Raw genomic sequence first — 114013 nt, 5'->3', positions numbered from 1 at the left:
CGCGCGTATGATGACCGCCGCACGTGAGGCCCTGCTGCCTTTCGGAAAAGATGCGCCGCTATTAATTGCGGTAACGGTGTTAACCAGCATGGAAGCCAGCGATCTGCAGGATCTGGGCATTACGCTTTCTCCGGCGGACCACGCCGCGAAGCTGGCGGCGCTGACCCAGCGCTGCGGGCTGGATGGCGTTGTCTGTTCGGCGCAGGAGGCGGTTCGCTTTAAACAAGAGCTGGGCCAGGCGTTCAAGCTGGTGACGCCTGGCATTCGTCCGCAAGGTAGCGACGCGGGTGACCAGCGGCGCATTATGACGCCGGAACAGGCGCAGGCGGCGGGGGTAGATTACATGGTGATTGGTCGTCCGGTAACGCAGTCTGCCGATCCGGCCGCCACCCTGCGCGGTATCAACGCATCGTTGAATAAGGGGGTATGATGAGCGATTCCAACAGTCGTCTGGTTTATTCAACGGACAGCGGTCGTATTGATGAGCCCAAAGCGGTACAGGCGCGTCCGAAAGGGGACGGTATCGTACGTATCCAGCGCCAGACCAGCGGGCGCAAGGGGAAGGGCGTGTGTCTGATTAGCGGAATAGATGAAAGTGACGACGCGCTGGCTAAGCTGGCTGCCGAGCTGAAAAAGAAATGCGGCTGCGGCGGGGCGGTAAAAGATGGCGTGATTGAAATTCAGGGCGATAAGCGTGACTTGCTCAAATCGCTTCTGGAAGCCAAAGGCATGAAGGTTAAGCTGGCTGGCGGTTGATTAATAATAAGGCCACGATAAATATCGTGGCCTTTATTTTTGTGCTGGTGTACTGGTCAGCAAATATAAACTTTCATTTTATTGTTCGTGGTTAATATTATTTACCCACCTGGTGGCCGATAATCCCGCCGACTGCCGCGCCGCCGAGGGTACCCAGGGTGCTGCCGTCCGTTAATACCGCACCGCCCAGTGCACCGGCACCTGCGCCGATAGCGGTGTTACGGTCGCGTTTAGACCAGTTAGAACAAGCGCTCAGAGACATTGCAACAGTGACGGCCAGAACCACAGCGGCCATTTTTTTGTTCATTGAAGTCATCATTTTTTTTCTCCTGAATAATCTATTCATGGATACAACTTCCCTTAAGCATAGCTTGTTACGCCAGCCCGGGGGGTATTCCATGAAGCTTTAGTTGCGCAGGTGTTGCTCTATTCACGCAGGTGATAGTTACTTCCTGTTATATCGCTAACATTAATTCTACTTTCTATAAATTTTTCAGGCAGGTAAAAAGTCTGAATTCAGATGTCAGAAAAGTCTCAGACCAGGGCGATGCCGGGGAGAGCCCGGCAAAGCGGCGGTAAGGCAGAAATAAGGATCAGGGATGGTTAACGATATCGACGGCTAAACCGCACTGGGTTAACTGGTTGCGCACGGCATCATTGAGATTATCATCGGTGATAATGCGGTTGAAGCGCCCTATCGGGCCGAGCGGATAGGGATGAACCACGTTGAATTTCGAGCTATCGCTCAGCACAATCGCTTCACAGCCCTTTTCAAGCACCGCGTTGACCACGTCAGCACGCATCATATCCCGTCCGGTAAATCCGGTTTCAGCCTGCCAGCCGTCAATGCCAATAAAGGCCTTGCTGAAGTGGACCTGCTGAATAAACTGACGGGTTAGCGGACCCACCATACTTTCACTGCGCTTTTGATAGATCCCGCCCAGCAGGATGACTTCTCCAGGCGTCTCTTTCAGCAGATGCGCAATATAGCTGCTGACGGTGATGATAGTGATATCGCCGCGCTCGGCAAGCGTACGGGCGAGCAGGGCGTTGCAGCTCCCGTTTTCGATAAACACCGTTTCCCCGGGCGAAACGAGCGTAGCGGCCCGCGCAGCCAGCTCTCGCTTAATGGCGAAGTTGGTCATCATGCGGGTTTCCACATCTTCACTATCCAGCGGAACGGCGAAGCCGTGGGTACGCCGCAGGTAGCTCTGTTTCTCGAGTGAATTCAGATCCTGGCGAATGGTGACTTCAGAGACACCGGTCATCTTCGCGAGATCGGCCACGCTCATACGGCCTTTATCGATGACCATTTGCAAAATACTTTGTTGTCGGGCGTTCATAGCAACTTCGCAGTTAAGGGCTATTTGGGCGCGATCGGCCCTGGATGGCCGATGGCGACGATGAAGATTATCAAATTTCCCACGGCGCTTTAGGCTGACCGGGTTTATTTTCCTGCTCGTCGCTGGAAAGCGCCTGCAGTTCAGCTTTCAGAATTTCCAGATTATGGATTGCGGAGTGATAATCCCCGGCAACCAGAATATCCAGCACGGTATCGATTCGTTGGGCGAGCAGGCGGGCATTCAGATCTGACATGGCGTTATCCTGGTTACAAATGTGAATAAAATCAATGATGCTAAAAACGGATGAAAAAGAGAAGCGAAAAAAACGCACAAACTAACTCATCTACAATGATTCGTGGGCAACGCGCAGAAAAACAACGGGAAGGGCTAAAATGCGGCTCCATATAAGGGAGCCGCACAGGTGAACTATCAGGCGGCTGGACGCGCAATCACGCTACGGGTTTCCATGCGCACTTCGGCAATCGTGACGTCGATAACATCCGTGACTTTGTAGACGACTTCGCCTTTGATCTGCACGGTGCCGTTTTCCTGGCTGCACACCAGTTCATCGCGCACGGCGTGAAGGAACGGCGCCGGGATAAAGGCAACCGCGCCGTTATCAACCAGACGCACGCGCATGCCGCCGCGGCTGACATCGATAATCTCAGCTGCAAACCGGGTAGTGGTGCCGGCCTGCGGATTCAGATAGCGGGCGTACAGCCAGTCTCCAACATCGCGCTCCGCCATGCGGTTGAGGCGACGGCGTTCAGCCATTTGGATCGCAACGTCATCCTGCGGGCGGGAGATCGCTTCCCCTTTGATAATCGCTTTCAGCAGACGATGGTTAATCATATCGCCGTACTTACGGATCGGGGAAGTCCAGGTCGCATAGGCCTCAAGACCCAGGCCGAAGTGCGGGCCCGGCTCGGTGCTGATTTCCGCAAACGACTGGAAGCGACGAATACGGCTATCGAGGAAACCAGACGGCTGCGCGTCCAGCTCGCGACGCAGCTTGCAGAAGCCTTCCAGCGTCAGCACTTCCACCGGGTCAATGTGCACATCGTGAGTCTTCAGTAAGGCCGCGAGCTGCTCGGTGTTGGCCGGATCGAAACCGGTGTGGACGTTATAAACGCCGAAACCGAGTTTGTCGCGCAGCACGCGGGCGGCACAGATGTTGGCGGCAATCATTGACTCTTCAACGATGCGGTTGGCGATACGACGCGGTTCGGCGACGATATCCAGCACTTCGCCCTTGTCGCCAAGCACAAAGCGGTAATCCGGGCGGTCCTTGAATACCAACGCGTGGTTTTTACGCCATTCGCTACGGCGCAGGCAGGCCTCCTGCAGCAGCTTAATTTGCTGGGCGATAGTCTCGCTTCCCGGCTGCCAGCCACCGTTATTTTCCAGCCAGTCGGAAACATCATCGTAGGCCAGCTTCGCTTTCGACTCGATGGTCGCCGCGAAGAACTGAATATCATCTTCGATGGTGCCGTCATCCGCGAGGATCATGCGGCAGGCCAGAACCGGGCGAACCTCGTTGGGGCGCAGAGAGCAGAGGTCGTCCGAGAGCTCGCGCGGCAGCATCGGAATGTTGAAGCCCGGCAGATAGTTGGTAAAGGCGCGAATTTTCGCCGTGTTGTCCAGCTTGCTGCCTTCGGCAATCCACGCGGTCGGATCGGCGATAGCGACGGTCAGATGCAGCTTGCCGTCAGCGGTTTGTTCAACGTACAGCGCATCGTCCATATCTTCGGTGCTGGCGCTGTCGATGGTCACGAAAGCCAGGGCCGTTAAATCACGGCGTTCCAGACCTTCATCAAGCATCTCGGTCGCCACGCCGTCCGGCGCTTCTTTTTCCAGATTATGACGCGCCAGGGTGACCCACCATGGAACGAAATGATCGTCGCCGTAGGTAATGTACTGGGTGAGCTCAGCGTAGAAACCGCGGTCGCCTTTCAGCGGATGACGGCGCATTTCGGCAACGGCCCAGTCACCCTCTTTAAAATCATGCTCTACGCCGCGCGCGGCGCGGCAAGGAATGGCATCTTTCAGCAGCGGATGGTCAGGAACGATGGAAAGACGATCGTCTTTCTTATGAACTTTGCCGACAAAACGCGTCAGGAACGGCTCAACCAGTTCTTCAGGCTCAGCGCTTTCGCGTTCCTTTTCAGTATTGACCACGGCGATAATACGATCGCCATGCATCACTTTTTTCATTTGCGGCGGCGGAATGAAATAGCTTTTCTGCGAGTCGACTTCGAGGAAGCCAAATCCTTTTTCCGTCCCCTTAACGACCCCTTCAACGCGCGGAGTCTGGGAATGCAGTTGCTGTTTAAGCTGCGCTAGCAGCGGGTTGTCCTGAAACATAATTTCGTATTTTCGTGGCTAAAAGAGCGGCTGACATTTTTACGCGAATATGCCTGCCGCAGCAAGCGCTGTTTCAGCATTTTACGTCTCCTGACGTACATTCCCGAGGGCGATTTTCAGCCGATTCATCCAACCGCACAGCCCGCACCAGGCGAGTAGATCGATAGCCGCGCTACGGGAAAGCCCGTAATCAGTGAGGGGAGTTAGCTGGGCGGCGCTGAAGCGGTCGGGCGCGCGGGTCAAAAGCTGTACGGATTGTAGAAGCTGGCGTTCCATTGACGGGTTGTCTCCCCATGGCTGGACGCCGGGTTCATTACCACGCAAAGCGTCCGTGAGATCGGCTAAATCTGGACATCGCGAGGCCCACGCGTTAAAGCAGCTGATGCTGCCATTAATCCGCGCAGCGATCAGCGCCACCTGCGCGGCGAACGGTTGCCGATCGCTGAGGTGGAACAGGAGCTGCTCCTGCAGAGCCAGAGGAGGTTCCTGAGCCGCCAGCAGCGGGGCCAGTTCAAACAGGCCCGGATGTTTTCGCCAGTTCGCTAAAAGAGACTGGCGCTCATCGTCGGCATAGCGTAAGTCCGCGTCGTCAAGTCCTGGCTGCCAGTCACTCTCCCTCGCGACGAAAAGCGCTTCCGGGGCATCTTCCTGCTGCGGCATGCCGGGGATCCAGCGCACCGGGTAACCCAGCGCGGCATGGAAGGCGGCGATAGCGCGGGCCTGGAAGCTGATAAAGCCAATAATCTGATTGATAAGGATAATATCGCGACTGGTCAGGCCGACTTCGTCCAGCTGGCTGCGGGCGAGCGCGTTGATCAGCGAAGGAGAGCTCGCGAGCTGACGCGCGTACTGGGTAATTTGCGCCAGACGACGGTTGCTCTCACGCGAGGAGTCCGGGCCGGGAAGCGGCGCCAGGCGAGCGGCGTAGTGATTACACAGGCGCTGTACGCCATAAACCTGGGCGACGGTCAGCGCCGTACTTAGCCGGTCATAGGCGCTAAATGTCTGTAGACGGTTAACCGTCACTGACGCGGGAAAGAGGGCATCTGCCAGCCGACGGGCCGGCGTAAGCCAGCGCGCATGCGCCTCGAGCAGCTCCCGGGGGAGAGTCAGATCGAGTAGAAAACGATCTTCGACATGGGCGGCTTCAGGGACGAGCGGCAATACATCCACCGGGCAGATTGTTGACTGGGTCTCATGATACCAGTGGTTTTTGCCGTTAACGCGGCGTTGCTCCATGGGCGTTCCTTGTTCGGTATGTGGCAAACCGCCGTTTCGCGGTCATGCTATGCGGAACTATCCTGGCTTAACCCTGGAGCGGGAGAAAATATTGATCCGTGCTAACAAATAGCGGATTGGAATAACAGAAGGAAAGCGCGGGGGAAATACTCCTCCTCGCGGGCACGAGGAGGGTAACGAACTTATTTCAGTTCCAGCTCGTTCATGGCGGCGATGCTGAAGCCGCCGTCAACGTGAACGACTTCGCCGGAGATGCCGGCAGACAGGTCGGAGCACAGGAATGCTGCGCTGTTGCCCACGTCTTCAGTGGTGACGGTGCGACGGATCGGGGTGACCGCTTCGCAGTGCGCCAGCATCTTACGGAAATCTTTAATACCGGAAGCCGCCAGGGTACGGATCGGACCGGCAGAGATGGCGTTAACGCGAACGCCTTCCGGGCCCATGGCGTTCGCCATGTAGCGCACGTTAGCTTCAAGAGAGGCTTTCGCCAGACCCATCACGTTGTAGTTCGGGATGGCGCGCTCTGCGCCCAGGTAGGAGAGCGTCAGCAGGGCGGAGCCCGGGTTCAGCATACCGCGGCAGGCTTTCGCCATCGCCACAAAGCTGTAGGCGCTGATATCGTGAGCGATTTTGAAACCTTCACGAGTGACCGCGTTAACGTAGTCGCCGTCCAGCTGGTCTGCCGGCGCAAAGCCGATAGAGTGAACGAAACCGTCGAACTTCGGCCACACTTTTGCCAGCTCGGTGAACAGAGACTCGATGCTCTCATCTTCCGCGACATCGCACGGCAGGACGATATTAGAGCCCAGCGCGGCGGCAAATTCTTCCACACGACCTTTCAGTTTTTCGTTCTGATAGGTGAACGCCAGTTCAGCCCCTTCACGGTGCATGGCTTGCGCGATGCCGTAGGCGATGGACAGTTTGCTGGCAAGGCCAGTCAACAGAATGCGCTTACCGGAAAGAAAACCCATAGCTTTTAATCCTTATCGTTATTGCGTATTTTTACTTTAACAATCATTTGGTTAGCATTGTTATTTCAAAATAACTCAAATTTAGCCGGGAATTATATCCCACTGACGACCCCTTGTGTCACGATATTTTTCTGCCATTCGCCACGTCATATCGCGCTTTGGCTACCGTGTATACAGGAGTATACCATCGGATATGACGGCGACCTGGCGCTAGCGCCGTGCAATTTACGTCTCGGTTTATTTATTTACCGTCTTTACGCCAGGCATCGGCAGTCAGCGCCTCGCCGAAATGGCCGGCAATCAGGCGTTTTGTCAGCTCGTGCAGCGGAGACGCCAGAACGTCGGCGGTGCTGCCGCGTTCGACCACTTCGCCCTGATGCATCACCAGCACCTGATCGCTGATGTGCTTCATCATGCCCAGATGCTGAGTCACGTATATGTAGGAGATACCCTGTTTTTCCTGCAGCTCCAGCATCAGGTTTATCAGTTGCGAGCGCATTGACATATCCAGCGACGCCAGCGCTTCATCGCAGACGATGACCTTCGGACGCAGGATCAGCGCGCGCGCCAGGCCCAGACGCTGTTTCTGCCCCGGCGCCAGCATATGCGGGTAGTAGCTGACGTGGTCCGGCAGCAGGCCAACCATTCGCAACGTTTCGATAATCTGCTTCTGCCGCGCCTCGGGTTCAAGGTCAGTGTTCAGACGCAGCGGAAAATCGAGGATTTGCGAAATACGCTGCCGCGGATTGAGCGAGGTCGACGGATCCTGAAAGATCATGCGAATCTTCTGGCTGCGGAAAGAGTAATCGCCAAACGCCAGCGGGCGATCGTCAATCAGCAGTTCGCCGGTGCTGGGCTCGACCATTCCGGCGAGCATTTTTGCCAGCGTTGACTTGCCGGAGCCGTTCTCGCCGATAATCGCCAGCGTCTGGCGCTCGCGCAGGGTAAAGCTTAACGGCTTAACCGCCTCCACCGTTTGCCGATGAAACCAGCCGGTGCGGTAGCGAAAGGTCTTACTCAGATTGCGCACTTCAAGCAATGTTTCGACCATTTCACTCTTTCTCCATGTTCAGCGGGAAATGACAGGCATAGAGGTGGTTACGGGCGCCCACCAGCCGGGGCGTTTCGATACATTCGCGCTGGGCATAGGGGCAGCGCGGCCCGAGCCGGCAGCCGATGGGCAGCTGTTCGAGCAAGGGGATCGCCCCCGGCAAGGTGTTGAGCCGACTCTTGTGCGGCATGGCGCTGCCGAAATCGGGAATCGCCCGAATCAGCGCCTGGGTATAGGGATGGTGCGGAATTGTCACCAGCTCTTCGCTCGGCGCGGTTTCCACCGTCTGCCCGCAGTACATCACGTTGATTTTGTCCGCCCATTTACTGAGCATCTGCATATCATGACTGATCAGCAAAATGGTGGTGTTGTTGTTTTGGTTCAGCCGCGTCAGCAGGCGGATGATTTGCGCCTGCGTTGTCGGCTCCATGGCGTTAGTCGGCTCATCGGCGATCAGCAGCCGCGGCTGGTTAGCCAGCGCGATGGCGATCATGACCTTCTGGCACTCTCCGTCCGTCAGCTCGTAGGGGAAGCTGCGCATCGCATCTTTATGGTCTTTGATCCCCACGCGGTGCAGGAGCTCAATGGCGCGCCGCTTGCGCCAGCCAAAACGCTGCCACCAGCGGCCTTTAAAGGTCCAGCCGGGAATATTCTGCGTTAATTGCTGGCCGATCCGTTCGGAAGGGTCGAGACAGGATTGCGGCTCCTGAAAAATCATTGAGACGTTGTGGCCCACCAGCTTACGCCGCTCGCGCACCGAGAGACGCAGCAGATCGATGTCGTCGAAGCGCATGCGGTCGGCGGTTACCCGCCAGTTGTCCTTGGTGACGCCGCATATCGCTTTAGCTATTAAGCTTTTGCCGGAGCCGGACTCCCCGACGAGGCCGCGTATTTCCCCCTCGGCGAGAGTCAGGCTGACGCGATCGACGGCTTTCACCCAGCCTTCGTTGGTCTTGAATTCAATGGTTAAATTACGGATGTCGAGTAATGGCATTATTCCACCCCGGCGATGATGGCGCGGCGGATCCCGTCGCCCAGCAGATTAACCAGCAGGACGCTTATCATGATTGCCGCACCCGGCAGCATCACCGTCCACGGCGCCACGTAAATCAGCTCCAGCGCGTCGCCGAGCATCGCTCCCCATTCGGGGGAAGGCAGTTGAGCGCCGAGATCGAGGAAGCCCAGCGCAGCGATATCCAGGATCGCCATCGACAGCGCGCGGGTGATCTCGGTGACCAGGCCTGAGGTAATATTCGGCAGCACCGCGAACCATAAAATATTCAGCGTCGAGGCCCCGTCAAGGCGGGCGGCGATAACGTACTCTTTTTCCAGTTCGTCATGCACCATGCTGTAGACCGAACGCACCATCCGCGGCAGAAGCGCCAGCCAGACGGCGAACATCGCGTGGCTGAGGTGCGGCCCGGCGAAGGCGACCACGATAATGGCCAGCAGCAGCGACGGGATCGACAGCAGCGTGTCAAGAATATGGTTCATCACCGCAGACCGCAGGCCGTGGGTAGAACCGGCAATCACGCCAAGCACCAGTCCCAGCAGGGCGGCGCCCAGCGTCACCACAAACGCGCCGCCGACCGTCGGCGCCGCGCCGCTCAGCAGGCGGCTCAGGACGTCGCGACCGAGATCGTCGGTACCGAGAAAGAACGACACTTCGCCGTACCGCGACCAGGACGGCGGTAGCAGCTGGTAGCCGAGAAACTGCTGGTCGATGCCGTAAGGAGCGAACCAGCCGCCGAAAACGCACAGCAGCGCCAGCGCCGCACAGCCGTACAGGCCGATCATGGCGGTCGTATCGCCGTAGAATTTTCGCCATACGGTGCGCAGCGCACCCGGCGGGCGCTTCTCCAGATAGACGCTATCGTAGGGCATACCATTCCTTATGTTTCAGTGGGTTAGCCATAGCACCCAGAATATCGGATATCACGTTCACAATAATTACCAGCGCGCCGATGACCATCACGCCCGCGGAAATCGCGGCGTAGTCCTGTTGGCGAATCGCGTTAATCAGCCAGCGGCCCAGCCCCGGCCAGCTAAAGACCATTTCGGTAATCATCGCCAGCGTTAGCATGGTGGAAAACTGGAGTCCCAGGCGCGGGATCACCGGCGGCAGGGCGTTGTGCAGGACGTGGCGGTGTAAAATCGTCCGCCGCGATACGCCGCGGGTGGCGGCGGCTTTGACATAGTTGGTGTCGTATACTTCGCTGGTGCTGATACGCATCAAACGGATCACTTCCGTCGTCGGCGCTACCGCCAGGGTTAGCACCGGCAGCACCATGTGGCGCGCCGCGCTGACGATCATTTCATGGCGCCACGGGGAGTCGGATAGCCATGCGTCGATCAGCGCAAAGCCGGTGACCGATTTCACTTCATACAGCAGATCGAAGCGCCCGGAGACCGGAAACCAGCCCAGGGTAAGGGAGAAAAACAGGGTCAGCAGCAGCGCCAGCCAGAAGACGGGAATCGAAAAGCCCAGCAGCGCCAGGGCGCTGATCAGGGTATCTTGCCATTTGTTGCGCATAATGCCCGCCAGCATACCGACGGGGATCCCGATCACCAGCGCGAAGCCGAAGGCGAGGATACAGAGCTCCATGGTGGCGGGAAAGACCTCTTTAAGCTGCTCGGAAATCAGCTGACCGTTGATGCTGGAAACGCCAAAATCCCAGTGCAGCACGCCCTCAAACCAGAATAGCCAGGCGTTCCACAGCGAGGCGCCCTGCAGCGGCGCGTGGGGCGTAAAATAGCTCAGGCTAAAACCGACAAAGGTCAGCAGGAAGAGGGTAATCAGCAGCAGCAGCAGGCGACGCAGAGTAAAAATAATCATGGTTTTTTCACCTCGTCTTCTTTTTCCCGCGAGACGCCTGCGAAAGAGGCGTTGCCAAACGGGCTCAGCACCAGGCCTTTCATGTCGTAACGATAGGCCTGCAAACGCAGGGAGGAGGCCAGCGGCAGCACCGGCAGTTCATTGGCAAGAATACGCTGCGCCTCTTTATAGGCCTCAATGCGCGAGGCCAGCTGCTGTGAAGTGAGCGCCTTTTGCAGCACCTCGTCGAATTCGCGATGACACCAGTGAGCATAGTTGGTTTGTGAGGTAATCGCCGCGCAGCTCAAAAGCGGACGGAAAAAGCTGTCCGGATCGTTACTGTCCGTTGCCCAGCCGGACAGCGTCAGGTCATGACTCATATCCATTAATCTGGCCTCCTGGAAGCGACCTTCTACCGGCACAATAATCACCTTCACGCCAATTTGCGCCATATCCGCCTGAATAAGCTCGGCGGTTTTCAGCGGGCTGGGGTTCCAGGCCTGCGAGCTGGTTGGCACCCACAGCTTAAGCGTTAGATTTTCCAGCCCCAGGGCTTTCAGCCGGGCTCGGGCTTCCGCGGGGTTATATTCGGTGATCCTGGCGTCGTTATCGTAGGCCCAGGAGGCGCGAGGCAGCATAGACGCGGCGGTTTCCGCGGTGCCGTAGTAGATCGACTGCATCAGGCGCTGATTATTGATGGCCAGCGCCAGCGCATGGCGCACCTCAGGATTATCGAGCGGCGGCTTAGCGGTGTTAAACGCCAGCCAGGCGATGTTCATTCCCGGGCGCAGGGTCAGGCGCAGACGCGGGTCGTCACGCAAAATAGAGAGCTGGCTTGCGGCGGGCCAGGCCAGCACGTCGCACTCGCCGGTCAGCAGTTTTGACAAGCGGCCGGTGCCGCCGGAGCCGAGGTCGACCACCACCTGCGGCATCAGCGGTTTACCGCGCCAGTAGGCCGGATGGCGCTGCAGGCGAATGTACTGACCGCTGCGATACTCCTCCAACTGGAACGGACCGGTGCCGACCGGTTGCCGGTCGATCAGTTCCTGGCGATCGTTCTGCGCCAGCTTCGCGGCATACTCTGCCGACATCACCGAGGCGTAGTGGGTGGCCAGATGCCACAGGAACGAGGCGTCCGGGCGTTTGAGGCGAAACTCGACGGTATGACTATCCAGCTTACGCACGCTTTCCACGCTGTCGGCAAACTGTAAGCTATCGAAATAGGGAAAGCTGCTGCCGTTAACGTTGTGCCACGGGTGGTCGCGATTAAAAATGCGGCCAAAGGTGAAAATGACGTCATCGGCATTAAAATTACGGGTCGGTTTGAACCAGGCGGTGGTCTGAAAAGGCACGTTGTTGCGCAGGTGGAAGCGGTAGGTTGCGCCGTTGTCCAGCACCTCCCAGCTTTCTGCCAGTTCGGGAACCAGGCGATAAGTATAGGGGTCGACGTCAAGCAACCGGTCATAGAGCTGGGCGGCCAGGGTATCGACAATCAGGCCGCTGCTGACCTTTTGCGGGTTGAAGGTGTTGACCTGACCGCTCACGCAATAAACGAAGCCGCTATCGCGAATATCCGCGTGCGCAGGCAGCGCTGGCGCGGCAAAAGCTTGCCCGTACAGCATACATACCGCTGCCAGGAGAGAAGACAATTTCAGGCGCATAGTTTCTTTTTGATTATAGAGAAAGGCTCTATCTTATTAATATTAAATAACATTTACCACCACCTTATTGCTCATGGAGATAATATAAGCGAGGGCTGCGTCGGTTATTTGACCAACTGATTCAAATTCATACTGCTTATTAACTTCGAGTATACCTCGTAAATCATCCGACGTTTGTCATCAGGCAAGCGAGGGGTTGAGCAAAGCGTATTTTCGATTCATCTGCCGCACGGCTTGAGGAAGCTATGGGTATTGAGCATGGCGCTTATTTGCGTCGAAGCCCCGATATCCGCCACATGGTATCTTTTTATTGGCGGTTTCTCCAGCCAGCCGTGGCTGTACGGCTGGCTGGCGGTCGAGGCGCTACAGGGGAAGGAGTCGGTTATAGCGGGCGATGTAATCTTTGGGATTAATTTCCAGCTTTTCGCCATCGTGATGGTGGGCAACATAAGTACGCAGTACCAGGCCGCTGTTTTGCGGCGTAATTGTCCAGCCCTGTTGACGATATGCATCTTCGGTTGAGCGGATAAGCAGGTCCGAAAAGATCATCATGACCGAGAGCGCCGGCGCGCGGTGGCTTTTCATGGTATGGACCAGGCTGACGTGCGCCGCATAGCGGCCGAGCGTTGAAGGATTAACCGGAATCATCTTTATTTTCAGTCCATTGAGTCATGATGCGCTGATGATAGTTCACATGGGGATATCTTGCTAGTTACAATTTTTTAACCCCATGCGAACGGGCTGCCGCGCAAGCAAAAGCTATTTTTCACGGCACAGGCCGCTTGCAGAAAGAAGCAGGGTAGTGACGCTGTCACTTTTCAATCGCCGAGCGGCGTGAATTCATAAAGCGCCAGCGCATTGCTCTCCAGCGAATCGACAAGCTGCCAGCGGTCGCTATCCGGCGTCTCTTCACTGACGCGCAGCGCCGGACGCGCTCTGTGCATCAGCCAGCGATAGTCCTCATCGTCAGGCCCGCTTTGGCTGCGAAAGGCCTCAAACAGCGGGAAGAGCGCGCCATGGTGCCGATCGAACAGATGATGTTTGATTCGCCAGCGTCCTTCAAGGCCGAGCAGGCGCACGCTCCAGGGCTGACTAAAGCGCTGGATAAACGCCTCCTCGCTGGAAAGCCAGGGATTGAAAACTACCGTGTTGCGCAGCAGTAGCTGATAATGGCCGTTATGGCGCAGCAGCAGCAAGTTCTTGTCGTTGATCACCACCTCGCCCCGCAGCCTGCGCCACAGCCATAGCACCCAGTAGACCGGTCGCGGCAGACCGTGGAGATAGTGCAGCGCCAGGCTGGAAGTATCCAGCTTGCCGTTGGCGCGGGCTTCCCCCTGCAGCCCTGAATTCAGCCAGAACCCCGCGAGCCAAACCTGATCCGCCAGTCCCAGCAGATTATCCATCAGCAGCGCGCCGCGAAAGAAACGGCCGTTGGTATCGCGGGTATCGCCGGTGAGGGTATTCCACGAGAGCAGCCAAAGCGGCAGCAGGAGCTGCCGCTGGCGCAGCGCGCTATGAAGTTTGCGCAATTTGTGTACCGGATAGTTTTCGCTGGCGGCCAGTTTCTGGCTATCCACCTGCGCGAGATCCAGCAGTTCATTAGCATCGGCCTGGCAGGCCAGAAAATCCGCCTCGACCAGCAGCGGTGAACGCAGAAGGGGATCGTCCTCCACCTGTTGAGGAAAACGGTGCCAGATCCCCAGCGCCGACTGCGGCGATAGCCTCTGCAGGATCGTCTTTTGTTGCCGCCAGGCGTGCTGGCGGGCCTCGTCGCTGGCCTGAGGGGACCAGTGCCAGACGAAGTGCCAGCTGGCGAGGGTTGCCGGCGGAAAATGGTTAGCGGACAGAGAGAGGAAACGTTGCAGCAGGTCGCCGCGGGTGGTGAGCCCGGTATGCAGTATCACCGCCAAGCCCTGGGTCGCCAGCCAGCTAAAAATGCGCTGCAGGTTATACCAGCAGGCATACCCGGCCATTTGCGGATCGTCCCAGCCGGTGCCGAACAGGCGGCTGCTGAGAAACGGATCGTGAATATCGATGGCGAATATCGGCAGCGCGTCGTGCAGCTGTTCCAGTTCGCGGCGGACATCCTCGCGCAGCAGATCGTCCAGTTCACGAACGGTAATCACCATTCGGGTGTGACGCAGCGGCGCGCCGCGCGCCGGGAGTTCGCGAACATCGAGATGGCGGGTTTGTTGGGGGCTGAGCCGCAGCGGCGGGCTATCCAGACCGTAGGTTTGCGGCGCGTTGAGCCGGGCGTACAGCCGATCGATTGACACCGGCTGCCATCGCTCGGTCTGCTGTAGGTGCGGGCGGAGAGATTCGACCGCCGTCTGCGGGTGCTGCTGGCGGAACTGGCGCGGCGTCAGGCCGTGCTCGCGTTTAAACAGGTCGCTCATCACCCGGCTGCTGGCAAAGCCCTGCTGCTGAGCGATCTGCTGTATCGATTGACGCGTCGTCGTCAGCTGCTCCGCGGCTTTGCGCAGGCGCAGCCCGGTGATGTACTGCATAAAGCTGACGCCCACCTCTTTGCGGAACAGACGCGAGAGCCAAGCCTCAGAAACAAACTCCGCGGCGGCTATCTCCTGCAGCGACAGGCGCCGTTGATAGTTGGCGTCGATTCGCGCCACCACTCTGTTAATTCGCTGGCTCCAGCGTTCGGCTCCGCGAGGCGCCTGGGCGGTGAGGGGACGGCTGAAGCGTGACGCCAGCAGGAGAGCAATTTCGCTAAGCCAGCGGTTGGCCTCCAGCCGGTAGTGGGCCTGCGGATTGACCAGACCGAGGACCAGCAGCTGGCGCATCAGGTAGCGCAGGGTGTCTTCGGCATCGCGCGTTTCGCTGCTGCTCTGGTAGGCGGAGGCAAAAAAATCGCCGTCGAGGCGGGTCAGCCATCCGGCGTTCAGCGACAGCGCCATCACGACGTTCGCCGTCTTGCTGTGCAGGCTCCAGCGGCGATGACGATTCACTATCGCCAGTTCATCGGCCTGCAGGTACCGACCCGTCTCGCCATCGCGGAGTTCGACGCTGCCCTCAAGCAGCCATAGCAGCGTCAGAGCATCGTTTTCCTGCTGGCTCAGCTGCCGGATATCGCGAACCACAACCTGAAAGTCGCCTGAATGATGCTCCACCGTCGCCTCCTGAAGACAAAAAACAGCACGTCATTTTTTGTCATAACCGTTTTGTATGAAAAACACTCATTAATAATCCGTCACTATAAAACAAAAAATCGCATTTTAAAGCCAACAGGGATGCATAAACTCGAAAGTGTCGTGCAAACACAACACAGGAATAATAAAAATGACACACCCGATTATTGAGGCATTACAGGTTAACGAGGCGCAGTTTGTCGCGCTTCGCCGCCGTTTCCATCAGCAGCCGGAAATTGGTTTTGAAGAGCATAAAACCAGCGAAGAGGTTGCCCGCCTGCTCGGCGAATGGGGCTATCAGGTTCATCGCGGTCTGGCGGGCACCGGCGTGGTCGGTACTTTACGCGTCGGCGAGGGTAAAAAACGGTTGGGGCTACGGGCGGATATGGACGCGCTGCCGATGCAGGAGATGAGCGGCAAAGCGTGGGCCAGCCGGGTCGACGGTCGTTTTCACGGCTGCGGCCACGATGGCCATACCACCACGCTATTGTACGCCGCGGAATATCTGGCGCGCACCCGGCAGTTTAACGGCACCCTGCAGCTTATTTTTCAGCCTGCTGAGGAATTACTCTACGGCGGTCGGGTCATGCTGGAAGACGGCCTGTTTGACCAGTTCCCCTGCGATGCCATTTTTGGCCTGCATAATATGCCGGGGCAGCCGTTAGGCAGAATCGGCCTGCGCGATGGGGCGATGATGGCCTCCTCGGATACTCTCCATATTGAAGTCAAAGGGGTGGGCGGACACGGCGCGGTACCGGAGCATACCGTCGACGCCACGCTGGTTGCCTGTCATATCACCCTGGCGCTGCAATCCATTGTTTCCCGAAACATCACGCCGTTTGAACCAGCGGTCGTGACCGTGGGCAGCATTCAGGCCGGGCACGCCCCGAACATTATCAACGACAAGGTGTTAATGAAGCTCACGGTGCGCACCTTAAACGAACAGGTTCGCGAGACCGTCCTGCAGCGCATTCACGATATCGCCGTTGCTCAGGCCGAGAGCTTTAACGCCAGCGCCGCCTTAACCCACGTTAACGGCAGCCCGGTTTTAAGGAACGATCCGGCTGCCAATGAGATGGTCCGCACGGTGGCGACCGCGCTGTTTGGCGAGGCGCAGGTCGGCGAGGTGAAGCCGTTTATGGGCAGCGAAGATTTTGCTTTTATGCTCGAGCGCAATCCGAACGGCTGCTATTTCACCATCGGGGCCGGGGACGAAGCGGATCGCTGCATGGTGCATAACCCGGGATACGACTTCAACGATGCGCTGTTGCTGAAAGGCGCCGCGCTGTGGTGCGCCCTGACGGAACACTATTTGCGTTAATGTCCGCAACGAAGAGGACCCTGCTATGAGTTCTGTATCGCTAAGCGAAGCGCAGTTCGTCGGCACCGATCGTCTGCTGGCGGGTATTGTATTGAGCGTTCTGACCTTCTGGCTGTTTGCCCAGTCGGTGATTAACGTGGTTCCGGCGATGAAGAGCAGCCTCGATATTTCGCTGGAAACCCTGACCCTGGCGGTGAGCCTGAGCGCGTTATTCAGCGGCTGCTTCGTGGTCGCCAGCGGCGGGCTGGCGGATAAATTCGGCCGCATGCGCATGACTACCCTGGGCCTGATCCTCAGCATTGTCGGTAGCGCAATGCTGGTGCTCTCTCAGGGACCCGCGCTGTTCCTGGCCGGGCGCGTTTTACAGGGGCTGTCGGCCGCCTGCATCATGCCGGCGACGCTGGCGTTAATTAAAACCTGGTATGAAGGCAAAGCGCGCCAGCGGGCGGTCAGCTTCTGGGTCATCGGCTCGTGGGGCGGCAGCGGTCTGTGTTCGTTTGTCGGCGGGGCGATCGCCACCGGTCTGGGCTGGCGCTGGATCTTTGTTTTCTCCATCGCGGTAGCGCTGGCGGCGCTGTTTTTGCTGCGCGGTACGCCGGAAAGCCGCAGCGCCAGCGCGCAGCAGCATAAGCTGGACATCAGCGGCCTGCTCAGCCTGATCCTTGCGCTGGTGCTGCTAAATCTGTTTATCAGCAAAGGCCACGGCTGGGGCTGGACCAGCGCAACCTCGCTGGCGATGCTGGCCGGCGCGCTGGCATCGGGGCTGTTTTTTATCCGCAGCGGCCAGCGTAAGGGCGACGCGGCGCTGATTGATTTCGCGCTGTTTCGCAACCGGGCCTACAGCGCCGCGGTGTTGTCGAACTTTATGCTCAACGGCGCCATCGGTACGATGATGATTGCCAGCATCTGGCTCCAGCAGGGGCATCATCTGAGCCCGCTGGAGAGCGGAATGATGACGCTCGGCTATCTGGTTACCGTGCTGGCGATGATTCGGGTGGGCGAGAAGCTGCTGCAACGCTACGGCGCGCGTTTGCCGATGATGAGCGGCCCGGTCTTTACCGCGGTCGGTATTCTTCTTATCTCCTGCACCTTCCTCGATAAATCGACCTATATCGTCACGGTCTTTTTCAGCAACGTGCTGTTTGGCTTCGGCCTGGGCTGCTACGCCACCCCGTCAACGGACACCGCGGTGGTTAACGCTCCTGAGAATAAGGTAGGCGTGGCCTCGGGGATCTATAAGATGGGCAGTTCGCTCGGCGGAGCGATGGGCATTGCGGTGACAGCGTCACTTTTTGCGCTGTTTTTACCGCTCGGCATGGCCAGCGCGGCGCAGTATGCGCTGTGGTTTAACGCCGCGCTCTGCCTGGGTTCAATGGCGGTGAGCGCGCTGCTGCTTCCGCGTACAGGTCAAAGCTGATGTTTTTTCAGCAGCGCCCGCAGCTGGTGGTAGGTTAGCCCCAGCAGTTCGGCCGCCTGCTTTTGATTGTACTTCGCCTGTTCGAGGCTTCTCTCGAGCAGGCTTTTTTCTTGCTCCTGCTGGAAAGCGCGTAAATCGAGCGGCAGCGTGGGGCCAGGCGTCTTCTCCACTTCGACGGGCGTCGCCGCGTGCTGCTGGCGGAAGGGGTTAATAATAATATTATCCAGCTCGCGCTCGCTGCTGCCGTGGCGGTAGACCGAGCGTTCAACCACGTTTTTTAATTCACGGATATTCCCCGGCCAGCGGTAGTTCTGCAGCGTCACGGCGGCGCGTTCGCTAAAGCCGGGAAACAGCGGCAGTCCGAGCTCGCGGCACATCTGGATAGCAAACTGGGTGGCGAGCAGCATGATGTCGCTCTGGCGCTCACGCAGCGGCGGCAGCTGCACCACATCAAAGGCCAGACGGTCGAGAAGGTCGGCGCGAAAAAGTCCGTCTTCCACCATTTGTGGCAGGTCGGCGTTGGTCGCGCACACCAGGCGGACGTTAACCTGCAGCGGTTGGCTGCCGCCGACGCGCTCCAGTTCGCCATACTCAATCACGCGCAGCAGTTTTTCCTGTACCAGCATCGGCGCGGTGGCCAGCTCATCGAGAAACAGGGTACCGCCGTCGGCGCGCTCGAAGCGCCCCGGGTGACGTTTACTGGCCCCCGTAAAGGCGCCGGCCTCATGCCCGAACAGCTCCGAATCGAGCAGATTTTCATTGAGCGCCGCGCAGTTCAGGGAGATAAACGGCCCCTGCCAGCGGGAAGAGAGGAAGTGCAGACGGCTGGCAATCAGCTCCTTGCCGGTTCCGCGCTCGCCAATAACCAGCACCGGTTTATCGAGCGGCGCCAGTCTTGAGACCTGCTCCAGCACCTCAAGAAAGCTATTGGCCTCGCCGAGCAGGTTGTCCTTGTAATCCGCCATGATGAATTTCGCCATTTAGTAGTGTGATTCACCAGGTCACTTTAGCAATGCGCTGGCCGGATAACAACCACTTCCATTAAAATCAATAAGATAAAAACTTGGCACGGCATTTGTATTAGTCATGGCACAGGCCGGTGCCTGATACCAGAACTATGAGGATTGAAATTATGGGTATTTTTTCTCGTTTTGCCGACATCGTGAACGCCAACATTAACTCTCTGCTGGAGAAAGCGGAAGATCCGCAGAAGCTGGTTCGGCTGATGATCCAGGAGATGGAAGACACGCTGGTTGAAGTCCGTTCGACCTCGGCGCGGGCGTTGGCTGAAAAGAAACAGCTGAGCCGTCGTATTGAACAGGCCGTTGCCCAGCAGGCGGAATGGCAGGAAAAAGCCGAACTGGCGCTGCGTAAAGAGAAAGAGGATCTGGCCCGTGCGGCGCTGATCGAAAAGCAGAAGCTGACCGACCTTATCGGCAGCCTGGAAAACGAAGCGCAGCTGGTTGATGAAACGCTGGCGCGGATGAAAAAAGAGATTGGCGAGCTGGAAAACAAACTCAGCGAAACCCGCGCCCGTCAGCAGGCGCTGATGCTGCGTCATCAGGCTGCAAGCTCCTCCCGCGACGTTCGCCGTCAGCTGGACAGCGGTAAGATTGACGAGGCGATGGCGCGTTTTGAATCGTTTGAACGCCGCATCGATCATATGGAAGCCGAAGCCGAAAGCCACCGCTTCGGTAAAGATAAATCGCTGGATCAGCAGTTCGCCGATCTGAAAGCGGACGATGAAATCAGCGAGCAGCTGGCGGCGTTGAAAGCCAAAATGAATCAAAATAACCAGTAATATCTTCGGGCGGCACCAAGACGTGCCGCCGCCATCAGCAAGGAGTTCACATGAGCATGCTTTTTCTCGCCATCCCTTTGACGTTGTTTGTGCTGTTTGTTTTGCCGGTCTGGCTCTGGCTGCATTACAACAACCGCACCGCCAGCGGCAGCCTATCGCAGAACGAACAGCAGCGCCTGCTGCAGCTGACCGATGACGCGAAGCGTATGCGCGAGCGTATTCAGGCGCTGGAGGCGATTCTTGACGCTGAGCATCCGAACTGGAGAGAGAAATAATGAGCGGACTGGATCTGAGTAAAAAACTGTGGCGCATTCCGCAGCAGGGCATGGTGAAAGGGGTTTGCGCCGGCATCGCGCAGTACCTGGACGTGCCGGTTAAGCTGGTGCGCCTGATTACCGTACTGGCAATGATTTTTGGCCTGTTCCTGTTTGTGGTGGTGGCCTACATCATTCTCTCGTTTGCGCTGGATCCTATGCCGGAAAGCGAGCTGTATGGTGAAAAAACGCCGAGCAGCGGAGAGCTGTTGGCCGCCGCGGATAAGGAGCTGGCAGCAGGGGAGCGTCGTCTGCGTGAAATGGAACGCTACGTCACTTCCGACACCTTTTCGCTACGCAGTCGTTTTCGCCAGCTATAACTGAAAGTTGAGGTTAATAATGAACATGAAATGGCAGCAGGCCGGGCAAAAAGTCAAACCGGGTCTGAAAATCGCAGGCAAGCTGGTGCTGCTCACCGCGCTGCGCTACGGCCCGGCGGGCGTCGCAGGCTGGGCGGTAAAATCCGTCGCGCGTCGGCCGCTGAAAATGCTGCTGATGCTTGTTCTGGAACCGATGCTCAGCCGGGCGGCGCAGCGGTTTTCTAAACGTCGCGGATGGCGTATGTTATGAGTGCCTAAAAACTCTCTCTATCAGGATGATAAAATGCGAAAACTGCTTCTGGGTTTAGCGCTGGCCATGGCCTTACCCGTCTTCGCGGCGGAGCACTGGATTGACGTCCGCGTTCCGCAGCAGTATCAAAAAGAACACGTCGACGGGGCGGTGAATATCCCGCTGGCGGATTTAAAAACGCGGATTGCGGCTGAAGTACCGGATAAAAACGATACCATTCACGTCTATTGCAACGTTGGCCGGCAATCTGGCCAGGCTCAGCAGATGCTGAGCGAAATGGGCTACACGCAGGTGGTGAATGCCGGCGGCCTCAGTCAGATCGCCAGGCCGAAAAGCGCCAGCAAATAATCTTCAGCCCCGTCGCAGCGGGGCTATTGCACTTTATGATTAGCCCTCATGTCTATTTCCCTCGTTCTTCAGGCTCAACAGGATGGCGATGAAGCGACTCAAAACAGAATTTAATGCGCTGGTGAATCGTGGGGTTGACCGGCATCTTCGCCTGGCCGTCACCGGCCTTAGCCGCAGCGGCAAGACCGCCTTTATCACCGCGCTGGTAAATCAACTGCTCAATATTCACGCCGGGGCGCGGCTGCCGCTGCTCAGCGCAGCGCGTGAAGAACGCCTGCTGGGCGTCAAGCGCGTCCCGCAGCGGGATTTCGGCATTCCGCGTTTTACCTATGACGAAGGGCTGGCCCAGCTGTACGGTCAGCCGCCGGTCTGGCCAACGCCCACCCGCGGCGTCAGCGAAATCCGCCTCGCTCTGCGCTATCGCTCCAACGATTCGCTGCTGCGCCATTTTAAAGAGACCTCGACCCTCTACCTGGAGATTGTCGACTATCCCGGCGAGTGGCTGCTGGATCTGCCGATGCTGGCCCAGGACTATCTGACCTGGTCACGGCAGATGACCGGATTACTGCAGGGGCAGAGGGCGGAGTGGTCAGCGCGCTGGCGGCAGCTATGCGAAGGACTGGATCCGCTGGCGCCCGCCGATGAAACCCGTCTGGCGGAGATCGCCGCGGCGTGGACCGACTATCTGCATACCTGTAAGCGCGAAGGGATGCACTTCATTCAGCCGGGGCGCTTTGTGCTGCCCGGCGAAATGGCCGGCGCGCCGGCGCTGCAGTTCTTTCCCTGGCCGGACGTTGATGCCGCCGGTGAAGCTAAGCTGGCGCAGGCGGACAAACAGACCAATGCCGGAATGCTGCGCGAGCGTTTTAAATACTACTGCGAGAAAGTGGTTAAGGGCTTCTACAAAGATCATTTCCTGCGCTTCGATCGGCAGATCGTGCTGGTAGATTGCCTGCAGCCGCTTAATAGCGGGCCGCAGGCGTTTAACGACATGCGTCTCGCGCTGACGCAGCTGATGCAAAGCTTCCACTACGGGCAGCGCACGCTGTTTCGTCGCCTGTTCTCACCGGTTATCGATAAGTTGCTGTTCGCCGCGACCAAAGCCGATCACGTCACCGTCGATCAGCACAGCAACATGGTGTCGCTGCTGCAGCAGCTGATTCAGGATGCCTGGCAGAACGCGGCGTTTGAAGGCATCAGCATGGATTGTCTGGGGCTGGCGTCGATTCAGGCGACGCAGAGCGGCCTTATCGAGGTGAACGGTGAGAAGATCCCTGCGCTGCGGGGGCATCGGCTAAGCGACGGACAGCCGCTGACCGTCTATCCCGGCGAAGTGCCCGCGCGCCTGCCGGGTCAGGCCTTCTGGGAGCAGCAGGGCTTTCAGTTTGAAAACTTTCGCCCGCAGGTAATGGACGTTGATAAACCGCTGCCGCATATTCGCCTTGACGCGGCGCTGGAGTTTTTGCTCGGAGATAAATTGCGATGACCGAACCTTTAAAACCGCGTATCGATTTCGATGGCCCGCTGGAGGTGGAAAAGGCGCAAATTCTGAAATCCGCGCGCGCTTTTGACGGCGCCGATGCGGAGAAGTTCGCTCCTGCGCGGCTCGACGCGCCGGAAGAAGAAGAGGGCGCGGCGGAAGCGGTGGTGGAATCGGTGCTGCGACCTAAGCGCAGCCTGTGGCGAAAGATGGTCAGCGCCGGGCTGGCTATTTTTGGCGTCAGCGTCGTGGCGCAGGGCGTGCAGTGGACGATGACCGCCTGGCAAACGCAGGACTGGATCGCCCTCGGCGGCTGCGCTGCCGGCGCGCTGATCGTCGGGGCGGGCGTCGGTTCGGTGGCGACCGAATGGCGCCGGCTGTGGCGGCTACGCCAGCGCGCCCACGAGCGCGATGAGGCGCGGGACCTGATGCACAGCCATGCGGTCGGCAAAGGGCGCGCCTTTTGCGAAAAGCTGGCCCGGCAGGCGGGGCTGGATCACTCGCACCCGGCGCTGCAGCGCTGGTATGCGGCGATCCATGAAACGCAGAACGATCGTGAAGTGGTGAGCCTGTACGCGCAGATCGTGCAGCCGGTACTGGATGCGCAGGCGCGGCGTGAGATTAGCCGTTCGGCGGCGGAATCGACGCTGATGATTGCCGTCAGCCCGCTGGCGCTGGTGGATATGGCGTTTATCGCCTGGCGTAATTTACGTCTGATCAACCGCATCGCCACTCTGTACGGTATTGAACTGGGCTACTACAGCCGCCTGCGCCTGTTCCGCCTGGTGCTGCTGAATATCGCTTTTGCCGGCGCCAGCGAGCTGGTGCGGGAAGTCGGGATGGACTGGATGTCGCAGGATCTCGCGGCCAGGCTATCGGCGCGCGCGGCGCAGGGAATTGGCGCCGGTCTGCTGACGGCGCGGCTGGGTATTAAGGCGATGGAGCTGTGCCGTCCGCTGCCGTGGATCGCCGACGATAAACCGCGGCTGGGGGATTTTCGCCGCGAGCTGATCGGCCAGCTAAAAGAGACGTTGCAGAAGAGCAAAAGCGGCGCGGAAAAATAAGTCGCTTAAGCATTCCCGGCTTGCGGCGTGAACGCCTTAGCCGGGCTACCGTTTCACAGAAGGCTGTAACCTGTAGCCCGGCTACGCGCAGCGCAAGCCGGGGAGAAAAGCAGAAGCGATGATAGCCGCTTCTCTCATCGTCATTTTTCCTCTGAGCGCATAACTTTACGGCAGAAAGGCCATTTTTCCGCCATACTGTCAATAATTGTTGACAGCTATCTTCACGCCAGCAAATAACTGTCCTATCATTCATCGGTTATTGGCCTCTTTAGGGTGAAAACGCCTATGCGTCTTGAAGTCTTTTGTGAAGACCGTCTTGGTCTGACTCGTGAATTGCTCGATTTACTGGTGCTGCGCGGTATCGACCTGCGGGGCATCGATATTGACCCTATTGGCCGAATTTATCTCAACTTCGCCGAGCTGGATTTCGCCAGCTTCAGCAGCCTGATGGCGGAAATTCGTCGTATCGCCGGCGTCACCGACGTGCGCACCGTGGCGTGGATGCCGTCAGAGCGCGAACATCTGGCGCTCAGCGCGCTGCTGGTGGCGATGCCTGAGCCGGTGCTGTCTCTCGACACCAAAGGAAAAGTCGAACTGGCTAACCCGGCCAGCTGCCAGCTGTTTGGCCAGAGCCAGGAGAAGCTGCGCAGCCACCCGGTCGCGCAGCTGATTACCGATTTTAACGTCCAGCGCTGGCTGGAAAACAGTCCGCAGGAGTCCCACGCCGAGCACGTGGTGGTCAACGGGCAGAACTTCCTGCTGGAGATCACCCCGGTTTATCTCGAAGGCGAACACGGCGAGAAGGTACTGACCGGCGCGGTAGCGATGCTGCGTTCAACGGTCCGTATGGGGCGCCAGCTGCAAACGATGACCATTCAGGACACCAGCGCCTTTAGCCAGATCCTCGCCGTAGGCCCGAAAATGCGCCACGTTGTCGAGCAGGCCCGTAAGCTGGCCATGCTCAGCGCGCCGCTGCTGATCGTCGGTGATACCGGCACAGGGAAAGATTTGCTGGCCCACGCCTGCCATCTGGCCAGCCCGCGCGCGGGGAAACCTTATCTGGCGCTGAACTGCGGCTCCATCCCGGAAGACGCGGTGGAGAGCGAGCTGTTCGGCGACGCCGTTCAGGGCAAGAAAGGCTTCTTCGAGCAGGCTAACGGCGGCTCGGTTTTGCTGGATGAAATTGGCGAAATGTCGCCGCGCATGCAGACCAAGCTGCTGCGCTTCCTCAACGATGGAACTTTCCGCCGCGTTGGTGAAGATCATGAAGTCCACGTTGATGTCCGGGTGATCTGCGCTACCCAGAAAAACCTGGTGGAGCTGGTGCAAAAAGGGCTGTTCCGCGAGGACCTCTACTATCGTCTTAACGTCCTGACCCTGTATCTGCCGCCGCTGCGCGATTGCCCGCAGGACATCATGCCGCTGACCGAGCTGTTCGTGGCGCGTTTTGCCGATGAGCAGGGCATCCCGCGGCCGAAACTCTCCGCTGATTTGAACAGCGTTTTGATGCGCTACAGCTGGCCGGGCAACGTGCGCCAGCTCAAAAATGCGATCTATCGCGCGCTGACGCAGCTGGACGGTTTCGAGCTGCGCCCTCAGGATATTCTGCTGCCGGATCACGACGTCTCCTCGCTGGCGGTAGGCGAAGAAGCGATGGAAGGCTCGCTGGATGATATTACCCGCCGTTTCGAACGCTCGGTGCTCACCCAGCTTTATCGCAGCTTCCCCAGCACGCGTAAGCTGGCCAAGCGTCTTGGCGTCTCGCATACCGCTATCGCCAACAAGCTGCGCGAATATGGTCTGAGCCAGAAAAAGGGCGATGAGTAATGCCCGTCGGCCGGCTGCCTGCGCCGCCGGCCGGCATTTCCAGAAAAGGGAGGGGGACTGGCGTCAAATGAATCGGTATATACTGCGTTTTTACCCTCTTTATGGCAGGCATACGCATGCGGATCTGGCGTAGTCATTTTTTTCAATGGATGAAACTGCTGGCGCTCTCCAGCGCGATCTCTTTTGTGCTGTTCTGGTTTCACCTTCCCGCCGCGCTGCTGCTGGGGCCGATGATTGCCGGCATCAGCCTGAGCCTGCGCGGTGCGGAAATTCGCGTACCCCGTCCCTTTTTTATTGCCGCCCAGGCGATTATCGGCTGCATGATTGCCCGCAGCCTGACGCCCTCCATTTTCGGCGTTCTGCTGGCAAACTGGGCGCTGGTGCTGCTGATTCTCTTTTCCACGCTCGCTATCAGCGCGCTGGCGGGATGGCTGCTGGTGCGCTACAGCGACCTGCCCGGCGCCACCGGGGCGTGGGGGAGTTCGCCGGGCGGCGCCTCGGCGATGGTGATTATGGCCCAGGAGTACGGCGCCGATGTCCGGCTGGTCGCGCTGATGCAGTATCTGCGGGTGCTGTTTGTTGCCGGCGCCGCGGCGCTGGTGGTGCGCGTCGCGCTCGGCGGTGAAGCGCAGGAGATGACTCAGCAGGTCGCCTGGTTTCCGCCGATCAGCCGGCAGCTGCCGCTTACGCTGCTGTTGACGGCGGCGGCGGGGTGGCTTGGGCTGCGGCTGCGCTTTCCTTCCGGGGCGATGCTCTTCCCGATGCTGATTGGCGCGCTGGTGCAGGGAGAAGGCTGGCTGCTGCTCGAACTTCCCGAATGGCTGCTGGCGCTGGCCTATGCCGCCGTCGGCTGGAGCGTTGGTCTAAAGTTTAATAAACAGATTTTCCTGCTGGCGCTGAAAACCCTGCCGCAGATCCTGGCATCGATTATCGGCCTGATCCTGCTGTGCGCGCTGATGGCTTATGGGCTGACGCAGGTTTTGCCGCTGGACTTTATGACCGCCTATCTGGCAACCAGTCCGGGCGGACTGGACACGGTGGCGATTATCGCCGCCGGTACGCGGGCGGATATGTCGTTTATTATGGCAATGCAGACGCTGCGCCTGTTCACTATCTTATTGACCGGCCCGGCGATTGCGCGCTTCATCTCCCGCTATGCGGCGCGGGAATAAAAAAAGCCCCCGTTTAACGAGGGCTTATATTACCTGGCGGGGATATTATGCTTTCAGCGCGGCCAGGGCTGCGTCGTAGTCCGGCTCTTCGGTGATTTCATTCACCAGCTGGCTGTAAACAACCTGGTCATTTTCATCAATGACGACCACAGCACGCGCCGCCAGACCGGCCAGCGGGCCCGCGGAGATAGCGACGCCGTAGTCGGCCAGGAACTGCGCGCCGCGCAGGGTAGACAGAGTGACAACGTTGTTCAGGCCTTCAGCGCCGCAGAAGCGAGACTGCGCGAACGGCAGGTCAGCGGAAATGCACAGCACGACGGTGTTGTCCAGTTCAGACGCCAGCTGGTTAAATTTACGTACCGATGCCGCGCAAACGCCGGTATCGATGCTTGGGAAAATGTTCAGCACTTTACGGGAGCCGGCGAACTGGCTCAGCGCGACGTCAGAGAGATCTTTGGCCACCAGCGTAAACGGCTGCGCTTTAGCGCCTGCCTGCGGAATGGTGCCTTGAACAGAAACGGGGTTGCCCTGGAAATGCACGGTTTGTGACATGGTTATCTTCCTGTTTACATATAGTTAACGTCGCGGCTAGTGTATGACATCCGTCATCAGCACGGCAAATCCTTTTAATACTTACCTGCGAGGTTCAGGGAATGCGAAATCTGCGAGTCTATGAAGAAGCCTGGCCGTTACATACTCCGTTTGTGATCGCCCGCGGCAGCCGCAGCGAGGCAAAAGTCGTGGTGGTGGAGATTGAAGAGAATGGCGTCAAGGGGACAGGTGAGTGCACGCCCTATCCTCGTTACGGAGAGAGTATAGCCTCGGTGATGGCGCAGATTATGGCGATTGGCGAGCAGATTGAACGCGGCGTCTCTCGTGAGCAGATTCAGCACCTGCTGCCCCCCGGGGCCGCGCGTAACGCCGTGGACTGCGCGCTCTGGGACTGTCAGGCGCGCAGCGCGGGTAAGAGCATCGCGCAGCTGTTGGGCGTGACGCTGCCCAACCGGGTGGTTACGGCGCAAACGGTGGTTATCGGCACGCCGGACCAGATGGCGGCGAGCGCGGCGGCGCTGTGGGAAAAAGGGGCCACGTTGCTGAAAGTGAAGCTCGACGATCATCTGATTAGCGAGCGGTTGATTGCCATTCGTGAAGCGGTTCCGCAGGCAACGCTCATCGTGGATGCCAACGAAGCCTGGCGCAGCGATGGCCTGGCCGAGCGCTGTCAACTGCTGGCGGATATTGGCGTGGCGATGCTGGAACAGCCGCTTCCGGCTGGGGCCGATGAAGCGCTGGAGAATTTTATCCACCCGCTGCCCATTTGCGCCGATGAGAGCTGTCATACGCGCGACAGCCTGGCGGCGCTGCGCGGCCGCTATGAGATGGTCAATATCAAACTGGATAAGACCGGCGGTCTGACCGAAGCGCTGCTATTGGCTGAGGAGGCGGAGCGCCTGGGATTTGCGCGGATGCTGGGCTGCATGCTGTGTACCTCAAGAGCGATCAGCGCGGCGCTGCCGCTGGCGCCGCTGGCCCGATTTGCCGACCTCGATGGCCCGACCTGGCTGGCGGTGGACGTTGAGCCGGCGCTGCATTTCAGCACCGGCGTGCTTCATCTTTGAGGATGCCAGTGCAGCAGGTCCGTCATCGCCTGAAGGTATTTATCCGTCGCCTCGTCGGCGGATATCGGCGGGAATTCGGCGGTGATGCAGGGCAGGCCGATATCCGCGCACCAGCTGCCAAAGGAGCCGGGCGTTTCATAGCCGACGCTGCCCACCAGCGGCAGGCTGAACGCCCCGGCAAGCCACTGCCCCAGCGCGCTGTGGCCGGGGTCTTCAATACAGGCCAGCGGATCGTGAAACGAGACCACCCACGCGGGATGGATCTGGTGGATCAGCTGGCACAGCGCCTGGGTTTCCGGTTCTGAACCGGGTTTTTCGCCGGTGAGCAGAACCACATCGCGCTGTTCCGCCGCGCTGTTCCAGCGATAAACCGTTTCGCCTTCTTTCCAGTTTGCCGCCGGAAAATTCCGGTTCAGGTCGATGCCGCGCGCGTTGGCGCGCAGCCCCAGCTGGCAACCGTCCGGGTTGACCGCCAGCACGACATGATGGCGGCGCAGCTCGGGTTTGAGCGTACGTAGCGCGCAGGAGAGGGTGACAATCGATGCGTTTTCATCGCCGTGGGTACCGGCAAGGATCAGGCCGCTGCGGCTATCGGCCAGCGGTGCAGGGAACCACAGCAGCGGCGCGCCGAGGTGGGACTGGCCATAGCGTTGTGTGCCGGGCGGAAAATCACCGCGCTGAGGGCGAGGACGAGAAACGGGCATAGGGCATCCTGTTGTCAGGTTATTTTTCAGCAGTGTTGTGTAAAACCGTCCCGGAATCAAATAGTTTCCAGCGAGGACGAAATCAGCATATATGTCAACTTTCTTTCACAAGCCGTTTGCAATTTCAGGTGATGAAACAAATAATTATCGCACTGCCAGCTCTGGTTTTTTTATTTTAAAGGGGATCTTATGAAGTATCCTGTCACATTGACATGCGGCGCGCTGTGGTTAGCCAGCGTCTCTTCTCTTGCCTGGGCGGCCGATGTCCCGCCGGGCACCGTATTAGCCGAAAAACAGGTGCTGGTGCGGCACATTAAAGATGAACCCGCCTCCTTAGATCCCGCCAAAGCCGTCGGTCTGCCTGAAATTCAGGTTATCCGCGATCTTTTTGAAGGTTTAGTCAATCAGGACGAGAAAGGCAATCTGATTCCAGGCGTGGCGATTCGCTGGCAGAGCAATGATAATCGCGTCTGGACATTTACCCTGCGCGATAACGCCCGCTGGTCCGACGGAACGCCGGTAACGGCGGAGGATTTCGTCTATAGCTGGCGGCGGCTGGTTGATCCTAAAACCACCTCCCCGTTTGCCTGGTTTGCTGCGCTGGCCGGAATCGCCAATGCGCAAAATATTATTGATGGTAAAGCCGCGCCGGATACCCTCGGCGTCACCGCCGTGGACGCGCGTACCTTGCGCGTGCAGCTGGATAAACCGCTGCCGTGGTTCAGCAATCTGACGGCGAGCTTTGCTTTCTATCCGGTACAGAAGGCTAACGTGGAGAGCGGCGACAACTGGACGCGTCCGGGAAGCCTGATTGGCAACGGCGCGTATGTCTTAAAAGATCGCGTGGTGAATGAAAAGCTGGTGGTGGTTCCCAATACGCACTACTGGGATAACGGCAAAACGGTGATCCAGCAGGTCACATTTACGCCCATTAACCAGGAATCGGCGGCCACCAAACGCTATCTGGCCGGCGATATCGATATCACCGAGTCGTTCCCGAAAAATCTGTACCAGAAGCTGCTGAAGGATATTCCGGGGCAGGTCTATACCCCGCCGCAGCTGGGCACTTATTATTACGCGTTTAACACGCAGAAAGGGCCAACCGCCGATGAGCGCGTCCGCCTGGCGCTCAGCATGACTATCGATCGCCGTCTGATGGCGGAGAAAATTCTGGGTACCGGCGAGAAACCGGCCTGGCGCTTCACCCCGGACGTGACCGCAGGTTTTACCCCGCAGCCGACGCAAATCGAGAGCATGAGCCAGGCCGAGCTGAATGCCCAGGCCAAAGCGCTGCTGCAGGCGGCGGGCTACGGTCCGAACCGTCCGCTGAAGCTGACCCTGCTGTACAACACCTCGGAGAACCACCAGAAAATCGCGATTGCGGTGGCTTCCATGTGGAAGAAAAATCTGGGCGTCGACGTGAAGCTGCAAAATCAGGAGTGGAAAACCTATATCGACAGCCGCAATACCGGCAACTTCGATGTGATTCGCGCCTCATGGGTCGGGGATTACAACGAGCCGTCGACGTTCCTGTCGCTGCTCACCTCGACCCACAGCGGTAATATCTCCCGTTTCAACGATCCGGCCTACGACAAAATTCTGACCCAGGCGGCGCTGGAAACGTCGGAAAAGGCGCGCAATGACGATTACAACGCGGCGGAAAAAATCATTATGGCGAAAGCGCCCATCGCGCCGATTTATCAGTACACCAACGGGCGTCTGATTAAACCGTGGCTGAAAGGGTATCCGATAGCCAATCCGGAGGACGTGGCCTATAGCCGCACAATGTATATCCTGAAGCACTGATGCGTACTGACCTCCTGCCAACATCAGGCAACCATCGCTAAACCCACAACTGGCGCGGCTTACAGCGCCAGTGTCTCCTTTCGCATTCTGAGTATCTTCATCCAGGTCGTTTCAGCCCCAAACTCCCACTTTCCGATGCTGTTATTCGTTCAGGATTAAAGCAGTGCCGTCAACTCAGTGAACAACTTTAGCTCGCACGCGTTGCAGGCGTCGCAACGTAATAGTACTGGCACCAGCAACCAGAGGCACGCCTTGCCCGGCTGTTGCTAATACAACAGGCTGTGTGCATCAGTTGGCGCATTCGCAACAGCTCTTGCGCAAGCCTATTTTTTAAAACCATTGATTAACATGAATTAAATAATGCGCAGCCTTTGGCATGATTATCGCTAACACCCATATAACAAAATTAAAATAAGTCTTCGATAAATATCGAATATGGTTATATAGGAAATGGATAATGACGCAGAAAGCTGACGATAATATCAACATATTGGCGTTCTCTCGCCGTAGATTGCTCTCGCAGAGCAACCTTAGCGGAGAAAGCGAGGAATGGCCTGGCGACTATCGGCAGGGAACGCTGCGCCAGCGCTTCCTGCATCATCTACGTAGCTACTGGGATGTGCATCGTTATTGGAAAGCGCCGCAGGTGGCCGATCGTGCTGCCGCCATTGCCGGAGAAACGCTGGCGACGCTGGGTTTCAGCCTGTCCGCCCGATGTCCTGAGTCCTGATTTTTTCCCCTTTTATCCTTTTCATTAATAAGCGTGTGCCAGTACCTGGACACACCGTGGAGAGCGCTATGCCATCGCAACGAGAAATTCGCCTTAACGCGTTTGATATGAACTGTGTCGGTCACCAGTCGCCGGGCCTGTGGGCCCATCCGCGCGACCGCTCCTGGCAATATAAAGATCTGGAATATTGGGTCGATCTGGCGCGCCTTCTGGAGCGCGGCAAATTTGACGGCTTGTTTATTGCCGATGTGCTTGGCGTTTACGATGTATTTAACGGCAACGGCGATGCGGCGATTCGTCAGGCGACGCAGGTGCCGGTAAACGATCCGCTGGCGCTGATAACCCCGATGGCGCTGGTGACGGAACACCTTGGCTTTGGTCTGACCGCATCGCTGTCATTTGAGCATCCCTATCCATTTGCCCGTCGGCTGTCGACGCTCGATCATCTGACCAAAGGACGCGTGGGCTGGAATATTGTTACCTCGTATCTGGAAAGCGGCGCCCGCAATATTGGGTATCAGGCGCAGACCGACCATGATGCGCGCTACGACTACGCCGATGAATACCTCGACGTCGTGTATAAACTGCTGGAAGGCAGTTGGGAAGACGGCGCGGTTTTGCGCGATCGCGAACGGGGAATTTTTAGCGATCCGCAGAAAATCCATCCGATTAACCATCAGGGCAACTTTTTCTCCGTTCCGGGCATCCATCTGTGCGAGCCGTCGCCGCAGCGCACGCCGGTTCTCTATCAGGCGGGGGCCTCCAGCCGCGGAAAACAGTTTGCCGCCACGCATGCCGAGTGCGTTTTTGTCGCTGCGCCGTCGAAAGTCCTGTTGAAGAAGACGGTCGCGGATATTCGTCGTCGCGCCGCGGAAGCCGGGCGCGATCCGCGCAGCATTCTGATTTTCAATCTGCAAACGGCGATCGTGGGCGAAACCGATCGCGAGGCGCAGGCCAAATGGCAGGAATACAAATCATACGTTAGCTATGAGGGCGCGCTGGCGCTGATCTCCGGCTGGACCGGCATTGACTTCGGTCAGTATCGGCCGGACCAGGTGCTGAAATACCTGCATACCAATGCCATCCAGTCGGCGGTTGAGGCGTTTTCCACCGCCGACCCGAATCGTCAATGGACGGTGGAAGCGCTGGCGGACTGGGTGGGTATCGGCGGCTTTGGCCCGCTGCTCGTCGGCAGTGCGGAAACGGTGGCCGATGAACTGCAATCCTGGGTCGAGGAAACCGATGTCGATGGCTTCAATCTGGCCTACGCCGTGACGCATGAAACCTTCCGCGACGTGGTGGAGCTATTAATACCAGAGCTGCAAACACGCGGCGTCTTTAAGCAGGATTACCGGGAAGGCACGCTGCGTGAAAAACTGTTCGGCGCCGGGCCGCGCCTGACCGCGCCGCATCCGGGGGCAGACTACCGTCGCGGCGTGCGAAACGATGTCGGGGCGAAGGAGACGGCGGCATGATTGATATCGATAATCTGCATAAACGCTACCGCACGGCGGATGGCCGCGTCAGCGAGGTTCTGAAGGGATTATCGCTCAGGGTGCCCGCCAGCTCCATCACTGCGGTGGTAGGGCCGAGCGGTGCGGGGAAATCGACCCTGGCGCGCTGCATCAGCCTGCTGGAACGCCCCGATAGCGGCAGTATCAAGGTTAACGGCAAAGACTTGTCATTACTGTCAGGGGAGGCGCTGCGGCGTGAACGGCGCGCGATCGGCACCGTTTTTCAGTCCTCAGCGCTGCTGAATCGCAAAACGGCGTGGCAAAACATCGCGGTGCCGCTGGAGTATCTGGGCGTGGTGGAACGCGACATTAAGGCGCGGGTCGGTGAATTACTGGAGAGCGTAGGGCTGAGTCACAAAGCGGAGGCCTATCCGTCCCAGCTTTCCGGCGGACAGCGGCAGCGCATTGGTATCGCTCGCGCGCTGGCATTACGTCCGTCGGTACTGCTGGCGGACGAGGCCACGTCTGGGCTGGATCCCCAGGCGACCGCCACGGTGCTGGGTTTGCTCCGACAGCTACGTGATGAGTACCGGCTGGCGATAGTCCTGATTACTCATGAAATGGATGCGGTACGCTCCGCGGCGGATGCGGTGGCGGAAATCCGCGATGGCGCGATAGTCCAGTACGGGCAGGTGAAAGAGTTGCTGGCCCGTCCGGATTCCCTGCTTGGTCAGCAGCTATTGCCGCTGTCACCCATCGCTGTTAACAGCGATCTGCTGCTGCGCCTGAGTTATCGCTGGGATGTGCCGGTGGCGACTGACTGGATCAGCCGTCTGAGCCACCAGCATGCGCTACAGATAGATTTGCTCGGCGGCCATGTGGAAGTGATCAACGGTCAACTGGCGGGGCGTTTACAGGTCGGCGTCCGATTTCAGGGACAACGACTGTCAGCGGATCGAACGATCGCGCTTTTAGCGCAGCTGGGCATTGCGGCGGAAATCCTTGCACATGCCCCCGAGCTACAGGAGGCGGTATGAAACCGACAGTGATAAGCCAGGATACGCCGTGGCATGAAATCCACACATTGCTGCTGCCTGCTTATGGTGAAACCTGGCTGATGGTTGCCATTGTGATGCTGTTTGTGGTGACCCTTGGCGGCGTGGTGGGCGTGGTGTTATTCAACGCCTCGCCGCGAGGATTATTTCCGCGTCCCGCGCTTTACCAGGTGCTTAACTGGGGCGTCAACATGGGGCGCTCTCTGCCCTTTCTGGTGTTAATGGCGGCGATTATCCCGTTTACGTTCTGGCTTACGGGCACCACTATCGGCATCCCTGCCGCGGTGGTACCGATGATTGCCGCTGGCGTGCCATTTTTTGGCCGTCTGGTGGAAAACGCCCTGCGCGAACTCCCGGCGGAGGTTACCGCGGTGGGGCTGGTGTGCGGCGGTTCGCGCTGGCAGATAATCCGCCACGCGCAGCTCAGCGAGGCGCTGCCTGCGCTGGTGGCGGCGGTCACGCTTAACCTGGTGTCGATGATCGAATATTCGGCGATTGCCGGCACTATCGGTGCGGGTGGGATCGGCTATCTGGCGGTCGTGTACGGCTATCAGCGTTTCGACAATCACATCATGATCGCCACCATTGTCGTGCTGATCGCCACGATTCAGATCATTCAATTCTTTGGCGACCGTCTGGTCAATAAGCTTCGCCACACTCAGGGGATTTCTTCATGACAACAGAACAGTTTGAACTCCGTAAAGCCCGCCGCTGGCCATGGCTGGCGGCGCTGGCAGCGATCGCGGCGCTGGCCGTCGTATTCTGGTGGTGGCGCGGATACGCGCAGGCGCCGCAGGTCGTTTTCGGTACGACGTTAAAAATTCACTACGAACCGGCGATGGCGGGCGAGCAGCGAATTATTGAGTACATCAGTCAGCATATTGCGCCCGATTATGGCCTGAAGCTGGAGGCGGTGGGCGTACAGGATCCGGTACAGGCGGACAGAGCCGTGGCGGAGGGGCAGTATGCCGGCACTATCTATCAACATCAGTGGTGGCTTAAGCAGGTGGTGGACGCCAACGGTTTTGCGCTTTCGACGACCGTACCGGTTTTTCAGTGGGCCTTCGGGATCTATTCCGACCGCTATAAATCGGTACAGGATTTGCCCGTTGGGGCGACCCTCGTCGTGCCGGATGATGGCGCTAACCAGGGGCAGGCATTATGGTTGCTGCAAAGGATAGGGTTAATCTCACTCGATCCGGCGGTTGAGCCGCGCACGGCGAAACTGAAAAATATTGTCGGCAACCCGCACAAGTTCAATTTTAAAGAGCTGGATTTATTAACCATGCCGCGAGCGCTGAATTCGGTGGATGCCGCTATTGGTTATGTTTCACAATTTGATGCCGGAAAAGTCCCGCGAGAAAAAGGCATATTATTCCCGCCTGCGCCTAAAACGTTTGCCTCGCAATTAGTCATCGGTACACCGTATTTATCGCAGGAGAATATTGTCAAATTAAAACAGGCTTTTTCCGATCCGCGTATTCAGACGTGGTTAAAGACCACTGACGATCCGCTGGTCAAAGACGTACTGGTTCCGGTCTCAGCAAACTAAGACATCATTGATGAAACGATAATAACCGGACGGGCATTTGCTCGCCCGGTTACTGGCGTTATTATTTATTAACTTATTGAATATATTGATAATTATATGATTATTTATTGTTTTTAATATGCTAAAGCCCGGCTTATAACCAGAGTCACCTGCACAATTATATAAGGTAAATAATATGAGTACTCTGTCTGTTGATAATGCTGGCGCCGTTTCGGCACCGGTGAGTAGCGTCGGGGATGTGGCGCGATTAATTAATTCCGGCAGGGAGCAGAGTAAATATGCGCGGATGATTGTATTCCTCGCGCTCGGCGGTGTATTCCTCGACGCTTATGATTTAACCACGCTCTCTTACGGTATTGATGATGTGGTGCGGGAATTCCAGCTCTCGCCGCTTTTAACCGGCATTGTCACCTCGTCAATAATGGTCGGCACGATTATCGGTAATTTAATCGGCGGCTGGCTGACGGATAAATATGGCCGTTATTCGGTGTTTATGGCCGATATGCTATTTTTTGTGGTATCGGCGATTGCGGCAGGACTGGCGCCGAATGTCTGGGTATTAATCGGCGCGCGGTTCCTGATGGGGATTGGCGTCGGGATCGATCTCCCGGTCGCCATGTCTTATCTGGCCGAGTTTTCCCGCTTTAGCGGGAAGGGTAATAAGGCCGCGCGGCTCGCGGCCTGGTGTCCGATGTGGTACGCCGCCTCGACGGTCTGTTTTTTAATCATCTTTGGGCTCTATTTCCTGTTGCCAAAAGAACATCTGGACTGGCTGTGGCGCGCATCGCTGCTGTTCGGCGCGGTTCCGGCGCTGCTGATTATTGCCGTGCGCAGCAAATTCATGAATGAATCGCCGTTATGGGCGGCCAACCAGGGCGATTTGACCTCGGCTGTGCGTATTCTGCGCGACTCTTACGGGATCAACGCTCACGAAGCACCGCCAGAACGTCCTGCTCCGCCGCCCAAAGTGAGCTTTCGCGTGCTATTTGCAAAACCGTACCGCGAACGCACTATTGTCGCCGGGGTGATGAACGTCTGTATCTCATTTGAGTATACGGCGATCGCCTTTTTCCTGCCGTCCATTCTCGCCCAATTCCTTGGCGCTGGCGTGTTCGAAACCATCTCCGCCTCGCTGGGACTCAATGCGCTGTTCGCCTTTACCGGTGGGCTGCTGGGGATGCACCTGGCATGGAAATACCCGTCGCGACACGTCGCGATCGCCGGGTTCGCACTGCAGTTTATCGCCCTGATCGTCCTCGCGCTGGTGGGGCAGCCGCAGGCCGCGCTGGGTGTAGCGCTGGCGATTGCGATGCTGGGGCTGTGGTTGTTTGCCGAGGGTTTTGGTCCCGGCGCGCAGTTGATGATCTATCCGGCGCTTTCATACCCAACCGCGATTCGCGCCACCGGGGTTGGCTTCAGCCGCGCGCTTTCCGGTATTGGCAGCGCGCTGGCGCTGTTTGTGCTGCCGCTGCTGCAGGCATCGCTCGGTACGCAAATGTTCTGGGTCGTATCGCTGGCCGCCATTATCCCAATTTTCTTCCTGCTCGCGGTACGCCATGAGCCTACCCAATATGACATTGACGACAGCCACCATTGAGGAACAGAAAATGACTTTACTCTCTACCGGCACTGACTATGAACAGCTGGCGGCGACCTTCCGACCGATTTTTGCCCGTATCGCGCAGGGGGCGGCGGGGCGCGAACAAAACCGCATCCTGCCCGATGAGCAGATCCGCTGGCTGAAAGAGGCCAGATTTGGCACGGTACGCATTCCGCGGGAAAAGGGCGGCTGGGGCGCGTCGTTGCCGCAATTAATTGCGCTGCTTATTGAGCTGGCTCAGGCCGACTCCAACCTGCCGCAGGCGCTGCGGGCGCATTTCGCCTTCGTTGAAGACCGCCTCAATCAACCTGACTCGCCGGCGCGCGATCGCTGGTTCCGTCGCTTCCTCGACGGCGAGCTGGTGGGCAGCGGCTGGACCGAAATCGGCGCGGTCAGGCTGGGGGAGGTTTTCACCCGCGTAACGCCCGTTGAAGGCGGCTGGCGGCTGGACGGTGAGAAATTCTATAGCACAGGTACGCTGTTTGCCGACTGGATAGATGTCTTCGCCCGGCGCAGCGACAACCAGGGCGATGTGATTGCGCTGGTCAGCACGAGCCAGGCCGGCGTTGAACGCGAGGATGACTGGGACGGCTTCGGTCAGCGTCTGACCGGCAGCGGCACGACCCGCTTCAAACAGGCGCAGGTGGAGCAGGATCACGTCTACGACTTTGCGCAGCGCTTTCGTTATCAGACTGCGTTTTATCAGCATATCCTGCTGGCGACGCTGGCGGGAATTGGCCTGGCAGTTGAGCGTGACGTCGCCGAAGGCGTGAAAAAGCGGACCCGGATGTACAGCCACGGCAATGCCGCCGTGCCGCGCGACGATGCGCAGGTACTCCAGGTTGTGGGACAAATCAGTAGCTGGAGTTGGGCGACGCGGGCGGCGGTATTGCAGGCGGCGGAATCGTTGCATCAGGCCTACATTGCGCATGCCAGCGGCGACGAAGCGCTCATTGAACAGCGCAATCGCCTGGCTGAAGTCGAAGCGGCGCAGGCGCAGGTGATTGCCAGCGACTGGATCCCGCGTGCGGCCACCGAGCTGTTCAACGCCCTCGGCGCGTCGGATACGCGAGTGAGTAAGGCCCTTGATCGGCACTGGCGCAACGCGCGCACCGTGGCATCGCACAATCCGGTGATTTATAAGGCGCGAAATATCGGTAACTGGTTGGTTAACGGCGAAGCGCCAACCTTTATCTGGCAGATTGGCGACGGCGAGAAATCGCAGGGCTGAGAAACAAGGCGAGGGAGCCCCTCTGTCAGGATAGTTGGCACCCCCATCACGATTGAGCGGGGGAGCATCCCCCGGATCATGGACGACTGGGGGCAGTAATCATGCCGGGTCTGGCTGGCTAACACCCCAGTATATTGGGTACGGATAAAGTAACGGGGCTACACTTCTTCATCAACATTGTACGTAAGGGAAAACGACATCAGGGCAGCGGTGGGCTGGAGACGCTGGTGCAGGACGGCGACCTTTTCGCAGATATTGCAATACGGTCTGACTCTTAAACAACAAATAGCTACCGAAAATGCGGCAAGAAACTGCCGCATGTCACTCTTTAACGCGTTAAGAAGATGGCTGAGGTCCAAATCCGGGACTGGTCCTTTTGCCTGGCACTGATGAAGAACGGATGTTCCCGTTTTTCTGACAGGATAAGTTCAGAAAGTGGAATTTCGCCGCTGATATCACGTGGAAGCGGCTGTTCGGTAACCAGTTCAATATCTACCTCAAGTTCGGTGCCTGGAAGCGTAAAAGTCTCTTTGCCTGCAATCAGAAGCGTTTGACCATCAATATCCGTTTCAAAAACCGGCGCCCAGGCATGTGGTTGTGGCAAAAGCGGATCGCCCACTTTGATATAGCTACTGATGTCCAGATGAACGTGTATTTTTGCTCCGGCCAGCCCACCGGTACTGACAGTAACTGTGTCGCTGTCACCATTGGTGTCGGTCCGCAAGCCAATCTGTGTATGACTTTTACGCCAGACGGTCTGCTCCGGGTGATCTGCGCCCGAGAGGGAAAACGCATTGATTGGTGTCCCTGTGACCTCAATATGTCCCGTCCAGTAAGCACCCCGATAGCGGTCCTTAATGCGTGCACCCCCCAGACGCACCCGGAACTGATATTTAGAGCGCCCAAATTCCGCGTGCAAATCGCGATGCCATACCTCTCTTTCTCCATCGTAAAGCGTTACCGCTTCCCAGCCCGCATCGCCTAACAGACGATAACGCAGTACATCTGCTGAACTGAATTCCGCTACATCTCCCATCAGCGCATCGCCCGCACGCAACTCGGCATAGCTTCGTTCACCTGTTGTGGCATAGGTGTGGCGGGCACGAAGCGCTGCAGCCACACCTTTTCTGTCGAATCGTTCAGCAAGTACGCCAGTCAGACCTCCACGGGATCCGAAGACGGCTGTCGCAGGCACGCCACCACCACATCGCCCCTGATGTTCATCGCTGTTGGCGGTCGCGCCCAGACGATAGCCCCGTTCTAGCGCCTCGGCATAGACCCAGTGAAACTGCCCCCAGGCGGAACCGACTTCTATCAAGCGCTCCAGCTCCGGGTGATGCCAGTCCAGGTTGCAGCGGCGCCCGCCAACATGCGGGATTAACAGATGTTTGTGCGGTTCGCGTGCGTAGGCCGCATAAAGTTCATCAAGTGGCCATGCACCCGGTTTGATGGTTCCGGCAGTGAACTCATTCCACTCGAATGAACGCACCAGCCGCCCCTGATTATCAAACGGGAACTGAGGTTCATCATCTTCAAGGAACACCACATTATGATCGCCACCGGCGCAGGTATTACCGCACCACTCGGTACCGGAATAGCAGACAAAACTGTCTGGCTGGTTCAGCGCATTAATCAGCTTTACCGCCTGCTTCCAGCGCGCTTCAGTCACATTAAAATCGTTGGCGGTATAGCCAAGAATATCGAGACCGGCGACATCACGCCCGTAGCTGAGGTTATACAGCGTGTCGTTGGTACCAACCGTGTCATCAGAATGCACATGAAGATCGGCATAGAGCGGGCGCAGACCTGTGGCGGTTTCCTCCACCGTTATCCATCCTTTGCCTTCCAGCAAGGGCAGCGTGCCCAGTGCGGCGCTGAACGACCATTCTCCTGCGCAGAGATGCAAATCGCTGATACGCGCAATCGCCCAGCCCTCTTCGGCCAGCCGGAAATCATGATGCTCTGTTTCACCTCCCGATGAGGTCAGCGTCAGGCGTCCTGCCAGCGGCAGGCTCCGGCAGGTATTCCCCCAGCGGTCATCCAGCCGGACGATAACGGAGAAAGGCGTTTCAGGTGCCAGTAACCTTGGCGCGATCGCGGCAAGAGAAGCGGGCTCACCGGGCACGATATCCAGCAGCGTATCGCCGGGTACCTCAGCAAATTTTGAGCTCCCCAGCGGATCAACAAACAGGCGGAAGCGGAAATCTTTCTCAACGAAACTCTGTACACGCGTACCGCCCCCGCCATGGCGCCGATCGCCCAGGCGGATAATGATTTTGTCTCCCGGATTGATGTAGCCATCAATAATGTCGATCAGAATGGCTTTCTGGAACGGACGCTCGTGCCCCTTCTGATCAAAACGCACCTTCAAATGCTGGACCGTGGCAGGGCTCTGTCCTGGCACTAGCGGGCCTGCCTGATACTCGGCGCTGACATAGTTGGCTGCCGAGGGATCGCTGGTCTGAAACAGCGCCCAGTCCGAGTAAAATTTAAAGGCGAGCTTCAGCCATGCGCCGTCAGCCAGCCCGCTGGCGCCCACGGTATATACCAGTTGGATCTCTTCCCACGCACCGGCAGTCAACTGAGTATGCGAGCAGGCCACACTGCCCAGAAACGGTCGGGCTTTATTCTGCTCATACAAGCCCTTCGGAGCGATGTAATCGCCTGCATCACGGATATCGAACTGACTCACATTAACCTCACAATTATTGGGCGCGCCAGCGCTGATAGCGCTGTTCAATGCGGCGAAAAACAAGATTTTCCATTAACCAGGCGATAAGCCCGATAAGGCAAATTCCCAGTAGTACCTGACTGCTGTTACCCGTCTGTCCGCCCATGGCAACCATCCAGCCTATGCCCTGAGAGGCGCCGAGCATTTCCGCTGCCACCAGCGCACGCCATGCCTGGCTGAATCCGATGCGCAGTGCGGCGGTGATAAATGGCAGGGAGCTGGGCAGATAGACATGAAGAAGCAGTTGAAACGGTCGAGCTCCCAGCGTGCGTGCCGCACGCACTTCACCGCCACGGATGCCGCGGATCCCCTCCTGAATGGCCAGACACATCGGGAACAGCGCAGCGATGACAATCACCACCACGATGGAAACGAATCCCAGGCCGAAGATCAGCAGCATCAGCGGTGCCCATGCGATGGGCGGGATAGCCATAAACAGGCTGTTCAGTGGCGTAAGGAACTCCCTGACGCGATCGGAAAGTCCGGCGCTGACGCCAAGAATCAGTGCCAGCAGCACGGCAGTCATAAAGCCGGTGAATTCTTCCAGCAGGCTGGCCTGTAGCTGACCCCAGATGGAACCATCACTGAACCAGCGTATGGCTTCCCGACATACGTCCCAGGGTTGCGGCAACACATAAGAGGGATAGTGACTCGCAACGATAACCCAGACCATGAGTAACGCGGGCAGGGAAGCCCAGCCCCAGTTTGGTTTGAACTTCACTGCGTTATCCCTGCTTTTGTCAGCCACTGCGTATCAACAAATTCATTCAGCTCTGGCGCCTTTTGCATGTAGCCCAGTGTCTGTGAGTCCTTCATCAGCTGCTCAAAAAAGGCGCCATCTTTCTTCGTCAGTGACACAGACCACTCAATACGTTTACGGGCTTCCTGAACCAGCGCCTCCGGCGGCAGCGTTTTACCGTCAGCGGTTTTAATGGCCCGCAGCTTAAACGCATCGGCCATGATCCGATCGGCTTCTGCAGGATGCTGATTGATAAAATCCACTGCTTTCTGATGCGCACGGATAAGCTTCACTACATCGTCCGGGCGGTCCTTCAGGGTCTCCGGTAACGCCATCAGTACATACCACGGATAACCCGGTTGGACTTTGTTTACATCGAGCAGCAGTCTGGCGTCGCCGCGCAGCAGTGCTTCGCTGACAAAGGGCTCCCAGGTGAAGGCTGCATCCACAACGCCCTGCTGCAGCGCAGCGGGCATGTTACCGGCGGGCATACTCAGGATCTGAGCATCTTTGTCAGCAACCAGACCTGCCTGCTGTTGCAGCACCACACCGCGCAGCAGAACATCCATTCCGCTCCCTTTTTTGACGCCAGCGATGCGTTTGCCTTTTAGGTCAGCCAACCGGGAAATAGCACTCTGTGCGGGAACGATCAGCGCGGCCTGTCCGCTGTTCACCTTAGCGATAATTTGCCCCTTGAGCCCGCGCGAAAACCACTGGAATACCGGTGTCGCACCCATATAGGCTGCATCAAGTTCATGCGCCGCCAGCGCCTGACTGATGACGGGACCATCACCAAAGGATTTAAGCTCGACGGTCAGCCCTTCCTGCTGATAAAAACCCTCTTTCTCGGCGATAAGTGCAGGCGCGTTGGCCAGCGCATAGACCCAGCCAATACGCAGCGGCTGGGAATCCGCAGCGTCAGCAGCATTGAATAAAACCCCTGATATCAGCACAGCAAGAAATGATTTACCCATTTGATTGATGTTCCGTTTTGTTAGAGTGAGTGGTTGTCGGACTGCTGCATCACATCGGTAATGCGCTTCAGTAATTCATTACGATACATGGCAAAAGCCGGAAGCTGTCGCGTCTCCAGATTGCTTCGCGGGCGCGGTAAGGCGATGGACAATTCGCTGTGTACGCCGCCGGGTGCACGATTCAGAACGATGACGCGGTCAGCAAGAAACACAGCCTCTTCAATATCGTGGGTGATGAAGACCGTTGTCTGCCCAATGGCGGACCAGAGACGTAGTGTCTCCTCGTTCATGTCCCCACGGGTGATGGCATCGAGCGCAGCAAATGGTTCGTCCATTAACAGAACATCCGGCTCCAGCGCCAGCGCGCGAGCCAGTGACACGCGCTGCTGCATGCCCCCGGACATCTGGTGCGGCAACTGATGTGCGGCATGTACCAGGCCCACACGTTGCAGATATGTCATAGCGCGTCGGCGCTGAGAGGCCACGTCCTCGCGCCTTTGCATCCGCAATCCGAACCGGACATTCTCCAGCGCGGTCAGCCAGCCAAAGAGCTGTGGCTGCTGAAAAACATAGCCAAGCCGATGGTTTTCCGGCGTGGTACGCTCACCGCCAATCCGCACGGCTCCCCGCTCTGGCTCTGTGAAACCGGCCAGCAGATTGAGTAACGTGCTCTTACCGCACCCCGAGGGGCCCAGCAACACCACAAACTCTCCCTGGCGGGCATGAAAACTGAAATGGCTGAATACCGGCGCGCCGCCGGGATAGCGAAAAGTGATATTGTCTACCGCCAGTGCGTATGGTTGAGAATTCGTCATGCTGAGCGTCACGTATAAGAAATAATGAGATGTGGTTATAATACGTATTAATACAAGTTGATCTAAGATCGCTTCTGACTAAACTAGATCCGAACGGAATACGAGAGACGGAACCTGAATGACACTGGTGCGTGAAAACATTACATCGCTCTACCGGCAGATTGCCGATACCCTGCGGCAGGAAATTGCCGCCGGGCATTTTCAACCTGGCGGAAAACTGCCCTCTGAAGCTGCGCTTGAACAGCGATTTGCGGTCAGCAGGGTGACGGTACGGCTCGCGCTGAAGCATCTGACAGAGCAGGGGATTGTCGAGCGCAAGCAGGGAAAGGGAACCTACATATCGGGCAAGAAGGTTGCACATGGCATCAACGTCATGCGTAGCTTTCATGAGTCGCTAAAGCAGCAGGGGCTGAATGCCACAATGCGTTTGCTGGTCAAAGAGGAGGTGCCAACGCCAGAGTCGCTGCAATCGCTGTTTCAAATGTCCCGGTCGCTGACGTTTATTTCACGGCTGCATCTGGTGGATAATGATCCCATTGCGGTGGGTTACAGTCATTTCCCGGCATTTCCTCATGAGCTGAGCTGGGAAGAGACCGAGAAGGAACCGACCTGGGTCCTGTTAGAAAAAGCCACGCAACATCACATCAGTCGCTCCGATATTGCCATCCGGCTGGCCTTCGCGGATAAGGGACTCTTTGACGTGCTGGGAACCGATAAAAACGCGCCGCTTTTTCTACTGGAGCGAACATCCTGGTTTGAAAACGGGCAGTGCGCTGAGAACTCTCGCTTTTTCATTCGTCCGGAACGCTACGAGTTTATTCTGAGCAACAGCTGAAGTAGGGCTCTGATTCTCACCGGTGATTTAATTTGACTGGGTATTCAGAGTATTGGCAATCCGGTCATGAACCTCGCGATCTGGATGATGTTCATCATTCTGTCATCAGTATATGCGGTGAATGTCATTAGCCCTTAATCTTCTTCGTAAATCATCGTAGCTACTATTGAATGAGCGCTGACAGGGGGATACATGGATTCTGCATACGCGTTTAAGAATTTGGTTTCAGGAACGTCCCCCCGGGAAGTGAAGGCATGTTTCTTGTCAGGCCCACATGCGAGTCAACAGGGCACTGTTAACATATTGTCCGTCAGGCTGTTCCAGAGCATCTCACTTCGGCAATCCGCGCGGCCGATACTGCGCCCACCGGCGCAATACTCAGTGGAAAGTCTGCGCAACGGGCTGAACAGTGTTAGCGTGTGATGCTGCCAGGTTGAAGGGGAGGAGTGCTGCGCTATAGCTGAATCAGGCTGGGCTCTCTTCCCCCTGATACTGCAAGCATAGGGGTGATCTCATTGAATTGGTTGCACAATCAGTAGATCACAAAACGCTATGCTTGTCTTTTTCACCCGCCCATGAATGGGGATTCCTCAGTGCTTCAGCGGGGCTTTTTACTTAATCTTTCAACGAAATCCCTTTCATTGTTTCCCAGATTCTATGCTTATCCTGCTCGTGTAAATTCTTCTGCTGCACGGCGTGCATAAATGCCTCCTGGCCCTGTTCCGTCAGAGGTTGCCCGGACTTTAATCGTGCCGCCACACTTTGCAGAATACGATGGCTAAGTTGGCCGATTTGCGTCCGGACATCCTGAAGCGGGCGAGGCTGCCAGTCAGTTTCCGGCGCCGCCAACCAGTCGGCGCGATAGCGGTACTGAATCGCCTTGGCGGCGTCCATCTGCGCCTGAATAAATGGCCTTACGCTCTCGCCTTTTAATCCCAGCGAATCAGCATCAGCAGTGGCGCTCTCCAGAACCTTCTTCTCTTGCTGTAGATCTTCAATCGCCTGGTGATGTTGCGCTTTATATCCGGCAACGTCTTTCATCAAGGACAAACGTTCATTGATCAAATTGCCAATCGAAGGGGTTGAAGCAGAAATTGCCGTTGCAGAGAAACTTGCGGCAGCGAGAAGCAACACGGCTGTATAGAGCTTGTACGGCATCATAAATCTCCGACGTCGATAAACAGGAAGTCTGTAAAAGCGTTCCCGGTCAGTTGAAGAAACATTTCGCAGAAAGCGTAGCTAGCGCATTTTACAGTCTTGTGATGATAAAAAAACCGTAAACCCGATCCGGGCTTACGGTTCTCTTTTACCGCGGGGTTAAAAATTACTTCGATACGTCCGCACCGAAGTATTTCTGGGAAATACGTTCGTAGGTGCCGTCGGCCTTGATCTCTTCCAGCGCTTTATCAATCGCCGCTTTCAGCTGCGGGTTGTTTTTGCGCAGCAACACGCCGGATTTCTCCGCGTCAGACTGGGTTGCGACAATTTTCACTGGCGCATCCGGTTTATGTTTTTTGAAGTCGAGGAACGACAGGTTGTCGTTGATGGTCGCATCGGCACGGCCCTGCACCACTAAATCCACAGATTGGTTAAAGCCATCGGTCGGCACAATATCCGCCCCGTATTTACGCGCGATCTGCGCATAATTACTGGTCAGCGTGTGGGCCGATTTTTTGCCTTTCAGATCTTCAAAACTTTTAATGCTGCTTTTGTCATTGACGATCAGCACCGCTTTAGACGCGATATACGGCTCGGAGAAGTCGAATTTCTTCTGGCGTTCTGGCGTAATGCCGACCTGGTTAATCACCACGTCGTAACGGCTCGCATCGACACCGGCGATCAGGCCGTCCCATTTCCCTTCTACGAACTGCGGGCTCACTTTCAGGCGTTTGGCGATTTCACGGCCAATCTCTACGTCAAAACCCTCCAGCGTGCCGGAAGCATTGTGGAAAGTGAATGGCGGATAGGTGCCTTCAGTACCGATTTTCAGTACGCCAGCGGACTGAATCTTTGCCAAATCATCCTGCGCCAGCGCTGCGTGGGCAAAACCAAGCTGCATAATCCCGGCGACGACTAATGTTGCGAGTGCTTTCATCTGCATTACCCTATGTTGTTTTTATTAACTCGCCCCGGATTACGGGAGCGCGGTGCTTAAAGAGGCGATAAACTCCGCAGTTCGGGGTCTCTTCGCGTGTAAAAACAAATCGTTAGCGGAGCCGGACTCAACAATTTCCCCGGCTTCCAGAAACACCACCTGGCTGGCGATATTCGCCGCCAGACGTAAATCATGGGTCGCCATGATCATGGTTGTTCCTTCCAGCGCCAGCTGGCGCAGCACGGCCACCACTTCGCCGGAGAGCTCAGGATCGAGTGCGGAAGTCGGTTCATCGCACAGCAGCACCGCCGGTGACGGCGCCAGCGCGCGGGCAATCGCCACGCGCTGCTGCTGGCCGCCAGAGAGCGTATTCGGCAGGGCGTTGCATTTGTGCAGCATGCCGACTTTATCCAGCAGTTCTTCACCACGGCGGCGGGCGCGTTCGCGATCCCATTTATGCACCGTAATCAGCCCTTCGGTGATGTTGTCGAGGGCGGTCATATGCGGAAACAGCGCGAAGTTCTGAAACACCATGCCGGTCTGGCGGCTGATACGACGAATATCCAGGCCTTTTATCCGCGTGTCCGGCGCGAATGCGATGCGCTCTTTGCCGATGGTCAGCTCCCCGGACTGAGGAATTTCCAGCAAATTAATGCAGCGCAATAAGGTGCTTTTCCCGCTGCCTGAAGGGCCAATCAGCGTGGTTACCGTGCCTTCTTCAATCGTTAAATTGATGTTCTTCAGCACCCGGCTGCCGTCGAAACTTTTTTCAATGCTGGAGAGCGTTATCATTGACCTGACCTTTTACTGTCGTACCCGCTAATTTCCGCTCCAGCTTCTCTTGCAAATGCGATAACACCGAACTGAAGAACAGATAAATAATCGCCGCTTCGCTGTACAGAATCAGCGGTTCATAGGTCACTGCCGCAATTTGCTGCGCGGCAAGAAACATCTCCGGTACGGTGATCACCGACGCCAGCGAAGTGTCTTTTACCAGCGAAATAAAGGTGTTAGAGAGCGGCGGCACGGCGATGCGCGCGGCCTGCGGCAGAATAATACGACGCAGCGACTGCGCCCATGTCATGCTGATGGAATGGGCGGCTTCCCATTGCCCTTTCGGCACGGCCAGCAGCGTTGCCCTGATCACTTCTGAAGTATACGCACCAATATTGACGGTAAAGCCAATCACCGCCGCAGGGAAGGCATCAATGGTTAGCCCAGCGCTCGGCAACGCGTAGAAAATCAAAAATAGCTGCACCAGCAGCGGTGTACCGCGAATCAGCCAGACGTAAAACCGTATCACCGGCTTTAAAAAGGCCGGGCCGTACAGACGCAAAAGTGCCACCGCAAACCCGAGCGACAGCCCAAGAATAAAAGAGATCAGCGTTAAGGGAATGGTGAATTTCAGCCCCGCGGAAAGCATTGGCCAGAAAGAATCAATCGCTAAGGGTAACCATGTTGGCACTGCACACCTTCCGGACATAGCATCTTGCCAGAAATTGCTGGCGGAATATTTTATTAGCCCGGCTTAATTATTTGGGGGCCGGATTAGTGAGAATTATATTCTTTGCGCCGTGTGCGAAAACAAATATATACGAATAACGTTATATAGAAAAAAGCTAAGCCATTCTTTTTTGATGCAAACCCGCCGTCGTTACCTGCCGTTTTATGGCATCATTTGCGTGAAATTTCGCCATTAATGCACCATTTTTAATCGATTTGTCCGGAAATGGAAACCTCCAGACGCTATTTATATGAACAATAGTGTTTCGTTGGAAACGTCGGGAGATCACCAAACGGAAAACTTTTTTGCATACGGTAAAAATGACGGTATTGGTTTTTATCAGTAAGAAAAAACTAATATAAGACATGGTGTTATGGGATGTGTACATAACGAAGCACTGATGGGAACCGGCTGCCTGCGAACGTCAGGCAACCGCTGCAACATTTTCTGAAAGCCAGAGAGAAAAACCAGGGCGCCGGGGAATCGTTAAGCTGGTGGGTAAATTGCTGCTTTCAGAGGGATTTTTGGCCGAATACCGCCTGCGCCATCTCCACGAACCCCGCGCCGCCGGGGCCGAGCGTTACCCAGCGGGGGGCTACGGGGAGTTGATCCAGATACTGCCGGACGGTGCTGACGCCTACCGTGTGTTTGAAAAAAGCGAACATCGGCGCGTCGTTGGTTGAATCGCCGCTGTAGAGAATAGCTTCCCGCTCCCGATCGATATCGACGCCGTAGTGCTGAGCCAGAGTACGGCGCGTCATGGTCAGCTTGTCGTAGCCACCCAGCCAGCCCAGCACCCACAAGTTGTTGACGGTAGCGTCGGCACCCGCCTGCCGCAGCGTGTTGACGATGCGGCGCTCCAGTACCGGGTCGGCAGGCCGCGCGAAGGCCAGGCTGGTCAGGCGGAAGGGCTGATCGTCCGCCAGACGGGCTTCCGGTAGCGCTGCCAGGACCCGGTCGGCGATGGTCCGCAGCCGGGCGGCGACGGATGCCGTGGCGTCGTCCGCGTGCCAGTAATGATGCTCGATGCCATGCCCGTCCGCGGTGCGGCGGAAAAAAAGCCCGCCGTTTTCGCCAATGACGCCGTCAACAGGCCACATCCGCGCCATCTGATCGCACCAGCCCGCCGGCGCGGCGGTGACCGGGATCACCCGTATCCCGGCGGACTGCAATTGTTCAAGCGAGGTATAGGCGGCGGCCGACAAACGGCCCTGCCAGGTGAGCGTTTCATCCATATCGGTGAGGACAAAACGTACTGGCTCGAATTCATTATCGGGAGCATCGGATAAAGCGCGCATAGGGAACCTTAAACATCATGATTTAATAACGGAAATGTTACGTTAATTCCTCATAATCAATAGCTAAAAATCAGTTATGCTTTGCAATAAATTCGCTATAAATTTTCCCTCATTGTCCAACTGAACGGTGGCGTTAATGACTCCATTTTTCACCCCGCCACATTTTCGTACCATCGCGAACGAGTCGCTCTGGCGAAGGAGGGACGCATCGATCGTATTCGCCGGGTACGGTTGATTGTCGAATGTGTTGATTTAAAAGTATTTACTCTTTTTAGCTATTCAAAGTCTATATGGTTATTTGTTTTTAATGTGGGTAATGCATAAAAGTGAGGTGACGCAAAAAAGATTTATCGATGCGATTTTAAGAAGGATATTATTATGCCGGAAGCGGGTGAATTGTATCTCATGCCGAAAAGAGAAAATAACTGGCATTTAAATAATGTCGTCGATGAACTCCGTCGCGTTCGTCAGGCGTGGCGCGATGAACATGCGAAAAATAATTATCGTAATAAACGTAGTTTACCTTCCCGGGAAAGCGTTAATTCAGTCACCGATACCTTGATAAAAGTGCTTTATCCGATGCGATTAGGTGATATTGAATTACGCAAAGAGGGCGAAGATTATTACGTCGGTCATTTGCTAGGCACCTCGCTAGACCGATTGACCGAAGAAGCGGTCCTGGAACTTTATTATCAGTCAGATGAGCAGGATGCGAGTCACACGCTGTCGCAGGAGGCGGTCAGGCGGGTTCAGCAGTTTGCCAACCGTTTGCCGGTCATCCGCCAGCGTCTCGATCGCGATATCCTCGCGGCGTATCAGGGAGATCCTTCCGCGCGCAGCATGGATGAGGTGCTGCTCTGCTATCCGGGAATTCACGCCGTTATGCACTATCGTCTTGCCCACGAGCTGCATCAGCTCGGTCTGCCTCTGCTGGCGCGAATGATATCTGAAAAAGCGCACAGCCAGATCGGAATAGATATTCATCCCGGCGCGCAGATTGATGACGGATTCTTTATCGATCACGGAACCGGCGTGGTGATTGGTGAAACGGCCATCGTCGGTAAACGCGTGCGTATTTACCAGGCGGTTACCCTTGGGGCCAAACGATTTATTGCCGGCGATGACGGGCAGTTGCAAAAAAACTATCCTCGCCATCCAATCATTGAAGATGATGTCGTTATTTACGCCGGCGCAACAATATTAGGGCGAATTACTATCGGCGCGCGTTCCAGCATTGGCGGAAATATATGGCTGACCCGTGATGTTCCGCCGGATAGTCATGTGCAGCAGGCCCGGGTACAGCAAAAACATTTCAGCGACGGTGACGGAATTTAATTCCGCCGATAATAAAATGAAATGACCAGCGCATCGGAATAAATAAAATAACAGCGTGATAATCATTATGAATTTACTTGAAACGATCGGCGCTACGCCGTTAATCACGTTACCCTCTTTTGCCGCCGAGCTACCTGGCGTAACGCTGCTGGCAAAAGCAGAGTTTATGAACCCCAGTGGCTCGGTGAAAGACCGCGCGGCGAAAGCGATGGTGCTGGACGGGATTGCTCGAGGGTTATTAACGCCGGGTAAAACGATTATTGATGCGACCAGCGGTAATACCGGCATTGCCTACGCGATGATTGGCGCGGCGCTGGGATATCACGTCCGGCTATATCTGCCGCAGAATACCAGCCCGGAGCGCAAACGTATTATTCGTCATTATGGCGCCACGATTGTGGAGACCGATCCGCTGGAAGGTTCTGACGGCGCCTATATTCAAGTTCAGGCACAAGTTGCTGCGCATCCGGAACGTTATTTTTATCCGGACCAATATAACAACCCCGTCAATCCGAATACGCATTTCGCAACGACCGGAAAAGAGATTTGGGAGCAGAGCGGGCAACAGATCACCCATTTTGTTGCCGGTATGGGCACCTCCGGCAGCTTCGTCGGCACCGCGCGGCGGCTTAAATATGAAAATCCGCGCGTGAAAACGCTCGCCGTACAGCCCGCTTCGCCATTCCACGGCATTGAAGGGACCAAGCATATGGGGAGCAGCATTAAACCTGGCATTCTCGACGAAACCCTGTTCGACGACGTTATTCCCGTCACCACCGAGGAGGCTTATGCGAGCACGCGGCGCCTCGCCCGGCGGGACGGCATTTTTGTCGGCATTTCCTCTGGCGCTAATGTCGCCGCCGCCGCGCGGCTGGCCCGCACGCTGCCGGCGGGATCGGTGGTGGTCACGCTGCTGTGTGATGTTGGCTCGCGTTATCTGACTGACGCTTTCTGGAATGAAACCCATGATTGAATTGACTCAAGAAATCACCAGGCTGATTGGCGCTGAAGGGGAAAAGGCCTATCCCAACGAATGCTGCGGTGCGCTCTTTGGCCACTTTTCCGCGCAGGGCGATGCCCGCGTGACGGCGATTTTCCCCATTGTTAATGCTCGCGAGTCGGAGGAGCAGTACCACCGTTTTGTCATCACCGCCGACGACTCCCTGCGGGCGGAACGCGCTGCGCTGGCTCAGGATGTGGACGTGATCGGCTATTACCATTCGCACCCCGATCACCCGGCCATTCCATCTGAATTTGATCGCGAACATGCGCTGCCGTTTTACGCCTATATCATCGTGGCGGTCGCGCAGCGCGAGGCGGGGGCACTGACCAGCTGGCGGCTGACCCAGGACCGCCAGCGCTTTTTGCAGGAGGATGTGCAGATCGTTTTATGACGTGAATAACGGGCACAACGTTGCCGGAAACCAGAACAAAACACGGAGAGATTACCACTATGGCATCGACATTACTGATTCCCACTGCGCTACGCGCCTTCACCGACGGTCAGGGGAAAGTGATCCTCGAAGGCCACACCGTTGGGCAGCTGGTCGCAGCGCTGGCGGAGCGATTTCCTGACATTCAGCCGCATCTGTATGACGATACGGGCGCGCTGCGCAGTTTCATCAATCTTTACGTGGGAGAGAACAACATTAAAACCACCGGCGGGCTGGAGACTCCGGTTAGCGATGGGGCGGAAGTGCTGCTGGTTCCCGCCATTGCCGGCGGCGTCGGGAAGGCGATATGAGCAGACCGAGCATTATCCCGGATGACCGTCTGACGGAGCTGACGCATGCGGAAATTGCCCGCTATAGCCGCCATCTGCTGCTGCCGGAAGTCGGGCTTGAGGGGCAAAAGCGGCTGAAGGCCGCCCGCATATTGCTTATCGGCACCGGCGGGTTGGGGGCGCCGGTGGCGCTTTATCTGGCTGCGGCGGGGGTCGGTAAGCTGGGGATTGTCGACTTTGATTTTGTCGACGTCTCCAACCTGCAAAGACAGATCATTCACAGCACCAAAGATATCAACCGACCCAAAGTGGCTTCGGCGAAAGACAAGATTAAAGCCATCAACCCCGAGATACAGGTGGTGACCTATAACACCACCCTGAGCAGCAAAAACGCGCTCGAAATTATTGGGGAATATGACCTCGTCGTCGACGGTACGGATAATTATCCCACCCGTTATCTGATCAACGACGCCTGCGTTTTGCTGGGTAAACCGCTGGTCTATGGCTCCATTTTTCAGTTCGAAGGGCAGGCCAGCGTCTTTTATGCCGGGGAAGGACCGTGCTACCGGTGTCTTTATCCCGAGCCCCCGCCGCCGGGGCTGGTACCTTCCTGTGCCGAAGGCGGCGTTGTCGGCGTGCTGCCGGGGATTATCGGCACCATTCAGGCGGCGGAAGCGATCAAACTAATCGTCGGCGGCAGCGAGAGCCTGATTGGCCGCCTGTTGCTCTTCGATGTGTGGCAGATGAAGCAACGCGAGCTGCGGCTGGAGAGGGCTCCCGACTGCCCGGTATGCGGTGAGCATCCCTCGATTCATGCGCTCATCGACTACGAGGAGTTTTGCGGGCTGAAACCTGATGAAGCAGAAGTTCCGGTTGAAAGCGTCACGGCGCTTGAGCTTCACGCCTGGATAGAGGAGGGAAGACCCCTGCAGCTGATCGACATTCGTGAACCCCACGAAAGGGCGATTGCAAAATTTCCGCAGGCAAAGGTGATACCGCTGGGCCAGATAGTCAGACGTATCGGTGAATTCGACCCGACGGTCGATGCGGTATTTCTGTGCAAGATAGGGCAGCGCAGTATTTTCGCCATTCGGGCACTCCAGCGCGCAGGTTATCAGGGGCGCGTGATGAATTTAAAAGATGGCCTAAACGCCTGGGCACGGGATGTCGATACCCGTTTGCCGCAGTACTAACCTTCAGCTCCACTCTTTCAAACACTAAGGAATCATTATGGCAGAACAAAAAGGCATTAATGCACTGGGGCGTGAAGCCGCGTATCAGTTAGCGAACGTGACCAAAACGGCACCGCAATTTGCGGCAATCACCCCGCGCTGGGTCAGCCGTTTTCTCGATTATAAGGGCCTGGAATCGGGAATTTACCGGGTGAACAAGGTCGTGGAGGGGGAGACGCCGCTGGATGTATTATGCAGCCAGGATCCGTCGCGCATTGAAATACCCCAGGGCTATATCGAGTATCAGACCACGCCGCGTGAATACCAGCTGGATTCGATTACGACCATTATAAACGTCGATACCAAAATCGCCGATCTCTACAGCTCGCCCTACGACCAGGCCTCAGAGCAAATCGCGCTGGCGATTGAAAGCCTGCGCGAGCGCCAGGAAAGTCAGCTGATCAATAATGATGAATATGGATTGCTGAAAAATATCGACGACTCGCAGCGTATTCAGACCCGCAATGGCCGTCCAACGCCGGATGACCTGGATGAGCTGTTGTCCAAAGTCTGGAAGGAGCCCTCCTTCTTTCTGGCCCATCCGCGCGCGATTGCCGCATTTCAGCGTGAGGCCACGCGACGTGGCGTGCCGCCGGTCACCGTGAATTTGCATGGGGGCACGTTTATCCTGTGGCGCGGTATTCCGCTGATCCCTTCCGACAAGCTGTTTGTCGATGGTCTGAAAAACCCGAAAGGCCAGGGCGGAAAAACCAATATCCTGTTGATTCGTTCCGGTGAAAGCAAACGCGGCGTGCTGGGACTTTATCAGGAAGGGCTGCCAAACGAACAGTCTCGCGGTTTGTCGGTGCGCTTCCGGGGGATCGACGATAACGGCGTGGCATCCTATTTACTCTCACTTTATTGCTCCGCTGCGATCCTGGCCGATGACGCCATTGCCGTGCTGGAGGATGTTGAAGTGGGTGAATATTATGACTACGAGTAATTTATTCACGCTTCCCTATGCGCCCGGCGGATGGGCGGGCGACGCGCCCTCCGCGCGTGATTATGGTCTGCCCGACGCGCGCGATCTGCAGGGGCTGCCTGACGACGCGCCCACACGCCCGCGTGCGACCGAAGCGGCTTACGCGCCGCGGGTGCTGCCATTGGGCCAGGAGAGCAGGGCGGATATCGCGCCTCGCGGATTCGCGCCGTTACCCCCTTCCAGCGTAAAAACGGCGCCGCCGGCGCGGGTTGGACAGATCCCGGTGGAACGCATCCGCGCTGATTTCCCGATCCTTAGCGAACAGGTGGACGGACATCCGCTGGTGTGGCTGGATAATGCCGCGACGACCCAGCGCCCGAAGCAGGTTATCGATCGTATCAGCCACTATTATTTACATGAGAATTCGAACGTTCATCGGGCAGCGCATACGCTTGCCGCTCGTTCCACCGATGCTTATGAAGCCGCGCGTGAGAAAGTGTCGCGCTTTATCGGCGCCCGCGGCCCGGAAAATATCATCTTCGTGCGCGGTACCACGGAAGGGCTCAATCTGATAGCGCACAGCTACGTGAAGCCGCTATTACGACCGGGGGATGAAATTATCCTGACGTTGCTTGAGCATCACGCCAATATTGTGCCGTGGCAGCTTATTGCCCAGGAAACGGGCGCGACGATCCGCGTTGCGCCGGTTGATGAGCACGGTCAACTGATCGTTGAGGAATATATCCGGTTGTTCAACGATAAAACCCGCTTTGTCTCCGCGACCCACGTTTCTAACGCGCTGGGTACCGTCACGCCGGTTCAGGAGCTGGTGCAGATCGCCCATCGTTTTGGGGTGCGCATTGCCATCGACGGCGCGCAGTCTATTTCGCATATCCCGACCAACGTGACGGCGCTGGATGCCGATTTCTTCGTCTTCTCCGGGCATAAAATTTTTGGGCCGACCGGGATCGGCGTGGTCTATGGCAAGCAGGAGGTGCTGGAAGAGGCGCGCCCTTATCAGGGCGGCGGGAATATGATTGCCGACGTGACCTTTGAACTGACGCGCTATCAGCCCTCGCCGAATAAGTTTGAGGCGGGGACGGGCAATATAGCTGATGCCGTCGGGCTGGGGGCGGCTATCGATTATGTCACCTCGCTGGGGATAGAAAACATTGCGCAGTACGAGCACGCCTTACTGGAGTATGGCATCGAGAAGCTGTCGGCTATTCCGGGCCTGACGCTGGTCGGTACCGCGGCGAACAAAACCAGCGTCTTATCTTTCGTGCTGGCGGGTCATGAAAATGCAGCCGTGGGGCGCTATCTCAGTCAGGTCGGCATTGCCGTGCGATCCGGACATCACTGCGCGCAACCGATCCTGCGCCATTTTGGTTATGAGAGTACCGTCCGACCTTCGCTGGCCTTTTATAATACGCCGCAGGAAATTGATTTTCTCGCAGAGCATGTCGCAAGGTTTGCTTCGCGGTAGCGGTGTCAAGCACGCCAGGGATGGACCATGACGACAATCCCACAAGCCCGCTGATTTCCCCGCGGGCTTTTATCATATCGTGGTAAGGATAAGGCGCGTTGCCGCGACTTCGGCAACACGGCGAGCCAGCCTGAAAGGCGCCAGCGGACGTTTTAATGGGGGGGCGCAGTAGCTGCCTGAATGAATGTGGGGTTAACGCTGCATCCCCCAGCGCTTAATTGTGATCTTTTCCAGACTGGCGAATACGATGCCTTCCACCAGCAGACCAATCGCGATGACCGTTAACAGCCCTGCAAATACCCGGTCGGTGAACAGCTCATTGCGATTCTGGAATATATACCAGCCCAGCCCCCCTTCGCCGCTGGAGGCGCCGAATACCAGTTCGGCGGCAATCAGCGTTCGCCAGGCGAAAGCCCAGCCTATTTTCAAACCGGAAAGGATGGCGGGCAACGATGCCGGAATAAGAATCGTGATCACATAGCGTGGCCCACGCAGGCCATAGTTGCGCCCGGCCATGCGCAGCGTTTCCGGCACGCTGCTAAATCCGGACCAGGTATTCAGAGCGATGGGCCACATGACGGAATGTATCAGTACAAATATCAGGCTGGCATTTCCCAGACCAAACCACAGCAGAGCCAGCGGCAGCAGCGCAATTGCCGGCAGTGGATTGAGCATCGCGGTTAATGTGCTGAGCAGATCGCGACCAAACTGCGTGGTCACTGCCAGGGCGCTGGCAATCAGCGCCAGCGCGCTGCCGGCCAGATATCCTTTCAGCAGGGTACTGAGTGAATTGACGATTTTTTCCGGCAGTTCGCCATTGCGCAGGTCTTCACTGAACGCCTGCAGCGTCTGAAATACCCCGGGCAGCATCAGATCGTTTTGCTGTATTCGCGCGGCGATCTCCCATAGCGCCAGCACCAGGGCGACAATCACAGACTTACGCAGCCATGCCTGATTCCACAGGCGCTGGCTTAAGGGTAGCGGCGTTTCCACCGGCAGATTACGTAGCGGCGGTAATTCGCGTTCGAATTCAGGACGAATGTACGGTGGCTGGGACATACGCTGGCTCCTCGCCGGATGAGTGAGACGGACCGTTGCCGGTCGTCGGGAATAACAGATGGTGAATATGACGAGCCGCGTGTTGAAACGCCTCGCTGCCGAAATCATTAAGCGTGAACTGATGACAATTAAGCTCTGCCCGGACGCGCCCTGGATGCGGCGAAAGCACCAGAATACGGCTGCCCACGACCAGCGCCTCTTCAATCGAGTGGGTGACGAAAAGCAGCGTAAAGCGCTCTTCTTCCCAGAGCGTCAGCAACTCTTCCTGCATCGTGCGCCGCGTCAGCGCATCCAGGGCGGCGAAGGGTTCGTCCATCAGCAGGATGCGCGGTTTCATCGCCAGCGCACGGGCGATGGCGACGCGCTGCTTCATGCCGCCGGAGAGCGTGTGGGGCATCGCGTCAGCAAATTCCGCCAGACCGACTTTGTGAAGGAAATGCAGCGCCGTCTCTTTTGCCTGTGAACGGCTGGCTTTGCGGCTGGCGAGCAGAGGAAACATGACGTTTTCCAGCACCGTTTTCCACGGCGGCAGCTGGTCGAACTCCTGGAATACCATCATGCGGTCCGGAGCGGGGGCGCTAACTGGCGTCCCTGCAAGCGAAATTTGACCGCTGCGCGGGGCAATAAAACCGCCTGCGGCTTTCAACAGGCTCGATTTTCCGCAGCCTGAGGGGCCAAGCAGAATAAAGCGGTCCCCAGGCCAGACATCAAAACTGACATCGTGCGTCGCGCGTACCCGGCGTTCACGCGTGCGGTATTCAATATCGACATGGCTGACCTGCAGCAGCGGGCCATCAATTTGCTGATTGACCATCATAGCCTCCAGTATCGCGGTTTAGCTGCCGGGGTTTTCCCATGCTTCGTTAAAAAAATAATCTTTCCACGAGTCGGCCTTATTTTTCAGTATTCCAAGCTCATGGAGTTTTTCGGCATATACGCCAGTACGTTCAGGGGAAACCGTAAAGCTTATTTCGGGATCGTTAACAATTTTTTGTACCAGCGGTAAAGGCAGCCGCGATTTCTCAACGCGAATGTAAGTTTCGGCAGCGGCATTTTTGTCACGGTTAATAATACTTGCGGCTTCGCTGAGCGCGCGATAAAACGCTTTATAGGTTCTGGGGTTTTCATCATGGAATTTCTGGGTGGTATAGAGAACATTAAAGGTTGCCTGTCCCCCCAGTACGTCATAGGAGCTGAGCACTTTATGCACGTTTTTATGTTCCAGCGCCTGATACTGGAAGGGCGGGCTTGAGAAGTGGGTGGTAATCTCCGAGCCGCCGGCAATTAATGCCGCGCTGGCGTCCGGATGCGGTAAACTGACGCTAATTTTATCAAAGCGTTTGAAGTCCCCGTCACCATATAATTTCGCGGTCTCGATTTGTAATGTCCGAGACTGAAAACCGACGCCTGCTGCCGGTACGGCGATCCGATCTTTTGCGGACAGATCTTTAATGCTTTTTACCGCCGGATTATTACTCAACAAATAATTGGGCATCGACCCCAGCGAGGCAATCGCTTTCACATTTTGCTTACCTTTGGTGCGATCCCATAGGGTGAGTACGGGAGGAACCCCCGCTGACGCAACGTCCAGAGCGCCAGAGAGCAGGGCCTCATTCATCCCGGTCACTCCGGAAATGGTGCGCCACTCTACTTTTATATCCAGCCCCTCTTTCTGACCCTCTTTTTCGATAAGCCGTTGGTCACGTACCACATCAAGAATTAAATAGCCGATGCCAAATTGCTGCGCGATACTAATGTTTCCTTCCGCTAATGCCGGCTGGCTTATCCCGCCCAGGGCGGAAAGCGCCAGCGTACAGGCGAGTATTCTGCTTGTTTTATTCATTTCAGTTTCCCAGAAAGGTGTTTCTCAGCCAAAAATCATGGGCAGAGGCGAGCGGGAAAGGAAGTGATTTAAATGAAAATGAATATCAGAGAAATGAATAACGATATTTGTGGCTTGTTATTTACCAGGCGGAAAAGCTTAGTCATTATTCATGTTTAGGTCATAAATATATTCTCAGTATAGTCGGGTTCATCTTTTAAATAGCCCTTATCAATGTAGGGGCAGTCATTGCGAGCCTCATCATGCCTTTATTTTCGGATCATTATTTACGTTCGCTTTTGCAGCGCCATCTGGTAAGGGTTGGCACCGAACCTGATATCGCTCAAAAGGTCGCGGATAACCTGGTCGAAGCCTCACTAAAAGGCCACGACTCTCATGGCGTGACCTTGTTACCGCGCTATATTCGGGCCATTCTGGCAGGGGATTTGAACCCTGGCGCCACGCTCACCATGTTGTCTGATGCCGGACCGATCGTCTCTTTTGATGGGGGGCACGGCTTCGGCCAGGCGTTGGGCGAACAGGCTATGGCCGTGGGTATTGAGCGTGCGCGCGAGTTTGGGGTGGCAATCATCGGATTGTCTAATACCCACCATCTTGGACGAATCGGCGCATGGGCGGAACAGGCGGCGGACGCCGGACTAGTCTCGCTCCATTTTGCCAACGTGGCAGCGCCGTCGGTCGTACTGCCTTTCGATGGACTCGGTGCCCGACTCGGCACAAATCCTTTTTGTGTCGGGGTACCGCTCGCGAACCGGCCCCCGGTTATCCTTGACTTCGCAACCAGCGCCATAGCAGGCAATAAAGCGCGCATTGCATGGAATGAAGGGCGAGCCATCCCTGAAGGATGTGCGGTAGATGCGAACGGACAACCCACCACCGACCCTGCGGTATTAATGACGGAACCGTTCGGTGCCTTGCTGCCTTTTGGCGGGCATAAAGGCGCAGGATTGTCGCTGATTTGTAGTCTACTCGGCGCTGCGCTGACCGGCGGCGAAACCGAAAGCCAGCAAATTCCGCCACGTGCCGGAATCATCAACAATATGCTGTCGATTTTATTTGATCCTGCGCGACTGGGGGCGCAGGAGAGTTACCAGCAGGCGCTATTAGCGCAGGTGGACTGGGTGCGTAGCGGGCAGGAAGGGCGCAATGTGCAGATCCCCGGAGAGCCGGAATTGCGAGCGTATACCCGCCGTCGGCAAGAGGGTATCTGGATCGATGAGGTGAGCTGGCAGGCGTTTGTCGCCCTGGAAGCATTAAATACCTGAGGTTGTCTGCCTGGTTAAATACGTCTTTGGGTTATCTGTTCGAAGCGTTGGTATTATGTCCGGTTAATTAGTGCTGATGAACAAAATAAATAAAAGCACTATTTTATCTTTTTTTCTCATAACCATAGCTGAAAAACTTGGTAAGTCATCAGTGAGAAAATAAATATAGTCATACTTAATATTGTATGAACCTTTTATCCTCGCGGCAAAATTTTAATTTGCTGCGTAGTCATTTTTTACAGGAGTTATTATGCATCTGGCGCGTTTCCCCCGGCTTCATTTTGGCCACTTCCCGACCCCTCTGGAGCCTCTCACGCAGCTTTCACGCTTGCTGGAGGGGCCAAATATCTGGATAAAACGAGACGATTGCACAGGCCTCGCCACTGGCGGTAATAAAACCCGCAAACTTGAGTTTTTGCTGGGCGATGCCCAGGCAAAACAGGCGGATATTATCATTACCCAGGGCGCCACGCAGTCTAACCATGTGCGTCAGACCGTCGCGGCGGCAGCCAGACTGGGTCTGGAAACGCATATTTTTCTCGAACAACGCGTCACGACGCTGGGTGATGAGTATCAGCAATCCGGCAATGTGCTGCTGGACGGTTTACTCGGGGGCAAAATTATCGCTCATCTTCCCGGCGGTACGGATATGCAGCAGGCAATGGAACAACACGCGGAAAGCCTGCGAGCCAGGGGCCACACCCCTTATGTCATCCCCGGTGGAGGCTCGAACGCTATCGGCGCGCTGGGCTACGTCTCCTGCGCGGAAGAACTGCTTTGGCAGTCCAGCCAGCTACGGCTGCGCATCGATCATATCGTTCATGCCACCGGTAGCGCAGGTACACAGGCTGGCCTGATTACGGGCTTAACTGCCACGCACAGCGGTATTCCTCTCCTCGGGATTAGCGTCCGCGCTCCGCGCGAAAAACAGGAACACAACGTCTGGCGTCTGGCGCAGCAGACGCGGGAACTGCTCGGTGTACCGGGTGAATTGCCGCGTGAGGCGGTGGTGGCGAACAGTGATTATGTCGGCGAAGGCTATGGCTTGCCCACCGAAGGGATGCTTGAGGCGCTGCAGTTGCTGGCGCAGCACGAGGGGATTCTGCTCGACCCCGTCTATTCCGGAAAAGGCATGGCCGGATTGATTGATCTGATCCGTAAAGGTCATTTCCGCAGGGATGAGAATGTGGTGTTTATCCATACGGGGGGAAGCGCAGGTCTGTTTGGCTACCGTCAGGTCATCGCCGATTCTTTGCCATCATGAGTACACCATTTCTGCTGGGAATTCTTGGCGGCATGGGGCCGCTGGCGACGCTGGATCTGATGCATAAATTGCTGCGGGCAACGCCCGCCAGCAGCGACCAACAGCAAATTCCCCATGTGGTATGGAATGTGCCGCAAATTGCGGATCGCCAGCGGGCGCTGGCGGGAACGGGGCCATCCCCGCTGCCGCAGTTGTTGTACGGTGTGGAACAGCTGAACCGCGTGGGCGTCAGTCATATTGCCATTGCTTGTAATACGGCGCACCACTGGTATGAGGCGCTGGCGCAGCATAGCGACGCACCGTTGCTGCATATTGTGGACGCCACGCTGGCGGTATTCGACGGGAAAGAGAAACCCCGGCGGGTCGGGATTATCGCTACCCAGGGCACGCTGGATGCCGGTTGGTTTCAGCACGGATTTACCGCGATGGGGATCGAAAGCGTACAGCCAACGCAAGAAGAACTGCGGCAGTGGTTTGTGCCGGGATGCTATGCGGTAAAACGCGGCGAACTGCGTACCGGCGGAGAACTGCTGAGTCTACAGGCCCAGGCATTGCGCGATCGTGGCGCAGAGCGGCTGGTGCTGGCCTGTACAGAAGTGCCGATTGCGCTGGCTGAGGTGACCTCACCGCATCTGGCCGTGTCAATTGATCCCGCAGAAGCGCTCGCCCGGCAGTGTGCCCGGCTATGGCTGGCGCAACGCGAGACATGGCATTAAAAACGTTGTTATTTAAAGGATAAATTAAATGAATAAAAGTCTCTGTGTCTTACTTGCAGCGGGTGGCCTGTGGGTTAATAGCAGCTTTGCCGAAACGCCAGCGGAAGTTCGGGTGGCATATAGCGGCGGTTCTCAGGTGCTGATGCTGGCTAAGGCCGATGGTTCTTTGGATAAGGCACTCAACAGCAAGGTGAAATGGGTGCAATTTGCGTCCGGTGCTGATGCGTTAAATTACTTTGCCAGCAATGCGATTGATATTGCTAATTTTGGATCCAGCCCGGCAACGGCAGGCATTGTCAGAAAACTGCCGGTGGAAATTATCGGCGTCTCTGGCGTGATTGCCAGCTACGAGCGTTTAATTGGTAAAGACGGTATTGCCAGCATTAAAGATATTGAGGGTAAACGCGTAGCCTATCCGCCAAACTCGACGGCGCAATATGCGCTTGAGGCCGCTATCAGCGTTAACCATCTCGACCGCAGTAAAATAACGTTATTGCCGCTGCGTCCGGCGGAAATGGTCGCAGCCTGGAAACGCGGTGATATCGACGCGGGCTATGTCTGGGCGCCGTTTGCTCAGGAACTGGAGACTTCTGGCGGGCATCAGGTGTTCGCAACCAAAGATCTGCAAAAAGATGGCTACCTGATTTATAACAACTACGTTGTGCGTAAAGCTTTTGCTGAGCAGTATCCGCAAACCGTCAGCGCGTTCCTGCGTGTTCATCAGCAAAAAGTCGATGAGTTTAAGAAAGACCCGGAGCGCGCGGCGGCCATTGTTGCGAAAGAGGTGGGCGCGCCGGTGACGACCGCCGTCAATACGTTGGGTGGGCTGGAATATCCCACGCTGAGCCAGCAGGGTACGGCGCAATGGTTGGGGAACGGTACGCAAACCACCGACAGCGGGATTGGGAAAGCGCTGACCAAAACCTCTCACTTCCTTGCTGATATCGGTGAGATTCGCCAACGTGATATCCCGGCCAGCTGGGACAGCGCCATTAACTCCCGTTATATCCGTGACGCAGCGGTAGCCGCGCAATGAGATTGAGTTATCACATTGCCATCAGCGTCGTTTCGGTCACTGTTTTCTTTATCGTCTGGCAGGTGGCGGCCTCGCGGCAATGGGTTGATCCGCTGCTGCTGCCATCGCTAACGGATATAGGCCTGACGACCGAAGAGTTGCTGGCGGATGGTTATCGTCAGGTGCCGCTGTGGGAGCATGTTGCCGTCAGCCTGGCACGTGCGTTAAGCGCTTTTTCTGTGGCAATCATCATCGGTATTCCCCTGGGATTATTGATGGGGCTGTCGGAAGGTCTGGCGGCGGTGCTGAATCCGTTTGTGCAGTTTTTGCGCCCGCTACCCAAAATTGCCCTTATTCCGCTGGCGGTCGTCTGGTTGGGGATTGGTGAGGCCTCGAAGTTCTTTCTCATCTTTATTGCCACTTTCCTTAGCGTGGTGGTGGGGGCATCTGCTGCGGTAGAGCGTATTGGTCGTTCGCGCATTCGTGTGGCGCAAACGCTTGGTGCTTCACGCAAACAGATCTTTCTGCGCGTGGTGTTACCGGATACGTTACCGGAACTGTTCACCACCGTCAGGCTGTCGATTGGCATTGGCTGGACGTCGCTTATCGCGGCGGAGATGGTTGCTGCCAGTTCGGGGCTGGGTTGGATGGTCATTAACGCCAGTTCCTATTTACGCACCGATATCGTCATGCTTGGCATTTTGCTACTGGGTGGCATTGGCTACGTGCTGGATTTACTGCTGCTGGGGCTGCAGCGCCTGTTTGTACCCTGGGCGGGGAAAGAATAATGAGTGCTATCACGCTGGAAAACGTATCGCTCGCTTTTGCGGCGAAGCCACAGCCGTTCACGGTGCTGGAAGATATCAGCCTGTCGCTCCACAAAGGAGAATTTGTGGTGCTCCTGGGGCCTTCCGGCTGCGGTAAGTCCACTATTCTTAACCTGGTCGCCGGGTTTAACAAACCGGATCGGGGGCGGGTGGTGGCGGGGGGGAAACCGGTCCGCCAGCCGGGGCCGGATCGCGGAATGATCTTCCAGCAGCCTAACCTTTTTCCGTGGCTATCGGTACTGGAAAACGTCACCTTTGGTCCTCGGCTGGGTAAGCACCGCAAAGATGAAATTAACGCCCGTGCGATGGAATGGCTTGGACTCGTTGGCCTACAAGGCTTTGAGCACCATTCGCCCTGGCAGCTTTCAGGCGGCATGAAACAGCGGGTAGCGTTGGCGCGCGCCTGGCTACCCGGCCCGGATGTGCTGTTACTGGATGAACCCTTCGGCGCGCTCGATGCGCAAACCCGTCTGATGATGCAGGAACTGCTGCGTGAGGCCTGGCTTAATACCGGCACCACTCTGCTTTTTGTCACTCACGACGTGGAAGAGGCGCTATTCCTCGCCGATCGCATTCTGATTATGTCAGCAAACCCAGGAAAAATTGTTGAGGAGATCGCCCTGCCTTTTGGCCGGGAACGTGATATCGAGAATCTGTCTGAACACCCGGATTACAGTGGGATCAAACATCATGTACTGCACCGGGTGCGTAAGGAGGCTAAACGCCATTTAGGTTGAAAACGGCTGCAGCAGCAAAGGGGTTATTTCCGAACTTATCATATCGTGGTTCCCGGTTGTTCTGGTTATATCGAATGACCAGACGGGCAGCGATCGCGTCTGGCCCTGCTTCGGCGAAAGTCTGCACCGTCTCCCCCAAAAGCTGAGCTTACAGCATTGCCGATAATCTTTTTTAACTGCCATTAAAACCGATGCTGGCGCGATTTTTAGCGCCAGCATCGCCTTCAGACGGTAATCCCCGATGATCCGTTCCGGCCTTTTATATTTGTCAGGTTTGCTACTGCAACAATTCGGCAAATTTCGCCAGCCATTGCGGATGAGCGGGCCAGGCGGGGGCGGTCACCAGATTGCCATCCACATGCGCCTGATCGATACCGATGTCGGCAAAATGTCCGCCGCTGAGCCGCACTTCCGGCGCGCAGGCCGGATAGGCGCTGCAGGTGCGGCCTTTTAATACCCCCGCAGCAGCCAACAGCTGGGGGCCGTGGCAAACGGCAGCAATAGGTTTACGCGCCGCGTCAAATGCCTGCACCAGTTTAAGCACTTCCGCATTCAGGCGCAGATATTCTGGCGCCCGGCCGCCGGGGATTAATAGTGCGTCGTAATCCTGTTCTTTCACCGTTGTAAAATCGGCGTTGAGAACAAAGCGGTGCCCGGGTTTCTCGCTGTAGGTCTGGGCGCCGTCAAAATCATGGATCGCGGTCATAATGAAGTCGCCTTTTGTTTTATCTGGACAGACCGCATCAACCTGATGACCGATCATTTGTAATGCCTGAAACGGCACCATAGTTTCGTAATCTTCGGCGTAATCGCCCACCAGCATCAGAATCTTTTTGCCCATCTTATTCACTCCTGTATGAAGAAAGGTGTCTAAGATATAGCCTGGCGGGAGAGGGAATGCGAACCTGGGGATGATGGACGGCTGGTGGGACGTGCCGATCTGGCGGCGATGCGGCAAATGACTCCTCCGCTGCAATCCATTGAGTCCTGGCTGGCGGGAACAGGGCGCGTCGCTTTCGAACGGGCGCTGGCAATCTCTGCCGGCCGGGCCTTTAAGCGGTAAACCCGCTTTACCCGGCGCCAGGCAGGAATTAATGAGCGAGAGGCATTATTGTAAGCTCTGTTTTAATATATCCGCTGAATGAAATGCCGCTATTTCTTTTTCGCTCAACGCGAATCTATATGTTGTCCGGTTTAACCATCGATACCGGATATCTGACAAGTATTATTTGTAAGTTTTATATTAATCTTGTCAGCCATTAATTATAACCATATCCATGCCCATAGCTGGGCTTTTTCATGGTCGGTAAACGATAAAAAATAATTTATTTCTTACGCCCACTGTTTGTGTTCTTTTCAGTATCCGGAATGACAAGTGTTTACCTGCATATTGATTTGCATCAATCAACTCTGTGTATTCAGATATGAATTTAATTCATATTGCTGCATGAGGTATACATTCTGCCTTTATTGTAAGCAAATGGTTGTTATTACATACCGGCTTTGTTTGTCTCATGCGTTTCATTTTTACATTTGCCTTAAGATGCCTGAGGAAAGTCTTATAATGGACTTTGCAACCGGCTGGTTGATATTTTTTGGCGCTTTGCTCTACTATGTCCGGGTCATCACACACCGTTATCTTTAACACATTATTCCTCACGGGAAGGGACCGCTATGGCTGATACGTTCCAGAATGAGGTGCCCAAGGCACGCATTAATTTAAAGCTGGCTCTGCACACAGGAGGCGCGCAGAAGAAAGTCGAGCTGCCGCTGAAACTCCTCACCATCGGTGATTTCAGTAATGGCAAAGAAGACCGGCCATTATCGGAAAGAGCAAAAATCAACGTCAATAAAAATAACTTCAACAGCGTACTTTCGGAATTCAGCCCGGAAATCAGCCTCACGGTACAGAACACGCTGGCCGGCGATAGCGCCGAAGAAAATATTCAGCTCCGCTTCGCCGATATGAAAGATTTCGAACCGGAGCAGGTGGCCCGCCAGATTCCCCAGCTCCGCGCCATGCTGGCGATGCGTAATTTGTTACGCGACCTCAAATCCAACCTGCTTGATAACGCCACTTTCAGAAAAGAGCTTGAGAAAATCCTGAAAGACCCGGCGCTGACGCAGGAATTACGCGACGAAATGAGCGCGCTGGCCCCGAAATAAACGGCGTGCGTTATTTAATGGATTAACCGGGAATATGCTGATGTCTGTAAATACTGAAACCGCCCCCGCGCAGGGGCAGACCGCTGTACTGGAAAAAGAGAGCGTTTACGCCTCCCTGTTTGACAAAATCAACCTGACCCCGGCGTCCCGCCTGGGCGATATTAACGACTTTCTGGATGATGCCGCGCTGTCCGACGCCCCGGCGGGCGAACGACTGACGGCGGCGATGCAGGTATTTATGGACTGCATCCGTCAGTCCGGAAAGACCGTGGAGAAGCTCGACAAGACCCTGATTGACCACCATATCGCGGAGCTGGATTATCAAATCAGCCGCCAGCTGGACGCGGTGATGCACCATCCTGAGTTCCAGAAGGTGGAATCCCTGTGGCGCGGCCTGAAGCAGCTGGTGGACAGCACCGACTACCGCCAGAACGTCAAAACCGAAATTCTGGACGTCTCCAAAGACGATCTGCGCCAGGACTTCGAAGACGCGCCGGAGCTGATTCAGAGCGGCCTCTACTGGCACACCTACACCGCCGAGTACGACACCCCGGGCGGCGAGCCGATTGGCTCGGTGATCTCCGCGTATGAGTTCGACGCCAGCCCGCAGGACGTGGCGCTGCTGCGCAACATCTCCGGCGTCTCCGCCGCGGCCCATATGCCGTTTATCGGCGCCGTGGGTCCGGCCTTCTTTCTGAAAGAGTCCATGGAAGAGGTTGCCGCCATCAAGGATATCGGCAACTACTTCGACCGCGCCGAGTACATCAAATGGAAATCCTTCCGCGACACCGACGACGCGCGCTATATCGGGCTGGTGATGCCGCGCGTGCTGGGCCGCCTGCCGTATGGACCGGACACCGTGCCGGTGCGCAGCTTCAACTACGTCGAGCAGGTGAAAGGCCCGGACCACGAGAAATACCTGTGGACCAGCGCCTCGTTCTCCTTCGCGTCCAACATGGTGAAAAGCTTTATTAATAACGGCTGGTGCGTGCAGATCCGTGGCCCGCAGGCGGGCGGAGCGGTGAAAGATCTGCCGATCCACCTCTACGATCTGGGCACAGGCAACCAGGTGAAGATCCCGTCGGAGGTGATGATCCCGGAAACCCGCGAGTTTGAGTTCGCCAGCCTCGGCTTTATCCCGCTGTCGTACTACAAAAACCGCGACTACGCCTGCTTCTTCTCGGCCAACTCGGCCCAGAAGCCGGCGCTGTACGACACCGCCGACGCCACCGCCAACAGCCGCATCAACGCGCGCCTGCCGTATATCTTTCTGCTGTCGCGCATTGCGCACTACCTGAAGCTCGTTCAGCGTGAAAACATCGGCACCACCAAGGATCGCCGCCTGCTGGAGCTGGAGCTCAACACCTGGGTGCGCGGTCTGGTGACGGAGATGACCGACCCGGGCGACGAGCTGCAGGCCTCACACCCGCTGCGCGACGCGAAGGTGGTGGTGGAAGATATCGAGGACAATCCGGGCTTCTTCCGGGTGAAGCTGTACGCGGTGCCGCACTTCCAGGTGGAAGGTATGGACGTGAACCTGTCTCTGGTTTCTCAGATGCCGAAAGCGAAAGCGTAAGGCGGGGGCAGGGATGAAAACAGTACGACCGCTGTGGGGGCGGGGCCAGATGGTTTCCCCTCAACATTTTCAGCAGGAGGCCGCGCAAGCGGCCTGGCACACCGAGTGTGTCGCCCGACTGGGAGTAATACATCCCTGGGGGGTTGCGCGGACGGCTTTTGACGCCGCGCTGCTGAAGCAGGGGAAACTGAAGGCCGACCACCTGTGCGTACGTTTCGCCGACGGAACGCTCACTGATAGCGATAACGCCGATGCGTTGCCGCCCGTGATGACCTTACCGGAAACAGAAAGCCACGAACTGACGGTGGTTTTGGCGCTGCCCCATGAGTATGAAAACGGCGGCAACTGCCTGCAACCGGAGCAGAAAGCGGAGCGTCCTGTGCGCTGGCGTCTGGCCTGGCGGGAGGTGCGTAACCGCTATGGGGATGACAGCCGCCAGATTGCGGTAATGCAGCCGGAGCTGACGCTGCGTACAGAGGATAACGACAACGGCAATTACCAGACCGTCGCCGTGGCCCGTCTTAAGCGCGACAGCCAGGGAGACTGGTCGCAGGACGCGTCGTTTATCCCGCCGCTGCTGAACGTGCAGGCCAGCCGCTGGCTAACGGAGCAGACCGAATATCTGACGGGTCAGCTACGTGCGCGCCTGCAGCGCCTGATGTCTATGCGCCGGGAGAGCAACGAACGGATGGCCGACTTCGCGGTGGCGGACGTGTCGCTGTTCTGGCTGCTGAATGCGCTCAACAGCGCGGAGCCGGTGCTGAGCCATTTTGTGCGCTATCCGCAGGTGCACCCGGAGCGGCTTTATCAGGCGCTGGCCGGTCTTGCAGGCAGCCTGCTGACGTTTTCTCTTGATCACACCACCGCCGATATTCCGGCCTATCGTCATGAGCAGCTAACGGCGGTCTTCCCGCCGTTGTTTGACCTACTGGGTGTGCTGCTGGAAGCCAGCCTGCCATCCCGGGTCGTGGCGATTGACATGGTCCGCGATGAGCGGCGCAAGCGCTGGCACGCCCGTCTCCACGATCCGAGACTGCGTGAAGAGGCGGATTTTTATCTCTCGGTACGCTCGCCGCTGCCGGTAGCGCAACTGCTGGAGCAGTTTCCGCTTCAGTGCAAAGCGGGTAGCCCGGATGAAGTCGACAGGGTGGTCAACGGTTCGCAGCCCGGCATTCCTTTGCGCGCGATGAGCCACGTCCCTGCGGCTATCCCGCTGCGCCTGGAAAACCAGTATTTCACCCTTGATATGACCCATCCGGCGGCGCGGGCGATGCTGCTGGAAGGCAGTTGTGTCTTTTACGTCCCCGGTCTGCTGGGCGATCCGGAACTTGAACTGTTTGCGGTGCTGCGCTCATGAAACAGGACATAAATATCGACGCCCTGATGGCGGACGCGTGGCTGACGGTGACGGAACTGCGGTTCGGCGCAAGACTGGCCGACGGGGAGGGCGACCGCCTGTGGCGACATTGTGTAGATCATATTGAACAGGTGATGGCGAAGCTTGAGGCTGCGGACGTCAGCGAGGCGAGCCGTCGGCATATTCTCTACGCCTGGTGTGCGCTGCTGGATGAGACCGCCAAAGGACGCGAAGGCGAGGATGATGCCTGCATCGTCTGGTATGACCGTCCGCTGCAGGCGAAATACTTTGGTGCTCTGGACGCCGGAGACGCGTTGTATGAACGGATGCGTCAGGTTCTGCGCGAGCCCGCGCCGGATATGGCGGTGCTGACCTGTTTCCACCGGGTGCTGATGCTTGGCTTTAAAGGGTGTTATGCCCTGAATGAGCCGGCACGTGACCAGCTTGTTCGGGTACTGACCGAGCGCGTGCCGCCGTTTGAAACGGACCAGAGCCGTCCCGTACTGGCGGGTATCTCCGGGCGCAGCGGCCTGGCGGACGGGTTACGTCGCTGGCCGGTTTGCATCGGGCTGTCGCTGGTAGCGATCGCCGCGCTGTGGTGGGGTCTGAACCACTGGCTTGATTCCCTGATTGCAACCCTGCTGCCGGGGGCCGGGAAATGAACGTGCGCTATTTGCGCCTGTTATGGCTCTGGGGCGGGATCCTGGCGCTGCTGCTCTGCCTGCTGTTTCTGCCGCTGGCCTCCGGCGGGCGGATTCTGGCCGCTGCGCTGATACTGGCCGCCGTTATCGCCGGGCTGATTTTCGCCGGGCGCAGGCGGGAAGATCCGCTGGTAGATAACGCCTGGCTGGATGAGATACCGGACGCGCCGTATCGCCTGCCGGTGGTGCTGGTCTGCGGCGATATCGCCGGGTGGCCGGAGAGCGGGCCAGTTTACCGCACGGCACGGGGCTGCTGGTTAAACGTCCCGACGGCTGAACTGCAGCAGACGGTACGTATTCTTCTGTGGAAACGCCCGGACCTCGTATCGCAGCTGGCGGTGATGGTCAGCGTCTGTCCGCAGCTGCATCGTGATGAGGCGGCGCTGGCGGCCGGGCTTTATGAGCTGCGCTGGCAGCTGAGCCAGGTGCGGAGCGATTGCCGCCGGGCGGTGCCTTTACTGTTGAACAGTAAGGTGGCGGGGGCGTCTGTTCCACAACCGCTGTGGCAGACAGCGCAGGCCGGGGAGGCCATGCAGGTATGGCTGGCGGACGATGTGCCGTGCAGCACCGGGACATGGCTGGCGCAAAAGGACGGGACGGACCGCCTGGCTGCGCAGGTGAGGATGAATACGCTGGTTCGCCTGACTGAACAAACAATGATGGCCGCGCTGACGGCGGCGTCGGACGATATGCCTCCGGCGGACCCGGCGATGGTGGTATATCACATGACGCCTTCGGGGGCGCCGGTTCTGGCTGATAGCCTGTGGCAGCGCTGGTTGTCTCAACATACTGCCCTGAATTCGCTGCCCGGCTGGCAGCCCGAACCCTCATCAGCGGATGTCACGCTGCCGAATTTTATTCTGCCGCTGTTGCCACTGGGCGCCGGCGTGACGCCGCTCAGCAGAACTTTACGGCGGGCATTCTTCCTGTTCACCCTTGCCGCCATCATCGCACTGTGCGCCAGCGCGTGGAACAACCGCCAGCTGCTGCAGCGGGTGGGGTTCGATATTCAGCATTACGCGCAGATAGCGATGGATGACTACGCCCCGAAAGCCCGCGCCGTGCAGATCCTGCGCGGGGATGCGCTGCAGCTGGATCGGTGGGCGCGCCACGGTGAACCGCTGCAAATGGGGCTCGGCCTGTATCACGGGGAGCATTTGCGCATGCCGGTGCTGGACGCCATTCGTTCCTATGTCCCGCCGCCTCCGCCACTGAAGCCTGCCGAGAAAACCGCGCCGAAAATCATCCGCCTCGACAGCATGTCGCTGTTCGACACCGGCAGGTGGGTGCTGAAGCCCGGCTCGACAAAGCTGCTGGTGAACTCGCTGGTCGGCATTAAAGCGAAGCCCGGCTGGCTGATTGTGGTGGCGGGCCATACCGACAGCACCGGCGACGATAAATCCAACCAGATACTTTCGCTTAAGCGTGCCGAATCGGTGCGCGACTGGATGCGCGACACCGGCGACGTGCCGGAGAGCTGTTTTGCGGTGCAGGGCTACGGCGAGAGCCGACCCGTTGCCCCCAACGACACGGCCGAAGGCCGGGCGCTGAACCGCCGTGTCGAAATCAGTCTGGTGCCGCAGGCGAATGCCTGCCAGCCACCGGGCATGACCCCCGCGCCATCGCAGGATGATGGCGCTTTTTAAAATGATACACACAGTCATTCGGGCTGCCTCGCGGCGGCAACTGAATGCGTCCCCGGGAGCATAGTTCACTATGTGAACGGGGCAAATGAAGGCAGCCAACAAAGAGGCAGCCTGAAGGACGACGTGTATAAATGGAGAAGTAATATGGCAATACCAGTCTATCTGTGGCTGAAGGACGACGGCGGCGCGGACATCAAAGGTTCCGTGGACGTGAAGGACCGCGAGGGCAGCATCGAGGTGGTGGCGCAGGAGCATAACCTGTACATCCCGACCGATAACAACACCGGGAAGCTGACCGGCACGCGAATCCACACGCCGTTCCTGTTCACCAAGGAAATCGACGCCTCCAGCCCGTACCTGTACAAGGCGGTGACCACCGGCCAGACGCTGAAGTCGGCTGAATTCCGCTGGTACAAAATCAACGACGCCGGTCAGGAAGTGGAGTACTTCAACACGAAGCTTGAGAACGTGAAGGTGGTGAAGGTCAACCCGCTGATGCACGACGTCAAGGACCCGTCCTACGAGAAGCATAACCACCTCGAGCAGATTGAGCTGCGTTACGAAAAAATCACCTGGACCTACAAGGACGGCAACATCATTCATTCCGACAGCTGGAACGAACGCGCCACCGCCTGATGACTCGCCATATTTCACGCTGTAGCGCCGTTGGCTGCGTTCGCTTGCCGTCTTGCTACAGCGCGAACTATTTAGAGTCATCCCCTGATGGGCAGTTTCCGCTGCCCGTTTTTGCTGAGCGCCTGAACTGACGGGCGCTCAGCAAAAAAACAATCTGCCTGCCTGACCTGATGCGCTTTGGGTTCCTGAATAACAGGGAACAGCGACGGGCGGTAGCGTGTCCGGAACTGATAAAGAGAAAAGCTCATGGAAAATCCCGCCATTTTGTTACGCCGTCTTAATCCTTACTGCGCCCGTGCGATGGAAGGCGCTGCCACCCTGTGCCAGACCCGGGCGCACGCGGAAATCCTGCCCGAGCACTGGCTGCTGAAACTGCTGGAGCAGGGCGAGGGCGACCTGACGGTACTGGCGCGGCGCTACGAATGGGATATGGACGCGATATGGCAGGATTTGCTGACCTTTATGGATAAGCTCCCCCGTTCGGTGCGCGGCCGCCCGCAGCTTTCAGACGCTATTCAGACTCTGATGCAGGAGGCATGGCTAAGCGCTTCGCTGGCCGGGGAGGAGCATATCCGTAGTATCCACCTGCTGATGGCGCTGGTGGATAAACAGAGTCTGGTGCGCTGCGACGGCCTGTGGCCGCTGCTGACCCTGGCGCAGAGCCAGCTGGCGCGCCTGCGTCCGCTACTGGACGCGCAGTCCGAGGAACGCCCGGAGGTGCAGCAGGAAGCTGAGCTGGCGCAGGGCGACGAGGTGGCGTTTGTCGGCCGTCCGGTTAATGCGGGCGTAAAAGAAGGGGATCTGAATCCGGCTCTGCAGAATGCGCTGGATAAGTTCACCCTCGACGTGACCGCCCGCGCCCGGGACGGCAAAATCGACCCGGTGTTCGGCCGTGATAATGAAATCCGCCAGATGGTGGACATTCTTTCCCGACGCCGCAAGAACAACCCGATACTGGTGGGCGAGCCGGGCGTCGGTAAGACCGCGCTGGTGGAAGGTCTGGCGATCAGAATCGCCGAGGGCAACGTCCCGAATGCGCTGAAACCGGTAAGCGTGCGCACCCTTGACCTCGGCCTGCTGCAGGCCGGAGCGGGGGTGAAGGGAGAATTCGAGCAGCGGCTGAAAAACATTATCGACGCGGTGCAGCAGTCGCCGCTGCCTGTGCTTCTGTTTATTGATGAGGCCCACACCCTTATCGGCGCGGGTAACCAGGCGGGCGGCGCCGATGCGGCTAACCTGCTGAAACCGGCCCTTGCCCGGGGCGAACTCAGAACCATCGCCGCCACAACCTGGAGCGAGTACAAACAGTATTTTGAGCGCGATGCGGCGCTGGAGCGGCGCTTCCAGATGATCAAAGTCGATGAGCCGGACGACGACACCGCCTGCCTGATGCTCAGGGGCCTGAAGTCCCGCTACGCGGAGCATCACGGGGTGCACATCACCGATGAGGCGGTGCGCGCCGCCGTCACCCTCTCCAGACGCTATCTGACCGGACGCCAGCTGCCGGACAAGGCGGTGGATTTACTCGACACCGCCTCCGCCCGCATCCGCATGAGCCTGGAGACGGTGCCGGCGCCGCTGACTCGACTGAAGGCGCAGCTCACCGCCCTGGCGATGGAAAAGCAGGCGCTGCTGGAAGATATCGCGGCGGGCAACCACACCCACGGCGAACGCCTGGCGGCCATCGAACAGGACGAAGTCCGTATTATCCTGCAGCTCGACGAGCTGGAAACGCAGTACGGCCAGGAGCTGAAGCTCACGGAAAACCTGCTTGCCTGCCGCGCCGATATCTCCCGCCAGGCGGAAATCGCAGACCTGCAAAACCAGCTTAGTGCCGTGCAGCAGGGGAACCCGCTGCTGGGGCTGGACGTGGACGCGCGCACCGTTGCCACGGTCATCGCCGATTGGACCGGCGTGCCGCTCTCGTCTCTGATGAAGGATGAGCAGACGGAGCTGCTGAGCCTGGAACAGCAGCTCGGTAGACGCGTGGTGGGCCAGGACGCGGCGCTGAACGCCATCGCGCAGCGTCTCCGTGCCAGCAAAACCGGGCTGACGTCGGAGAACGGCCCGCAGGGCGTGTTCCTGCTGACCGGGCCGAGCGGCACCGGCAAGACTGAAACCGCGCTTGCCCTTGCTGATGCGCTGTTTGGCGGTGAGAAATCCTTAATCACTATCAACCTCTCCGAATACCAGGAGCCGCATACCGTCAGCCAGCTCAAGGGCTCCCCGCCGGGGTACGTCGGCTACGGCCAGGGCGGTATCCTCACCGAAGCGGTCAGAAAGCGTCCGTACAGCGTGGTGCTGCTGGACGAAGTGGAGAAGGCCCACCGGGACGTGATGAACCTGTTCTACCAGGTATTTGACCGGGGTTTTATGCGCGACGGCGAGGGGCGGGAGATCGACTTTCGCAACACGGTTATTCTGATGACCTCTAACCTCGGCAGCGACCACATCATGCAGATGCTGGGCGAACGGCCGGAGGCCACGGAGTCCGACCTGCATGAACTGCTGCGTCCGCTGCTGCGCGACCACTTCCAGCCCGCGCTGCTGGCGCGCTTCCAGACGGTGATCTACCGCCCGCTCACGCGGGACGCGATGCGCACGATTGTCGGTATGAAGCTCAGCCAGGTGAGCAAACGCCTCAGTCGCCACTACGGCATGACCACTACCATCAGCGACAGCCTGTACGACGCTCTGACGGATGCCTGCCTGCTGCCGGATACCGGGGCGCGCAACGTGGACAGCCTGCTCAATCAGCAGATACTGCCGGCGCTGAGCCTGCAGCTGTTAAGCCATCAGGCGGCGGGGCAGAAGCCGCAGCACCTGATGCTGGGCCGTGATGAAGAGGGGGGAATTGTGATGGAGTTTGGCGCAGGGGCGGGCGTATGAGCGAGATAAAATCCCTGTTGTTCAGCCACAGCCACCATCTGTTAACGGTGCGCGGCTGCAGCGCTCTTCTGGACGTGCTGAGCTTTGAAGGTGAGGAGGCCCTGAGCGAACCGTTCAGATACGTGATTGAGTTCACCAGCGCCGACAAAACCATCACGCCGCAGCAGATGCTGATGCAGGACGCGACCTTCACCCTGCAGGCGCCGGCGGACCAGGGTTTCGGGATTAACATTCAGCAGCCGGTGCGCACGATTCAGGGCGTGGTGACGGCGTTTGAGCGCCTTTCCGCATCCCGCGACGAAACGCACTATTCCCTGACCCTGCAGCCCCGTCTGGCGCTGCTCTCCCGGAGCCACCAGAACCGGATTTACCAGGATATGTCGGTGCCGGATATCGTGGAGCATATCCTGCGTACCCGCCACGCCATGCGCGGGGAGGACTTTGTCTTCACCCTGGCACAGGCGTATCCGCGTCGCGAGCAGGTGATGCAGTACGGCGAAGACGACCTGCGCTTTATCACCCGCCTGCTGGGCGAGGTCGGTATCTGGTTCCGCTTCACCGCCGACACCCGGCTGAACATTGACGTGGTGGAGTTTTACGATGACCAGCGGCACTACGAGCAGGGGCTGGTTCTGCCGTCGGTGCCGCCCTCCGGCCAGCACGACAGCGGTACCGAGTCGGTGTGGGCGCTGAAAAGCCAGCATAACGTGGTGCAGCAGTCGGTGTTCACCCGGGACTACAACTACCGCAACACGCCGGAGGAGATGAGCCAGAGCGCGGACGTGACGTCCGGCGACGTCACCACCTACGGTGAGGCGTATCACTGGGCGGATAACTACCTGGCGCCGGGCAGTGACGGCCAGCGCAACCCGGAGCCGGAGAGCGGGGCGTTTTATGCCCGTCTGCGCCACGAGCGCTACCTGAACGACCAGACCCGGCTGAGCGGCAGGACCAGCAGCGCGGCGCTGGCGCCGGGCCGGGAGCTGAAGGTCACCGGAGGCGCTGAGGTGACGGAGGTTTTCCGCCAGGGCGTGGTGATTACCGGCATCCACAGCCGCGCCCGTCGCGACCGCAGCTATGAGGTGGCGTTTACGGCCATCCCGTTCTCGGAAAATTACGGCTTCCGTCCGCAACCGGGCGACAGGCCGGTCATGGCCGGCACGCTGCCGGCGCGGGTGACCAGTACGAAAACCAACGATATCTACGGCCATATCGACCGCGACGGCCGTTATAAGGTCAACCTGCTGTTTGACCGCGACCACTGGCAGCCGGGGGAAGAGAGTCTGTGGGTACGTCAGGCGCGCCCCTATGCCGGGGACACATACGGCCTGCACCTGCCGCTGCTGGCGGGGACGGAAGTGGCCATCGCTTTTGAGCAGGGAGACCCGGACCGTCCGTATATTGCCGGTGTCCTGCACGACTCAACGCACCCGGACCCTGTCACCATCCGGAACTATAAGCGCAACGTCCTGCGGACCCCGGCGAACAACAAAATCCGCCTCGACGACGCGCGTGGCAAAGAGCACATCAAGGTCAGCACGGAGTACGGCGGCAAGAGTCAGCTGAACCTGGGGCATCTGGTGGACAGCGAAAAACAGCCTCGCGGGGAGGGGTTTGAGCTGCGGACGGACAGCTACGGAGCGATACGGGCCGGAAAGGGGATCATGCTCACCACCGAATCGCAGCCGCGTGTGCAGGGCAAACAGCTGGATATGACTGCGGCGATCGTGGAACTGGAAAAGGCGTTGTCGCTGGCGAAAACATTACAGCAATGTGCCGCCACTGCCGGAATCAGTGTGGTGGACACAGGGCAACAGCAACGACTCAGCCAGACACTGAAACAACTAAAAGGGGCGGGGCTTCTGACGTATGCCGGTGAGGGGCAGGCACATATCACACCTGCAAGCCTGCAACTTTCCACAGGCGAGGATTTAGTTGCAACGGCGGGTAACGATGCCAGCATCAACGTGGTAAAAAAATTCTCACTGGCTGTTGGTGAAAAGCTGGCCCTGTTTGCCCGAAAACTTGGCATCCAGATGATTGCCGGTGCCGGAGATATCACAGTTCAGGCACAGCGCGGTGCCATGCATATGCTTTCACAGCAGGATTTCACATTGACCAGCACCGACAGCAAGCTGAATATCAGCGCAAAACAGGGAATACAACTGGCCTGCGGAGGCGGTGGCATCCGCATTAATGCGGATGGATCGGTTGAAATATTCTCACCCACAGGCGTTGATATTAAAGCGCCAAACTTTGCCTATAAAGGCCCTGAAAGTGTGCAGATACAGATGCCAAATTTTGATAAAGGGGCGTTTAAACACCGTTATCGGCTTCATGCTTCCGATGATCCAGAACAAATTCTGACCAGACAAAAATTCCGCGTCAAAAGCTCTGCGGGCGACATCGTCGAAGGTGAGACAGACGGCGAAGGATGTTCGCCCCTGCTTGATGCGACCGATCTTGATACCTGGACACTGGAGTTACTCTCATGACTGATAAAAAAACCAGCCCGTATGCGCCGCGCATAGCTTCCAGAAACAATGTGTCGGTGCCAGAAGGACTTGGGAAAGCGGCGCAGACCTGCAATGTGGCGGTTCCCCGTCCCATGCCCTGTATCGTCATTCTGGTGCATGGCGTGAATGATGTGGGCGAAGCGTACCAGAACCAGGAAACGGGTATTATTGCGGGTCTGAGTAAGCGCCTTAACCGTACTGACCTCTACGCGCATGAATGGAAAGATTTCATGATGATGCATAACGAAGAGGCGCAGAAAAAAATCGCCGCGCCGGGTCGTTCGCCGGTTATTCCTTTTTACTGGGGCTACAAGCCGGTGACGTATGACGACTGGGTTGCGGACCAGCAGAATTACCGGAAAGAAGTGGACGCCCAGAAGCTGGGGGACAAAGCCCATATTCCCTATGATGCTTATCAACAAAATGATAAAGAGAAAATGAAGGCTGTCGGCAACGATGGCGATAATAAGGTGAAGTTTCAGAACGACAACTGGAACAATGCGCTGGATATGAATTTTGCCAAAGGTGGCGGAACCTTTGCTAATGCCACCACCAGCATCCCCGATATGCTGGGGCCGGGGGCAGGAGGGGCGGCTGTTGCCGCCGCAGGGTTTAGCACACTGTATCTGAACGGCGGTGACTATACGCACCCGATTTTTCCCAATCCGCACCGTATTTATCAGTTTTTTGCCGCCCAGCGGCTGGCGGATTTGATTATTCAAATCCGGGATGAGCCTGTCACCGAGAACGACGTGATTAACGTAGTGGCCCACAGCCAGGGCACCATCATCACCATGCTGGCGAATATGCTGGTCAAACAGGCGGGATACAGTCCGGCCAATTGTGTGATTCTGAACAACTCGCCGTATTCGCTGGAAAGCCGGCTGATGGAAAATGCCCAGTCGGGCCACCACCAGACCAGCGCGGCGCGGCAGCAGACGTTCAAAAACTTCTGCGCCGTGATGGCGGAACAGTACAAAGGCGGCGAACTCTCCGGTGATGACATTGAGGCGCTGGAGGGGAGTTGCACGCTGCGCAGGCCGGAAGAGAATCCACTGCGTAAAGACAATAAGTATCGCCGTAACAACAACGGCAAGGTGTATAACTATTTTTGCCCGAACGACGGAACGGTTTCGCTGAAAAATGTTCAGGGTTTTGGCTGGCGGGGTATTCCCGGTGAGCTGGCCAGTGCTATTCCTAACCTGCGTCAGCGCGTATTCTGTCAACATGTCTGGGTGGGGAAGGCTCCAGATGAAAAACCATTTGAAATGCCACCATCATATAAGGGCGACTTTAAATACAGCGTTGCCACGAATGCCAGTTATACCGCGAGTGATGTGATTATTAATGGCGAGGAGCTACCGGAAACCTTCATGTTCAGATTGCAGGGGCAGGACAATCACCCGGATAACGACGAGAAAACCTGTGATGCACCGTATAAGGCGAATATTGACCCTGACAGCCCGGATGCGTATATCTCCTACTCGGCGAAAGCCTATGCCATCAGCCGCACGGCAAGTGCCACATATCCGCTGGACGATTATCAGCGCCGTTCATGGTTTCCGGGCCATGTACTGACGGAAAGTGAATTGCAGACAGAGAGTAACAAGCGGAATGTAACAGTGATTCACGGCATGGTAAGCGGGTCAAAAGATTTCCCGGCCCTCACGCTGACGTGGCTGAAATCCCGTGATGAACTTGAAAAGGAGTGGCAGAAATCAGACCCGGTGAGTTACAGCCAGCACTCCTCTGTCGTGATGAGTGAGTTTGCGCCTTCTCATGCGATGGCGTTTGACCTGGCGATAGGGCAGTGCAAGGCGTTTAATTACAAAGCGGGAGAATTCTGGGAAGCCCTGCTGCACCGCGCTGACTGGCGGGATGTGCATAATGGAAATGTTGATGCAAAAGAATATTACCGGACAGGGAGACTACCGCTGGAAGGAACAAAAAACTATATGAACAAGCCCGATGAGGTTATTCCATCGTTAAAAGAGTGTGGTGTGGTGAATCAGTTTATGAATGCCACAAAGGTTATTCCGTCCCGCGACCTGGCAACCGGAAATAAGGAAGTGCCGAATACACAATGGGACAGGCCAGACACGCTAACCGACCGCCAAATGAAAGGTTAACGATATGAAAAAGTTAACAACAGGCATTGTTTTAGCCGGAACATTGACTGCCACCGGATGCCTGGCAACCAAAGAAGCTCCGACCCAAGTGGTTTATCGCTTTGACGACCACCGTTATCTGGAACTGAAAGGCTGGAACTGTGAGGGTGAACTCTGGTACACGGATACGCAGAGAGGCATTCATTCACAGCCATATTTTCAGTTTTACCGGATATTTACCAAAAAATTCATTCATCCCTCCGAGCGTTATATCGCGATAACCAGCTGGGAATCTGGTGGTTTTATTGTATCAAAGGACTATGGGAAAAGCTGGCAATCAGTAGGATTTTCGCCGGGAGAGAATGAACCTAATGGAGATAATCGCGCTCCACGAGAGGATGTTATTTCTTTCACAGTCGTGAATGACCAGGGATTTTTGCAGACGAAGCACCGGTTGTATATGTCATCAAAACCGTTTGATGATCCGCGTCTTGCTGTTGGTGGACCCGGTATTACTTACACAGCATCAGATGGTGCTGTTCATCACATAGATCCCAAATTTCCCGGCAGGGCCTGGGGTATGGTGTACATGACTAAGCAAGGGTTGCAAGAAAGCACAGATCAATTTAAATCTAACTGGCAGGATCTTCCCGACAAAGTACCGGAAGTGAAAAATTACCAGGGCTGGGATCATATGCGGTGTGATATGGACGCCGGGAAATAACGTAGTGGCCCCCAGTCAGGGCACCATCAGGGGTATCTGGCGAAAGACTATAAAGAAATACCGAATACGCAATGGGACAGGCCGGACACGCTGACAGACCGTGAGCTGGGTATAACGAAAGGGAACTGATATGAATTTCACTCAGATGGCAGGCAGCGTGTTAGCGGCAATGCTGGTGGTCAGCGGATGTGGTGCCAAAGAACCGCCGACGCAGGTGGTTTACCGATTTGACGACCACCGTTATCTGGAACTGAAAGGCTGGAACTGTGAGGGAGAACTCTGGTACACGGATACGCAGAGAGGTATTCATTCACAGCTATATTTCCAGTTTTTTCGGATATTCACCAAAAAATTTGTGCACCCTTCGGAACGCTATCTTGTTATCCCAAATTGGGACCCAGGGGCTTTCAGAGTATCTAAGGATTACGGAAAAACCTGGACCACGGCGACATATTCTCCCGGAGAAAACGAACCGAATGGTGACTCATCACCGCCGAGAGACGACATTCTTTCCTTCACAGTCGTAAATGACCAGGGATTTTTGCAGACGAAGCACCGGTTGTATATGTCGTCAAAGCCGTTTGACGATCCGCGCATTCTTCCCGGTGGTCCGGGGATTACCTACACTCTTGATGACGGAACGGTACATAGAATTGATCCGCAATATCCAGGCTGGGCCTGGGGAGTGGTGTATTTCACCAAAGAAGGATTAGATGGCAAGGTTGTGCGTCATGAAGCTAACTATCAGGATCTTCCCGACGAAGTACCGGAAGTGAAAAATTACCAGGGCTGGGATCATATGCGGTGCGATATGGACGCCGGTAAATAACGTAGTGGCCCCCAGTCAGGGCTGGCAGGAAGAGAACCTGCTGGCGAGAGAGTATTACCGGACGGGGAAACTTCCGCTGGAAACAACAAAAAACTAGATGAATAAACCTGATGAAGTTGTTCCTTCGTTAAAAGAGTGTGGGGTGGTGAATAAATATATGAACGCCACAACGATAATTCCTTCTCAGGGGTATCTGGCGAAAGACTATAAAGAAATACCAAATACGCAATGGGACAGGCCGGACACGCTGACGGACCGTGAGCTGGGTATAACGAAAGGGAACTGATATGAATTTCACTCAGATGACAGGCAGTGTGTTAGCGGCAATGCTGGTGGTCAGCGGATGCGGTGCCAAAGAACCACCTATGCAGGTGGTTTACCGCTTTGACGACCATCGTTATCTGGAACTCAAAGGCTGGAACTGTGAGGGAGAACTCTGGTACACGGATACGCAAAGAGGTATTCATTCACAGCTATATTTCCAGTTTTTTCGGATATTCACCAAAAAATTTGTGCACCCTTCGGAACGCTATCTTGTTATCCCAAATTGGGACCCAGGGGCTTTCAGAGTATCTAAAGATTACGGAAAAACCTGGACCACGGCGACATATTCTCCCGGAGAAAACGAACCGAATGGTGACTCATCACCGCCGAGAGACGACATTCTTTCCTTCACAGTCGTAAATGACCAGGGATTTTTGCAGACGAAGCACCGGTTGTATATGTCGTCAAAGCCGTTTGATGATCCGCGCATTCTTCCCGGTGGTCCGGGGATTACCTACACTCTTGATGACGGAACGGTACAGAGAATTGAACCACAATATCCGGGAAAGGCCTGGGGGCTGGATTATATTACCAAACAAGCGCTTGTAAATGACACGGCCAAATATAAAACCAATTATCAGGATCTTCCCGACGAAGTACCGGAAGTGAAAAATTACCAGGGCTGGGATCATATGCGGTGCGATATGGATGTGGGGAAATAAGGAACCGATATATAATGAGAGGTGTTATTCGTCTTAACGATCCGCTGGTGTGTGGCGGTCATGTATCTACCGCTTCCGGTGTCGAGTTTATGGGTATTAAGGTTGCATTAAAAGGCGATCTGGTTATCTGCCCCGAACATAAAGGGACATTTATCATTGCTGAATGCCATCCATCCTGGACAATGCTTGGGCGTGGTGTGGTGGTTGACGGTTGTAAGGCTGAGTGCGGTTGTACAATAAAAACAACGTTACCAAATGCGGGGGGCGTCTGATGCAATGGTGGTTGTATGAAAAACAGAAAGAGGCGGAAAACCCTGGTATTTCATTATGGCTCCTCATTTTCACTTATGTAGTCGTCATTACATTTTGTTTATTCATTCGTGCAACAACATGGCCGAATAATAAGCATATTGACGCTCTTTTTTTTCTTCCGGCGTTGGCGCTCCCTTTTTTAATTATTACTGCACTGATGTGCTTTGTTAATATTTTTAAAAGCGCACTTGTTCATTATGCTGAAATGCGTAAGTTTATCGCGTTATCACAGGAATACCATTTAAAACAATATGCCCGGAAAAATATAATTATTGCCGGATGGTCTGTGATCACTCCGCTGGAACAACCTGCATTGAATCTGTTGAAGCTGGAAGGTGAATTCCCGCTGGCCCCGAAAAATCCGTTAAAAATCAGGCAGGAACAGGGGTTTGATTATACTCGTATCGAACAGATATTTGGTGAATTAATTGGGCCATTGGCAACCAAACTAAAAAATCATAACTATCGTGGTTTTAAGACGACGTTATGGGTACGGGGAGGGGATGAGTATTGTTGTGATGAATTACAGCGAATGTTAGGGCGATTTGACATTAATCACAACAGTGACTGCCAGATAGAATATCTGTCAGAATGTCCTGATTATTCCCTTATAAATACATGGATTAAACAGTCGGAGACCTCCCGGGTAAATCGCCTGATATTTATCATCGATATATATGGTGATGATAGCGATTCAAAAAGTATGGAAAGTGCGTGTGCACTTTTACTCACAAACCGTTATGTCAAAATCGAAAGTGAAAAACCAGTTTACCTCTATCAGCCGATGGCAGGTGTGAATGATGTTGAGGCCAAAGTACCTGTGTATCTGCAAACAGAACCGGTAGCCTCACCAAAAACGCTCTGGTACACAGGGTTGTCCCGGGCTGAGAAATATCCGCTGTTGAAAGCGCTTGATGAGCAGAAACAGGCTCCTGAACGACTGGATATTGAGGCATCACTGGGTGAAAGAAGCGCCGGATACCGGTGGCTTGCACTCGCACTGGCTGCTGACGCGGTAAAATATGCGCAGGGTGGGCAACTTGTTGCTGTGTCAGAAAATAATCAGTTTAGCATCGCGGCATTGTCGTCCAGACAACCTCCTGAACTAGATGATTTTAAAGGATTTGAACACACCCAACCTTGGCTTTTTGGAGGAATGTCCGGAATCCTTCTGATGCTTTCTTTTTGGGTGTACCAGTTTAGTTTTTTTGATTCGAAGAACCCATTTTCCTTATGGGGATTTATTGCCGGTAGTTTTACCCCACTCATTGTGGGGGGCGTTATTGGCATATTGGCAACCTGGTATAGCAGTAAAAATGCCTGTGCAGATATGGGCTGGTAATTATGAGCGGCATTCAGGATATCCTGCATACCCGCCACGCTATGCGCTGAGAGGACTTTGACCCTGCACAGGCGTATCCGCGTCGCGAGCAGCTGATGCAGTACGGCGAGGAGGACCTGCGCTTTATCACTCGCCTGCTGGCTGAGGTCAGTATCTGGTTCCGCTTCGCCGCCGACACCTGGCTGAACATTGACGTGGTGAAGTTTTGCGATGACCAGCGGTACGGCGCTGGCACCGGGCCAGGATCATCACTTGGAGTACGTATGGAAATTGTTGGCCTTACGCTGGGGTGAGTAATGGCAGCCGTGCTTCTGGTTGCAGCATTTTATATTTCCTGGAAACAGACCAATGAGCTGCAGCAATGGCTGGAAAAAACGATGTGGGGAGTAACGCCGGAGGGGCTTCCTCCTGAACCACATCAGACGCTTCAGATTGAAATGCAGAGTCTGAAAGACATTATGCAGGCAGGATAATAAATGGATTACGAAGGATTAATGATCAAATACAAGTACCGGGCCTCACCTGTACTGACAGAGGATGAACTCGCTAATCAATTACATCAGAATGAAAAATTAGACCTGGGTGACAATAAAGTCATGGATGATGCGGCGGTGATTCATCTCAGTTCAGGTTATATGGAGGTGGTTGATAAGTGGTATGCGATAAAAGGATTTTTAACCGTTCCATCCCTGGCTCTGTTTCTTCTTTTTACTTGGGGTGTATATGATTTTACGTCAACAATGGTATATGAGTACTTATCCGGGCGTCAGAGAGATCTTTTTTTCTGGGGATTTGGCACTGGTGCAGTAATCATTTCTTTTCTTCTGGCATGGTTCTGTTCATTTATGATGAGGGTTGAATGTTTCCGCTGGACGCATTATCCCGTCAGATTTGACAGGAAAAACAGACTGGTGCATGTATTCAGCGTGGACGGGGAGGTTTACAGCGCCCCCTGGGACGACATTTTCTTTACGACTGGATGTTATACAAAAACAAGATTTAAGCGGAAGAATTACGATATTCGCGGACATGTGCTGGCGGAAGATCGCAAAACGGTGCTGAAAACGTTCACGCTGTCGGTTTCCGCTCCGCGGCGTGAAGACCTGTACCGCAACTGGGAATTTGTGCGCCGTTATATGGAGGAAGGGCCGGAAGCGGTCGCCGGCGTACTGAAACTGATGCCTCCGGTGGAGGGACGCCGGGAAGGGATATTTTTTGGCTACTGGTATCTGATGTTCAGCGCCACCTACGGGGCGCCGTTTTTTGTGGTGCCCTTTCTGATGGCGCTGTATCTGACGGCCTGGCCGTTCCGGGTCTTTGCGATGTACACCTGCCGGATCCCGCGCTGGAGTGAGGAAGTCGAGGCCAGTTGCGTGATTGCGTCGGACGATCCCTGGGATATCAGTGCCGCGCAGAATCCCCGTTCGCTCTGGCGCTGGATGCTGGGAATGGACAAGGCGCGCAGCATGGTGGATAAAAAACGCGCCATGATGGAGGTGAAGAAATGAAGGGCATCGTTCGTATTGGCGATAAAACAACGCATGGTGGTCAGGTGCTGTCCGGTTCCGGGACCTTGAAATTTCAGGGGGTGGGTGTGGCGCGTTTAGGCGATGCGGTAAGTTGTCCCATAGAAGGGCATAGTCCATCATATATAGCGGAAGGCCACCCTACTATGAAAGATAATGGCGTACCCGTTGCATTTCATAATTATAAATGTACTTGCGGTTGCACATTAATTACCTCACTAAGCTGCGCTACAACGAGTAAATAATGCCTGTTGATCTCTCTGTGATTCCTCCCGCAACTAAGCGGAAATTACCTCCGTCCGTAAAACGATGGTCGGTTGTGCTGCTTGTCTTCATTGTTTGTGGTGGGCTTTTTACCTCATTGTTGTGGCCCTCACATAGCATAGTACGAGGGGGATTATTCTGGAACTGTTTTATCAGCTTACCATTTATAATATGGTTGTTTATATTTGGTGTTCGCTGGCTATGTTATTTGACATCCGTATGGTTCTCTGATGGCTGGAATCATGAACGGGAAAAAGATATTGGGAATGAAATTCAGCGTGGGCAGCGTTATCTGACGCTGGAAGCTGTATGTACGCATTTACAACACGTTGTAACGTCTGGTGTCATGACGGACCAATTTATAATACCTGGGGGAGTTGAGTTACCCACAGTGGTGGATGAAGTCACGCAAATAGTGAGCTATCAAACCCGTTTTGGCGATGCCAGGTTACCTCTATCAATCAGAATAGTCAGGGAGCTAACCTTACTTCTTGAGGACATAACGTTACAGACAGCGTTAATGAAATGTAAGGCTTCAAAGCGGTTGACTGTGGTTTTACAGCTCGATAGTGATATTGCATTGGCGTCAGATACTATTTCAGATATTCAGGAGGAAATTAAATTACTTGTGCCTGAGCATGCGCAAGTTTTGTTTTCCTCTCAATTTGGATTGACCGATATTGATAATTGGCTGGATAAACCTCGAACTATAGAAACTCTATTGATTTTGTCAATGAAATTAAAAACAAAATTACGTAATGGAGAAGGGGAAGCTGCAGTGGCATTGCTTTTAAACGCCACACAAGACGATTCACAACTGAAAGAGTATATAGCTCATATTCACAGGCCGGAAAAAACAACTCATGCAGGACTAAATGCATCAGTGATGCAGTCATTGTTATGGGGAAAGAGCAATCTCGAAAATATCGAATATCTCTGGTTAGCAGGAATGGGGGCGAAAAATAAAGAGAAAACACAGGTTGCTAATAATCTCGGTTTGCCATTGAATGATACAAAGGCGAAGTTGATCGATATTGACATTAAGAGTGGTTTTACGGGGAGTGTATCGCCGTGGCTTGCTATTGCTTTGGCTTCTGGTAATCACAGATATTCCTCACCACAGCTGATTGTCAGTATGTCTGAACATGATGATTTCTTGTGGTCGTTGGTCGTTAGGCCTCAAGCACAGTTGTAGCTTCGAATTTATTATCCTCGTGTTATTTAAGTTGTAAGTCATTGCTGAAGTTTCTCTATCCAGTTATTTTATGTCGGGAGAAAAGGTGAAACGTATTTTGCAGGGAATAAAAAACACAACATTTCAGTTGTGGTTTATCTTGTTTGTTCTTTTATGCTTGGGAATTGCAGCATGCCTTATCCTCAGGAGTGAACCGACTATACTGGGGATTTCTCCAGACTCTATCTGGTTTGAGCGGCTATTTATATTAGCTCTGGTACTAACGGGTGGATTACTGCTCTTTATTATCATTTTTTTTATTACGACATATTTGTTTGGTAAAAACGCTTACCGCCAGGCTAAATTCCTCTCATCTGGAAATAAAACCGATTTTATACGGCATCGAAGTGAGGCAGAATCCTCGACCGTTGCTAGCATTCGGCATGTGAAAGCCCACCTCCGCCGTCGCTACAACCTTTTCTGGCGCAGTAAAGTCCGCCTGCTGCTGGTCTGTGGCGAACCCGAACATATCGCCGCCATCGCCCCCGGCCTTGCCGAAAAACAGTGGCTTGAAGGCCACCGCACGGTGCTGATTTACGGCGGCAGCCTGTCATCGGCGCCGGACATCGGGCGCCTGGCCGCCCTGCGTAAGCTGCGCCGCAGCCGTCCGCTGGACGGCATCGTGCTGGCGCTGGATGAGAGACAGACCACCGCCGGTACGCTGGATAACCATCTTCGCACCCTGGAGCAGGTCGGGGAGGCGCTGCGCTGGCAGCCGCCGGTGTACCTGTGGCAGGTGACTGACAGCGACTGGTCGCAGGATGCGCGCGTCACCCAGACGGTAGGGGCGCTTTTCCCGGCCCGCGCCACGCCGGCGGGGGTGGAGCGCCAGCTCCGCGCTATCCTGCCATCCCTGCGCGAAAGGGGAATACAGCAGCTGTGCGCCGGGCCGTCGCACGATTTCCTGTTACGTTTCGGCCGGCAGCTGGAGAAACAGGGAATAGCCCACTGGAAAACGCTGCTGACGCCGTGGCTGACGGAGCACCTGAAGCGTGTTCCGCTGCGCGGCCTGATGTTCAGCCCGTCGCTGGCCCCTGAGGATAATGCCGCGGGCCATGAACACCGCTGGTCCGCTCCGGCGGTCTGGCAGGGCGTGACGGCGGACTGCGTTCAGGCGCGGGGCGTGCGGGCAGGGATGCCGTGGCAGCGAACGCCGGGCGTCACCCTGCTGACGCTGATTGCCCTGTGGGGGGCGGGCAGCGTGGTCTCCTTTGCCGTTAACCGCCACCATATCGTCAGCGCGGCGGCGCGGGCGCAGCAGCTGGTGAATCATCCCGCGGTTAACGACCCGCAGCTGATGGCGCTGCAGGCCCTGCGTAACGATATCGGGCGCCTGCAGACTCAACAGGCGAATGGCGCTCCCTGGTACCAGCGCTTCGGGCTGGACCACAATGCGCCGCTTTCAGCCGCCCTGATGCCCTGGTACGGCCAGGCCAGTAACCGTCTGATACGCGATGCGGCCATGCAGGCGCTGACGCAGAAACTGACCGTCCTGGCGAACCTGCCGCCGCGCAGCCCGCAGCGCGCCACGTCAGCTAAGGCGGGCTACGACCAGCTGAAAGCATACCTGATGATGGCGCGCCCGGACAAAGCCGACGCTGCCCTGTACGCGCAGGTGATGACAACCACCGCGCCATCCCGGCCGGGACTCTCCCCGGCGCTGTGGCAGAGTATCGCCCCGGACCTTCACGCCTTTTACATGCAGAGCCTGCCGTCGCAGCCTGCCTGGAAAATCACGCCGGACAGGCAGCTGGTCACCCGGGTACGTCAGGTGCTGCTGGAGCAGATTGGCCGGCGCAACGCGGAAAGTACGCTGTATGAGAACATGCTCACCCGGGTGCGCCGCAGCTACGCGGACATGACGCTGGAGGACATGACGCCGCAGACCGACGCCGGTCGCCTGTTCAGCACGCCGGAGTCGGTGCCGGGGATGTTCACCCGCCAGGCGTGGGAGGGCGGGGTTCAGGAAGCCATTGATAACGCCGTGGCGTCCCGGCGCGATGAAATCGACTGGGTGCTGAGCGATAGCCGTAAAACGCTGTCCGGCGACGTCTCCCCGGAGGCGCTGAAGCAGCGCCTGACGGCGCGCTACTTCACCGATTTTGCCGGTGCCTGGCTGAACTTCCTCAACAGTATCCGGCTGAACCCGGCGCACAATATTGCCGACGTCACCGACCAGTTAACGCTGGCCGGGGACGTGCGCCAGTCGCCGCTGATTGCCCTGATGAACACCCTGGCTTACCAGGGGCAGACCGGGCAGCAGAAAGAGGCCATTTCCGCATCGCTGGTGAAATCGGCGAAAAACCTGCTGGGCGGTGATGACCGGCCGGTGATTGACCAGCAGGCCGCCGGACCGGCGGGGCCGCTGGACAGCACCTTCGGGCCGTTGCTGCAGCTTATGGGTAAAAACAGCGCGCAGAGCGTGATGGCGGCGGACAGTTCGCTCAGTTTACAGACTTACCTGACGCGCCTGACCCGCGTGAGCCTCAGGCTCCAGCAGGTGGCAAACGCCGCCGACCCGCAGGCGATGATGCAGCAGCTGGCGCAGACGGTTTTCCAGGGCAAGAGCGTTGACCTGACCGACACGCAGGAGTACGGCAGTCTGGTGGCGGCAAGCCTCGGTGAAGAGTGGAGCGGTTTCGGGCAGACGATGTTTGTTCAGCCGCTGACCCAGGCCTGGGAGACGGTGCTTCAGCCATCGGCGGCCAGCCTGAACGAAGCGTGGCAGCGCTCAGTTGTCGCGAACTGGAATTCAGCGTTTAAAGGGCGTTATCCCTTTGCTGCCGCGAAGAGCGACGCCTCGCTGCCGATGCTGGCGGCGTTCATCCGCCGCGATACCGGACGTATTGACCGTTTCCTCAGCACGCAGCTGGGCGGCGTTCTGCACCGGGAGGGCAGCACCTGGGTGGCGGACAGAACCCGCAGCCAGGGGCTGACGTTCAGCCCGGCCTTCCTGAACGCGGTGAACCAGCTCAGCCAGCTGTCCGACATCCTGTTTACCGACGGCAGCCAGGGTATCAGCTTTGAACTGCAGGGGGTGGCAATGCCGGAAGTGGTGGAAACACAGCTGACGCTTGACGGGCAGAAACTCCACTATTTTAACCAGGTTGCCGACTGGCAGAGCTTCCGCTGGCCGGGGGTAATCAATAAACCGGGGGCGATGCTGACCTGGACGTCGACGGCGGCGGGAACCCGTCTGTATACAAACCACAGTGGCCCGTGGGGCGTTATCCGGATGCTGGAGCAGATGCAGCGGCAGAAAGCGGGGGACGGGCTGTACCGGCTGAGCGTCACCGCGCCGGACAGGCGACAGCTTCAGTGGCTGCTGCGTACGGAACTGGGCGACGGACCGCTGGCGCTGCTGAAGCTGCGAAACTTCAGTCTGCCGTCGCAGATATTCAGCGTCGGTGTCCCGGCGCCAGGCCGCACGGATGAATATGAATCTGACGTTGTGGAAGGGAGTGAATAATGGCCTCTGTTGATATTCTGCTCGCCAACCGCCGGAGATCCCCCCGGCAACGATGATTTCAAGAAGATGCGTGATGAGGTAAGGGCGCGCAACTTATTGCTTCAATGTTCAATGTTCAATGTTCAATGTTCAATGTTCAATGACACTGATGCGATCTGAGGTTGCAGAAAACACCTATCGCGATCTTCTCCCCATTTTTTAAACGCACCTCCTGTAGCTCTAAGGCTAAAAGCATATTTCTATGGACGACTTAACCCTGCGTTATTTTGACGCCGAAATGCGTTACCTGCGTGAAGCGGGCGAAGAATTCGCCCGCGCCCATCCTGACCGGGCGGCGGCCTTAAATCTCGACAAATCGGGCGCGCGCGACCCCTATGTCGAGCGCCTGTTTGAAGGCTTCGCCTTTCTGATGGGCCGCCTGCGCGAAAAGCTCGACGACGATCTGCCGGAGCTGACCGGCGGGCTGGTGAGCATGATCTGGCCACACTACCTGCGTACCATTCCGTCGCTCTCCATTGTTGAGTTCACCGCGGACTGGCGTGAGCTGAAAGAACCTGTCCGCGTTGAAAAAGGCTTTGGAATTCTTTCTCAGCCCATTGGTGAAAAGCGCACCCGCTGCCATTACACCACGACGCAGCCGCTGACCCTGCAGCCCCTGTCGCTCGCCCGGGCGGGGATCTCGACGGAACCGGATGGGCGCTCGCTTCTCCGCCTGCGCTTTGAGTGCAGCCCGCTGGCAGACTGGAGCCGCATCGATTTAAGCCGCATCCCGCTGTACCTGAATGGCGATGCGCCGCTGGCCTGCGCCTTACATGAGGCGCTGACGCTCCGGGTGGCGAAAACGGGTATCCGCTTTCCCGGCGATGCTGACCGCAGACCGCTGGACGCCCGTTTTGCCGTCTCCGGTTTCAGTAAGGAGGAGGCGCTGCTGCCGGAGTGCGGCAGTTTCAGCGGTTATCAGCTGCTGCTGGAGTATTTTACCTTCCGTGAAAAGTTTATGTCGGTGACGCTGCGCGGCCTGGAAAATGTGGATTTCCCGGAAGAACTGGCGTGGTTTGAAATCGATATCGTGCTGGAAAGACAGTGGCCGCATGAATATGCGCTGTCGGAGAAACATCTGCGCCTGCACTGCACGCCGGTGATTAATCTGTTTCCGCTGGAGTCCGATCCGCTGCACCTGGACTCGTTACAGACCGAATACCTGCTGCGCCCGATGCGTGTCCAGGACGGTCATACCGAGATTTATTCCGTGGATTCGGTCACCTCCTCGCGCCACTCCGGTCACCAGACGTATGTGCCGTTCACCAGCTTCCGTCACAAGGGAGGAATGCTGCGCCATGATGCGCCGGAATATTATTACCATACGCGGGTAAAGTCCGGTCCTTCAGGGCTGCACGACACCTGGCTGACGCTCGGCGGCGAGGCGTTTGATAACCACACCGTACCGGAGAATGAAAAACTGTCGCTCAGCCTGACCGGCACCAACGGCCAGCTGCCGCGCCGGGCGTTGCAGAGTACGCTGCTGGACACGGTGGTGAAATCCACCACCGCGCGCATTCAGGTGCGTAACCTCTGCGCCCCGACGCTGCCGTGCTACCCGCCGGACCGCGATCGTTTTCACTGGCGGGTGCTGAGCCATCTCGGCAGCAGTTTCCTGTGGATGATGGATAACGCCGACGTGCTGCGCGGCGCGCTGGCCCTCTATGACTGGACCGATAACGAGATGAACCGCCGCCGCCTGGAAGCGATTGTCGATGTCAGGCATAGCGAGGTGGAACGTTTTGCGCAGGGCCATTTTCTGCGCGGCGTGCAGATTGAGGTGACCCTCGACAGCAGCGGCTTCGCCGGGCACGGCGATATCTGCCTGTTCGGCGAGATGCTGAACCGCTTCTTCGCGCTGTATACCGATATTCACCTGTTCAACCATCTGATTCTGATACTACAACCTGGGGGAGAGCGCCTCGAATGGCAGGAGAACCACAACCGCCGCATTCCCGGCTAAGCCCCCGGCTTGAGCGGGAAATCTATCGCATCAACTTCTACCGCTTCTGCCAGTTACTGGAAAAGCGTCGTCCGGGCGCATCGCCGTTGGGCAGCACCCTGAATCCGGCGGACGATCCGGTACGGTTTCGCCCGCATCCGGGAATGGGCTTCCCGGTCAGCGAGCTGAAAGCGGTGGAATATGATGAAGACCATCCGGATGCGCCGCCGACGGTGCGCACGACGTTTATGGGGCTCTACGGCGTCGACTCGCCGCTGCCCACCGCGTGGCTCGACGAGATCGCCCAGCAGCGGGAAGGGCACGAAGCGCAGGAGGCGTTTCTTGATATCTTTAACCACCGCATTCTGACGCAGTTTTACCGCATCTGGCGAAAATATTCCTACCCGGCGACGTTTGAAGCGGGGGGCAGGGACAGCACCTCGCAGAGCCTGCTGGGCCTTATCGGTCTGGGAATGCCGGGTACCGATAAGCATATCGCCACCCCGATATCGCGTTTTCTGGCGCTGCTCGGCATCATGCGCCTGCCTGCGCGTACCGAAGAGGGGATTCAGGCGCTGGTGCGTCTGCTGGCTCCCCGCACGCGGACCACCGTCACGCCGCACTGCCCGCGCACGTTTTTCATCAACAATCCACTGGGTTTTTACGGCAATGACGATTTTCTGCTCGATGGCTATAACGTGCTGGGCGACGAAACGACAGAGGTCAGCAGCCAGCTATTGATTGCGCTGTACACGGACGATATCGCCGAGGCGCAGGGGTGGTTACCGGAAGGGCAGATATATCAGGACTTTCTGGTCCTGCTGCGGGTCTATCTTGGCTGGCGCTATAAAGCGCGTATACAGCTGACCGTTCCTGCCCGGTTACTGCCTGCGCCGGTGCTGGGCGAAACCCCCTTTATGCTCGGCATGACGGGGATACTGGGCGTGGAGGGAGAGGAGATCCCGCCCGATATCCCCGCCACCTTTACTATTGAGCCTGGCGGCTATTGCGGAATGCCGTCTGCAACTTTACAACAAGGAAACCAGCGTGTTGCATACCACTTTGATTAAGCGATGGAGTTTACTTCTTATGCCTTTACTGCTGACAGGCTGTGGCCTGACGCAGAAAATTAGCGACAGCACCTCATCGGCGGTGAAATCGGTATTTTATAAGCAGGTAAACGTCCTGCATCTGGACGTTACCGCCCGGGCGGAACTGAACACCGATGAGCGGGAGAACACCTCGCTCTCCCAGCCGGTGATGGTGTGGGTCTACCAGCTCAGTGACCGCAAGGCGTTCGATAAACGGGTCTATCAGCAGCTGGTCACGGAAAGCGAGGAGGCCGCCGGAGACGAACGGCTTGCCAGCCGTAGCCTGGTGGTAAAACCCGGCGCTGACGTCAGCCTGGATATGCCGATGGACGAGAAGGCGCAGTTTATCGCGGTGGTGGGGTTATTCCGGGCGCCGGATATGGTGAAGAATGACTGGAAGCTGGTGCTGAGGCGCGACGATCTCGATCCCGACAAACCGCGCATTATTGAAGCCAGCCATAACCGCCTGACGCTGAAACCCCTGAAGGATGACTGAGATGCCCACACGCCATAATGCCCCCTCGCTGTATGAAATGCTGTACGGCAACTTTACCGGCGGACTCGACCTGCATCAGGTCAGTGAGGAAAACCAGGTTATTCTGTCGGTGCTGGATAATATGCAGCGCGTCCTCAACTGTCGAGCCGGGACGCTGGCGCACCTGCCCGATTACGGCCTGCCGGATATGACTAAAATCCTCCAGGGGATGCCGGGTACGGCTCATGAGCTGATGGGCATCCTGTCGGCCGTATTGCTTAAATATGAACCGCGGCTGAAGAAAATTGACGAGGTTCTGCTCGAGCAGGCTATTCCCGGCGAGCTGCGTTACGCCATTGACGCGGAGCTGAAGGGCGTAGGCCTGGTGCGCTACGGCACCGAATTTATGCCCGAGGGCAGGGTGCTTATCCGCCACCTCAAACAGCAGCAGTACCTGGAAGTCCGCTCCTCTATCTAGTTTTTATTCTGGCTGAAATCATCATGACGACCCCTTCTGAATGTTGCCTGAAAACCGGCGGCGACCCGCGTACGCTTGCGGATTACGCGCGCCTTCGCGATGAAATGAACAAACTGACCCATCCGGCGCGCCCGGATGTCAACTGGCGGCTCGCGGAAAAACTCTGCCTGTCGCTGTTTGAGCACAACGGCGTGGAGCTACAGACTGCCGCCTGGTATACGCTTGTCCGCACGCATCTGGCGGGGCTATACGGCATGAATGAAGGGCTGGCGATACTGGTCGCGCTGGTCTCCCGGCAGTGGGGCAGTATGTGGCCGCAGCCGACGACTGCGCGAATCAAAATACTCAGTTCGCTCAGTAAACGACTGCAGCAGGCGATGCGCACGCTGTCGCTTACCTATATCGACCTGAGCCAGCTTTACCAGGCAGAAGCGTATCTGACGGCGCTGGATGACGTACTGCAGCGTCTGGAACTCAAACATGCCGGCCAGCTTGATGCCCTGTCTATCCTGCTGCACAACGCGGCGGTGCGGCTGGAGAGCAGCGAAAATAAAGAGGAGACCGCGCCGCAAGCGGCGGCGCCTGATCCTGCCCCTTCCAGCCTCCCTGAACCGACCGCGCAGGTGAAATGGGTCTATGTCGCCGAACCGGCATCGCGGCCGAATGCTGACGTTGTGACGGCATTCCCGGCGCCCGCGAAGCCCTGGAAGCCGTTTGTCGCCGGGATGCTGACTATGCTGGCGCTGGCCGGGGCCGCGGCGGGAGGATGGCGGGCAACGCACCCGTCCGATTCGGGGCAGATGCGGTTTCCCGCCCGGTTCTCTCCATTGCCTACGGTGCTTTCCGCTGAGCAGTTACAGACGCTACGACAACAATCCCCCTCGGCGGAGCCGGGGATAAAACAGACTCAGCAGCAGCTGGCGCAGCTTTTACAGCTAAAACCGGACTGGGCTTTGAGTTATGGTACTCATCTGGCGCAGCAGGCGCTGACGCTATGGCCAGAACAGGCGAAACCGCTGGCGCGGCAATGGCAACAGCAGGTCAGCGCCGCCGCGCTTCCCGTGGAGAATCTCAGCGGCTGGCACCAGGGAATGACGCAGCTACAGCAGTTGACGAACCGGCTTAACGCGCTGGATGAACAGAAGGGGCGGTATATCACGGTGAGTGAGCTGAAGTCAGCGGTGTTTGCCATAACGCAGTCGTTCAGCCGTACCGTTCCGGCGGAAGAGCAGCTGCGACAACTCTCCGCACAGCCGCGCAATCAGCCAGGGTCTGCGGCGCAGCAGAACCAGACGGAGCAGCATCTGCAACAACTGATTGCCCGCTATGCTGCGCTGAAACAAAAAACGGCGGAATAAGCCTGCAATAGCCACCCGCACGGGTCATTAGCGTGACGCATGACTTTCGCTATCGGAACGGCCGGTTGCCGGCCTGATGCGACAACCCTGCCACACCCGGCACCGGCGCGCCTGTCGCGCCGGTGCCTCCTTTCAGCGTTCAATCTCCTCAGACAGGGCTATCTAATAACGCCGTAATTCACTGGCTTCCCAGCTATACGCGTCCCTGGCGATTAACGTGTCGCCAAGCTCCTGATAATCGAAATGATAAAACTCAGCGCGGGCGCCATAACCGGAGTAGTCGACTGCCGCAAGGCCAACAAACGCTCCGGTAAAGAATCCGCCATAGCTTTGCAGGACATAATCATCCGAAAGGATCGCAGCATCTAGCTTCACAGGGATTTCAGTGAACTCAACCCCATCAAAGCTATATTCATAGCTATACGTTTCCTTCCTGACTTTCGTCCGGAACCAGACATATTCAACGTGCTCCGGGAGCTTGATGGCTTCATCTTTTAAATATGATGTATACCGTCCTCGATTATTCTCACCTATTTCAATGACCTTACCGTTAATTTCATTCCAGGTAATGAACACAAAACTCCAGTGACGATCGTTATAGTAATTCGTTAATCCAGCCATTTGCTGGTAGTTAAATGGATTAAATTTAACTTTAACTTTCGCATCAAAATAAAAGGCTTGCCAGCGTCGGGCAATCAGCGACAGGTCATGGGTATTCGCTAAAGATCCCTGGCCAATTAACGTTAACTTGCCATCGCCGGTGGTACCCATTTTTTCTGTAAACGGCACCCGCAGGGTGTTCCAGTTACCATCGAGTGTCGCCGTTGTAAATTCGTCGTGCTGGCTACGGTCTTCCGGACTTTCGGTATCAATGGCATCTTTCGGGCCTTCAACAAACGTCTTTCCGCCGTGACCGCCTTCAATACGCGGCCAGCCGCCTTCATCCCAGTACACCTTCTGGATAGCCGTTTCTCTGCCCAGCGTTGACCAGCCGCGAGGATCGTAGACTGACTCACCCGGGCGATTCCACGGACGCGCGCAGAGCGAGGCGTAGTACCATTCGCCGCCGGGGGTGGAAACCAACGCGCCGTGCCCTTGCTTTTGGATGTAGCTGTCTGGCGTATCGACGTTGGTTAAGAAGACCTCACCTGGCTCCGTTTCAAAGCTGTTGGCGTCTAAGGTTTTAGAACGCGCAACCACTTCCTGGTGCGTAAATACGGTGCCCCCCTGGGCGGCAAAAAGATAATAATATCCGTTCAGTTTATAGAGATGCGGCCCTTCAACGAGCCCAACGGCGGTCCCCCGATAAAGGGTACGCGCGGTCTCTGGCATTAATTTCAGGGTTTTTGTATCCAGTTCAGTTAACGTGATGCCGTCAAAGGGATGGTGATATTCACGATGGTCCCAGGTTTGCTGCACGATATATTTCCGGCCATCATCGTCGTGGAAGAGAGAAGCATCAAAACCTACGCCGTTAAGCTTAATGGGATCTGACCACGGGCCGCGGATATCGGCTGCGGTGGTCAGATAGTTTGTCATGTCTTTAAAGGCGCCTTCGGTGACTTTGACGTCGGTATACACTAGCCAGAATTGACCGTCGGCATAAGAGAGCGCCGGCGCCCAGATGCCGCCTGATGAAGGGTTGCCTTTCATATCCAGCAGGGTGGTGGTTGACAGGGGCGCAGGGAGAAGATTCCAGTGCTCCAGGTCTTTTGACTCATGTAAACGAACGCCAGGGAACCACTCAAACGTAGAGTTGGCGATATAGTAGGTGTCCTCGACACGGATAATACTGGGGTCGGCATTAAACCCACGTAAAATAGGGTTTTGAATAAGTGACATATCATTACACCTTTTTATTTAAATGTTCCAAATGCATTTAATTTATATTTTTAACTACGCGCGGACTTCATCAAGCTGACGGTTGATATCGGTTACGTTTTTGTCAGAGATGGGATAAACCTGCATGATGATCATCGATACGATGGCTAACGCGATAGGGATCCACACCGCGGTCATAATGATCCCGTCGATAGCGCTGGCGCTTTGCTGGGCGCCGGTTTCATTAAAGCCATAAACGGCCAGTAACCACAGGGGAATCGCGCCGCCGATGGTAAAGCCGATTTTGAAAAAGAGGCCCATAATCGCATTAATGATCGCCGCATTTCGCTTGCCAGATTTTAATTCGCCATACGCAATCACTTCAGGAACCAGCGCCCACATAAAGCCGGTCGCGGACGTTAAGCCCCATTGTTTAATGAAGGTGGCGATGTAAGCCAGCCAAAGCGCATCGTGCATGCCCTCGCGTGACCAGACGTAAGTCAGTAGCTCGCCGACAATAAACATGGCCAGAAAAATATGGAAGAAGCCTTTTTTACCAAAAATTTTCTTGAGTTTGGGCCAAAAAATAGGGAATGCGATGCCCGGTATGGAGGCGACAAGGCCTACGGCGCCCATCCATTCTGAATGACCGACAACGTACTGATTGAAAAAGCCGTTAACCGTGTTCATGAAAAACATGAACGTGAAGGCCAGCATGAAAAACAGCCCGAGAATAACCAGCGGGCGGTTATGTTTGAGTTCAAGGAACAGATCGGTCGTTTTGACGTTGGCGGTCTGTTCTGCCGTCGCGACAACGCGTTCTTTCGTAAATTTATAGCAGATGAAAAGCGCCACCGCGCCGATGAGCATATACACGGAGTAGACGCCGAACCAGGCGTAGTTGGCTGATGGATCGGTATAGTTTCCCAGATTGAGCTCAATGCCGAAAAAACCGGTGTCCTTAAGGCTGCGATCTTTTGGTGAAGCCATCTGTACAAACATCGGGAACAGGGTATAAACAAGAAGATTGGCGCTATTGGCCAGCATCATTCGGGTACTGGTGAGTTTATCAATTGATTCCGGATCCCGGGTCAGGGACGCATTAAGCGAACCATAAGGAATATTCACTACGGAATAAACTAAATCCAGAGCCAAATAAACGATGAAGGCAAAAGGTACCGAACCTCTGACCCCAGGAATGGGAGCAAAAAGTAAAGCGGAAAGGATCACCAACGGTACGCCGGCTCTTAACAGCCAGGGGCGATATTTACCTGCTTTTGACGTTCTTTTGTCAACATACGTGCCGACCATCGGATCCCAAAAGACATTGATGATTCGGACAAAAAGAAATATAAACCCTGCCGTTGCCGTGCTGATGGTATTAACCGTCAGCATGTGAAGAGCCAGAAAGCCGCCTATTGTGCCAAAAACCAGGTTTTGAGCGAAGTCGCCCATACCATAACCAATACGTTCTCCACGCGTTAATTTATGATATTCATCACGGCGGCTTTGCATTATGTTTTTACTCATTCTGAGCAGACTCCGGTGTGTTGTGTGGATGTGTAACAATTTCTGACATAAATGATCTCGAAGAATCTATTACGTTTTTAAATTAATTTATTATGTTTTTTTACTTCTGTGATCATCGAAGCAAAGCCTCTTCCAGACCCTCCATTTCACTTGTTGATTAACGCGTTACAAGCTATACCCCGGTAGATTTAAAACGCCGCAAAACCGGCATTTTGTTTTATTGTTTTTTTTACTCTGACCACTCCAGGAAATGTACTCTACAGGGTTATCCGTGCGCTGAGTAAATGGCGATAATATCTGCGGGTGGGCTCACGTTTGGGTGTTTTCTTAATAGCGAAGCGAAATAACGTAATATATTCTGATTGCCCAGAATGGGATTGTTATTATCCGAATAAAGCTAACCTATATTGAGATAGTTATGACAATGATAAAAAACTTCCATTACCGATGGCGGTCGTGGCCACGCTGTGCCCAATTTTCGTATTCGCGCGAGAATTTACTCAAGAACAGATCGACGCCGTGCTGATAAAAAAGTGGATGTTATTACCAACCCGCAGACCACCGCGGCCACGCCGGATATGGCGATCCCCTTCGGTCTGAAGGCCCGCTACGGCGCGCAGTTCCAGACCGGCGATCGGCCGTTTAGGCAATGAAGGCAATGGCGGCGAATTCCAGATAACCAAAGCCTTCAACAGCTGTAAAGGAGCTATCTGGGATATCAACGTCATGTTTGCCCACCGGAGCGATGAAGTTAACCTGAAAAAAGCCTACGTCGGCGTCACCAACGTGCTGGAGTCTAACCCCAATGCCAAATCGGAGCCGGCCGTGACTTCCATCAGCGTCCGCAACAGGGGATCAACAACGACTTCCGGATGGGGTGAGGCATGGTTCCAGAAGCCGATGGATCCAACAACGAAGAGGCTGGCGTGCGCCAGCCTCTTCGCGCGTTCAGCTATCTCAATGCACCGTCAGGCGCAGGGCCAGGTCCTGCGGGTAGGGATCAAAGTAGTTCTGCGCCTGCAGATAGCGATCCGGGTATTCGGCCAGATAGTGCTTAAGCAGCGTTAACGGCGCAAGGATAGGCAGCAGCCCGGAGCGATAGTTAAGGATCACCTCCCGCAGCTCGCCGCGCTGGCGGCTGTTTAGCTGGTTACGAAAGTAGCCCTGAATATGCATCAGCACGTTGGTGTGGTTTTTACGCGAGGCGGGCTGTTTCAGGATCGTCATCAGTTTTTCGCGGTAGATCGCAAAGAAAGCCTCCAGATCCTGCCATTCGTGGAGCGAAGCAACGAACGGGCCAATCTCGCGGTATCCCGCCTGATGGTGGGCCAGCAGCTGCAGTTTATAGCGGCTATGGAAATCCAGCAGCGCGCGGCGCGTCAGGCCATTTTTGTGCAGACAGTTAAGCTCGTGCAGCGCGAAGACCCGTTCGACAAAATTCTCACGCAGCACCGGATCGTGCAGGCGGCCATCTTCTTCCACCGGCAGCCACGGATATTTCTCCATCAGCGCGGCGGTAAACAACCCTGTGCCTTCTTTTCGCCCGCGATTGCCCTTTTCATCGTACAGCCGCACGCGCTCCATGCCGCAGCTGGGCGATTTGGCGCAGACGATAAATCCCGATAGCTCGCCCAGGGTCGAGAGGTGGGCGCTGGCGAAATCGGCCATCTTCTCCGTCACGTCGTCGTGCGGTGCATGCGTGAAGCGCATGCGGATTTCCCCTTCGGTCGTTTGCACCAGCCGCAGCGCCGGGCGCGGGACGGGGAGGCCGATAGCCATCTCCGGGCAGACGGGTTTAAACGCCACCCACTGCGCCAGCTCGTCCATCACAAAGCCCATGCGCTTATGCCCGCCGTCGAATCGTACGGCAGAACCGGTCAAACATCCGCTGATCCCAATGACAGGTTGTGTGTTCATGGCGTAGTCCTCTTTTATTGTGCGGTTCGGGTGAAGAAAAGGGTCACGGTGGCGACGGTAATGCCGAATTTCTTCATCTCGGTTTTGTTGAACAGGTGCGCGTCGTCCTGCAGGAACATCCAGTCGTCGAAGTGCAGTAGCCAGGTGCTACCGCTGGCCGTCACGTTCATGCTGTAGCGCCAGTGAAAAGCGTTGCCCGCCGCCTGGCCGGTCGCCACGCCGGCAATGTCGCCCGCGGTGCCTTCATAACGGTGGTCGCCGGTGCGGCGAATGCGCCATACCCGCTGCTGCTTTTCGCCATCATCGTAGATAAAGCGTTCGTGGAGCGTCAGCGTGTCGCCAACAACGTCGCCGTCAATGGCGACATGGAAGCGGCGCAGCTGTTTGCCGTTGCGATCCTGAACCATCCCCCAGGCTTCCGTTTTGCCCTGAAAGTAGTGGAAAATGTCCAGCGCCGGCTGCTGCTGCCGGTAGTCGGCCACTTCGGCGCTGCAGCCCGCCAGCGCCAGCATCAGCAGCGCGAGGCCAAGGGTCAGAATGCGTTTCATGATGTTCGCTCCGCGGTAAGCTGCACAACGCTGATGGTGCGGGCGTTAAACCCGGCTTCGCAGTAGCCGAAGTAGTAGAGCCACATGCGGCGGAAGCGATCGTCAAAGCCGAGCTTCTCAATATCCTGCCAGGCGTGGATAAATCGCTGCCGCCAGTGGGCCAGGGTGCGGGCGTAGTCCGGCCCCATATCGAACAGATCGCGCACCACAAAATCGGTGTGCCGCGTCATCAGCTCGTTCATCGCCGTAATGCTGGGCAAAAATCCGCCGGGGAAGATGTAGCGCTGAATAAAATCCACGTTTTTGCTGTAGCCGCGATAGCGCTGATCCTGGATGGTAATTGCCTGGATCGCCATTCTGCCGCCCGGGCGCAGCCGCGCCTGGCAGGTGCGAAAGAAAGCCGGCAGATAGCGTTGCCCCACGGCTTCAATCATCTCCACCGACAGCAGCTTGTCGTACTGGCCGGTCAGATCGCGGTAATCGCAGAGCAGTACCTCGACGCGATCCTGCAGCCCGGCGCGGGTAATTCGCGCGTTGGCCCACTGGAACTGTTCCTGCGACAGGGTGGTAGTGGTGACCCGGCAGCCGTAGTGGCGGGCGGCGTATTCGGCCATCGCCCCCCAGCCGGTGCCAATCTCCAGGAGATGATCGCCGGGCGTAAGCGCCAGACGCTCGCACAGGCGCGCCATTTTGGCCCGCTGGGCCTGGGTAAGATCCTGGCCGTCGTCGGTAAACAGCGCGCTGGAGTAAAGCAGCTCGTCGTCAAGGAAGTGGGCGTAAAAGTCGTTGCCCAGATCGTAATGGGCGGCGATATTCGCCTTCGCCTGCGCGCGCGAGTTGCGGCGCGTCCAGTGGCGCAGCCGCTCTACGGGCTTGCCCAGCAGCCGGAAGCCGCGCTCCAGCCGCCCCAGTACCTGGCCGTTACGCGCCAGGATCTGCAGCAGCGGCGTCAACTGCTGGCTCTCCCATTCGCCGTCCATCCAGGCCTCCGCGGCGGCGAGGCTGCCGCCGGTCAGTAAACGCCGGTAGACGCCCGAGGAGAGCACGTGCACCTCGGCGCGCAGCGCGGCGGCGGGGTCGCCAAAATGAAAGGTCTGCGCCCCTTCGCGTACGGTGAGCGCCCCTTCGCGAATGCCGCTCAACAGACGAAAGAGCAACCAGCGCGCGAAACGCACGTTGCGCGGGATATCGGGTTCAAGCGCAAAGACTGGATCGGTCATGAGCGTTCACTCCTGCTGACAGGATGGTTGTACAGCGGCACGCGCTTGAGCCATAGCCGCAGCGCCTGCCAGTAGATCGCGAGGACGGTTTTCAGCGTCATCAGCGGAATGCGCAGCAGCAGCCCGCGCAGGCTGGCCCGCGTTAAAGGCGCGCGGCTCAGGGCCAGCGTGGCGTCGAAGACTTTCGCGGCCTGATGGTTCTCGATATGCATGTGCAGCGTTTTACCGGGACTGTTAAAGCGCCAGAGGTAGACCATATCCATCGGGTTAAACGGCGAGACGTGAAAGGCTTTCGCCAGCGGGCGCGCCCGTTGACCGTCTACCGCGTAGTAATGGCGCTCATTCCACGGCGTGTTGCGCACTTCGGCCAGCACCCAGCGCAGGGTACCGGCGCCGTCGTAGCAGTAGTAAAAGTTGACCGGGTTAAAATGAAAGCCCAGGTAGCGCAGTTGGGTCAGCAGCATGACGCGGCCATCCGGGCGCGCGCCGGTCAGGCTTTCCAGCCGGTTCAGAACCTGCGCTTTCAGCTGCGTGCCCAGCGGATAATCCGCATCGTAAAAAGAGGCGGCAGCAAAGCGATTGCGGCGGATACCCGCTTCGCCGAGCCGATCCAGCTCATCCAGATCGAGCCAGGCCATAAAGATGCGATAGCGAAAGTGGTGCGCTTTCGGCTGAAGACGGCGGTGGCGTAATACGCCCTGATAGAGGCAGCTGTTCATGTCAGAGGTTCTCCGCCGCGATGATGCCGTTGACCACATCGAGGGCGCTGCGCACGCCATCTTCATGAAAACCGTTGTACCAGTACGCGCCGCAGAACCAGCTTCGCTGGCGGCCGTTAATCTCCTCGCGCCGCATCTGGGCGGACCAGCTTTGGGGATTAAATAGCGGGTGTTCATAGACCATACGCTTCCAGACGAAGCGCGGGTCCACCGGCGTTGGCGGATTGAGGGTGACGCAGAACAGCGGGGCGTCGGCAGGCAGGCCCTGGAGAATATTCATGTTATAGGTGACGCAGGCGCTGGCCTGATCCTGTTCGCTCAGGCGATAGTTCCAGCTGGCCCAGGCGCGCTTGCGCACCGGCAGCCAGCGGGGATCGCTGTGCAGGACCACCTCGTTTCGCTGCCAGCCGATATCCCCCAGTATTTCGCCTTCGGCGAGCGTCGGGTCCGCCAGCATGGCCAGCGCTTCGGCAGAGTGGCAGGCGAAGATCGCCTGATCGAAGTGCTGCTCCCCCGATGCCAGCTGGAGCGTGACGCCATCCTGATGACGGATCACGTTCTGCACCGGCGCATTGAGGCGCAGGCGCAGGCGATCGCCAGACCGGGCAAGCAGGGCGCGCACGTATTCGCGCGAGCCGCCGGGCACCACGTACCACTGCGGGCGCTGGCGGATATCCAGCAGGCCGTGATTATCAAAGAAGCGCAAGAACAGCGCCAGCGGGAAGCGGCGCATCTCCTGCAGCGACGAAGACCAGATAGCGGCCCCCATCGGCAGGATATAGTGGCGTGCGAAAAAGGGGCTAAAACGGTGCCGCTCAAGGAAGATCTGCAGCGTGGCGCCCGGGTCGAACGCCCCCGCCAGAGCCTGCTTCGCCAGGCGATTAAAGCGGACGATCTCCGTCAGCAACCCCCAGAAGGCCGGCTTTAGCAGATTGCGCCGCTGGGCGAAAAGCGAGCTCAGGCTGTGGCCGTTATACTCCAGCGCGCTCTGCGGATTGTGGACTGAAAAGCTCATCTGCGTTTTTTGACCGCTCAGCCCCAGCTCGTTAAGCAGGCCCATAAAGCGCGGATAGGTGCGATCGTTATACACGATGAATCCGGTATCGATGGCCCAGGTACCCTGCGGCGTGGCGATATCCACCGTGGCGGTATGCCCCCCCGGCGTGGACGCCGCTTCGAACAGGGTCACTTCGTGTTGCCCGGCAAGGCGCCAGGCGCAGGTCAGCCCGGCAATGCCGCTGCCAATAATCGCGATTTTCATGGGCGCACCATCCTGCGCAATAGCCTGCGCTGAAGTCCTTCAGGAAGCCCGGCCAGCAGACGCAGAAGCAGGCAAAAGCCCGTCGGGAAGGCGATACGATCGTGCCCTTTCGCCAGACCGCGGCGAATCGCTTTAACCGCCTGCTCCACGCTCACCTGGCCGGGCATAGAAAAATCGTTTTTACGCGTCAGCGGAGTGTCAACAAACCCAGGCGAAACGACCGTGACGGCGATCCCTCTTGGCTCCCAGTCCAGGCGCAGACTGTTGGCAAACCAGGTCAGCGCCGCTTTCGAGGCGCCATAGGCTTCGGCCCGAGGAAAGGGTAGCCAGTGCGCCATCGAGCTCACCAGCACCACGCGATTCCCGGCTGACAGCTGCGACTGAATCGCCGCCAGGCAGTTCACCGGCCCGAGAAAATTAGTGGTGATGACCCTTTCAACCAGCCCGGCATCCACCGTTCCGTGTTCGAGATATTCGCAGGTCCCGGCGCAGAGAATGATCAGATCGGCGCGGCAGTCAGCGAGCGTCTGGCGACAGGCATCCCTGTCCGTCATATCGAAAGAGCGGACGCTGATGTGGGGACTGTGCTGCTGTAGCGCCGACAGACGCGACGGATCGCGGCCGCAGGCGATAACCCGGTGGCCGTCCGCAGCGAAGGACCTGGCGAGCCCGGCGCCAATGCCGGAGCTGGCGCCGGTGATGAGCACCGTCATCATGACCGCACCCTCCGTTTAGCGCCGCGCACCGCCCAGCCCAGCAGGGGAAGGTGTTCGTACAGCATCTCCCCGGCGTCGTAGTAGTCACGCTGGTGAATAATTCGTTCGTCTTCAACGGTGACCACCGAACAGCCCGCAAGCTGTAGCGCCTTACCCCCGGCAAGTCTCGGATGCGACCAGTGCATGGTCCAGGCGACGGCAAAACGTTGACCTTCGCAGAGCGGGGCATCGAGGGTGAAACGGCAATGATCGACGTTGGCCAGCAGGTGCGAAAGATAATCCTGGATTGCGGACAGCCCCCGGTGTTGGCCAAAAGGATCGATCAGCACCGCATTCGTGTGGTACAGCGCGGCCAGCGCCGAAGGCGGCTGGGTATCCAGCGTGGCGTAGTACGTACTAAAACGGCTAATGATGGATGGCGAGGGACTCATAGGTCACTTCCTGAGTAAACAATATGGCATAGTTAAAACTTACACAATTAATATTATTTGTCCAAGTTTTGACTAAAATATTTTTTATTTTCATTGATTATCAGTTGGTTAATAACATGTCTTTGAAGCATGATTTTGTGGGTGTTGGAGAGAAAAGAAGAGTCAGCGGGCTTGTGCGGAAAAAGAAGAGGGGCAATTCTGAGGGACCTGCTCGTTGCGCCACGGAGCGGTGGCGCACGCAATTACAGCGCAACAATCTCCAGAGAGACAACCTGCTGCTGCCAGCGTTCAACCTGTTTCTGCCGGGCTGGAGAGAGTTTACCGGTCGTCACCAGTAGCCATTTGCGATCCGGCAGGATCTCCGGCGCCAGGGTCGCGGGGGGAGAGGGAAGGATGTCGATGCGGTGGCCCTGACCGGTGCGTTTGAGCGCTTCGAGCCAGATTTCGCAGGCGTCCGTCAGGTGCCAGCCGGTGATCAGATAGTTATCGCCGGGCGCCTTTTTGTCCCCTTCGAGGCAAAAAGAGGTGTAGGCGATAATGATGCCGTCGAGGATTTCGCGCAGCGTCATGATGGCCGGTACGTTGGCGGAAACCTGGCTACGCAGCGGGCGCAGCACTTCGGTGACCAGCTCGGGGCGGGGGGATTCACGACCGGCGTCGTAAATCAGCTGGCGCAGGGATTCGATTTTCCCCTCTTTAAGCCGCTGGAGCATGCTCTCCTGCAAGGTGATCCAGTTATTCGTCCGCCGTGCGCCAGGGCGCGCCAGCAGGGGCTTTACCTGGCTGACAGGTACCCCTTTTTTTACCCAGTCGAGGATTTTAAGCGCCTGCTGGATATCGTCATCGTTATACAGGCGATGGCCGCCATCGGTACGCTGTGGTTTAAGCAGGCCGTAGCGACGCTGCCAGGCGCGGAGCGTCGTTGCGTTTATGCCGCAAAGCTGCGCAAATTCTCCGATGGAGTAGGTCATAAGGTACACCTGATAATCAACAATACTCTCAATAATATACTACGAATAGCGGCGGGTTGAGTGCATTCCACGCGTTTGCAAACCGTAGCCTCGCCGGAACTTAGTGAAAAGAAAAAGGAGAGAACAAATAAATCGCCACCATCCCTGAGAGGCTGACGATCGTGCTGATGATGAATCGGGTTCTGAACGGCTGCTTTTGCGTTTTGTGGCGGAACAGCTGTTGGCCGGCTATCGCGCCAGCCCAGCCGCCCAGCACCCCGAACGCCAGCAATGTGGCTTCCGGTACTCTGCGCCAGGCCCTGCGCGCCGCCATTTTATCCACGCCGTAGATCGCCAGGGTCAGCGCGTTGACCAGCAGGAGCCAGGTAGCAAAGGGCCAGGCGGTAAAAATGCTGCCGACCGCTGCGAAAATCAGAAGCAAATAACAACATCGATTGAGATTTATCATATGAGCCGCGGTTATTTTTAGCGTGTATCGAAGCCGCATTATACGCATTACCCGCGGCGAGAAAAATCCGCTACCCGCATCGGATGGCGCCAGCTTATTGCGTCATTTGCCGGCTGGTGTACAACGTCATCCCGACCGCGGCAAGAAGCAGTATGCCGCTTAAGCCAAACGCGCTTTGCCACCCCAGGCGGTCAAATACCAAACCGCCCGTCGTCGAACCCAGCGCGATCGACAGCTGAATAACGGCAACCATCAGACCGCCTCCCGCTTCGGCGTCGTCGGGCAGCGTCCGCGCGATCCATGTCCACCAGCCGGTTGGCGCCGCGGTCGCCAGCATCCCCCACAGGCTTAACAGCACGGCAACGGTCCAGGCGTGGTGTCCTACCAGAAGCAACGTGCCGGCGATGAGGGCCATCAATAAAGGGATGGTCATTAAGGTCTGATAAAACCGGGCGTTGAGGAGTGTTGAAACGCCCAGGGTGCCGATAAAACCCGCGACGCCGATAGCGAGTAAAATCAGGGACAGACCAGAGGCGCTGACGCCGGTCACCGCTTCCAGAAACGGCCGCACGTAGGTAAATAAGGCAAACTGCCCCATAAAGAAGAGTCCGCAGGCCAGCAGACCGATCGCGACGATGGAATGTCTGAGCAGGCGAAGCACGGAGCCGCGCGGCCGGCTCGCTTTATCGCTTTCCATCGCAGGCAGGCTGAAGCACTGCCAGATGAACGCGACTATCGCCAGCGGTACGAGGCAAAAAAAGGCGCCGCGCCAGCCGACGGTGGCCCCCAGATAGCTGCCAAGCGGCGCGGCCACGACGGTCGCCAGCGCGTTGCCGCCGTTGAAAATCGCCAGCGCGCGGGGAACCTGGTGCGCGGGGACCAGCCTGATGGCGGTGGCCGCCGACATCGACCAGAATCCCCCGATAACGATGCCAATCAGGGCTCTTCCCGCCATATAGATCGCATAGCTGTGGGCCAGCGCGACAATCATTCCCGAGACCGCCATCAGAACCGTCAGCCCCAGCAGAAGGTGTTTACGATTCAGACTTCCGGCAAGGTTAGAGATAGTCAGGCTGGTCAGCACCGCCAGGGCGCCGGAAATCGCAATGCCCTGGCCTGCCAGCCCCTCGGTGATGTTTAGCTCTCCGGCGATCGGCGTCAGCAGGCTGACCGGCAGAAATTCGGAAGCGATGAGGACAAAAACGCACAGCGTCATGGCAAAGACGCCGCCCCAATGGGCGTGCGGTTGAGGGTGTGGTGTACGACGACTCAGTGTGGACATGATAGGGGTATCTCTGTATTTTCCCGGCCAGATTCGGGTGCGGCCGGAGCGGTCGCTATTCATTGAATAACGACTAAAACGTGGGTAAACGTCATGCGCGGGCGAGGGCAAGCCGCCCGCGACGATCGGGCGGCTTCCGGCCGTTATCTCAGGTTGGTTTTGAAAAACTGTTCAAATCTGGCAAACGGGATTTTACCGGCCGCATTGTCATAGAGATCGACATGGTTCGCGCCGGGGACGATCACCAGCTCTTTCTCTTTGCTGCCGATGGCCTTAAAGGCGTCTTCGGCAAAATAGCGTGAGTGGGCTTTTTCTCCGGTCACGATCAGCGTCGGGATAGTGACTTCACTGGCATAGCTCAGCAGCGGCATATTCATAAACGACAGCGGCATGGTTGCATTCCACGCGCCGGTTGAGTTCACGGAGCGGGCGTGGAAACCGCGCGGCATCCGATAATAGTCAAAGAACTCTTTCAAAACCGGGTTCGGGTTGGCCGGTAAGGTTTCCGGCAGAATACGATCGCCTGCGCTGACGTGACCTTTCTGATCGACATAAATATCATGCCCGCCCGGCGCGAAGGTGCCGCTTTCCGCATCCTTCCAGCGCTGCGCGTTCAGATACTGCAAGACGGCGCGGCGATCGGCGGTGGTATAGCGGTCTTTACCGTCGCCAACGCCGTGGCCCATCGCGCGGCTCATGTCGTACATGACGCTGGTGGCCACCGCTTTCACCCGGGTATCCATCGCGGCGTCGTTCAGCGCCATGCCGCCCCAGCCGCAGATGCCGAGCAGGCCAATTCGGTTGCGGTCCACCTCGTTTTGCAATCCTAAGAAATCCACCGCCGCGCTGAAATCCTCGGTGTTGATATCCGGAGAGGCGACGTTACGCGGATGGCCGCCGCTTTCCCCCGTATAAGAAGGATCGAAGGCGAGGGTGACAAAACCCTGTTCCGCCAGGGTCTGCGCATACAGACCGCTGGACTGCTCTTTCACCGCGCCGAAGGGGCCGCTGACTGCAATCGCCGCCAGCTTGCGCTCGCCGCGATCTTTCGGAATGTAGAGATCGCCGACCAGGGTTATCCCATAGCGGTTCTGGAAGGTCACCTTACGGTGAGTGACTTTCGCGCTTTCCGCGAAGGTTTTGTCCCATTTTTCGACCAGCGAAACGGGCGCGTTTGGATTGGTTGTCCCGGCATAGCTCATGGTGGTGACTCCACTTAGTGACGCGCATAGCAGCATGGCAGGCATGGCGGCCGTCAATTTTCTGGTAAACGCTTTCATTAATCATTCCCCTAAAACAGGTTCCAGATACAGGTTTCATACGGACAACGCTGCTGTGCTTTGTTGCAATGCGCTGATTATAGTTAGCAGTCAGAGTGCTGATTAGCGGGTGAAAAGTGCTAAGATTCATATCATATTGTTATAAATTACGGCGCAGGCGCGGGAGGAATCATGGCAAAACGGGAAAACTATAACGATCTGTACCTGTTTATGCTGGTGGTGCGGGAGGGCAGTTTTACCGCCGCGGCGCAGCGGCTTGGGTTGGCGCAATCCGGCGTCAGCCGTGCGGTACGTGAACTTGAAGAAAGGCTGGGGGTACAGCTTCTGGTGCGTACCACCCGTAAACTCTCGCTCACCCAGGCCGGCGAGCAGCTCTATCGAACCGTTGAATCCGGCTTTGATGCGTTAGATTCGGGGCTTTCCACTCTGGCGTATTATCGCAACACCCCCACCGGTACCGTCCGCATCAATGCCAGCCAGCACGCCATTGATAAAGTGCTTCTGCCAAAGCTTTCGGTGTTCAAACAACGCTATCCCGATATCCGGCTGGAACTCATCAGTGAAAGCCGGTTTGTCGATATTATCGCGGAGCGATTTGATGCCGGGGTGCGTCTGGGGCCGGAAGTCGGCGGCGGTATGGTCGCGGTGCGCATTTCACCCGATATGGAGATGGTCGTTGTCGGCACGCCCGAGCATTTTCGCCGCTACGGTTTTCCGCAAACGCCGGCGGACCTGGTGGTTCATCCCTGTATCGCGTACCAGTTTGGCGACGGGACTATTTATGCCTGGGAACTCAATCAGGACGGTAAAAAAATCACCCACCGGCCGCAGGGACAGTGGGCCTTTGCCGACAGCTATATGGAAGCGAAGGCCGCCCGGCTGGGGTTGGGGCTGGCCTATGTCCCGCAGGAACTGGTTGCCGATGACTTAGAGCGAGGCGCGCTTATCAGAGTCCTGCAGCGTTACAGCCAGCGGCTGGAAGGCTCTTTTCTCTATTATCCCCATCGTAATGTGTCGCCCGCGCTGCGGGCGGTGATAGACACGCTGAGAATCTGAGCAAGCAGGACCCAGAGTGGGGCGCGGATCGTTGACTGGGTTTAAGGCAGTAACCGCAAGCATTTATCAATCATTGTGGTTTTTCACGGGGATGAGTGCCTTAATCCCGTTTTTCCAATAAGCTTTCTAACCACTCGGTAAACACCCGCACTTTGCGTGAGAGATGGCGGTGCGGATACAGAAGTGACAATTTGCGATCGGGGGTAGGGTTGTCAGGTAAGACTTCCACTAACAGGCCGCGATCGAGATAAGGCTGTAAAAAAACGTTCATTCCCTGGACTAATCCCAGCCCTGCCAGGCCTGCCGATAAATAGGTTTCAGAGTTATCGATGACCAGCTTGCCGGGAAGCGTCATTTCAACAGTTCCTTCTGGCGTAGAAAACGTCCACGGCATAATTTGTCGGCTGCTGCTGTTAATCCAGTTGATGGCCTGATGCTGCTGTAGATCCTCCAGCGTTTGCGGCACACCGTGGCTGGCAATATAGGACGGGCTGGCGCAGGTCGTCATTTTAATATTGCCTAACTTACGGGCGATATAGTCCCCGTCGTCCAGTTCCCCCACCCGCAGTAAGCAATCAAGACCATCGCGCAGCATATCCCGGCGGAGGTCTGAGCTACTGAGGATGATTTCGACGCCAGGGTGCTGGCGATAAAAATCAGGCAGATGGGGGACGACCAATAACGTCGCAAAAGCGACGGGCATATCCACGTGAAGCTGGCCGTGTAATATGCTATCGCTCCCAAACGACTCCAGCAGCGCATCTGCCTGGGCCAGTAAAGGTTTACTCTGCCGATAAAACGCTTCGCCGTCAGGCGTCAGGTTGATGCGCCGCGTTGTTCGCTGCATCAAACGCGTGCCGCAGTGCTGCTCAAGCAGCTGCAATGCCTTAGTGACGGCAGGACGATGAATCTGCAGGTTCTCCGCTGCCTGAGTAAAGCTACCGGACTCGACAATTTCAATAAAAATGCGAATCGATTCAAAGAGGTTTATTTGCATAGCGGGCTTCTTTTGCCGGGATCGGGATATCACATTGTTACTGATTTTATAATAGTGATGCACTTTTTTGGCTATTTTTCTAAATAATATAACGTCCTACACTCCTTCCATCATGAAACTGAACCGCTCCATAGCGCTATTGTGAAGGATATTACTCCATGAAAAATAACCGAATCTGCCAGATCCTGAATATAGAAAAACCTGTTATTCAGGGGCCGTTATCGTGGTTGACCGATGCCCGTTTAGTCGCCGCTGTCAGCAATGCCGGCGGGCTTGGTGTGCTGGGGCCGAATGCCGGTTTAACCGCTGAGACCGCGGTGTCCACGCCGGAAGAAACCGCCGAAAAAATGCGTGAAGAGATCCGCAAAACCAAACGGCTGACCGAAAAACCTTTCGGCGTGAACCTGATCCCCGCGGCTGAAAACGATATCTGGACCCCGCCTATTTTGCAGGTGATAAAAGAAGAGGGTGTCAGGGCCGTGGTGTATACCGGCTACGGTGAAGGAGCGCTCATACCGGCGCTGTTCAACGAATTAAAAGAGGCGGGCATTGCTATCATCTATCGCGATATTAACCCGACGCCTGAAAATACCCGCCTTGCTGAAGAAGCGGGTGCCGATATCATCGTCGCGACCGGCTTTGATGAGGGAGGAACATTGCCGGGGACCGCGCTGGGAACCTTTTCTATCGTGCCGCTGATCGCCGATGCGGTGAAGCGTGTTCCGGTGATGGCCGCGGGCGGTATTACCGACAAGCGCACCGCCAGAGCGGCGCACGCGCTCGGCGCTGAAGGGATATTTGCCGGTTCGGTTTTTATCGCGACGGAAGAAAGCAGAGTGCCGCGGTCGGTCAAAAATAAAATTATTGCCGCCAGTGGCCTGGATTTACTGCTTTTCCGCACGCTGCCCCATTACTATCGCTCTCTGCCGGGCAGACTGGCCGAAAAACTGGTGGCGATGGATAAAGCCGGCGCCAGCAACGAGGCGCTCGGTGAAGCAATGGGGGGATTACGCGGCCTGCGCGTCGGCATGCTGGAAGGCAATGCCGATGAGGGTTATATCGCGCTCGGCACGGGTATCGACAGCATCCGCAGCGTCAAAAGCGTAGCGGAAGTGGTCGACGCGTTAACCGTGAGTTAGCGCTCCCCAAGAGACGCAGGCCGTTCAGCTAAATCATCCGCTTGTTAGCGTGTCTGACTGAGAATAATACGGTCGAATATACGGTCGCCCAGCCAGACGCGCAGACAGATAAGCATTTTTGCAAACTTACCTGCGGCATAGCGCGTACGTGGGTTCTTACTGTTAATGGCGCTTGAAACGACATCCGCGA

At 56.7% G+C, this 114013-nt stretch carries 106 protein-coding genes and 4 pseudogenes (2 of these 110 cut by a window edge); 66 read left to right on the top strand and 44 right to left on the bottom strand.

Translation table 11 applies throughout. The annotated features are described in order from the left end of the window. Positions 1–430, top strand: the 3' portion of a protein-coding gene (gene pyrF, locus ABLU67_RS03085; protein ID WP_014229016.1) for an orotidine-5'-phosphate decarboxylase. Its footprint begins 308 nt before the window's first position; the window shows 430 of its 738 coding nt (coding positions 309–738); the start codon falls outside the window, past its left edge; the stop codon is at positions 428–430. Next, the gene (yciH, locus tag ABLU67_RS03080; protein ID WP_014229017.1) at positions 430–756 is read left to right on the top strand and encodes a stress response translation initiation inhibitor YciH; all 327 of its coding nucleotides are present in this window, start codon (positions 430–432) and stop codon (positions 754–756) included. Before pyrF ends, yciH begins: the two co-directional genes overlap by 1 nt. A 97-nt stretch (positions 757–853) precedes the next feature. Here yciH and osmB read toward each other — a convergent pair whose 3' ends face one another. The 13 genes from osmB to ABLU67_RS03015 form a co-directional block, all read right to left on the bottom strand. Then, on the bottom strand, positions 854–1072 hold the full coding sequence (gene osmB, locus ABLU67_RS03075) for an osmotically-inducible lipoprotein OsmB (RefSeq protein ID WP_004139496.1): 219 nt from the start codon (positions 1070–1072) through the stop codon (positions 854–856). A 277-nt stretch (positions 1073–1349) separates the two neighbouring features. Continuing rightward, on the bottom strand, positions 1350–2099 hold the full coding sequence (locus tag ABLU67_RS03070; RefSeq protein WP_348852154.1) for a DNA-binding transcriptional regulator YciT: 750 nt from the start codon (positions 2097–2099) through the stop codon (positions 1350–1352). A 70-nt stretch (positions 2100–2169) separates the two neighbouring features. Continuing rightward, entirely contained in the window at positions 2170–2352 is a 183-nt protein-coding gene (locus ABLU67_RS03065; protein ID WP_004121231.1) for a hypothetical protein, read from the bottom strand. 176 nt (positions 2353–2528) lie between these two features. Then, positions 2529–4463 carry an exoribonuclease II gene (locus ABLU67_RS03060; protein ID WP_064358858.1) on the bottom strand — a complete coding sequence of 645 codons (1935 nt, stop codon included), beginning with the start codon at positions 4461–4463 and terminating at the stop codon, positions 2529–2531. Between the two features lie 81 nt (positions 4464–4544). Then, positions 4545–5702, bottom strand: coding sequence for a carboxymuconolactone decarboxylase family protein (locus ABLU67_RS03055; protein ID WP_148850028.1), 1158 nt, complete (start codon positions 5700–5702; stop codon positions 4545–4547). Between the two features lie 182 nt (positions 5703–5884). After that, entirely contained in the window at positions 5885–6673 is a 789-nt protein-coding gene (gene fabI / locus ABLU67_RS03050; protein WP_004121225.1) for an enoyl-ACP reductase FabI, read from the bottom strand. Positions 6674–6914: 241 nt separating this feature from the next. After that, positions 6915–7724 (bottom strand): putrescine export ABC transporter ATP-binding protein SapF, encoded by an 810-nt coding sequence (gene sapF, locus ABLU67_RS03045; protein ID WP_004850180.1) that lies wholly within the window; start codon positions 7722–7724, stop codon positions 6915–6917. 1 nt (position 7725) lies between these two features. Then, positions 7726–8718: a putrescine export ABC transporter ATP-binding protein SapD gene (gene sapD / locus ABLU67_RS03040; protein WP_064405411.1), complete on the bottom strand. Its 993-nt coding sequence runs from the start codon at positions 8716–8718 to the stop codon at positions 7726–7728. Further along, positions 8718–9608 carry a putrescine export ABC transporter permease SapC gene (gene sapC / locus ABLU67_RS03035; RefSeq protein WP_004139490.1) on the bottom strand — a complete coding sequence of 297 codons (891 nt, stop codon included), beginning with the start codon at positions 9606–9608 and terminating at the stop codon, positions 8718–8720. Before sapC ends, sapD begins: the two co-directional genes overlap by 1 nt. Next, positions 9595–10560 carry a putrescine export ABC transporter permease SapB gene (gene sapB / locus ABLU67_RS03030; protein ID WP_014229022.1) on the bottom strand — a complete coding sequence of 322 codons (966 nt, stop codon included), beginning with the start codon at positions 10558–10560 and terminating at the stop codon, positions 9595–9597. Before sapB ends, sapC begins: the two co-directional genes overlap by 14 nt. Then, on the bottom strand, positions 10557–12200 hold the full coding sequence (sapA, locus tag ABLU67_RS03025) for an ABC transporter substrate-binding protein SapA (protein WP_048261852.1): 1644 nt from the start codon (positions 12198–12200) through the stop codon (positions 10557–10559). The genes sapB and sapA overlap by 4 nt, the downstream gene beginning before the upstream one ends. Before the next feature lie 363 nt (positions 12201–12563). Then, entirely contained in the window at positions 12564–12848 is a 285-nt protein-coding gene (locus tag ABLU67_RS03020) for a hypothetical protein (RefSeq protein ID WP_004850195.1), read from the bottom strand. 170 nt (positions 12849–13018) lie between these two features. Beyond that, positions 13019–15325: a helix-turn-helix domain-containing protein gene (locus tag ABLU67_RS03015; protein WP_064381451.1), complete on the bottom strand. Its 2307-nt coding sequence runs from the start codon at positions 15323–15325 to the stop codon at positions 13019–13021. 169 nt (positions 15326–15494) lie between these two features. Here ABLU67_RS03015 and ABLU67_RS03010 point away from each other — a divergent pair, with 169 nt between their 5' ends. Next, the gene (locus ABLU67_RS03010) at positions 15495–16664 is read left to right on the top strand and encodes a M20 aminoacylase family protein (protein WP_032719778.1); all 1170 of its coding nucleotides are present in this window, start codon (positions 15495–15497) and stop codon (positions 16662–16664) included. 25 nt (positions 16665–16689) lie between these two features. Next, positions 16690–18081, top strand: a complete 1392-nt coding sequence (locus ABLU67_RS03005) for an MFS transporter (RefSeq protein ID WP_004850201.1) — start codon at positions 16690–16692, stop codon at positions 18079–18081. Here ABLU67_RS03005 and pspF read toward each other — a convergent pair. After that, on the bottom strand, positions 18072–19061 hold the full coding sequence (pspF, locus tag ABLU67_RS03000) for a phage shock protein operon transcriptional activator (RefSeq protein WP_177961598.1): 990 nt from the start codon (positions 19059–19061) through the stop codon (positions 18072–18074). The genes ABLU67_RS03005 and pspF overlap by 10 nt on opposite strands. 152 nt (positions 19062–19213) lie before the next feature. Here pspF and pspA point away from each other — a divergent pair, with 152 nt between their 5' ends. From pspA to ABLU67_RS02955, 9 genes are all read left to right on the top strand, one after another. After that, on the top strand, positions 19214–19882 hold the full coding sequence (pspA, locus tag ABLU67_RS02995) for a phage shock protein PspA (protein ID WP_004121203.1): 669 nt from the start codon (positions 19214–19216) through the stop codon (positions 19880–19882). 50 nt (positions 19883–19932) lie between these two features. Beyond that, positions 19933–20157 (top strand): envelope stress response membrane protein PspB, encoded by a 225-nt coding sequence (pspB, locus tag ABLU67_RS02990; RefSeq protein ID WP_004101459.1) that lies wholly within the window; start codon positions 19933–19935, stop codon positions 20155–20157. Then, entirely contained in the window at positions 20157–20516 is a 360-nt protein-coding gene (pspC, locus tag ABLU67_RS02985) for an envelope stress response membrane protein PspC (RefSeq protein WP_004850207.1), read from the top strand. The genes pspB and pspC overlap by 1 nt, the downstream gene beginning before the upstream one ends. Positions 20517–20535: 19 nt before the next feature. Next, entirely contained in the window at positions 20536–20766 is a 231-nt protein-coding gene (gene pspD, locus ABLU67_RS02980) for a phage shock protein PspD (protein WP_004101464.1), read from the top strand. A 33-nt stretch (positions 20767–20799) separates the two neighbouring features. Beyond that, positions 20800–21114 (top strand): thiosulfate sulfurtransferase PspE, encoded by a 315-nt coding sequence (gene pspE, locus ABLU67_RS02975; protein WP_014229028.1) that lies wholly within the window; start codon positions 20800–20802, stop codon positions 21112–21114. Positions 21115–21202: 88 nt separating this feature from the next. Further along, positions 21203–22600 carry a YcjX family protein gene (locus ABLU67_RS02970; protein ID WP_348852153.1) on the top strand — a complete coding sequence of 466 codons (1398 nt, stop codon included), beginning with the start codon at positions 21203–21205 and terminating at the stop codon, positions 22598–22600. Further along, a complete protein-coding gene (locus tag ABLU67_RS02965) occupies positions 22597–23658 on the top strand; it encodes a YcjF family protein (protein WP_265810913.1) in 1062 nt (353 codons plus the stop codon). Before ABLU67_RS02970 ends, ABLU67_RS02965 begins: the two co-directional genes overlap by 4 nt. Before the next feature lie 285 nt (positions 23659–23943). Further along, positions 23944–25485 (top strand): transcriptional regulator TyrR, encoded by a 1542-nt coding sequence (gene tyrR, locus ABLU67_RS02960; protein WP_004850219.1) that lies wholly within the window; start codon positions 23944–23946, stop codon positions 25483–25485. 116 nt (positions 25486–25601) lie between these two features. Beyond that, the gene (locus ABLU67_RS02955; RefSeq protein WP_348852152.1) at positions 25602–26657 is read left to right on the top strand and encodes an AbrB family transcriptional regulator; all 1056 of its coding nucleotides are present in this window, start codon (positions 25602–25604) and stop codon (positions 26655–26657) included. Positions 26658–26702: 45 nt separating this feature from the next. On the opposite strand, the gene tpx is transcribed toward ABLU67_RS02955, so the two are convergent. Then, entirely contained in the window at positions 26703–27209 is a 507-nt protein-coding gene (tpx, locus tag ABLU67_RS02950) for a thiol peroxidase (RefSeq protein WP_004850226.1), read from the bottom strand. A gap of 101 nt (positions 27210–27310) precedes the next feature. Here tpx and ycjG point away from each other — a divergent pair, with 101 nt between their 5' ends. Then, a complete protein-coding gene (ycjG, locus tag ABLU67_RS02945; RefSeq protein ID WP_004850227.1) occupies positions 27311–28276 on the top strand; it encodes an L-Ala-D/L-Glu epimerase in 966 nt (321 codons plus the stop codon). On the opposite strand, the gene mpaA is transcribed toward ycjG, so the two are convergent. Continuing rightward, positions 28267–28980, bottom strand: coding sequence for a murein tripeptide amidase MpaA (mpaA, locus tag ABLU67_RS02940; protein WP_004850230.1), 714 nt, complete (start codon positions 28978–28980; stop codon positions 28267–28269). The two genes, ycjG and mpaA, sit on opposite strands and share 10 nt — an antisense overlap. A 189-nt stretch (positions 28981–29169) precedes the next feature. On the opposite strand from mpaA, the gene ABLU67_RS02935 reads away from it, so the two are divergent. From ABLU67_RS02935 to ABLU67_RS02900, 8 genes and pseudogenes are all read left to right on the top strand, one after another. After that, positions 29170–30786: a peptide ABC transporter substrate-binding protein gene (locus ABLU67_RS02935; protein ID WP_048261863.1), complete on the top strand. Its 1617-nt coding sequence runs from the start codon at positions 29170–29172 to the stop codon at positions 30784–30786. Positions 30787–31270: 484 nt separating this feature from the next. Continuing rightward, positions 31271–31441: pseudogene (locus ABLU67_RS02930) on the top strand (FAD-dependent oxidoreductase); the annotation flags it as partial. A 143-nt stretch (positions 31442–31584) separates the two neighbouring features. Next, positions 31585–32991 carry an LLM class flavin-dependent oxidoreductase gene (locus ABLU67_RS02925; RefSeq protein ID WP_348852151.1) on the top strand — a complete coding sequence of 469 codons (1407 nt, stop codon included), beginning with the start codon at positions 31585–31587 and terminating at the stop codon, positions 32989–32991. Then, positions 32988–34007, top strand: a complete 1020-nt coding sequence (locus ABLU67_RS02920; RefSeq protein WP_014229034.1) for a methionine ABC transporter ATP-binding protein — start codon at positions 32988–32990, stop codon at positions 34005–34007. The genes ABLU67_RS02925 and ABLU67_RS02920 overlap by 4 nt, the downstream gene beginning before the upstream one ends. After that, positions 34004–34702 carry a methionine ABC transporter permease gene (locus ABLU67_RS02915; protein ID WP_014229035.1) on the top strand — a complete coding sequence of 233 codons (699 nt, stop codon included), beginning with the start codon at positions 34004–34006 and terminating at the stop codon, positions 34700–34702. Before ABLU67_RS02920 ends, ABLU67_RS02915 begins: the two co-directional genes overlap by 4 nt. Continuing rightward, entirely contained in the window at positions 34699–35577 is an 879-nt protein-coding gene (locus ABLU67_RS02910) for a MetQ/NlpA family ABC transporter substrate-binding protein (RefSeq protein WP_032719786.1), read from the top strand. Before ABLU67_RS02915 ends, ABLU67_RS02910 begins: the two co-directional genes overlap by 4 nt. Positions 35578–35752: 175 nt before the next feature. Continuing rightward, the gene (locus tag ABLU67_RS02905) at positions 35753–37174 is read left to right on the top strand and encodes an MFS transporter (RefSeq protein WP_014838232.1); all 1422 of its coding nucleotides are present in this window, start codon (positions 35753–35755) and stop codon (positions 37172–37174) included. Between the two features lie 10 nt (positions 37175–37184). Then, entirely contained in the window at positions 37185–38408 is a 1224-nt protein-coding gene (locus ABLU67_RS02900) for a monooxygenase (protein ID WP_348852150.1), read from the top strand. A 328-nt stretch (positions 38409–38736) separates the two neighbouring features. On the opposite strand, the gene ABLU67_RS02895 is transcribed toward ABLU67_RS02900, so the two are convergent. From ABLU67_RS02895 to ABLU67_RS02880, 4 genes are read right to left on the bottom strand one after another with little or no spacing between them, the layout of a single operon-like run. Continuing rightward, positions 38737–41100, bottom strand: coding sequence for a hypothetical protein (locus ABLU67_RS02895; RefSeq protein WP_154919815.1), 2364 nt, complete (start codon positions 41098–41100; stop codon positions 38737–38739). 13 nt (positions 41101–41113) lie between these two features. Next, the gene (locus ABLU67_RS02890; RefSeq protein ID WP_174213810.1) at positions 41114–41860 is read right to left on the bottom strand and encodes an ABC transporter permease; all 747 of its coding nucleotides are present in this window, start codon (positions 41858–41860) and stop codon (positions 41114–41116) included. Then, positions 41857–42852 (bottom strand): ABC transporter substrate-binding protein, encoded by a 996-nt coding sequence (locus tag ABLU67_RS02885; RefSeq protein ID WP_014229041.1) that lies wholly within the window; start codon positions 42850–42852, stop codon positions 41857–41859. Before ABLU67_RS02885 ends, ABLU67_RS02890 begins: the two co-directional genes overlap by 4 nt. Before the next feature lie 20 nt (positions 42853–42872). After that, positions 42873–43667 carry an ABC transporter ATP-binding protein gene (locus ABLU67_RS02880; RefSeq protein WP_025107016.1) on the bottom strand — a complete coding sequence of 265 codons (795 nt, stop codon included), beginning with the start codon at positions 43665–43667 and terminating at the stop codon, positions 42873–42875. Positions 43668–43785: 118 nt separating this feature from the next. On the opposite strand from ABLU67_RS02880, the gene ABLU67_RS02875 reads away from it, so the two are divergent. Continuing rightward, the gene (locus ABLU67_RS02875) at positions 43786–44502 is read left to right on the top strand and encodes a GntR family transcriptional regulator (RefSeq protein WP_064406550.1); all 717 of its coding nucleotides are present in this window, start codon (positions 43786–43788) and stop codon (positions 44500–44502) included. Between the two features lie 615 nt (positions 44503–45117). Here ABLU67_RS02875 and ABLU67_RS02870 read toward each other — a convergent pair. The 5 genes from ABLU67_RS02870 to ABLU67_RS02850 all read right to left on the bottom strand — a co-directional run bounded on the left by ABLU67_RS02870 (position 45118) and on the right by ABLU67_RS02850 (position 49399). Next, positions 45118–45663, bottom strand: a complete 546-nt coding sequence (locus ABLU67_RS02870) for a chorismate mutase (protein ID WP_170873306.1) — start codon at positions 45661–45663, stop codon at positions 45118–45120. A gap of 163 nt (positions 45664–45826) precedes the next feature. After that, positions 45827–46597, bottom strand: coding sequence for an amino acid ABC transporter substrate-binding protein (locus ABLU67_RS02865; RefSeq protein WP_014229046.1), 771 nt, complete (start codon positions 46595–46597; stop codon positions 45827–45829). Positions 46598–46636: 39 nt separating this feature from the next. After that, positions 46637–47389, bottom strand: a complete 753-nt coding sequence (locus ABLU67_RS02860; protein ID WP_348852149.1) for an amino acid ABC transporter ATP-binding protein — start codon at positions 47387–47389, stop codon at positions 46637–46639. After that, positions 47367–48062 carry an amino acid ABC transporter permease gene (locus tag ABLU67_RS02855; RefSeq protein ID WP_014229048.1) on the bottom strand — a complete coding sequence of 232 codons (696 nt, stop codon included), beginning with the start codon at positions 48060–48062 and terminating at the stop codon, positions 47367–47369. The genes ABLU67_RS02860 and ABLU67_RS02855 overlap by 23 nt, the downstream gene beginning before the upstream one ends. Positions 48063–48613: 551 nt before the next feature. Continuing rightward, on the bottom strand, positions 48614–49399 hold the full coding sequence (locus ABLU67_RS02850; protein ID WP_348852148.1) for an HAD-IIB family hydrolase: 786 nt from the start codon (positions 49397–49399) through the stop codon (positions 48614–48616). A gap of 378 nt (positions 49400–49777) precedes the next feature. On the opposite strand from ABLU67_RS02850, the gene epsC reads away from it, so the two are divergent. The 7 genes from epsC (at position 49778) to ABLU67_RS02815 (ending at position 56097) form a co-directional block, all read left to right on the top strand. After that, positions 49778–50734 carry a serine O-acetyltransferase EpsC gene (epsC, locus tag ABLU67_RS02845; protein ID WP_348852147.1) on the top strand — a complete coding sequence of 319 codons (957 nt, stop codon included), beginning with the start codon at positions 49778–49780 and terminating at the stop codon, positions 50732–50734. A 67-nt stretch (positions 50735–50801) separates the two neighbouring features. Further along, entirely contained in the window at positions 50802–51707 is a 906-nt protein-coding gene (locus tag ABLU67_RS02840; protein WP_064406557.1) for a cysteine synthase family protein, read from the top strand. Then, positions 51700–52128, top strand: coding sequence for a M67 family metallopeptidase (locus ABLU67_RS02835; RefSeq protein ID WP_025107022.1), 429 nt, complete (start codon positions 51700–51702; stop codon positions 52126–52128). The genes ABLU67_RS02840 and ABLU67_RS02835 overlap by 8 nt, the downstream gene beginning before the upstream one ends. A 59-nt stretch (positions 52129–52187) precedes the next feature. Next, a complete protein-coding gene (locus ABLU67_RS02830) occupies positions 52188–52478 on the top strand; it encodes a MoaD/ThiS family protein (protein ID WP_014229054.1) in 291 nt (96 codons plus the stop codon). Beyond that, entirely contained in the window at positions 52475–53650 is a 1176-nt protein-coding gene (moeB, locus tag ABLU67_RS02825; protein ID WP_224293035.1) for a molybdopterin-synthase adenylyltransferase MoeB, read from the top strand. Before ABLU67_RS02830 ends, moeB begins: the two co-directional genes overlap by 4 nt. A 37-nt stretch (positions 53651–53687) precedes the next feature. Continuing rightward, on the top strand, positions 53688–54632 hold the full coding sequence (locus ABLU67_RS02820; RefSeq protein WP_048261881.1) for a family 2A encapsulin nanocompartment shell protein: 945 nt from the start codon (positions 53688–53690) through the stop codon (positions 54630–54632). Further along, complete coding sequence (locus tag ABLU67_RS02815) at positions 54619–56097, top strand: cysteine desulfurase (RefSeq protein WP_038424375.1); 1479 nt, start codon at positions 54619–54621, stop codon at positions 56095–56097. The genes ABLU67_RS02820 and ABLU67_RS02815 overlap by 14 nt, the downstream gene beginning before the upstream one ends. 192 nt (positions 56098–56289) lie before the next feature. Here ABLU67_RS02815 and ABLU67_RS02810 read toward each other — a convergent pair whose 3' ends face one another. The 3 genes from ABLU67_RS02810 to ABLU67_RS02800 are packed head-to-tail and all read right to left on the bottom strand — an operon-like array spanning position 56290 to position 58999. Further along, a complete protein-coding gene (locus ABLU67_RS02810; RefSeq protein ID WP_014229058.1) occupies positions 56290–57156 on the bottom strand; it encodes an ABC transporter permease in 867 nt (288 codons plus the stop codon). Then, on the bottom strand, positions 57128–57970 hold the full coding sequence (locus ABLU67_RS02805) for an ABC transporter ATP-binding protein (RefSeq protein ID WP_048261885.1): 843 nt from the start codon (positions 57968–57970) through the stop codon (positions 57128–57130). The genes ABLU67_RS02810 and ABLU67_RS02805 overlap by 29 nt, the downstream gene beginning before the upstream one ends. A 21-nt stretch (positions 57971–57991) precedes the next feature. Next, positions 57992–58999 (bottom strand): ABC transporter substrate-binding protein, encoded by a 1008-nt coding sequence (locus tag ABLU67_RS02800; protein WP_109240982.1) that lies wholly within the window; start codon positions 58997–58999, stop codon positions 57992–57994. 242 nt (positions 59000–59241) lie between these two features. Between ABLU67_RS02800 and ABLU67_RS02795 the strand changes: the two genes are divergently transcribed. The 6 genes from ABLU67_RS02795 (at position 59242) to ABLU67_RS02770 (ending at position 64823) form a co-directional block, all read left to right on the top strand. Further along, positions 59242–60264: a malate/lactate/ureidoglycolate dehydrogenase gene (locus tag ABLU67_RS02795; protein ID WP_102802780.1), complete on the top strand. Its 1023-nt coding sequence runs from the start codon at positions 59242–59244 to the stop codon at positions 60262–60264. 250 nt (positions 60265–60514) lie between these two features. Continuing rightward, positions 60515–61528, top strand: coding sequence for a D-cysteine desulfhydrase (locus ABLU67_RS02790; RefSeq protein WP_025107029.1), 1014 nt, complete (start codon positions 60515–60517; stop codon positions 61526–61528). Then, entirely contained in the window at positions 61525–62244 is a 720-nt protein-coding gene (locus ABLU67_RS02785) for an aspartate/glutamate racemase family protein (protein WP_038424378.1), read from the top strand. The genes ABLU67_RS02790 and ABLU67_RS02785 overlap by 4 nt, the downstream gene beginning before the upstream one ends. Before the next feature lie 28 nt (positions 62245–62272). Continuing rightward, a complete protein-coding gene (locus ABLU67_RS02780; protein WP_014229064.1) occupies positions 62273–63280 on the top strand; it encodes a glycine betaine ABC transporter substrate-binding protein in 1008 nt (335 codons plus the stop codon). Beyond that, complete coding sequence (locus ABLU67_RS02775) at positions 63277–64047, top strand: ABC transporter permease (RefSeq protein ID WP_064375455.1); 771 nt, start codon at positions 63277–63279, stop codon at positions 64045–64047. The genes ABLU67_RS02780 and ABLU67_RS02775 overlap by 4 nt, the downstream gene beginning before the upstream one ends. Then, a complete protein-coding gene (locus tag ABLU67_RS02770) occupies positions 64047–64823 on the top strand; it encodes an ABC transporter ATP-binding protein (RefSeq protein WP_038424380.1) in 777 nt (258 codons plus the stop codon). The genes ABLU67_RS02775 and ABLU67_RS02770 overlap by 1 nt, the downstream gene beginning before the upstream one ends. A 277-nt stretch (positions 64824–65100) precedes the next feature. Here the strand turns inward: ABLU67_RS02770 and ABLU67_RS02765 are convergent, their stop codons facing one another. After that, complete coding sequence (locus ABLU67_RS02765) at positions 65101–65664, bottom strand: DJ-1/PfpI family protein (protein WP_025107032.1); 564 nt, start codon at positions 65662–65664, stop codon at positions 65101–65103. Positions 65665–65733: 69 nt separating this feature from the next. On the opposite strand from ABLU67_RS02765, the pseudogene ABLU67_RS02760 reads away from it, so the two are divergent. From ABLU67_RS02760 to ABLU67_RS02630, 27 genes and pseudogenes are all read left to right on the top strand, one after another. After that, positions 65734–65886, top strand: a pseudogene (locus ABLU67_RS02760) (NmrA family transcriptional regulator); the annotation flags it as partial. A gap of 611 nt (positions 65887–66497) precedes the next feature. Further along, positions 66498–66989: a type VI secretion system contractile sheath small subunit gene (tssB, locus tag ABLU67_RS02755; protein WP_014229069.1), complete on the top strand. Its 492-nt coding sequence runs from the start codon at positions 66498–66500 to the stop codon at positions 66987–66989. A gap of 40 nt (positions 66990–67029) precedes the next feature. Next, positions 67030–68565, top strand: coding sequence for a type VI secretion system contractile sheath large subunit (gene tssC / locus ABLU67_RS02750; RefSeq protein ID WP_025108179.1), 1536 nt, complete (start codon positions 67030–67032; stop codon positions 68563–68565). 13 nt (positions 68566–68578) lie between these two features. Beyond that, positions 68579–69922 (top strand): type VI secretion system baseplate subunit TssK, encoded by a 1344-nt coding sequence (gene tssK / locus ABLU67_RS02745; RefSeq protein WP_316534702.1) that lies wholly within the window; start codon positions 68579–68581, stop codon positions 69920–69922. Further along, positions 69919–70584, top strand: a complete 666-nt coding sequence (gene tssL / locus ABLU67_RS02740) for a type VI secretion system protein TssL, short form (RefSeq protein WP_014229072.1) — start codon at positions 69919–69921, stop codon at positions 70582–70584. Before tssK ends, tssL begins: the two co-directional genes overlap by 4 nt. After that, a complete protein-coding gene (locus ABLU67_RS02735; RefSeq protein WP_224385298.1) occupies positions 70581–72269 on the top strand; it encodes an OmpA family protein in 1689 nt (562 codons plus the stop codon). Before tssL ends, ABLU67_RS02735 begins: the two co-directional genes overlap by 4 nt. Positions 72270–72413: 144 nt before the next feature. Then, positions 72414–72905: a type VI secretion system effector Hcp gene (gene hcp, locus ABLU67_RS02730; RefSeq protein ID WP_014229074.1), complete on the top strand. Its 492-nt coding sequence runs from the start codon at positions 72414–72416 to the stop codon at positions 72903–72905. A 246-nt stretch (positions 72906–73151) separates the two neighbouring features. After that, a complete protein-coding gene (gene tssH / locus ABLU67_RS02725) occupies positions 73152–75794 on the top strand; it encodes a type VI secretion system ATPase TssH (protein ID WP_265810956.1) in 2643 nt (880 codons plus the stop codon). Then, positions 75791–78289, top strand: coding sequence for a type VI secretion system tip protein VgrG (gene vgrG / locus ABLU67_RS02720; protein ID WP_348852146.1), 2499 nt, complete (start codon positions 75791–75793; stop codon positions 78287–78289). The genes tssH and vgrG overlap by 4 nt, the downstream gene beginning before the upstream one ends. Then, a complete protein-coding gene (locus ABLU67_RS02715) occupies positions 78286–80439 on the top strand; it encodes a DUF3274 domain-containing protein (protein WP_064406692.1) in 2154 nt (717 codons plus the stop codon). The genes vgrG and ABLU67_RS02715 overlap by 4 nt, the downstream gene beginning before the upstream one ends. Before the next feature lie 4 nt (positions 80440–80443). Next, positions 80444–81142 carry a hypothetical protein gene (locus ABLU67_RS02710; protein ID WP_086074116.1) on the top strand — a complete coding sequence of 233 codons (699 nt, stop codon included), beginning with the start codon at positions 80444–80446 and terminating at the stop codon, positions 81140–81142. A gap of 130 nt (positions 81143–81272) precedes the next feature. Then, positions 81273–81971: a sialidase family protein gene (locus ABLU67_RS02705; RefSeq protein WP_064407451.1), complete on the top strand. Its 699-nt coding sequence runs from the start codon at positions 81273–81275 to the stop codon at positions 81969–81971. Positions 81972–82068: 97 nt separating this feature from the next. Beyond that, complete coding sequence (locus ABLU67_RS02700) at positions 82069–82257, top strand: hypothetical protein (protein WP_064378525.1); 189 nt, start codon at positions 82069–82071, stop codon at positions 82255–82257. A gap of 1 nt (position 82258) precedes the next feature. After that, entirely contained in the window at positions 82259–82957 is a 699-nt protein-coding gene (locus tag ABLU67_RS02695) for a sialidase family protein (protein WP_064377847.1), read from the top strand. 14 nt (positions 82958–82971) lie between these two features. Continuing rightward, on the top strand, positions 82972–83229 hold the full coding sequence (locus tag ABLU67_RS02690) for a PAAR domain-containing protein (protein WP_074177954.1): 258 nt from the start codon (positions 82972–82974) through the stop codon (positions 83227–83229). Continuing rightward, positions 83229–84611: a hypothetical protein gene (locus tag ABLU67_RS02685; RefSeq protein ID WP_064406687.1), complete on the top strand. Its 1383-nt coding sequence runs from the start codon at positions 83229–83231 to the stop codon at positions 84609–84611. Before ABLU67_RS02690 ends, ABLU67_RS02685 begins: the two co-directional genes overlap by 1 nt. 11 nt (positions 84612–84622) lie before the next feature. Further along, positions 84623–84832 (top strand): annotated as a pseudogene (locus ABLU67_RS02680) (contractile injection system protein, VgrG/Pvc8 family); the annotation flags it as partial. A gap of 75 nt (positions 84833–84907) precedes the next feature. Beyond that, complete coding sequence (locus tag ABLU67_RS02675) at positions 84908–85084, top strand: hypothetical protein (protein WP_158413618.1); 177 nt, start codon at positions 84908–84910, stop codon at positions 85082–85084. A gap of 3 nt (positions 85085–85087) precedes the next feature. Beyond that, positions 85088–86119, top strand: a complete 1032-nt coding sequence (locus ABLU67_RS02670) for a DUF6708 domain-containing protein (RefSeq protein ID WP_064406686.1) — start codon at positions 85088–85090, stop codon at positions 86117–86119. After that, positions 86116–86382, top strand: coding sequence for a PAAR domain-containing protein (locus tag ABLU67_RS02665; RefSeq protein ID WP_074189050.1), 267 nt, complete (start codon positions 86116–86118; stop codon positions 86380–86382). The genes ABLU67_RS02670 and ABLU67_RS02665 overlap by 4 nt, the downstream gene beginning before the upstream one ends. Beyond that, on the top strand, positions 86382–87596 hold the full coding sequence (locus ABLU67_RS02660; RefSeq protein WP_139155586.1) for a hypothetical protein: 1215 nt from the start codon (positions 86382–86384) through the stop codon (positions 87594–87596). The genes ABLU67_RS02665 and ABLU67_RS02660 overlap by 1 nt, the downstream gene beginning before the upstream one ends. 208 nt (positions 87597–87804) lie before the next feature. Further along, positions 87805–91104: an ImcF-related family protein gene (locus tag ABLU67_RS02655; protein ID WP_348852173.1), complete on the top strand. Its 3300-nt coding sequence runs from the start codon at positions 87805–87807 to the stop codon at positions 91102–91104. Between the two features lie 241 nt (positions 91105–91345). Beyond that, positions 91346–93106 carry a type VI secretion system baseplate subunit TssF gene (tssF, locus tag ABLU67_RS02650; protein WP_348852145.1) on the top strand — a complete coding sequence of 587 codons (1761 nt, stop codon included), beginning with the start codon at positions 91346–91348 and terminating at the stop codon, positions 93104–93106. Beyond that, positions 93070–94155, top strand: a complete 1086-nt coding sequence (gene tssG, locus ABLU67_RS02645) for a type VI secretion system baseplate subunit TssG (RefSeq protein ID WP_014838280.1) — start codon at positions 93070–93072, stop codon at positions 94153–94155. The genes tssF and tssG overlap by 37 nt, the downstream gene beginning before the upstream one ends. Then, on the top strand, positions 94133–94672 hold the full coding sequence (gene tssJ / locus ABLU67_RS02640; RefSeq protein WP_032749377.1) for a type VI secretion system lipoprotein TssJ: 540 nt from the start codon (positions 94133–94135) through the stop codon (positions 94670–94672). Before tssG ends, tssJ begins: the two co-directional genes overlap by 23 nt. A 1-nt stretch (position 94673) precedes the next feature. Beyond that, positions 94674–95129 (top strand): type VI secretion system baseplate subunit TssE, encoded by a 456-nt coding sequence (tssE, locus tag ABLU67_RS02635; protein WP_348852144.1) that lies wholly within the window; start codon positions 94674–94676, stop codon positions 95127–95129. A 23-nt stretch (positions 95130–95152) separates the two neighbouring features. Next, positions 95153–96487 (top strand): VasL domain-containing protein, encoded by a 1335-nt coding sequence (locus ABLU67_RS02630; RefSeq protein WP_348852143.1) that lies wholly within the window; start codon positions 95153–95155, stop codon positions 96485–96487. Positions 96488–96649: 162 nt separating this feature from the next. Here ABLU67_RS02630 and ABLU67_RS02625 read toward each other — a convergent pair whose 3' ends face one another. Beyond that, a complete protein-coding gene (locus tag ABLU67_RS02625) occupies positions 96650–98329 on the bottom strand; it encodes a glycoside hydrolase family 43 protein (RefSeq protein WP_048263687.1) in 1680 nt (559 codons plus the stop codon). Between the two features lie 54 nt (positions 98330–98383). Further along, positions 98384–99823, bottom strand: a complete 1440-nt coding sequence (locus ABLU67_RS02620) for an MFS transporter (protein ID WP_162557676.1) — start codon at positions 99821–99823, stop codon at positions 98384–98386. A gap of 462 nt (positions 99824–100285) precedes the next feature. Between ABLU67_RS02620 and ABLU67_RS02615 the strand changes: the two are divergent. Then, positions 100286–100701, top strand: a pseudogene (locus ABLU67_RS02615) (carbohydrate porin); the annotation flags it as partial. A gap of 94 nt (positions 100702–100795) precedes the next feature. Here ABLU67_RS02615 and ABLU67_RS02610 read toward each other — a convergent pair. The 11 genes from ABLU67_RS02610 to ABLU67_RS02560 all read right to left on the bottom strand — a co-directional run bounded on the left by ABLU67_RS02610 (position 100796) and on the right by ABLU67_RS02560 (position 110631). Then, positions 100796–101755, bottom strand: a complete 960-nt coding sequence (locus tag ABLU67_RS02610) for a DUF523 and DUF1722 domain-containing protein (RefSeq protein ID WP_014229093.1) — start codon at positions 101753–101755, stop codon at positions 100796–100798. A 14-nt stretch (positions 101756–101769) separates the two neighbouring features. After that, a complete protein-coding gene (locus ABLU67_RS02605; RefSeq protein WP_025107997.1) occupies positions 101770–102303 on the bottom strand; it encodes a DUF3833 domain-containing protein in 534 nt (177 codons plus the stop codon). Next, the gene (locus ABLU67_RS02600) at positions 102300–103523 is read right to left on the bottom strand and encodes a cyclopropane-fatty-acyl-phospholipid synthase family protein (RefSeq protein WP_348852142.1); all 1224 of its coding nucleotides are present in this window, start codon (positions 103521–103523) and stop codon (positions 102300–102302) included. The genes ABLU67_RS02605 and ABLU67_RS02600 overlap by 4 nt, the downstream gene beginning before the upstream one ends. Continuing rightward, positions 103520–104242, bottom strand: coding sequence for a DUF1365 domain-containing protein (locus ABLU67_RS02595; RefSeq protein ID WP_348852141.1), 723 nt, complete (start codon positions 104240–104242; stop codon positions 103520–103522). Before ABLU67_RS02595 ends, ABLU67_RS02600 begins: the two co-directional genes overlap by 4 nt. 1 nt (position 104243) lies before the next feature. Then, complete coding sequence (locus ABLU67_RS02590) at positions 104244–105503, bottom strand: FAD-dependent oxidoreductase (RefSeq protein WP_301718696.1); 1260 nt, start codon at positions 105501–105503, stop codon at positions 104244–104246. Continuing rightward, positions 105500–106219 (bottom strand): SDR family NAD(P)-dependent oxidoreductase, encoded by a 720-nt coding sequence (locus tag ABLU67_RS02585; RefSeq protein WP_064375602.1) that lies wholly within the window; start codon positions 106217–106219, stop codon positions 105500–105502. Before ABLU67_RS02585 ends, ABLU67_RS02590 begins: the two co-directional genes overlap by 4 nt. Beyond that, positions 106216–106650: a nuclear transport factor 2 family protein gene (locus ABLU67_RS02580; RefSeq protein WP_301718695.1), complete on the bottom strand. Its 435-nt coding sequence runs from the start codon at positions 106648–106650 to the stop codon at positions 106216–106218. The genes ABLU67_RS02585 and ABLU67_RS02580 overlap by 4 nt, the downstream gene beginning before the upstream one ends. Before the next feature lie 242 nt (positions 106651–106892). Continuing rightward, the gene (locus tag ABLU67_RS02575; RefSeq protein WP_048263682.1) at positions 106893–107621 is read right to left on the bottom strand and encodes a MerR family transcriptional regulator; all 729 of its coding nucleotides are present in this window, start codon (positions 107619–107621) and stop codon (positions 106893–106895) included. 100 nt (positions 107622–107721) lie between these two features. Beyond that, positions 107722–108066: a DUF1294 domain-containing protein gene (locus ABLU67_RS02570; RefSeq protein ID WP_025107991.1), complete on the bottom strand. Its 345-nt coding sequence runs from the start codon at positions 108064–108066 to the stop codon at positions 107722–107724. Positions 108067–108163: 97 nt separating this feature from the next. After that, on the bottom strand, positions 108164–109351 hold the full coding sequence (locus tag ABLU67_RS02565; RefSeq protein WP_162557675.1) for an MFS transporter: 1188 nt from the start codon (positions 109349–109351) through the stop codon (positions 108164–108166). Between the two features lie 143 nt (positions 109352–109494). Beyond that, positions 109495–110631 (bottom strand): alpha/beta hydrolase, encoded by a 1137-nt coding sequence (locus ABLU67_RS02560; protein WP_014229103.1) that lies wholly within the window; start codon positions 110629–110631, stop codon positions 109495–109497. 171 nt (positions 110632–110802) lie between these two features. Between ABLU67_RS02560 and ABLU67_RS02555 the strand changes: the two genes are divergently transcribed. Beyond that, positions 110803–111687, top strand: a complete 885-nt coding sequence (locus ABLU67_RS02555) for a LysR family transcriptional regulator (protein ID WP_014838299.1) — start codon at positions 110803–110805, stop codon at positions 111685–111687. A gap of 100 nt (positions 111688–111787) precedes the next feature. Here the strand turns inward: ABLU67_RS02555 and ABLU67_RS02550 are convergent, their stop codons facing one another. Continuing rightward, positions 111788–112684 (bottom strand): LysR family transcriptional regulator, encoded by an 897-nt coding sequence (locus tag ABLU67_RS02550; protein ID WP_109241334.1) that lies wholly within the window; start codon positions 112682–112684, stop codon positions 111788–111790. A 158-nt stretch (positions 112685–112842) separates the two neighbouring features. Between ABLU67_RS02550 and ABLU67_RS02545 the strand changes: the two genes are divergently transcribed. Next, complete coding sequence (locus tag ABLU67_RS02545; protein WP_148849464.1) at positions 112843–113823, top strand: nitronate monooxygenase; 981 nt, start codon at positions 112843–112845, stop codon at positions 113821–113823. A gap of 44 nt (positions 113824–113867) precedes the next feature. On the opposite strand, the gene ABLU67_RS02540 is transcribed toward ABLU67_RS02545, so the two are convergent. Continuing rightward, positions 113868–114013, bottom strand: the 3' portion of a protein-coding gene (locus tag ABLU67_RS02540; RefSeq protein WP_048263679.1) for an oxidoreductase. Its footprint extends 685 nt past the window's final position; only the last 146 of its 831 coding nucleotides appear in the window; its start codon lies off the right edge, out of view; its stop codon occupies positions 113868–113870.

The organism is Klebsiella sp. GN_Kp190 (assembly GCF_040061795.1).
GTDB classification, from domain to species: domain Bacteria; phylum Pseudomonadota; class Gammaproteobacteria; order Enterobacterales; family Enterobacteriaceae; genus Klebsiella; species Klebsiella michiganensis.
The sequence above is the reverse complement of the archived record's forward strand: the minus strand, read 5'-3'. Positions and strand labels throughout refer to the sequence as shown.

What these genes read in the sequence shown, in the direction of transcription:
- yciH (WP_014229017.1), top strand. Translation starts at nt 430, where the DNA reads ATGAGCGATTCCAACAGTCGTCTGGTTTATTCAACGGACAGCGGTCGT.
- ABLU67_RS02575 (WP_048263682.1), bottom strand. Translation starts at nt 107,621, where the DNA reads ATGACCTACTCCATCGGAGAATTTGCGCAGCTTTGCGGCATAAACGCA.
- ABLU67_RS02870 (WP_170873306.1), bottom strand. Translation starts at nt 45,663, where the DNA reads ATGATGCCGTACAAGCTCTATACAGCCGTGTTGCTTCTCGCTGCCGCA.
- ABLU67_RS02875 (WP_064406550.1), top strand. Translation starts at nt 43,786, where the DNA reads ATGACACTGGTGCGTGAAAACATTACATCGCTCTACCGGCAGATTGCC.
- tyrR (WP_004850219.1), top strand. Translation starts at nt 23,944, where the DNA reads ATGCGTCTTGAAGTCTTTTGTGAAGACCGTCTTGGTCTGACTCGTGAA.
- pspA (WP_004121203.1), top strand. Translation starts at nt 19,214, where the DNA reads ATGGGTATTTTTTCTCGTTTTGCCGACATCGTGAACGCCAACATTAAC.
- tssF (WP_348852145.1), top strand. Translation starts at nt 91,346, where the DNA reads ATGGACGACTTAACCCTGCGTTATTTTGACGCCGAAATGCGTTACCTG.
- ABLU67_RS02565 (WP_162557675.1), bottom strand. Translation starts at nt 109,351, where the DNA reads ATGTCCACACTGAGTCGTCGTACACCACACCCTCAACCGCACGCCCAT.
- vgrG (WP_348852146.1), top strand. Translation starts at nt 75,791, where the DNA reads ATGAGCGAGATAAAATCCCTGTTGTTCAGCCACAGCCACCATCTGTTA.
- ABLU67_RS02790 (WP_025107029.1), top strand. Translation starts at nt 60,515, where the DNA reads ATGCATCTGGCGCGTTTCCCCCGGCTTCATTTTGGCCACTTCCCGACC.
- tpx (WP_004850226.1), bottom strand. Translation starts at nt 27,209, where the DNA reads ATGTCACAAACCGTGCATTTCCAGGGCAACCCCGTTTCTGTTCAAGGC.
- ABLU67_RS02865 (WP_014229046.1), bottom strand. Translation starts at nt 46,597, where the DNA reads ATGAAAGCACTCGCAACATTAGTCGTCGCCGGGATTATGCAGCTTGGT.
- ABLU67_RS02935 (WP_048261863.1), top strand. Translation starts at nt 29,170, where the DNA reads ATGAAGTATCCTGTCACATTGACATGCGGCGCGCTGTGGTTAGCCAGC.
- ABLU67_RS02860 (WP_348852149.1), bottom strand. Translation starts at nt 47,389, where the DNA reads ATGATAACGCTCTCCAGCATTGAAAAAAGTTTCGACGGCAGCCGGGTG.
- ABLU67_RS02780 (WP_014229064.1), top strand. Translation starts at nt 62,273, where the DNA reads ATGAATAAAAGTCTCTGTGTCTTACTTGCAGCGGGTGGCCTGTGGGTT.
- ABLU67_RS02620 (WP_162557676.1), bottom strand. Translation starts at nt 99,823, where the DNA reads ATGCAAAGCCGCCGTGATGAATATCATAAATTAACGCGTGGAGAACGT.
- pspB (WP_004101459.1), top strand. Translation starts at nt 19,933, where the DNA reads ATGAGCATGCTTTTTCTCGCCATCCCTTTGACGTTGTTTGTGCTGTTT.
- ABLU67_RS02800 (WP_109240982.1), bottom strand. Translation starts at nt 58,999, where the DNA reads ATGAATAAAACAAGCAGAATACTCGCCTGTACGCTGGCGCTTTCCGCC.
- ABLU67_RS02880 (WP_025107016.1), bottom strand. Translation starts at nt 43,667, where the DNA reads ATGACGAATTCTCAACCATACGCACTGGCGGTAGACAATATCACTTTT.
- ABLU67_RS02560 (WP_014229103.1), bottom strand. Translation starts at nt 110,631, where the DNA reads ATGAAAGCGTTTACCAGAAAATTGACGGCCGCCATGCCTGCCATGCTG.
- ABLU67_RS02905 (WP_014838232.1), top strand. Translation starts at nt 35,753, where the DNA reads ATGAGTACTCTGTCTGTTGATAATGCTGGCGCCGTTTCGGCACCGGTG.
- ABLU67_RS02660 (WP_139155586.1), top strand. Translation starts at nt 86,382, where the DNA reads ATGCCTGTTGATCTCTCTGTGATTCCTCCCGCAACTAAGCGGAAATTA.
- tssG (WP_014838280.1), top strand. Translation starts at nt 93,070, where the DNA reads ATGGCAGGAGAACCACAACCGCCGCATTCCCGGCTAAGCCCCCGGCTT.
- ABLU67_RS02710 (WP_086074116.1), top strand. Translation starts at nt 80,444, where the DNA reads ATGAAAAAGTTAACAACAGGCATTGTTTTAGCCGGAACATTGACTGCC.
- ABLU67_RS02815 (WP_038424375.1), top strand. Translation starts at nt 54,619, where the DNA reads ATGACTACGAGTAATTTATTCACGCTTCCCTATGCGCCCGGCGGATGG.
- ABLU67_RS02705 (WP_064407451.1), top strand. Translation starts at nt 81,273, where the DNA reads ATGAATTTCACTCAGATGGCAGGCAGCGTGTTAGCGGCAATGCTGGTG.
- pspE (WP_014229028.1), top strand. Translation starts at nt 20,800, where the DNA reads ATGCGAAAACTGCTTCTGGGTTTAGCGCTGGCCATGGCCTTACCCGTC.
- sapB (WP_014229022.1), bottom strand. Translation starts at nt 10,560, where the DNA reads ATGATTATTTTTACTCTGCGTCGCCTGCTGCTGCTGCTGATTACCCTC.
- tssK (WP_316534702.1), top strand. Translation starts at nt 68,579, where the DNA reads ATGAAAACAGTACGACCGCTGTGGGGGCGGGGCCAGATGGTTTCCCCT.
- ycjG (WP_004850227.1), top strand. Translation starts at nt 27,311, where the DNA reads ATGCGAAATCTGCGAGTCTATGAAGAAGCCTGGCCGTTACATACTCCG.
- ABLU67_RS02810 (WP_014229058.1), bottom strand. Translation starts at nt 57,156, where the DNA reads ATGTCCCAGCCACCGTACATTCGTCCTGAATTCGAACGCGAATTACCG.
- moeB (WP_224293035.1), top strand. Translation starts at nt 52,475, where the DNA reads ATGAGCAGACCGAGCATTATCCCGGATGACCGTCTGACGGAGCTGACG.
- ABLU67_RS03010 (WP_032719778.1), top strand. Translation starts at nt 15,495, where the DNA reads ATGACACACCCGATTATTGAGGCATTACAGGTTAACGAGGCGCAGTTT.
- ABLU67_RS03070 (WP_348852154.1), bottom strand. Translation starts at nt 2,099, where the DNA reads ATGAACGCCCGACAACAAAGTATTTTGCAAATGGTCATCGATAAAGGC.
- pspD (WP_004101464.1), top strand. Translation starts at nt 20,536, where the DNA reads ATGAACATGAAATGGCAGCAGGCCGGGCAAAAAGTCAAACCGGGTCTG.
- ABLU67_RS02770 (WP_038424380.1), top strand. Translation starts at nt 64,047, where the DNA reads ATGAGTGCTATCACGCTGGAAAACGTATCGCTCGCTTTTGCGGCGAAG.
- ABLU67_RS02915 (WP_014229035.1), top strand. Translation starts at nt 34,004, where the DNA reads ATGAAACCGACAGTGATAAGCCAGGATACGCCGTGGCATGAAATCCAC.
- ABLU67_RS02590 (WP_301718696.1), bottom strand. Translation starts at nt 105,503, where the DNA reads ATGAAAATCGCGATTATTGGCAGCGGCATTGCCGGGCTGACCTGCGCC.
- tssL (WP_014229072.1), top strand. Translation starts at nt 69,919, where the DNA reads ATGAAACAGGACATAAATATCGACGCCCTGATGGCGGACGCGTGGCTG.
- epsC (WP_348852147.1), top strand. Translation starts at nt 49,778, where the DNA reads ATGCCGGAAGCGGGTGAATTGTATCTCATGCCGAAAAGAGAAAATAAC.
- sapF (WP_004850180.1), bottom strand. Translation starts at nt 7,724, where the DNA reads ATGGTCGAAACATTGCTTGAAGTGCGCAATCTGAGTAAGACCTTTCGC.
- ABLU67_RS02715 (WP_064406692.1), top strand. Translation starts at nt 78,286, where the DNA reads ATGACTGATAAAAAAACCAGCCCGTATGCGCCGCGCATAGCTTCCAGA.
- tssH (WP_265810956.1), top strand. Translation starts at nt 73,152, where the DNA reads ATGGAAAATCCCGCCATTTTGTTACGCCGTCTTAATCCTTACTGCGCC.
- ABLU67_RS02600 (WP_348852142.1), bottom strand. Translation starts at nt 103,523, where the DNA reads ATGACCGATCCAGTCTTTGCGCTTGAACCCGATATCCCGCGCAACGTG.
- ABLU67_RS02585 (WP_064375602.1), bottom strand. Translation starts at nt 106,219, where the DNA reads ATGATGACGGTGCTCATCACCGGCGCCAGCTCCGGCATTGGCGCCGGG.
- ABLU67_RS02670 (WP_064406686.1), top strand. Translation starts at nt 85,088, where the DNA reads ATGGATTACGAAGGATTAATGATCAAATACAAGTACCGGGCCTCACCT.
- ABLU67_RS02795 (WP_102802780.1), top strand. Translation starts at nt 59,242, where the DNA reads ATGCCTTTATTTTCGGATCATTATTTACGTTCGCTTTTGCAGCGCCAT.
- pspC (WP_004850207.1), top strand. Translation starts at nt 20,157, where the DNA reads ATGAGCGGACTGGATCTGAGTAAAAAACTGTGGCGCATTCCGCAGCAG.
- ABLU67_RS02835 (WP_025107022.1), top strand. Translation starts at nt 51,700, where the DNA reads ATGATTGAATTGACTCAAGAAATCACCAGGCTGATTGGCGCTGAAGGG.
- ABLU67_RS03060 (WP_064358858.1), bottom strand. Translation starts at nt 4,463, where the DNA reads ATGTTTCAGGACAACCCGCTGCTAGCGCAGCTTAAACAGCAACTGCAT.
- ABLU67_RS02695 (WP_064377847.1), top strand. Translation starts at nt 82,259, where the DNA reads ATGAATTTCACTCAGATGACAGGCAGTGTGTTAGCGGCAATGCTGGTG.
- sapD (WP_064405411.1), bottom strand. Translation starts at nt 8,718, where the DNA reads ATGCCATTACTCGACATCCGTAATTTAACCATTGAATTCAAGACCAAC.
- ABLU67_RS02700 (WP_064378525.1), top strand. Translation starts at nt 82,069, where the DNA reads ATGAATAAACCTGATGAAGTTGTTCCTTCGTTAAAAGAGTGTGGGGTG.
- sapC (WP_004139490.1), bottom strand. Translation starts at nt 9,608, where the DNA reads ATGCCCTACGATAGCGTCTATCTGGAGAAGCGCCCGCCGGGTGCGCTG.
- ABLU67_RS02605 (WP_025107997.1), bottom strand. Translation starts at nt 102,303, where the DNA reads ATGAAACGCATTCTGACCCTTGGCCTCGCGCTGCTGATGCTGGCGCTG.
- pspF (WP_177961598.1), bottom strand. Translation starts at nt 19,061, where the DNA reads ATGGCGAAATTCATCATGGCGGATTACAAGGACAACCTGCTCGGCGAG.
- ABLU67_RS02925 (WP_348852151.1), top strand. Translation starts at nt 31,585, where the DNA reads ATGCCATCGCAACGAGAAATTCGCCTTAACGCGTTTGATATGAACTGT.
- hcp (WP_014229074.1), top strand. Translation starts at nt 72,414, where the DNA reads ATGGCAATACCAGTCTATCTGTGGCTGAAGGACGACGGCGGCGCGGAC.
- ABLU67_RS03055 (WP_148850028.1), bottom strand. Translation starts at nt 5,702, where the DNA reads ATGGAGCAACGCCGCGTTAACGGCAAAAACCACTGGTATCATGAGACC.
- ABLU67_RS02735 (WP_224385298.1), top strand. Translation starts at nt 70,581, where the DNA reads ATGAACGTGCGCTATTTGCGCCTGTTATGGCTCTGGGGCGGGATCCTG.
- fabI (WP_004121225.1), bottom strand. Translation starts at nt 6,673, where the DNA reads ATGGGTTTTCTTTCCGGTAAGCGCATTCTGTTGACTGGCCTTGCCAGC.
- ABLU67_RS02965 (WP_265810913.1), top strand. Translation starts at nt 22,597, where the DNA reads ATGACCGAACCTTTAAAACCGCGTATCGATTTCGATGGCCCGCTGGAG.
- ABLU67_RS02955 (WP_348852152.1), top strand. Translation starts at nt 25,602, where the DNA reads ATGCGGATCTGGCGTAGTCATTTTTTTCAATGGATGAAACTGCTGGCG.
- mpaA (WP_004850230.1), bottom strand. Translation starts at nt 28,980, where the DNA reads ATGCCCGTTTCTCGTCCTCGCCCTCAGCGCGGTGATTTTCCGCCCGGC.
- ABLU67_RS02665 (WP_074189050.1), top strand. Translation starts at nt 86,116, where the DNA reads ATGAAGGGCATCGTTCGTATTGGCGATAAAACAACGCATGGTGGTCAG.
- sapA (WP_048261852.1), bottom strand. Translation starts at nt 12,200, where the DNA reads ATGCGCCTGAAATTGTCTTCTCTCCTGGCAGCGGTATGTATGCTGTAC.
- ABLU67_RS02885 (WP_014229041.1), bottom strand. Translation starts at nt 42,852, where the DNA reads ATGGGTAAATCATTTCTTGCTGTGCTGATATCAGGGGTTTTATTCAAT.
- ABLU67_RS02820 (WP_048261881.1), top strand. Translation starts at nt 53,688, where the DNA reads ATGGCAGAACAAAAAGGCATTAATGCACTGGGGCGTGAAGCCGCGTAT.
- ABLU67_RS02610 (WP_014229093.1), bottom strand. Translation starts at nt 101,755, where the DNA reads ATGAACACACAACCTGTCATTGGGATCAGCGGATGTTTGACCGGTTCT.
- tssE (WP_348852144.1), top strand. Translation starts at nt 94,674, where the DNA reads ATGCCCACACGCCATAATGCCCCCTCGCTGTATGAAATGCTGTACGGC.
- ABLU67_RS02550 (WP_109241334.1), bottom strand. Translation starts at nt 112,684, where the DNA reads ATGCAAATAAACCTCTTTGAATCGATTCGCATTTTTATTGAAATTGTC.
- ABLU67_RS02805 (WP_048261885.1), bottom strand. Translation starts at nt 57,970, where the DNA reads ATGGTCAATCAGCAAATTGATGGCCCGCTGCTGCAGGTCAGCCATGTC.
- ABLU67_RS02675 (WP_158413618.1), top strand. Translation starts at nt 84,908, where the DNA reads ATGGCAGCCGTGCTTCTGGTTGCAGCATTTTATATTTCCTGGAAACAG.
- ABLU67_RS02555 (WP_014838299.1), top strand. Translation starts at nt 110,803, where the DNA reads ATGGCAAAACGGGAAAACTATAACGATCTGTACCTGTTTATGCTGGTG.
- ABLU67_RS02625 (WP_048263687.1), bottom strand. Translation starts at nt 98,329, where the DNA reads ATGTCACTTATTCAAAACCCTATTTTACGTGGGTTTAATGCCGACCCC.
- ABLU67_RS02785 (WP_038424378.1), top strand. Translation starts at nt 61,525, where the DNA reads ATGAGTACACCATTTCTGCTGGGAATTCTTGGCGGCATGGGGCCGCTG.
- ABLU67_RS02920 (WP_014229034.1), top strand. Translation starts at nt 32,988, where the DNA reads ATGATTGATATCGATAATCTGCATAAACGCTACCGCACGGCGGATGGC.
- ABLU67_RS02970 (WP_348852153.1), top strand. Translation starts at nt 21,203, where the DNA reads ATGAAGCGACTCAAAACAGAATTTAATGCGCTGGTGAATCGTGGGGTT.
- ABLU67_RS02850 (WP_348852148.1), bottom strand. Translation starts at nt 49,399, where the DNA reads ATGCGCGCTTTATCCGATGCTCCCGATAATGAATTCGAGCCAGTACGT.
- ABLU67_RS02765 (WP_025107032.1), bottom strand. Translation starts at nt 65,664, where the DNA reads ATGGGCAAAAAGATTCTGATGCTGGTGGGCGATTACGCCGAAGATTAC.
- ABLU67_RS02580 (WP_301718695.1), bottom strand. Translation starts at nt 106,650, where the DNA reads ATGAGTCCCTCGCCATCCATCATTAGCCGTTTTAGTACGTACTACGCC.
- ABLU67_RS02690 (WP_074177954.1), top strand. Translation starts at nt 82,972, where the DNA reads ATGAGAGGTGTTATTCGTCTTAACGATCCGCTGGTGTGTGGCGGTCAT.
- osmB (WP_004139496.1), bottom strand. Translation starts at nt 1,072, where the DNA reads ATGACTTCAATGAACAAAAAAATGGCCGCTGTGGTTCTGGCCGTCACT.
- ABLU67_RS03065 (WP_004121231.1), bottom strand. Translation starts at nt 2,352, where the DNA reads ATGTCAGATCTGAATGCCCGCCTGCTCGCCCAACGAATCGATACCGTG.
- ABLU67_RS02830 (WP_014229054.1), top strand. Translation starts at nt 52,188, where the DNA reads ATGGCATCGACATTACTGATTCCCACTGCGCTACGCGCCTTCACCGAC.
- ABLU67_RS02910 (WP_032719786.1), top strand. Translation starts at nt 34,699, where the DNA reads ATGACAACAGAACAGTTTGAACTCCGTAAAGCCCGCCGCTGGCCATGG.
- tssC (WP_025108179.1), top strand. Translation starts at nt 67,030, where the DNA reads ATGTCTGTAAATACTGAAACCGCCCCCGCGCAGGGGCAGACCGCTGTA.
- ABLU67_RS02595 (WP_348852141.1), bottom strand. Translation starts at nt 104,242, where the DNA reads ATGAACAGCTGCCTCTATCAGGGCGTATTACGCCACCGCCGTCTTCAG.
- ABLU67_RS02775 (WP_064375455.1), top strand. Translation starts at nt 63,277, where the DNA reads ATGAGATTGAGTTATCACATTGCCATCAGCGTCGTTTCGGTCACTGTT.
- ABLU67_RS02840 (WP_064406557.1), top strand. Translation starts at nt 50,802, where the DNA reads ATGAATTTACTTGAAACGATCGGCGCTACGCCGTTAATCACGTTACCC.
- ABLU67_RS02685 (WP_064406687.1), top strand. Translation starts at nt 83,229, where the DNA reads ATGCAATGGTGGTTGTATGAAAAACAGAAAGAGGCGGAAAACCCTGGT.
- tssB (WP_014229069.1), top strand. Translation starts at nt 66,498, where the DNA reads ATGGCTGATACGTTCCAGAATGAGGTGCCCAAGGCACGCATTAATTTA.
- ABLU67_RS02630 (WP_348852143.1), top strand. Translation starts at nt 95,153, where the DNA reads ATGACGACCCCTTCTGAATGTTGCCTGAAAACCGGCGGCGACCCGCGT.
- ABLU67_RS02545 (WP_148849464.1), top strand. Translation starts at nt 112,843, where the DNA reads ATGAAAAATAACCGAATCTGCCAGATCCTGAATATAGAAAAACCTGTT.
- ABLU67_RS02900 (WP_348852150.1), top strand. Translation starts at nt 37,185, where the DNA reads ATGACTTTACTCTCTACCGGCACTGACTATGAACAGCTGGCGGCGACC.
- ABLU67_RS03020 (WP_004850195.1), bottom strand. Translation starts at nt 12,848, where the DNA reads ATGATTCCGGTTAATCCTTCAACGCTCGGCCGCTATGCGGCGCACGTC.
- ABLU67_RS03005 (WP_004850201.1), top strand. Translation starts at nt 16,690, where the DNA reads ATGAGTTCTGTATCGCTAAGCGAAGCGCAGTTCGTCGGCACCGATCGT.